General features: G+C 44.5%; 72 protein-coding genes, 3 rRNA genes and 1 riboswitch (2 of these 76 running past the window's edge). Of the genes, 49 read left to right on the plus strand and 26 right to left on the minus strand.

Going from position 1 to position 115,343, the window contains the following annotated elements; translation table 11 throughout:
* On the plus strand, window positions 1–195 hold the 3' portion of the coding sequence (locus tag ACT89M_RS04335; RefSeq protein WP_308723283.1) for an iron chaperone. It extends 180 nt beyond the left edge of the window; only the last 195 of its 375 coding nucleotides appear in the window; the start codon falls outside the window, past its left edge; it ends in the stop codon at window positions 193–195.
* Here the strand turns inward: ACT89M_RS04335 and ACT89M_RS04340 are convergent.
* The 3 genes from ACT89M_RS04340 to ACT89M_RS04350 all read right to left on the minus strand — a co-directional run bounded on the left by ACT89M_RS04340 (window position 183) and on the right by ACT89M_RS04350 (window position 4,952).
* Window positions 183–1,634 carry a CAP domain-containing protein gene (locus tag ACT89M_RS04340; RefSeq protein WP_308723282.1) on the minus strand — a complete coding sequence of 484 codons (1,452 nt, stop codon included), beginning with the start codon at window positions 1,632–1,634 and terminating at the stop codon, window positions 183–185. The two genes, ACT89M_RS04335 and ACT89M_RS04340, sit on opposite strands and share 13 nt — an antisense overlap.
* A 280-nt stretch (window positions 1,635–1,914) precedes the next feature.
* Window positions 1,915–4,152: an S-layer homology domain-containing protein gene (locus ACT89M_RS04345; protein ID WP_308723281.1), complete on the minus strand. Its 2,238-nt coding sequence runs from the start codon at window positions 4,150–4,152 to the stop codon at window positions 1,915–1,917.
* Between the two features lie 197 nt (window positions 4,153–4,349).
* Entirely contained in the window at window positions 4,350–4,952 is a 603-nt protein-coding gene (locus ACT89M_RS04350; RefSeq protein ID WP_154891685.1) for a hypothetical protein, read from the minus strand.
* Window positions 4,953–5,161: 209 nt separating this feature from the next.
* Here ACT89M_RS04350 and ACT89M_RS04355 point away from each other — a divergent pair, with 209 nt between their 5' ends.
* Window positions 5,162–5,611: a hypothetical protein gene (locus ACT89M_RS04355; RefSeq protein WP_253497173.1), complete on the plus strand. Its 450-nt coding sequence runs from the start codon at window positions 5,162–5,164 to the stop codon at window positions 5,609–5,611.
* Window positions 5,612–5,687: 76 nt separating this feature from the next.
* On the opposite strand, the gene ACT89M_RS04360 is transcribed toward ACT89M_RS04355, so the two are convergent.
* The 5 genes from ACT89M_RS04360 to ACT89M_RS04380 form a co-directional block, all read right to left on the minus strand.
* The gene (locus ACT89M_RS04360) at window positions 5,688–6,926 is read right to left on the minus strand and encodes an alginate O-acetyltransferase AlgX-related protein (RefSeq protein ID WP_154985233.1); all 1,239 of its coding nucleotides are present in this window, start codon (window positions 6,924–6,926) and stop codon (window positions 5,688–5,690) included.
* A gap of 14 nt (window positions 6,927–6,940) precedes the next feature.
* Window positions 6,941–8,362: an MBOAT family O-acyltransferase gene (locus tag ACT89M_RS04365; RefSeq protein WP_154891688.1), complete on the minus strand. Its 1,422-nt coding sequence runs from the start codon at window positions 8,360–8,362 to the stop codon at window positions 6,941–6,943.
* A gap of 41 nt (window positions 8,363–8,403) precedes the next feature.
* Entirely contained in the window at window positions 8,404–9,591 is a 1,188-nt protein-coding gene (locus ACT89M_RS04370) for a carbohydrate binding domain-containing protein (protein WP_308723280.1), read from the minus strand.
* Between the two features lie 18 nt (window positions 9,592–9,609).
* On the minus strand, window positions 9,610–11,904 hold the full coding sequence (locus ACT89M_RS04375; RefSeq protein WP_308723279.1) for a glycosyltransferase: 2,295 nt from the start codon (window positions 11,902–11,904) through the stop codon (window positions 9,610–9,612).
* Between the two features lie 384 nt (window positions 11,905–12,288).
* Window positions 12,289–12,693, minus strand: coding sequence for a CBS domain-containing protein (locus ACT89M_RS04380; protein ID WP_090923108.1), 405 nt, complete (start codon window positions 12,691–12,693; stop codon window positions 12,289–12,291).
* A gap of 175 nt (window positions 12,694–12,868) precedes the next feature.
* On the opposite strand from ACT89M_RS04380, the gene ACT89M_RS04385 reads away from it, so the two are divergent.
* On the plus strand, window positions 12,869–15,034 hold the full coding sequence (locus ACT89M_RS04385; RefSeq protein ID WP_308723278.1) for a penicillin-binding transpeptidase domain-containing protein: 2,166 nt from the start codon (window positions 12,869–12,871) through the stop codon (window positions 15,032–15,034).
* 122 nt (window positions 15,035–15,156) lie between these two features.
* Here the strand turns inward: ACT89M_RS04385 and ACT89M_RS04390 are convergent, their stop codons facing one another.
* Window positions 15,157–15,912, minus strand: coding sequence for a class I SAM-dependent methyltransferase (locus tag ACT89M_RS04390; protein WP_154891692.1), 756 nt, complete (start codon window positions 15,910–15,912; stop codon window positions 15,157–15,159).
* A gap of 275 nt (window positions 15,913–16,187) precedes the next feature.
* Here ACT89M_RS04390 and ACT89M_RS04395 point away from each other — a divergent pair, with 275 nt between their 5' ends.
* The 12 genes from ACT89M_RS04395 to ACT89M_RS04450 all read left to right on the plus strand — a co-directional run bounded on the left by ACT89M_RS04395 (window position 16,188) and on the right by ACT89M_RS04450 (window position 29,659).
* Window positions 16,188–16,613: a VOC family protein gene (locus ACT89M_RS04395; protein WP_145414606.1), complete on the plus strand. Its 426-nt coding sequence runs from the start codon at window positions 16,188–16,190 to the stop codon at window positions 16,611–16,613.
* A gap of 347 nt (window positions 16,614–16,960) precedes the next feature.
* On the plus strand, window positions 16,961–18,169 hold the full coding sequence (locus tag ACT89M_RS04400) for a hypothetical protein (protein ID WP_154891693.1): 1,209 nt from the start codon (window positions 16,961–16,963) through the stop codon (window positions 18,167–18,169).
* Between the two features lie 12 nt (window positions 18,170–18,181).
* Entirely contained in the window at window positions 18,182–19,333 is a 1,152-nt protein-coding gene (locus ACT89M_RS04405) for a S1C family serine protease (protein ID WP_154891694.1), read from the plus strand.
* Between the two features lie 128 nt (window positions 19,334–19,461).
* Complete coding sequence (locus ACT89M_RS04410) at window positions 19,462–20,067, plus strand: TetR/AcrR family transcriptional regulator (protein ID WP_154985244.1); 606 nt, start codon at window positions 19,462–19,464, stop codon at window positions 20,065–20,067.
* A gap of 21 nt (window positions 20,068–20,088) precedes the next feature.
* Window positions 20,089–21,309: an MFS transporter gene (locus ACT89M_RS04415; protein WP_090923097.1), complete on the plus strand. Its 1,221-nt coding sequence runs from the start codon at window positions 20,089–20,091 to the stop codon at window positions 21,307–21,309.
* A gap of 140 nt (window positions 21,310–21,449) precedes the next feature.
* The gene (locus ACT89M_RS04420; RefSeq protein ID WP_154891696.1) at window positions 21,450–21,617 is read left to right on the plus strand and encodes a DUF3934 family protein; all 168 of its coding nucleotides are present in this window, start codon (window positions 21,450–21,452) and stop codon (window positions 21,615–21,617) included.
* A gap of 696 nt (window positions 21,618–22,313) precedes the next feature.
* Window positions 22,314–23,869, plus strand: a 16S ribosomal RNA gene (locus ACT89M_RS04425).
* A gap of 341 nt (window positions 23,870–24,210) precedes the next feature.
* Window positions 24,211–27,139: ribosomal RNA gene (locus ACT89M_RS04430) — 23S ribosomal RNA — on the plus strand.
* 138 nt (window positions 27,140–27,277) lie between these two features.
* Window positions 27,278–27,394: ribosomal RNA gene (gene rrf, locus ACT89M_RS04435) — 5S ribosomal RNA — on the plus strand.
* Together the 16S, 23S and 5S rRNA genes form the textbook arrangement of a ribosomal RNA operon.
* A 235-nt stretch (window positions 27,395–27,629) precedes the next feature.
* A complete protein-coding gene (locus ACT89M_RS04440; RefSeq protein ID WP_090917349.1) occupies window positions 27,630–28,253 on the plus strand; it encodes a deoxynucleoside kinase in 624 nt (207 codons plus the stop codon).
* Window positions 28,250–28,906 carry a deoxynucleoside kinase gene (locus tag ACT89M_RS04445; protein ID WP_090917351.1) on the plus strand — a complete coding sequence of 219 codons (657 nt, stop codon included), beginning with the start codon at window positions 28,250–28,252 and terminating at the stop codon, window positions 28,904–28,906. Before ACT89M_RS04440 ends, ACT89M_RS04445 begins: the two co-directional genes overlap by 4 nt.
* A gap of 270 nt (window positions 28,907–29,176) precedes the next feature.
* Complete coding sequence (locus tag ACT89M_RS04450) at window positions 29,177–29,659, plus strand: hypothetical protein (protein WP_154891117.1); 483 nt, start codon at window positions 29,177–29,179, stop codon at window positions 29,657–29,659.
* 130 nt (window positions 29,660–29,789) lie between these two features.
* Here the strand turns inward: ACT89M_RS04450 and ACT89M_RS04455 are convergent, their stop codons facing one another.
* On the minus strand, window positions 29,790–30,533 hold the full coding sequence (locus ACT89M_RS04455; protein ID WP_090917357.1) for a MerR family transcriptional regulator: 744 nt from the start codon (window positions 30,531–30,533) through the stop codon (window positions 29,790–29,792).
* Between the two features lie 263 nt (window positions 30,534–30,796).
* Here ACT89M_RS04455 and ACT89M_RS04460 point away from each other — a divergent pair, with 263 nt between their 5' ends.
* Window positions 30,797–31,984, plus strand: a complete 1,188-nt coding sequence (locus ACT89M_RS04460; RefSeq protein ID WP_154891244.1) for an MFS transporter — start codon at window positions 30,797–30,799, stop codon at window positions 31,982–31,984.
* Window positions 31,985–32,017: 33 nt separating this feature from the next.
* On the opposite strand, the gene ACT89M_RS04465 is transcribed toward ACT89M_RS04460, so the two are convergent.
* From ACT89M_RS04465 to thiM, 4 genes are all read right to left on the minus strand, one after another.
* Window positions 32,018–32,473 carry an Lrp/AsnC family transcriptional regulator gene (locus tag ACT89M_RS04465; RefSeq protein WP_487345002.1) on the minus strand — a complete coding sequence of 152 codons (456 nt, stop codon included), beginning with the start codon at window positions 32,471–32,473 and terminating at the stop codon, window positions 32,018–32,020.
* Window positions 32,474–32,844: 371 nt separating this feature from the next.
* Window positions 32,845–33,510 (minus strand): thiamine phosphate synthase, encoded by a 666-nt coding sequence (gene thiE, locus ACT89M_RS04470; protein ID WP_253497143.1) that lies wholly within the window; start codon window positions 33,508–33,510, stop codon window positions 32,845–32,847.
* Window positions 33,510–34,322, minus strand: coding sequence for a bifunctional hydroxymethylpyrimidine kinase/phosphomethylpyrimidine kinase (gene thiD, locus ACT89M_RS04475; protein WP_253497140.1), 813 nt, complete (start codon window positions 34,320–34,322; stop codon window positions 33,510–33,512). Before thiD ends, thiE begins: the two co-directional genes overlap by 1 nt.
* Window positions 34,322–35,131: a hydroxyethylthiazole kinase gene (gene thiM, locus ACT89M_RS04480; protein WP_253497137.1), complete on the minus strand. Its 810-nt coding sequence runs from the start codon at window positions 35,129–35,131 to the stop codon at window positions 34,322–34,324. Before thiM ends, thiD begins: the two co-directional genes overlap by 1 nt.
* A 156-nt stretch (window positions 35,132–35,287) precedes the next feature.
* A riboswitch (TPP riboswitch) is annotated at window positions 35,288–35,390 on the minus strand.
* A gap of 229 nt (window positions 35,391–35,619) precedes the next feature.
* Here thiM and ACT89M_RS04485 point away from each other — a divergent pair.
* The 7 genes from ACT89M_RS04485 (at window position 35,620) to ACT89M_RS04515 (ending at window position 45,419) form a co-directional block, all read left to right on the plus strand.
* Window positions 35,620–36,501 carry a radical SAM/SPASM domain-containing protein gene (locus tag ACT89M_RS04485; RefSeq protein ID WP_090917367.1) on the plus strand — a complete coding sequence of 294 codons (882 nt, stop codon included), beginning with the start codon at window positions 35,620–35,622 and terminating at the stop codon, window positions 36,499–36,501.
* Window positions 36,502–36,750: 249 nt separating this feature from the next.
* Window positions 36,751–39,588 carry an S-layer homology domain-containing protein gene (locus tag ACT89M_RS04490; protein WP_308722273.1) on the plus strand — a complete coding sequence of 946 codons (2,838 nt, stop codon included), beginning with the start codon at window positions 36,751–36,753 and terminating at the stop codon, window positions 39,586–39,588.
* Between the two features lie 333 nt (window positions 39,589–39,921).
* On the plus strand, window positions 39,922–40,590 hold the full coding sequence (locus ACT89M_RS04495; RefSeq protein WP_154960199.1) for a pectate lyase: 669 nt from the start codon (window positions 39,922–39,924) through the stop codon (window positions 40,588–40,590).
* A 319-nt stretch (window positions 40,591–40,909) separates the two neighbouring features.
* A complete protein-coding gene (locus ACT89M_RS04500) occupies window positions 40,910–42,391 on the plus strand; it encodes a sensor histidine kinase (protein ID WP_308722274.1) in 1,482 nt (493 codons plus the stop codon).
* Window positions 42,384–43,076: a response regulator transcription factor gene (locus ACT89M_RS04505; protein ID WP_090917376.1), complete on the plus strand. Its 693-nt coding sequence runs from the start codon at window positions 42,384–42,386 to the stop codon at window positions 43,074–43,076. Before ACT89M_RS04500 ends, ACT89M_RS04505 begins: the two co-directional genes overlap by 8 nt.
* A 120-nt stretch (window positions 43,077–43,196) precedes the next feature.
* Window positions 43,197–44,708 carry an S-layer homology domain-containing protein gene (locus ACT89M_RS04510; protein ID WP_308722275.1) on the plus strand — a complete coding sequence of 504 codons (1,512 nt, stop codon included), beginning with the start codon at window positions 43,197–43,199 and terminating at the stop codon, window positions 44,706–44,708.
* A gap of 9 nt (window positions 44,709–44,717) precedes the next feature.
* A complete protein-coding gene (locus tag ACT89M_RS04515; protein ID WP_308722276.1) occupies window positions 44,718–45,419 on the plus strand; it encodes an ankyrin repeat domain-containing protein in 702 nt (233 codons plus the stop codon).
* Between the two features lie 169 nt (window positions 45,420–45,588).
* Here the strand turns inward: ACT89M_RS04515 and ACT89M_RS04520 are convergent, their stop codons facing one another.
* Window positions 45,589–46,551, minus strand: a complete 963-nt coding sequence (locus ACT89M_RS04520) for a copper amine oxidase N-terminal domain-containing protein (RefSeq protein ID WP_253497122.1) — start codon at window positions 46,549–46,551, stop codon at window positions 45,589–45,591.
* A 241-nt stretch (window positions 46,552–46,792) separates the two neighbouring features.
* On the opposite strand from ACT89M_RS04520, the gene ACT89M_RS04525 reads away from it, so the two are divergent.
* From ACT89M_RS04525 to ACT89M_RS04550, 6 genes are all read left to right on the plus strand, one after another.
* Window positions 46,793–49,216, plus strand: a complete 2,424-nt coding sequence (locus ACT89M_RS04525) for an outer membrane protein assembly factor BamB family protein (RefSeq protein WP_308722277.1) — start codon at window positions 46,793–46,795, stop codon at window positions 49,214–49,216.
* Between the two features lie 154 nt (window positions 49,217–49,370).
* Window positions 49,371–50,198 (plus strand): methionine ABC transporter ATP-binding protein, encoded by an 828-nt coding sequence (locus ACT89M_RS04530; RefSeq protein WP_308722278.1) that lies wholly within the window; start codon window positions 49,371–49,373, stop codon window positions 50,196–50,198.
* Complete coding sequence (locus ACT89M_RS04535) at window positions 50,195–50,866, plus strand: methionine ABC transporter permease (protein ID WP_308722279.1); 672 nt, start codon at window positions 50,195–50,197, stop codon at window positions 50,864–50,866. The genes ACT89M_RS04530 and ACT89M_RS04535 overlap by 4 nt, the downstream gene beginning before the upstream one ends.
* A 51-nt stretch (window positions 50,867–50,917) precedes the next feature.
* Window positions 50,918–51,754, plus strand: a complete 837-nt coding sequence (locus ACT89M_RS04540) for a MetQ/NlpA family ABC transporter substrate-binding protein (protein ID WP_090917389.1) — start codon at window positions 50,918–50,920, stop codon at window positions 51,752–51,754.
* Between the two features lie 199 nt (window positions 51,755–51,953).
* Window positions 51,954–53,942: a methyl-accepting chemotaxis protein gene (locus tag ACT89M_RS04545; protein WP_308722280.1), complete on the plus strand. Its 1,989-nt coding sequence runs from the start codon at window positions 51,954–51,956 to the stop codon at window positions 53,940–53,942.
* 242 nt (window positions 53,943–54,184) lie between these two features.
* On the plus strand, window positions 54,185–57,403 hold the full coding sequence (locus ACT89M_RS04550) for a response regulator (protein ID WP_276539748.1): 3,219 nt from the start codon (window positions 54,185–54,187) through the stop codon (window positions 57,401–57,403).
* A 21-nt stretch (window positions 57,404–57,424) separates the two neighbouring features.
* Here ACT89M_RS04550 and ACT89M_RS04555 read toward each other — a convergent pair whose 3' ends face one another.
* Both ACT89M_RS04555 and ACT89M_RS04560 read right to left on the minus strand, forming a co-directional pair.
* Window positions 57,425–58,099, minus strand: a complete 675-nt coding sequence (locus ACT89M_RS04555; protein WP_090917395.1) for a response regulator transcription factor — start codon at window positions 58,097–58,099, stop codon at window positions 57,425–57,427.
* A 74-nt stretch (window positions 58,100–58,173) separates the two neighbouring features.
* The gene (locus tag ACT89M_RS04560) at window positions 58,174–59,022 is read right to left on the minus strand and encodes a helix-turn-helix transcriptional regulator (RefSeq protein WP_145332942.1); all 849 of its coding nucleotides are present in this window, start codon (window positions 59,020–59,022) and stop codon (window positions 58,174–58,176) included.
* A gap of 148 nt (window positions 59,023–59,170) precedes the next feature.
* Between ACT89M_RS04560 and fabF the strand changes: the two genes are divergently transcribed.
* Window positions 59,171–60,409, plus strand: coding sequence for a beta-ketoacyl-ACP synthase II (gene fabF, locus ACT89M_RS04565; protein ID WP_154891246.1), 1,239 nt, complete (start codon window positions 59,171–59,173; stop codon window positions 60,407–60,409).
* 83 nt (window positions 60,410–60,492) lie between these two features.
* Here the strand turns inward: fabF and ACT89M_RS04570 are convergent, their stop codons facing one another.
* Window positions 60,493–61,725 carry a nitrate/nitrite transporter gene (locus tag ACT89M_RS04570; protein WP_154891132.1) on the minus strand — a complete coding sequence of 411 codons (1,233 nt, stop codon included), beginning with the start codon at window positions 61,723–61,725 and terminating at the stop codon, window positions 60,493–60,495.
* Between the two features lie 505 nt (window positions 61,726–62,230).
* Between ACT89M_RS04570 and ACT89M_RS04575 the strand changes: the two genes are divergently transcribed.
* The 5 genes from ACT89M_RS04575 (at window position 62,231) to ACT89M_RS04595 (ending at window position 73,269) form a co-directional block, all read left to right on the plus strand.
* On the plus strand, window positions 62,231–64,537 hold the full coding sequence (locus tag ACT89M_RS04575; protein ID WP_154891134.1) for an FAD-dependent oxidoreductase: 2,307 nt from the start codon (window positions 62,231–62,233) through the stop codon (window positions 64,535–64,537).
* A gap of 35 nt (window positions 64,538–64,572) precedes the next feature.
* The gene (nasC, locus tag ACT89M_RS04580) at window positions 64,573–66,705 is read left to right on the plus strand and encodes an assimilatory nitrate reductase catalytic subunit NasC (RefSeq protein WP_487345300.1); all 2,133 of its coding nucleotides are present in this window, start codon (window positions 64,573–64,575) and stop codon (window positions 66,703–66,705) included.
* A 414-nt stretch (window positions 66,706–67,119) separates the two neighbouring features.
* Window positions 67,120–67,539: a hypothetical protein gene (locus tag ACT89M_RS04585; RefSeq protein ID WP_154891135.1), complete on the plus strand. Its 420-nt coding sequence runs from the start codon at window positions 67,120–67,122 to the stop codon at window positions 67,537–67,539.
* 36 nt (window positions 67,540–67,575) lie between these two features.
* The gene (locus tag ACT89M_RS04590; protein ID WP_308722281.1) at window positions 67,576–72,549 is read left to right on the plus strand and encodes a DUF5724 domain-containing protein; all 4,974 of its coding nucleotides are present in this window, start codon (window positions 67,576–67,578) and stop codon (window positions 72,547–72,549) included.
* A gap of 267 nt (window positions 72,550–72,816) precedes the next feature.
* Complete coding sequence (locus tag ACT89M_RS04595) at window positions 72,817–73,269, plus strand: GNAT family N-acetyltransferase (protein ID WP_154891137.1); 453 nt, start codon at window positions 72,817–72,819, stop codon at window positions 73,267–73,269.
* Between the two features lie 174 nt (window positions 73,270–73,443).
* Here the strand turns inward: ACT89M_RS04595 and ACT89M_RS04600 are convergent, their stop codons facing one another.
* From ACT89M_RS04600 to ACT89M_RS04625, 6 genes are all read right to left on the minus strand, one after another.
* The gene (locus tag ACT89M_RS04600) at window positions 73,444–74,235 is read right to left on the minus strand and encodes a formate/nitrite transporter family protein (RefSeq protein WP_090917411.1); all 792 of its coding nucleotides are present in this window, start codon (window positions 74,233–74,235) and stop codon (window positions 73,444–73,446) included.
* Between the two features lie 322 nt (window positions 74,236–74,557).
* On the minus strand, window positions 74,558–74,971 hold the full coding sequence (locus ACT89M_RS04605) for a hypothetical protein (RefSeq protein WP_308722282.1): 414 nt from the start codon (window positions 74,969–74,971) through the stop codon (window positions 74,558–74,560).
* The gene (locus tag ACT89M_RS04610) at window positions 74,971–75,492 is read right to left on the minus strand and encodes a hypothetical protein (protein WP_308722283.1); all 522 of its coding nucleotides are present in this window, start codon (window positions 75,490–75,492) and stop codon (window positions 74,971–74,973) included. The genes ACT89M_RS04605 and ACT89M_RS04610 overlap by 1 nt, the downstream gene beginning before the upstream one ends.
* Window positions 75,493–75,518: 26 nt before the next feature.
* A complete protein-coding gene (locus tag ACT89M_RS04615; protein ID WP_308722284.1) occupies window positions 75,519–75,737 on the minus strand; it encodes a bacteriocin immunity protein in 219 nt (72 codons plus the stop codon).
* Window positions 75,738–75,797: 60 nt separating this feature from the next.
* Window positions 75,798–76,100, minus strand: a complete 303-nt coding sequence (locus tag ACT89M_RS04620; RefSeq protein ID WP_090917420.1) for a hypothetical protein — start codon at window positions 76,098–76,100, stop codon at window positions 75,798–75,800.
* A gap of 84 nt (window positions 76,101–76,184) precedes the next feature.
* On the minus strand, window positions 76,185–77,177 hold the full coding sequence (locus ACT89M_RS04625) for a quinone oxidoreductase family protein (RefSeq protein ID WP_308722421.1): 993 nt from the start codon (window positions 77,175–77,177) through the stop codon (window positions 76,185–76,187).
* Between the two features lie 268 nt (window positions 77,178–77,445).
* Here ACT89M_RS04625 and ACT89M_RS04630 point away from each other — a divergent pair, with 268 nt between their 5' ends.
* Genes ACT89M_RS04630 through ACT89M_RS04645 form a run of 4 tightly spaced genes read left to right on the plus strand, consistent with a single transcriptional unit; the run spans window position 77,446 to window position 80,789 of the window.
* Entirely contained in the window at window positions 77,446–78,306 is an 861-nt protein-coding gene (locus ACT89M_RS04630; protein ID WP_308722285.1) for a LysR family transcriptional regulator, read from the plus strand.
* Between the two features lie 14 nt (window positions 78,307–78,320).
* The gene (locus ACT89M_RS04635) at window positions 78,321–79,415 is read left to right on the plus strand and encodes a threonine aldolase family protein (protein WP_308722286.1); all 1,095 of its coding nucleotides are present in this window, start codon (window positions 78,321–78,323) and stop codon (window positions 79,413–79,415) included.
* Entirely contained in the window at window positions 79,412–79,885 is a 474-nt protein-coding gene (locus ACT89M_RS04640) for an SMI1/KNR4 family protein (RefSeq protein ID WP_308722287.1), read from the plus strand. Before ACT89M_RS04635 ends, ACT89M_RS04640 begins: the two co-directional genes overlap by 4 nt.
* Window positions 79,886–79,913: 28 nt before the next feature.
* Entirely contained in the window at window positions 79,914–80,789 is an 876-nt protein-coding gene (locus tag ACT89M_RS04645) for a LysR family transcriptional regulator (RefSeq protein WP_154891144.1), read from the plus strand.
* Between the two features lie 6 nt (window positions 80,790–80,795).
* Here ACT89M_RS04645 and ACT89M_RS04650 read toward each other — a convergent pair whose 3' ends face one another.
* Complete coding sequence (locus ACT89M_RS04650; protein ID WP_308722288.1) at window positions 80,796–81,785, minus strand: aldo/keto reductase family protein; 990 nt, start codon at window positions 81,783–81,785, stop codon at window positions 80,796–80,798.
* Between the two features lie 106 nt (window positions 81,786–81,891).
* Window positions 81,892–82,923, minus strand: coding sequence for a PocR ligand-binding domain-containing protein (locus ACT89M_RS04655; RefSeq protein ID WP_308722289.1), 1,032 nt, complete (start codon window positions 82,921–82,923; stop codon window positions 81,892–81,894).
* A gap of 367 nt (window positions 82,924–83,290) precedes the next feature.
* On the opposite strand from ACT89M_RS04655, the gene ACT89M_RS04660 reads away from it, so the two are divergent.
* The 10 genes from ACT89M_RS04660 to gntC form a co-directional block, all read left to right on the plus strand.
* Complete coding sequence (locus tag ACT89M_RS04660) at window positions 83,291–84,430, plus strand: glycerol dehydrogenase (RefSeq protein WP_090917434.1); 1,140 nt, start codon at window positions 83,291–83,293, stop codon at window positions 84,428–84,430.
* Window positions 84,431–86,200, plus strand: coding sequence for a dihydroxyacetone kinase subunit DhaK (gene dhaK, locus ACT89M_RS04665; RefSeq protein ID WP_154891147.1), 1,770 nt, complete (start codon window positions 84,431–84,433; stop codon window positions 86,198–86,200).
* Window positions 86,201–86,692: 492 nt separating this feature from the next.
* Window positions 86,693–88,840 carry an alpha/beta hydrolase family protein gene (locus tag ACT89M_RS04670; RefSeq protein ID WP_154891148.1) on the plus strand — a complete coding sequence of 716 codons (2,148 nt, stop codon included), beginning with the start codon at window positions 86,693–86,695 and terminating at the stop codon, window positions 88,838–88,840.
* Between the two features lie 525 nt (window positions 88,841–89,365).
* The gene (locus ACT89M_RS04675; protein ID WP_154891149.1) at window positions 89,366–93,814 is read left to right on the plus strand and encodes a non-ribosomal peptide synthetase; all 4,449 of its coding nucleotides are present in this window, start codon (window positions 89,366–89,368) and stop codon (window positions 93,812–93,814) included.
* A 44-nt stretch (window positions 93,815–93,858) separates the two neighbouring features.
* On the plus strand, window positions 93,859–94,878 hold the full coding sequence (locus ACT89M_RS04680; protein WP_154891150.1) for a fatty acid desaturase family protein: 1,020 nt from the start codon (window positions 93,859–93,861) through the stop codon (window positions 94,876–94,878).
* Window positions 94,879–94,907: 29 nt separating this feature from the next.
* Window positions 94,908–96,452, plus strand: a complete 1,545-nt coding sequence (locus ACT89M_RS04685; RefSeq protein WP_154891151.1) for a serine hydrolase domain-containing protein — start codon at window positions 94,908–94,910, stop codon at window positions 96,450–96,452.
* Window positions 96,440–97,732 (plus strand): MFS transporter, encoded by a 1,293-nt coding sequence (locus ACT89M_RS04690; RefSeq protein WP_154891152.1) that lies wholly within the window; start codon window positions 96,440–96,442, stop codon window positions 97,730–97,732. The genes ACT89M_RS04685 and ACT89M_RS04690 overlap by 13 nt, the downstream gene beginning before the upstream one ends.
* A 17-nt stretch (window positions 97,733–97,749) precedes the next feature.
* The gene (locus ACT89M_RS04695; RefSeq protein ID WP_308722290.1) at window positions 97,750–111,639 is read left to right on the plus strand and encodes a non-ribosomal peptide synthetase; all 13,890 of its coding nucleotides are present in this window, start codon (window positions 97,750–97,752) and stop codon (window positions 111,637–111,639) included.
* A 26-nt stretch (window positions 111,640–111,665) separates the two neighbouring features.
* Window positions 111,666–114,287, plus strand: a complete 2,622-nt coding sequence (locus ACT89M_RS04700) for an amino acid adenylation domain-containing protein (RefSeq protein ID WP_308722291.1) — start codon at window positions 111,666–111,668, stop codon at window positions 114,285–114,287.
* Window positions 114,288–114,307: 20 nt separating this feature from the next.
* Window positions 114,308–115,343 carry the 5' portion of a guanitoxin biosynthesis PLP-dependent (S)-gamma-hydroxy-L-arginine cyclodehydratase GntC gene (gene gntC / locus ACT89M_RS04705; protein WP_308722292.1) on the plus strand. Its footprint extends 86 nt past the window's final position, so 1,036 of the gene's 1,122 nt are visible here — the first part of the coding sequence; it begins with the start codon at window positions 114,308–114,310; its stop codon lies beyond the right edge, outside the window.

The raw sequence follows: 115,343 nt of genomic DNA on the forward strand, positions 1-115,343 counted from the left end.
GCCGCATACACAAAACATATCGGGTTCTATCCTGCACCCAGTGGTATTCTGGCCTTCAAGGAACAACTCTCCAGGTTTAAGGGCGCGAAGGGTTCCGTTCAGTTCCCACTTGATGAGCCATTGCCGGAGGAACTAATTCGCCAGATTGTTGAATTCAGAGTGAAGGAGAATGTGGACGTTTTCTACTCAAAATAATAGGTAACATCAGAGTTGCCGGCCGCAGGGATCAGATACATAAAGTAGGGACTCACCTGTAGGTAGATGTTCAGATCAGACACACCGAGACTGCGAACCGTTAGATTGAAACGGCCATCTGCACCCACTGTGACGGTTTCCGTACGGATATGTTTTTCTTCTGGTGACGGTCCATGAATCTGAAAGGAGAACGTTTGACCCGCATATGCTGTAAGTGTTCCTCGTACGTTCAAGGTGCGCTCCGCTGTATATTCGAATTGTACATGACGATCATCAAGAATTACCTCATTACCGGTATCCGGTTCTTCAGGCTGTGTTCCGGGATCTTGGGGCTGCGTTCCAGGATTCTCTGGATCGGTCACAGGTTCCTCTGCGGAGGGACTAACCGTGAAAAATTGAGTTTGATAAACGATGTCTGCGTTGGAACCATCTTTTTTCTTCAATCCGGTAATTCGAACGGTAAACGTATCTCCATCCTTCAATGCGTTTAAGTTATCCGGACGGAAGATGATAGCATAGCTATATCCATATCCATCGGTATTGACGTTGAAAAACGCTTTGGCAGGATCACTGCTGGCAGGAGTTTTCCCACCGAAATTCCAGGTTTTCTGATCCGACGTTCGTGTAAGTTCTACCTGAACCTCCGAATCTGAAGGTTTTGCAAACACATCCGGGTTCAACTGTGCAGACCAGGCCTGCGACACATTGAAAGCTTCAATCGGAAACGCACCTTTGTTTGGATACAGGTTGTAATTGTAGCGCAGCTTTCCTGCCCGACTGGTATCCATCACCTGCATGGTGCTAAAATGACTTGCATAATTTTTGTTGTCCCGGGATGCAATTCCGAAGCCGACTTTTTTCAACTGCGGACTCAGAATCCAGCGACGGTGACCTAGTGCGCCAATGTTACTTGCGTCGGAGTCGTCCATATACGCTTCCACACTTTTAACAGCCAGATTGCCGGCAGCGCCATAGGAAGCATATAAATTGGAACTGGAGGCTGATTTGGCACCCAAGTCAAAAAAATCTTTTGGCATATCGGCAGGTCGAGCCGGAAAATGGCTTAGAGGACCGGTAGAGACAAGAACTGCACCGTGTTGAGCCTGAACGTTAAGCGTAGCATCCAGCACAAGATCGCCTTCCAGTCCCGAAAGGAAACGATAGAAGTTGGCCGCATTTAGTGCCTGTTGCAGAGACGATTCACTTAATACGCCAGCAACATAAGGTGCTGTGGTGGAAGGGGTTTGGATATATGTAGCGGGTTGATCCTTGTTCGACATCCATTGCGTCCATTTTTGATTAATTTCTTGCTGACTTCGCTCAGGCAACAAGCTGTCGACGGGGGCAGCTAAGGTCTGCTGTGCACCGAGTAGTACGAACATTAGACCAGCTAGAGGAAGCGTAAGCAGTGTGCGAATAACCTTTTTCCGAATAAACATCTTCTAATCTCCTTCTACTTCTAAAATGTAAATAATATACTTTCATTGTGTTTTATCGACAGTAGAGGATGTATTAGTTAGTTGATTCTAATAAAATGAACCTTTTGTACCATTAGATGAAGTTATGCGTAAATGAACAGTTGATTCCATGAAAAAAGCACCTCTCGAAACGTACAAGCCGGATAACGATCTCCCATGCTTGCTTGTTCGTAAGGTGCTGTTTCAGTTTAACCGGAACCCGAAGTCTAATGCTGGTTTAACGATGCTGTTCTTAACGTTCTTAATTCTCAGTGTATTCGTTAATGGCCATTTTTCCTTCTTCTACACGAATAAAGTAGGAGTAATCTTCTTTTACATTCAAGTACAGGTTAAGATGTTTGGTGTTTTGTTCATTTACCTTGACCGTTAGTTTGAAGCTTCCGTCTGCATCCAGCGTTACGTTTTCGGTCTGAATAGGCAGTACCTCTGGTGCTGGTCCGTTGATATCAATCGGAATGGTGTGACCGGCATAGGCTTTAAACGTACCTCGCAAAGTCAAGGTGTGATCAACCGTATATTCGGCCTGAACTGTACCATCCGGGAGGTTCCCTTGTTTCTCATTGTCGCCTGTTGCTGTGACTTGTTCAGGTCTACCCCAAGGCTGAAATCCTTTTCCCTTCAAGTTCCTCAGAAATACAACAGCTTCTGCGCGTGTAAATAATTCCTTGCCAGCATAACCTTCGACTGTAGCTGATGTTTTGCCAGAGGAGTATCCCATGTTCAGCAAATACTGAATATTGTCCTCATCTTTAACATAGTTTCTACCGCCAAGACTGGCTACAATAATAGCAACCTCTGTTCTATTCAGCGCATGATTGCGTAGCTTGGGGTTTCGAATGCTGGCCTCTAGAGGAAGATTGAGTCTGGATGCATAGGTATAGTAACGATCACTCCAGTTCGCACCCGGAGCATCGGTCTTATCCATATACCGCAGGTATTTGGAGTTGGCATACATATTAAACAGCATGGAAAGAAACTCGGCTTCGCTCACCTGAGCATTGGGCCTGAAGGTGTCGTTTTCATACCCGGTAACCATATTTTGCTGAATAGCCCACAGTATATCATCTTTAGCCCAGTGAGCCTGAATATCTGTATAATGGAGCATTTTTTTGACTATGACCGTGACAACCGTTTCTTTCCCGGCAAAACGGATTCGTAAATCGGTTTTACCGACCTTTGTTCCGACAATTTTGCCATTCTGGATCGCGATCTTATCCGAAGATGTTGTGTAGGTCAGGTTGGAAAATGGAGAGTATAACGTTCCATCCCCAAGAATCGCTGTTACGGAGGGGGGGTCTACAGTGTCTCCTACTCGCAAAGTTAGATTTGATTTTGCAGGTGTAATCTTGGTTAAAGTCGGATCCTGCCCGCCGTCTACATGGAAGAAACGTGTCGTATAGGAGATTTCAGCGGGAGAGCCGTCTTTCTTTTGCAGACCTGTAATATGTACTTGGAAGGTATCACCGTTTTTCAACAACTGCACATCGTCAGGACGAAAAATAATAGCGCTGTTATCGCCGAAATTGGATGTCTCGACATTAAAATAGGCCTGCTCAAACCAGCGTTTGTTTGAGGGGTCTACATTGTAGTATTCGAAAGGGAAAGGGAATTCCGTGTTCTCTTGCTGGTTAAACGTCCATTTCCGCTGATCAGAGGTTCGGATCATTTCGACGTGAACCTTTTCCAATTCAGGTTTTGCGAACACGTCATTATTTAATTGAACGGACCAGGCTTGAAGTGCGCCGAAGGCTTCAATGGGAAAGTCGCCTTGGTTGGGAAACAGGCTGTAGTTATACGGTGTCACCTGAGTTCTGCTTTTGTCAAAAACCTGCATGGCACTATAATAACGAGTTTGTTCTTCCTCTTGATGGGCAGCCAGTCCAAATCCGATTCGTTGTAACTTCGGGCTTAAAATCCAGCGGCGATGACCTACCCGATCAATATTGGATGCATGCGAGTCATTCATGTAGCCCTTGATGCTTCCAGCCAGTACATTGAATTTGTCATTGCTGGTGACATGCAGGTTAGATGAGGAAGCTGAGGTATAGCCTTTATCAAAAAAATCCTTCGGCATATCTGCCGGTTGTTCAGGGGAATGGCTAAGCTGCCCTCCGGTGGAGACAACAACAGCTCCGTGCTGGGCTTGCATATTCAAAGCCGGATCGAGTAACAGGTCTCCAGACATGCCTGCGATAAAGCGATAGAAGTTGGCAGCATTCAGACCTTGCTCCAGATATCTCTCATTGAGCAGTCCGGCAGAATAAGGGAAAACGGTGGAAGGTGTTTCGGTAAACATAGGGAGTGTTTGATCAACCCTCATCCACTCATTCCACTTTTGGTCGATTTCTTGCTGACTACGCTCGGGAAGCAAGCTATCGATCTGTTCTGCATGAGCGGTCTGCGTTCCGCCCAGAAGCAATAACAGGCCAGCGAGTGAAAGTGTAAGCAGGGAACTGATTTTCATTTTTGTACCCATCATAATTATGTGAAACTCCTCTCATCTTCAGTACACACCCAAAGGGATACGCAAATGTAACTTTATATATATGTTATCGTCTGTTTCGTTGATTTTGCTTAGGGTGAATCCAGAATGAAAGGATTAAAAAAAGAACACAGGCTATCCTTAGATGCAGGATAACGTATGCTCCTCTTTCATATCGCTCATATCCAACTCGTTCATTCCAGATTTAAGTCGAAATCCGGCTGACACATATAATCAATGGGATATAGGTCATCTCGTGCTGATATCAATGCGCGGAAGTGAAGATACAGATTATTCGGTTGCTCCACAACGCCACCTGCTCGAAAAGGGACAAGCTCAGCCACAACGAAGACATCTTCTGCATTCGTACAGCGGAAAATAACATTGTTCGGATTAATAACCTCTTCCATATAACTGTAGGTCATCACATGAAAGGACTGGCCGCGCCATTTCGTCTGAATGACCCGGTACGACTGGGTTCGAATCAGATCGATGTAACGTTCCAATGGGAAGGTATGCTCAAACTGTGTAATATAACCTTTTTGATCCACATCGATCGTAAATTCAACATCATAGCTTTCGTGGAACTTTTCCTGATATGTACCTTTCATAATCTTCATCATATCAAAGTGTGATCCAAATTCCGGATCGGTCACATAGGGAATAGAAATCAGTCCAGAATCAACATACTGTGAAATTTGACTTGTCGTGGATGGGGGCTGGTTATGCTTGGTTGGTCTCAGATCAATGGAACCGATCATACTTCCGGGAAAACCGGGGCTGCAGCTTATTCGCATAGTCATCTCCTTCGAGTTATATTCTTGTATTTAAGACGTAGATGCAGGAGGAAAGTTTCACCAATATGTTTCAGGGTCTAAAGCTTTATCCTTAATTCCAACTCTCCCATTTGTGCAGTCCTCTACAATCGTGCTACTCTCTAAATAGAAAAACGTTGGGGTCAGAATGTAATATTAAACGACGTATAACATGGATTAGGGGGCTTTTGATGTTATCCACTAAAGTCATTGAACATTGCCGCGTAAAAGGCTGGTGGCATGAAGATGTGCCAGCTGAATATGAGGAAGCATTGCGTAAGCTGGACATGGATCTGAACTCGGATTTTGCACAATTCTACCTTCATGCAGAGGATGGACCGACATTCTATAGTCGGCATCAGGAGCTCTACCAGATCTGCTGGGTGATCGAGAATACCGTATATCTGCAGGATATGCATATATCGCAACTTACACTGGGGTTACCAGAGGCATATATTCCGCTGGACAGCTTTGAAGGGGAAGGTGGATTTTTCTATAATCGCCAGACCGGCGAGGTTGTGCTGGTTGAACTGGGGGAGTCCATCGAACGTTTCCTGAATGGAGAGAGCAAGCCGCAATGGGCGGATTTCAATGCCTTTCTGGAGTGGTATTTCGGTTTGGCGGAAGTGACCACACTGTAACAGTAAAAGGGTACTCCCGTGGCTATGAAGGCCAAGGCAGTACCCTTTTGCATGTTCCAATTTGATGAACGATATTTTACTTAGAGCTGGTGAATGGACCTTCTACGTTGTTCTTCGCGTAAGGGAAAAACTCATCGACGAGATCTTGAGGTGAGATCGACACGAAGACATGATCCAGATCGGTCTTTTTCGCAAAATCTATAATGTCACCCGGATAATACCTTGGATCAATCAGATACACATCCGAGACAACCGTCGAGAGAAAAGAAATCATAGGTACGGCGAGGGAGTCCTTTATAAACATGACCTTGAGTCCGTTTGGATTGTCTTTATTCGTCACATGTACGATTCCCTGATTGCCATACAGATACGTAAAGTATTTGTCCGCTGTCAGGTCGTAGGGAGCACCCTTCACATTCAGGGGATATGTCGTAAGCAACGCATCCTCAAATCGACCATTTAAGGTAGCTTCCGTCTCACCTGTTTTAAAATAAAAAGAATAGTTGGTTTTGAATTTAGGATAAATCAGGTCAAAATCATCATCACCGGCGTACAATTTCCCGGTTTTGCGGCCTTGTGAGCCGATAAAGAAATCCTTATAAGGGATTACATTGTAGTTATTCATGTCTGTAAAATAATGCTCGGGATCGAGCGGCTTATGGTACAGCCCGTCCAGATGTTGAACCAGCTGGCCGAAGGCCCAGAAGGACGTTTTGATTTTCCAGTGATGATCGGTTGTGAAAAACAAATCCTTCGCCGGTATGCCACTCTCCAATAATCCTTCGCGCAGATCCAGCGTGTCGATTCCGCTCTGCTTCAGATGATCCAGAAAACCATCGGCCGTTTCGTTATTGTAGTTATAAGGGATGCCTTCCGGAAATGTTGTATAGCCACGTACATATTTATCAGGTGTCATGACATACGTAAGCTTGGTTTTTGACCCCAATTGTGCCCCTAGCTCGGCAACCCGATCAGAAAGTTCTTTCGTATCCGTTGGTCCCGTGGCGAAATACGTATAGTGAAGCTTACCCTCCGTATCTTTGACGACCTCGAAATTGTTCTCTTCGTTCTTCCACATGAGTGACTGCAAGTATCCGTAGGCTTCCACGAATCCAAACTTTTCAAAAACGTGCTCATTAATATCTGCATCCAGTTCGTTGATGATACCTTTGGCATTGGAGAAGCGGTAGTCCGCTGACGCCAGTGTTTTTTTCAAAGGCTCGAAAGAATGAATCATATTCAAGATCGAGAACGTGGCGAGCGCAAGAATGAAGAGGAAGGCGGTCATTCTCTTTTTGGCAAAAAAGTTATGCATATGAAATCCTTCTCTCAGAAATTAAAATATATGAACGGGTTGTATGTTCCTTTGACCAAGTAGGATACACACACAAGGAACAGAGCAATAATGGTCACCGGGTAAAGCAGTTCAAGCGGTTTACCGAAGCGTACACCATCCACCATCCATTTGTTCATCCGTAAGGCAAGTGGAGTGGAGAACAGAATGCCTAGAATGAAGAAAAGGGCATATTCCTTCATGAACATCCAGGTCGTATCACTCCAGAACCCGTTACCATACAGTCCGAACATATTGCCAAGGTAGTTGCCAGCCTGTAACAAGTCCGGTGAACGGAAAATCACCCATCCAATAACTACGATAAACATGGCATAGAAATGTCGGAACGGAGCATACCGTGTGCTCTTATCCAGGTTGAATATTTTCTCGAGTGCAATGAACGCGAAGTTGATTAGACCCCAGATGACAAATGTCCATTCTGCCCCGTGCCAGATGCCCGTCAGTCCCCAGACAATCAGCAGATTGCGGATCATTTTATCCTTGTTGCTAACGCGTGATCCTCCCAGCGGGAAGTAGACATATTCCTTGAACCAGGTGCCGAGCGAGATGTGCCAGCGGCGCCAAAATTCGGTGATGGAGCGTGAGATATACGGGTACCGGAAGTTTTCTTCAAACTTGAAACCAAACATAAGCGCGAGTCCAATCGCCATATCCGAATAACCCGAGAAGTCGAAATAAATCTGCAATGTATAGGCAATCGCTCCCAGCCAAGCCAGACTTGAAGCGATATCGCCTGTTCCGCCCATGCTGAATGCATGATCGGCCACAATGGCCATGCTGTTAGATAACAGCACTTTTTTACTCAAACCCACAATAAACCGGCAACAGCCGACCGCGAACTTGTCCCAGCTTTCCTTCCGATGCATCATCTGATCCGCAATCATGTTGTAACGCAGAATGGGCCCAGCTACAAGCTGAGGGAAGAAGGAAATATAGAGGGCGACATAAAACGGATTTTTCTGCACATTTCCATGTCCGCGGTACACGTCAATGACGTAGGAGATCGCATGGAAGGTGAAAAAGGAAATGCCGAGCGGCAACGCAATATGCGGAATGCTGAAGCCAAAGCCTGTACTTTCATTGACAATGCGCAGGGCAAACGCCAGGTATTTATAAACAAACAGCATACCCAGATTGGCAACTAGCATCACGGTGATAACGGTATAAGCGGCAGTGCGCCGATCCCGGTACTTGTCCACGAGCAGTGCGAAAACGTAATTCAGTGCGATGGAGACCAGCATAACCAGCACAAAGCGTGGTTCACCCCATGCGTAGAAGAACAGACTTGCCACAAGCAACAACATATTTTTCAGCGTCACAGAAAACCGCAATATATAATACAGCCCCAGCACAAGCGGCAAGAAATAAAATAAGAAGACTACACTGGAAAAGAGCACTGCCTTTCCTCCTTGATGATGTTAATGATGAAATAAAAAAGCTACATTTTAAATATCCGTTTGGACCTGCGATGATTCATCGAACGTTGCTTCCCCGCTTGTGAGCCGTGCTGAAGTTTGCGCCACAGCCAATATGGAATAACCACCGCGAGTCCAATCAGAAGAAGGCCGATTCGGATCATCCATTCCATCCATGGTTGTAACCATACGGTAGAAGGTTCAAGTATTTTGGAAACCTGGCCTGGCGAGGGGATGAAACGAGGTGTTCCATCCGCTTCCTTCATCTGCATCGCCGTGGAACGATCAAGTTTAACGGTATAATCGAGATTCCACTTTTGATCCACCAGCGCACGAATAGTCACCACCTCGGCTTTTGCGGCGTCCGTTCCAATGGTTAGTAGGCCACCCGTTGTGATTGTTACGCCCTGTACAGGATGAGCAAGCTGGAAATTCACTTCTACTTCTGGCGTTTCCAAAGCTTTCGATGCTGTCGCCTGCAGGCCACTAACGGTATACGTTGCAACCGATTCACCGGCCACCGGTTTCACGACTCGTTCATCACCTTTGATCATTACAGAAGATAATTGGTTTTCTGCAACAGCTTCTTTCCTAGGTACCAGTTTGATATTTCCAACGCGGTAATTCAGCTGTGCGTTCTCAGTCGTGGTCATTGTGATGCCCCAGCTCAGTATTTTCTCTGGTGTGACACGGCCAACCGTAGCTGCATGATTTCGAACCATGAGGCTGGAAAAGGGAACACGAACCTCCCCCTCGTACCCGGGCTCCAGTCTTATCAACCCATCTACGGGATGAACCAGCTTCGGTTCTTTGGTTGCTTTGGGAATGAGGATGACATTGCGTTGATCCGCTACTGTTAGTGCCGATTGATCCGTTCGTGTGATGACAACGTTTAGCGGCAGCGTCTGATCGGAATCACTGCGAATCGAGAACCTTAACTCGCTATAGCCCGACCAATCTCTGTTTTGCAGCTCATATACATAGGCGGAGTAATAGCCTTTTTGTAGCCCCTGTGTCGAGGTGTTAATCTGTAAACTGCCGTTACGATTCAGCTTGGACTGCACTTTGGCTCCATTATTCCATACCTTTATAGAACTCTCGCTCCACTGCATCTGATCCGGCTGAGCCGAAGCAGTAGCAGTGATGAGGGATAAACCTGATAAACTTGCGAGGATTGCGACAAGCAGCCATTGCTGCCATTTCGTGCTCATGCTTTCTATGCCTCCATGTTATAAATAGGCCATCTCGTCGAGTTCATCACTCGAGATGAAGCTTTTATTCTGTTCTGGGCGTTTTGGTTTGTCTGCCTCGGTATACGCCACATTCCATTGTTTCAGAAGAGCTTCCAGTTCAGGCATTTGTCCATTTCGGGCAATGTCTTGAATATTTCTGATCTGGTACAGAATGCCATGTTTGCTTCGCATCGACTTCACCCACATACAGTCAAGAACGAGTCCCTCGGCAAGCGGCAAACGAAGCTCATAGACCATTTCCTGCCGTGATATGTTCAAAAGCAAAAATTCATAGTTAAAGTCCATCAGCATAACGGTTCCATATTCGGGTGTGTCCAGTTCATGGTTCAGCGGAATGCGTGCCAGCTTGCGGTTGGACATGAGGCCCACTTGTCCGCGTTTTACAAAATTCAGACGGATGTCCTCAAACGTACTGATATCTTTATCCAGCTTCTGCGGAAGCGTAGGCTCGCGGTCATACACAATATGTAACAACTGACGCTGATCCTGTTCTGTAATCTCGTGCACTTTGAATGCATACTTCCACTTATTACCGAATGAAGTTACGTGAGTTACCTTGGCTGTAAACTCGCTTGAATAATGATCTGTTACCAGACGTACAGCAAATTGGGCTTCGCTCGGGATGTATCTCGGCGTATCCAGTACGATAGCGATCCCGCCTTCCGAAATATCATGCGTAACCGTGGACAGCGTTTCACCTTCGGTTGTTAGTGTACAGTCCACAGCAGCCAGAATACGCTCATAGTTGCGGAACACTTTACGTCCGCTGAGGAAAAAGATCGACATCATAATGTTGTAGAAATTAATCAACAGCCAGTATAGAACAACGAGAAAACCAATGGTGCCCTGACTAAATGTCCAGTGAATGCAGTTGACGATACCGATTATAGAGAGCACAGCCAAGATCAGATGCGGAATGATCTGTTTGAGCTGGTAGCTACGATCGTTATGAGCACCGTCTTTACGAGTCACTGCAAATTTATTCATGGTGATGCCCAGTGTTTCCAGAATGACCGCAGGTAGCAGTGATGGAAAAAGAATAGTTTCGTATACATTCGTCCATTTCGTAGTTCGAATATTACCTGACAACATACGCAGACACATATTCGTTAATAGATACATCGGTAGCCAGAACACGAGAATTTCCAAAATGGTACACTTCACCACGAGCACACCGAACACAGCAAACAGAATGGGTGACATGATATACAGCACTCGTTTAAGACCGGAATACCAATAGGTTATAGAAGAGATATAATTCAGTCTTTGGGCAAACGTAAGTCCACGCTTGAACAAGATATTCATTTTTCTGCCCGTTTGAATACATCCGCGTGCCCAGCGTTGGCGCTGTTTGATCAGGCTTTTCAGATCACCGGGAGCAAGTCCCGAAGCAAGTACTTTATTGGTGGCAAAACAGCGATACCCTTTGCTCTGCATTTCAATGCCAGTGGCAAAATCCTCTGTAATGGAACCAGTATAGAAACCGCCCACATCTTCGAGTGCCTGCCTCGAAAGTACCGTGTTGGTTCCGCCGTAGATAACGGAGTTGGACTTGTTCCGTCCGACCTGCACATCGCGATAGAAGTAGTCCTGTTCATTCGGAATTCGAGCTTCGGAATACAGATTGTATTGAAACTGATCGGGATTATAGAAGCTTTGCGGAGTTTGCACGAAGCCGATCTTTTCTCCTGTCAGAAAATAAGGCACGCAGGACGTCAGAAAATCATGCTTCGGAATCATATCGGCATCAAACGTGGCGATTAGAGGGGAGGAAGTATGTTTCATGGCGTTGTTCAAGTTTCCAGCTTTGGCGTGGATGTGCTCTGTCCGGGTCAGATAGTTAATCCCCATATGATCGGCCAGTTTTCGCATCTCGGGACGATTGGAGTCGTCACACAGGTAGATATGTACTTTGGAGCGGTCCGGATAATCCATATTGAGACAGCCGTTAATCGTTTTGAAAAGCAAGGATGCAGGTTCGTTAAAGGATGCAGGTTCGTTATATGTAGCTATAAAAACATCAACGTCAGGATACAATGACTCATCAACGACAGGAAGTTCAGGATATTCAAGCCGGGTCATGTTATAAAAATGCACAGCGAGTTCAAACATACCAATGAGTTCGACAATCAGGAGGGCAAGACCGGCGGTCACGGCAAGCGGGCCATGGCCGAAAGGAATGGTGAAGAAGGTACGCCATATGACGTAAATACAAGACATGATCACCGTTGCGGTAACCAGCATTTTTTTGCGTGTGCTTAAACGATTCAAGGTGCATACCTCTCTCTATAATTGGTGAAAGTAATTAACGTTCATCAAGTCTAACCATATGTCTATCGTACAATAGCGTTCTGAACGAATTCTGAACAAAAGAAATGAATGAAATTGTGTATTAATCCATTATATGTGATGGGAACGACATGTTTTGGTGTTTAAATACAGTCTAGTAATGACGAAATATGTCGAATCATGAAGATTATTGTATTTATTTCATGCGAAATTAGCAACATTTTTATTTTAAGTCCATAATGTGGAAATTGTTACGTTAGTGGAATGATTACATAAAAAAGACGAGCCTATGGGCTCGCCTTTTTTGATTGATCTTTTGCAGATACCGTAATCTCACTGTAGCACTTCCATGCTACCCGAGATTTATTAATCGGATATGTTGCGGGTGTAATATTCAATGATATCCTTACGACGAATGATTCCAAGAAAGACCCGATCTATATCCACCACGGGCACAAAGTTTTGGTCTGCCGCAAGAGTCAGCATATCCTCCATCTCTGCTTCGATGTACACGCACTCATTATAGACACGATGGCTAATCTCATCGACCTGCACTTGGTCCATATTATCAAATGTTAATCCAGGCGTATTACGCATTTTCCATAACAGATCACCTTCGGACAGAGTAGCAACATATTTTCCATCCGGATCAATTACGGGAATGGCGGTGTAGTGGTGCGATTCCAACTGCTCAATAGCATCTTTCATGGAAGCGGTAGACTCGATATAGGCCACTTCGGCTTTTGGGAGTAAAAAATAGCTGATTTCCATCATCGGGCTCCTTTTCAGCCTTTTGCATCGCAAAAAAGCTTTAGTATGTAATTCACTATTCTTATTTAAACATATTATGTGAGCTTAAGGCTATTTTTAATGACAAATTCATCAGATTTGTCACATTGTTTAATCGGCGCAGGAAATTTATAGTATAGAGTAGAGGTGATGTGACATGAAATCGAAACGTAAATTATTATATGGACTCTTGCCGATTCTATTTGCAGGCGGTATTGGAATGTATCTTTATATGCAGAATAGCAAACCGGAGGAACCGAAACCGCAGACAACTGTGAATCAGTACATAGAGCATTTACAAAAGAAAGAGTTCGGCCAGCTGTATTCGTTGATGTCACCTGCTTCGTTGACAGAGGCAGGCATGTCTAAGGAACAGTTTATTGAGAAATACAATGCAATCTACTCGGGTATGCAGGTCTCTGCTGTTAAAGCTGAGCTGACAGCAGCGAATACGACAGGAACGGAAGCTGACTCTGGCGCTCAAACAACAGGGACTGAAAGTGGAACCGAGACTAAGGTTGAATCACAAGCAACAACGGACAGAGAGGGGACGAATCAGGCAGAACAAGGGGCTAGTAACCCTGATCTCTACCAGACCGATTATGATCTACACCTGACCACGTTTTTAGGGGAAGTCAACGAGACACATACGCTTAATTTAGTTCGACAGGAGTTGGAGGACGGGAGCAAAGTCTGGCAGATTAACTGGAATCCGTCCCTGATCCTCAGTGACATGGTGAAAGGTAGCAAAGTTCGGGTGAAGACGTTATTCCCGAATCGAGGAGATATTGTAGATCGTGACGGGTTGCCGCTTGCAACCCAGGGCACAATGAATGAGTGGGGCATCGTACCCGAGAAGCTCGGAGAGAACCCGGATCAGATGATTGCACGCATCGCGGATCATTACAAGGTGTCCGTAGAAGCCATTCAGAAGACACTTGGTCAGACATGGGTGAAACCGGAATTTTTTGTGCCAATGGGCTCGACAGAGGAATTTGATGTACCTTCTTCTCTTAGCGGAGTTGCTCTGCAAAGTAAGGAAATTCGGTATTACCCGCTTGGTGAAGCAGCGGCACATCTGATCGGATATGTGCGTAAGGCCACGAAGGAAGACTTGGACAAAGATACCGAAGGGTATTACCGTGCGGAAGATTGGATCGGCAAAGCCGGACTGGAACAGTCTATGGAGAAGCAGCTACGCGGAGAGCGTGGCGGTTTAATTGAAATTACGGATGAAGCGGGCAACACGCGTTCCGAATTGATCCGCAAAGATGCAGTCGACGGTAAGGATGTGCAACTATCCATCAGCTCCGCACAGCAACAAAGATTGTATCAGACGCTGGCGGGTGGCGGCGATGCCGGAGCGATGGTGATGATGAATCCGAAGGACGGAAATATGCTTGCTATGGTGAGTGCGCCTTCCTACAATCCGAATAAAATGGTTACCGGTCTGACGCAGGCCGAGTGGGATGCCTATTCGGCGAACGAGAAGCTTCCTTTTATCAACCGAGTAACGACACGATATGCTCCCGGCTCAACCTTCAAGGCGATTACTGCGGCTGCGGGGTTGATGGAGAAGGTGACCACACCGGACAAAACCCATGAAATTTCTGGTTTGCAATGGCGGAAGAATGATAGCTGGGGCGGATATTACGTGAAGCGGGTGAAAAGCCTGAGTCCCGTAAATATGGTGGATGCCCTCGTATACTCCGACAATATTTATTTTGCAATGGAAGCGACTGAGATGGGGAGCGCCAAGTTTATCGAGGGCATTCAAAAGTTCGGGTTTGGTGACAATTTCGGGCTGGATGAACTCTATTTGAAACCTAGTCAGTATGCAAATGAGGCGCACAGGGATCTTTCTTCCGAGGTGCTGCTAGCCGACACTTCGTATGGTCAAGGTGAGATGTTAATGTCGCCGATTCATCTGGCTACTGCGTTTACGCCGTTTGTGAATGAAGGCAAGCTGGTGAAACCTGTATTGATTGTTGGAAAAGAGACCCCTGATCCTGAGGTGATTATCACACCGGATGTAGCCAATACCGTTACTGACGCACTGAAACAGGTGGTGTCTCGTCAAGGCGGAACGGCACATGCCCTTAGCTCGATTGCTGGCGGTCTTGCAGGCAAGACAGGAACGGCCGAACTGAAAGCGAAGAAGGGTGAGAAAGGTCAGGAGAATGGATTTTTCGTTACCTTTGATACCGAATCACCGTCGTTCCTGTTGGCAGCCGTAATCGAAGAGGTGAACGGGCGCGGTGGCAGCCATTATGTGGTGGATCGCTTGAAACCATTCCTGGAGAAACTTCAGCTTGAGCCGTGACTATGAAATCTGGCAACGATAAGAAATAACCAAAAAACGCGTTCTTGGCTTGAACCATACAGGTCGCCAAGACGCGTTTTTCATTTTACTTTATATACTAAAATTTCATAATAGATTTAAGATCATTTTCTGGCTGTAATCATGAAGCGCGCCGAGTTGGTGCGAATCCCTTTCTCATCGCGGTGATCTAGAACAAACTGTTCAAAGATATCCAGGTCGGACTCGAGTTCTCCAAATTGAGGAACGATAGGTGTGTGTGTCAGCAGGAACAAGAGATCCTCAGGTGTAGCGTAATACTCGGTTACGTTATATTCACGGACCTCAATGTGCTGGAAACCTGCATGTTGCAGCTCTTGTTTGTATTTTTCCAAGAGTGTTCCGGGCTCTATGCCGAGATGTTGTCCACGTCCAAATGCTTGCTTTACATTCAATTTATCGTGCTCGCTGACCTGCTGGGTCAGGAATACGCCATCCTCTGCGAGAACGTTGTACACTTCTGACGCGGAGAATGCGGAATGTCTGCAAGAAACGATATTGAAGAATGACTTTGGAAACTGTAAGTTGTCCGCATCCATCTGAGTGAATCGCACATTGGAGCATTTTTTAGTTCGCTTTAAATTTCGCTGAGCTGTCTCGATCATTCCATGAGCCAAATCGATGCCGACAAGCAGATGAGCATGTTCAGCAATGGCGAGCACGGCTTCGCCTCCACCTGTGCCGATGTCCAGCAGCAGATCGGATGTTTGTGTGCAACGAGTCACCTCATCATAGAAGTCCCAGTCGGTGGGTTCAGAGATCACCTTCATCGTGCTGAAATCCCATCCATTTTGTTGACCGACACGTTCATAAAATGTGTTGTAATCCCACTGTATTGTCATATTAATTCTTCCTCCAGTATGTGATGTGTTATTTAGGATTTGTTGTTTTCAATCATCGTTCATCTACACATCGAACAGGCTCAAAAGGACAGACCTACCCCTTGGTAGCTGGTACGCGTTTTGATCCAGCCCGACATTTAATTACTTCGAACGATTGGAAACAACATCCCTTTCACCTCACATGTTGGAATAGCCCCATTATACATAATTGACAGCGCATACGCGAGGTGATATTTTGGGGTGGAATCTATTCTAGGAATCCGAGGTGATCAATGGTGGCTGTTCGTGCTAATCAGATTTTTGTCAACTTGCCAGTCCAGGATTTGAAGAGATCGGTTGATTTCTTTACGAAAGTAGGGTTTGAATTCAATGCCCAGTTTACGGACGATAAGGCTACCTGTATGATTGTCGGAGAAAATATCTTTGCCATGCTTCTGGTGGAGGAACGTTTCCAATCCTTTATCACGAAAAAAATCGCGAACGCGGCTGAGACAACAGAAGTGATCGTCGCTTTATCTGTTGCTTCCCGTGAAGAAGTGGATGCGATTGTACAAGCTGCCCTTGATGCTGGAGCGAAGCAATATAACGAACCTCAAGATCATGGATTCATGTATGGACGGAGTTTTCAAGACCTGGACAACCATCTATGGGAAGTCTCTTATATCAATTTGAGCGCGTTCCCTTCGAACCAGCCCGAATAGATCAGCATGAATTGTGCCCTCTAACTATCGCTGAATGGATAAATAAATGAAACTAAATAGATCCGCATCAGATGGACTTGCGGAATATACATGAAGGCCTTCCTTGAAAACAGGAAGGTCTTTTTTTAGGCTACAAAATAAATGATCAGTATAAATCCTTACTACATATCTTATTTTTCCTTCAGAATATATGGTGCATTTTACCTTTTTGCTATATGATAAATGTCGATTCACCCCGAGATTAGGCAACACATATTCTGGAGTGATATCAAGTAACAGAACGACAACAGAAAAACAAAAGATATAATATGTATAAATTTACATATGTTTAGGCTGGAGGGATCAGGATGTATTGTCACATATGCGGCACGAAAAATAGCTCTGGGGAAGACCACTGTCAGAAGTGTGGAACCCGATTGAAACAAGATAGCTCCACAGAGGAGCAAATCTGGTCGGAGCCATCAGGACTGGAGCCACGTAATGCATCTGCAACCGGAACGGTGAGCAAGCGCAAGAGCAGTCCATTTGTATGGATTATCCCACTGCTACTTGCAGCAATTATGGGGGCGCTGTTAGCGTATTATTATAATCAAGAGAATCTGATTAACGCTCATGTGAAGACACTGCATCTTGAGGCAGAGAAGGCTGCACTGGACGGGAAATATTCAGAAGCTCTGGAGTTGCTGGACAAAGCCCTCGCTCAAAGACCGAATGTAGGAGCACTCGTTCAGGATCGTAAAATTACAGAGCAAGCGAACAACTTACTAAAACAAATGGACGAAGCCGCGAATCTGCTCAAAACAGGTAAGCTGTCGGAAGCGGACAAAATGATTCAAACCGCGGCTAAAACATTAAACGAACGCCAAGAGCCGGTGTTTGATAAGGTAAGGTCAGCGTTGAACAATCGAAAGGTGACCCTGGCTGTTTTGAAAGTGAAAAAGGAAATTGATCAGTTAACAACCGTCGAGGCACTCGCTGAAAAACTCAAAACGATCTCCAATCTGAACGGTAAGGAAGCCGAAGTTGTGAAAAAGCAGATTACCGATAAGCTGGCAGGTATCAGTTATAAGCAGGCGGAGCAGCAAGTGAAGAAGCGTGATTTTACAGCAGCACTGCAAACCGTGGACAACGGATTATCTTATGCGCCTGAGGATCAGAAGCTGACTAAATACCGGGATGAAGTGTTGCGTGAGAAGAAAGCTTTTGAGCAGGCAGAGGAAGAACGGATTCGACTTGCAGAACAGCAAGCAGCTGAAGAAGAACTTCGCAATCGTACAGGGGCTGTATACGTAACGGATCTGTCTGCTAAGCTGGATGAGTATGGAGACTTGTATATCAGCGGGTCGGTGTTTAATCAGGGAACACGCCCTATATCATCCGTGGCGCTTATCGTTAGCATCAATGCCTCCAATGGCGATTACATCGGTGAGACAGATGTTTATGTATACCCAGCTATATTGGATGTAGGCGAAGAAGGATATTTTGAAACCTACTATTATGGGGTATATGAAGCCGCGAATGTGACAGTTACGAATGCATCATGGTATGTGGAGTAGGAGGACGACAAAATGAGCAAACGTGTATGGGGAACGATCATTTCCAGTGCAATAATTATTGTTGCTGGTGCTGGAGGCGTATTTTGGATTCACCAGCATACAGCAGATGAGATGGCGCTAGCTCCCAAACTGGCTGTGGCTTCCTCGAAACAGGCGGATCAACCCAAAGTAAAAACAACATCTAAAACCACAGAAAAGAAAACGCGTAAACAGATTATTGAAGATAGTCAGCGAAAAGTAGTTACGATTGAAAGTAGCGATGGTCTGGGCTCAGGCTTCTTATATAATAACAAGGGCGATGTCATCACTAATGCGCATGTCGTCGAGGGTTCCAAAGAAGTGACGATTCGCACCTTGGATCATCAGGAATATCGGGGTACAGTGATTGGTTTTGGCGAAGAGACGGATGTTGCTGTTGTCAGAGTCCCTGATCTTGTGAAAATGGAACCTCTGCCTATTGCTTCAGCCAAAGCGGAGGTTGGTGATGAAATTCTGGCACTGGGCAGTCCGCTGGGTTTTGAAAATACGGTAACTACCGGCATTATTAGCGGGCTTGATCGCAGTTTTGAAATCCCGCCTTATATTTATACCAACTTGTATCAGATATCTGCTCCGATTACTAACGGTAACAGCGGCGGTCCGCTGATCAACGCGGAAACGGGAGAAGTGCTGGGGATTAATTCGACGGTGGTTAAACAGGAAGGTGGACTGGGGTTCAGCATTCCTATCACCAGTGTATTGAAGCAGGTGCAACAATGGTCAGAGCGCTCACCTGATACCAAAGGGGCACAAACGGTAAGGGACTCATCTTCGCAGACGTCGTCCGCTGCTTTATCTGAAGCGGAAGCACTGGTTGCTGATTTTTACAACTACCTGAACATGAGTGATTATGTATCGGCCTATGCGTTGCTCGGAAGTGATTGGCAGAAGGGCACAAGTTACGCTAAATTTCGTGAAGGTTATACGTATACGAGCTATGTTAGTGTGGAGAAAATTTCGTCTGCGAGTACGAGTAAGGAAGAGATGGAAGTGAGCGGTGTGATCGCTGCCGAGGAGCGCAAGGATGGGGAATACGTAACGACTCAATATAACGTGACATATCAGGTCGGATACGAGAATGGCCAATTAAAGATATTACATGGACAGGGTAAAAAGAAGAAATAAATGGATTCGTGAATAAAAGGAGGGCTTGCCACATGGCGGGTTCTCCTTTTATATTGCGGATTAGACATATATTTGCTAGAATACAGAACGAATGTTCAGTATATAAGAATGGAGTGAAGTGAGTGAGTTTGAATAAAAAGCAGCTCCAGTCCGAGCAGACCAAGAAAAAACTTGCGGATGCATCCAAAGCCCTTTTTGTACAAAAAGGATATAAAGCAACGTCTATTGAGGACATCGTCGCGGCGACTGGAAGTAGCAAGGGAAATATATATTATCATTTCAAAAGCAAAGAAGGGCTCTTCCTCTATCTCATTGATGAATGGGATCGGGAGTGGGAAGCAAGCTGGAAATCAAAAGTTCATCTGTATCACACTTCCACCGAGAAAATCTATGGACTGGCGGAACAGCTCATTATGGATGATATCAACCATCCTTTAACAAAAGCGGCTGATGAGTTCTTCACTGGAGAGAAAAAAGAGAATGATATTGAAGAACGAATCGCAGTATTGTTTGAGCGGCATATCCAATTCAATAAGCAGCTGATTCAAGAAGGAATAGACAGCGGGGAGTTCAATGATCAGAATGTAGAGCATCTTGCGTTGATTTTGGAAAGTACCATTATAGGGCTTAGTCAAATGTCGCGTAAGCTGGAACCGGGCGAGGCTCTTGCGTTGTATCGTCAGGCCGCCAGTGTATTTCTGCACGGGATTGCCAAGGATAAACAGCATAATTAGACAACGATGGAGGATGGAATCATGGCTTTACTGACACGTAACAGGGGCGCGTTGCTGCTGTTGATGTTGAATATTTTTCTCGTATTTATGGGTATTGGTCTGGTTGTGCCGATCATGCCTGCTTACATGAACTTGCTTCATATTACGGGCTTTACGATGGGACTTCTGTTCGCGGCGTTCTCTTTCACACAGTTTTTGTTCTCTCCAGCAGCAGGTCGTTGGTCAGACCAGTGGGGACGCAAAAAGATTATCGTATTCGGGATGCTGATCTTTGCGGTATCAGAATTTATGTTCGGTGCGGTGAACGCGCCTTATCTGCTCTTCGCAGCCCGAATGCTGGGCGGTATTGGCGCGGCGTTGATCTTTCCTGCGGTTATGGCCTATACGGCTGATATCACAACGGAAGAAGAACGCGGTAAAGGCATGGGGCTTATTAATGCGGCCATTACAACAGGTTTTATCATCGGGCCAGGAATTGGCGGTTATATTGCCGAGTTCGGCATACGGGTTCCTTTTTATGCGGCAGGGGTTGCGGGTTTGCTCGCTGCAATCATTACACTGATTATCTTGCCTGAATCCGAGCGGAGCGCGAGTGAGCAGACTACACCTGAAACTAGCGGGGCAAAAGTAAAAGCACCAGGTATGGTATCTCAGCTTATCAATTCTTACCGGGAACCTTACTTTTTCAGTCTAATCATCGTATTTGTCATGGCTTTTGGTTTGGCTAACTACGAGACGGTATTCTCCCTGTTTGTGGATCACAAGTTTGGTTTCACGACCAAAGATATTGCGTTTATCATTACATTTGGTTCCATTGCTGGAGCAGTTGTGCAAGTATCCCTGATTGGCTGGTTGCTGAACACATTTGGGGAAAAGAAGGTTATTACGGTATGTTTGCTGTTTGTCTCCGTATTTGTATTACTAACCTTGTTCGTTCACACGTACTGGTTAATCGTTGTTGTAACGTTTATCGTCTTCTTGGGAATGGATATTTTACGCCCTGCAATCAGTACGCAGATGTCCAAGCTCGCTGAAGAACAACAGGGATTTGTGGCTGGGCTGAATTCCGCGTATACAAGTCTGGGCAACATCGCTGGACCCATCGTAGCTGGAGCGTTGTTTGATGTGAATATTAACTATCCGTATGTATCGGCTGCGGCGGTGCTTGGCATCTGTTTCTTATTATCCTTACGTGTGCTAAGAAGTGTTAAATCGGTACAAGAGCCAAAGGTTCAAGTGTAATTCTCCTAAATATAAAACGTGAACACTTCAAGTTTGGTATAATAAGAAATGCTGGAAGTGAATCACATGGGCTGAGTTACATTGGAACATTACCGAGGAAGATCATTTTTAGACATAGACAGGATTAATGGAGTGATAACATGAGCAAAGCAAAAGGTAAGGGCGGCACAGGCCGCGGAACGGGCAAAAAAGGTTGGAATCGCTGGCAAGCCAGTGCCAACCGAGCGAAAAGTGCTCCTAAGCCTTATAAAAGCAAGGGAACCAAGAATAAGGAAAACGCTGAGTCTGCTACGGATAAGTCCAACTAAATGGACAGGGGAAGAGGCGGAGTGGAATCAAGTGTGTAGTTTTTCAGAGAAACAGCAGTTTTTGGATGTGGTATTCATATCTGAAGAACTGTTGTTTTTTTTATGAAGGCATAGGGGAAATAGATTTTTAAGAAGGCTTTTTATTATAGAGAGAGATATAAATATTAGTTTCTCTTCGTTTAGTTCTTAAGGTAAACGGCTGGTATCATAAGACAATGTGACTTTAAAAACAAAGTGTTTATATATTGAGTAAACAACATCTCAAAATTTAATCCTAAATATGGAAAATTAAATTTAATAAATAATGCTTTACATGTGGTGTCGATACGTGGTATATTCTTATTCCGGCCAAGAAAACACAGCTTACACGGTGCGGCAAGCCATTGAAAACAAGCTTCGAAAGAAAATTGAAAAAAAAGAGCTTGCAAAGTTGGTTCGGACATGATATTATATAAGAGTTGCTGAAACGAAATGGTTTCGGTGGCGCAAACAAGTTTGATCTTTGAAAACTGAACAACGAGTGAGTAAACATTCTGCTTGCAGAATGACGTGAAGGTTTTTGGTACATGCCATCTGGCTGTATGGAAACTGGAACACAAATGAGATTTTAATCTCGTCAGATTCAAAATGAGCTTATCGCTCTTTTCAATACCCCGATGAGTTACACCGCGTTTAACGACGCTGCGAAATTCATATTTATTGGAGAGTTTGATCCTGGCTCAGGACGAACGCTGGCGGCATGCCTAATACATGCAAGTCGAGCGGACTTGAAGAGAAGCTTGCTTCTCTAATGGTTAGCGGCGGACGGGTGAGTAACACGTAGGCAACCTGCCCTCAAGCTTGGGACAACTACCGGAAACGGTAGCTAATACCGAATACTTGTTTTCTTCGCCTGAAGAGAACTGGAAAGACGGAGCAATCTGTCACTTGGGGATGGGCCTGCGGCGCATTAGCTAGTTGGTGAGGTAACGGCTCACCAAGGCGACGATGCGTAGCCGACCTGAGAGGGTGATCGGCCACACTGGGACTGAGACACGGCCCAGACTCCTACGGGAGGCAGCAGTAGGGAATCTTCCGCAATGGGCGAAAGCCTGACGGAGCAATGCCGCGTGAGTGATGAAGGTTTTCGGATCGTAAAGCTCTGTTGCCAGGGAAGAACGCTTGGGAGAGTAACTGCTCTCAAGGTGACGGTACCTGAGAAGAAAGCCCCGGCTAACTACGTGCCAGCAGCCGCGGTAATACGTAGGGGGCAAGCGTTGTCCGGAATTATTGGGCGTAAAGCGCGCGCAGGCGGTCATGTAAGTCTGGTGTTTAATCCCGGGGCTCAACCCCGGATCGCACTGGAAACTGTGTGACTTGAGTGCAGAAGAGGAGAGTGGAATTCCACGTGTAGCGGTGAAATGCGTAGAGATGTGGAGGAACACCAGTGGCGAAGGCGACTCTCTGGGCTGTAACTGACGCTGAGGCGCGAAAGCGTGGGGAGCAAACAGGATTAGATACCCTGGTAGTCCACGCCGTAAACGATGAGTGCTAGGTGTTAGGGGTTTCGATACCCTTGGTGCCGAAGTTAACACATTAAGCACTCCGCCTGGGGAGTACGGTCGCAAGACTGAAACTCAAAGGAATTGACGGGGACCCGCACAAGCAGTGGAGTATGTGGTTTAATTCGAAGCAACGCGAAGAACCTTACCAGGTCTTGACATCCAACTAACGAGGCAGAGATGCGTTAGGTGCCCTTCGGGGAAAGTTGAGACAGGTGGTGCATGGTTGTCGTCAGCTCGTGTCGTGAGATGTTGGGTTAAGTCCCGCAACGAGCGCAACCCTTATATTTAGTTGCCAGCACTTCGGGTGGGCACTCTAGATAGACTGCCGGTGACAAACCGGAGGAAGGTGGGGATGACGTCAAATCATCATGCCCCTTATGACCTGGGCTACACACGTACTACAATGGCCGGTACAACGGGCTGCGAAATCGCGAGATGGAGCCAATCCCAACAAAGCCGGTCTCAGTTCGGATTGCAGGCTGCAACTCGCCTGCATGAAGTCGGAATTGCTAGTAATCGCGGATCAGCATGCCGCGGTGAATACGTTCCCGGGTCTTGTACACACCGCCCGTCACACCACGAGAGTTTATAACACCCGAAGTCGGTGGGGTAACCGCAAGGAGCCAGCCGCCGAAGGTGGGATAGATGATTGGGGTGAAGTCGTAACAAGGTAGCCGTATCGGAAGGTGCGGCTGGATCACCTCCTTTCTATGGAGAATCGTTTCCCGCGTGGAAACATTCAAATTATGCAGCTCAGCTGCAAACCACTCACTCGTTGCTCAGTTTTGAGAGCTCAAACTCTCAAAACTTCTCGTTTGTTCGACCGACACATCCGTGAACGGCCCGAACCAAACGATTTGTTCTTTGAAAACTAGATATCGAAACGAAACAAACGCGAATTAGAACATTCCTTTTTAGCTGAACTTGTGTATAACAAGTTTCAATAAAAACGGTAGATAATGCAGTTGCGATGGTATCGGGTGGGAGCGACTTTTGGCTTTGGACGTAGTCCAAAACAAGGGAAGCGAGCAGACGAAACCGGAGCATATGGTTAAGCTACTAAGAGCACACGGAGGATGCCTAGGCGCTAGGAGCCGATGAAGGACGTGGCGAACAACGAAACTGCCTCGGGGAGCTGTAAGCAAGCTTTGATCCGGGGATGTCCGAATGGGGAAACCCAGCTGGGGTAATATCCAGTTACTCTTGTCTGAATACATAGGGCAAGTAGAGGCATACCAGGGGAACTGAAACATCTAAGTACCCTGAGGAAGAGAAAACAATAGTGATTCCGTCAGTAGCGGCGAGCGAACGCGGAGAAGCCCAAACCAAAGAGCTTGCTCTTTGGGGTTGTGGGACGTCTCACATGGAGTTACAAAGGAACCGGTTAAGCGAAGAGGTCTGGAAAGGCCCGCCAAAGAAGGTAAAAGCCCTGTAATTGAAAGTCTGTTCCCTCCGAGACGGATCCCGAGTAGTGCGGGGCACGTGAAACCCCGTATGAATCCGGCAGGACCATCTGCCAAGGCTAAATACTTCCTAGCGACCGATAGTGAAGCAGTACCGTGAGGGAAAGGTGAAAAGCACCCCGGAAGGGGAGTGAAATAGAACCTGAAACCGTGTGCTTACAAAAAGTCAGAGCCCGTTTTAGGGGTGATGGCGTGCCTTTTGTAGAATGAACCGGCGAGTTACGTTCCCGTGCAAGGTTAAGGTGAAGAGCCGGAGCCGCAGCGAAAGCGAGTCTGAATAGGGCGACTATAGTACGTGGACGTAGACCCGAAACCGGGTGATCTACCCCTGTCCAGGGTGAAGGTGCGGTAACACGCACTGGAGGCCCGAACCCACGCATGTTGAAAAATGCGGGGATGAGGTGGGGGTAGCGGAGAAATTCCAATCGAACTCGGAGATAGCTGGTTCTCCCCGAAATAGCTTTAGGGCTAGCCTCGGAAAACAGAGTCGTGGAGGTAGAGCACTGATTGGGTGCGGGGCCCGCAAGGGTTACCAAGCTCAGTCAAACTCCGAATGCCATAGACTTACTTCCGGGAGTCAGACAGTGAGTGCTAAGATCCATTGTCAAAAGGGAAACAGCCCAGACCATCAGCTAAGGTCCCCAAGTGTGTGTTAAGTGGGAAAGGATGTGGAGTTGCACAGACAACCAGGATGTTGGCTTAGAAGCAGCCACCATTGAAAGAGTGCGTAATAGCTCACTGGTCGAGTGACTCTGCGCCGAAAATGTAACGGGGCTAAACACACCACCGAAGCTATGGCTTGATGCTTTGCATCAGGGGTAGGGGAGCGTTGTATAAGGGTTGAAGGTGTACCGTAAGGAGCGCTGGACATTATACAAGTGAGAATGCCGGTATGAGTAACGAAAAGATCAGTGAGAATCTGATCCGCCGAAAGCCTAAGGGTTCCTGAGGAAGGCTCGTCCGCTCAGGGTAAGTCGGGACCTAAGGCGAGGCCGAAAGGCGTAGTCGAAGGACAACAGGTCGAAATTCCTGTACCACCGTAAATCGTTACGAGCGATGGGGGGACGCAGTAGGGTAGTGACGCAGACTGATGGATGTCTGTCCAAGCAGTAAGGCTGGTTAGTAGGCAAATCCGCTAACCGTAAGGCTGAGCTGTGATGGGGAGTGAAAATTACAGTAGCGAAGGTCATGATCTCACACTGCCAAGAAAAGCCTCTAGCCAGATGAAGGTGCCCGTACCGCAAACCGACACAGGTAGGCGAGAAGAGAATTCTAAGGCGCGCGGAAGAACTCTCGTTAAGGAACTCGGCAAAATGACCCCGTAACTTCGGGAGAAGGGGTGCCCCGGTAGTGTGAATAGCACGAGGGGGCCGCAGTGAAAAGGCCCAAGCGACTGTTTAGCAAAAACACAGGTCTGTGCGAAGCCGTAAGGCGAAGTATACGGGCTGACGCCTGCCCGGTGCTGGAAGGTTAAGGGGAGTGGTTAGGGAGTAATCCCGAAGCTGTGAACCGAAGCCCCAGTAAACGGCGGCCGTAACTATAACGGTCCTAAGGTAGCGAAATTCCTTGTCAGGTAAATTCTGACCCGCACGAATGGCGTAACGACTTGGGCGCTGTCTCAACGAGAGATCCGGTGAAATTTTAATACCTGTGAAGATGCAGGTTACCCGCGACAAGACGGAAAGACCCCATGGAGCTTTACTGCAGCTTGATATTGAATTTGGGTACGATCTGTACAGGATAGGTGGGAGCCTTTGAAGCGTGAGCGCCAGCTTGCGTGGAGGCACCGTTGGGATACCACCCTGATCGTATCTAGGTTCTAACCTGGTACCGTAAACCGGTGCGGGGACAGTGTCAGGTGGGCAGTTTGACTGGGGCGGTCGCCTCCTAAAGAGTAACGGAGGCGCCCAAAGGTTCCCTCAGAATGGTTGGAAATCATTCGAAGAGTGCAAAGGCATAAGGGAGCTTGACTGCGAGACCTACAAGTCGAGCAGGGACGAAAGTCGGGCTTAGTGATCCGGTGGTACCGCATGGAAGGGCCATCGCTCAACGGATAAAAGCTACCCTGGGGATAACAGGCTTATCTCCCCCAAGAGTCCACATCGACGGGGAGGTTTGGCACCTCGATGTCGGCTCATCGCATCCTGGGGCTGAAGTAGGTCCCAAGGGTTGGGCTGTTCGCCCATTAAAGCGGTACGCGAGCTGGGTTCAGAACGTCGTGAGACAGTTCGGTCCCTATCTGTCGTGGGCGTAGGAAATTTGAGAGGAGCTGTCCTTAGTACGAGAGGACCGGGATGGACGTACCGCTGGTGTACCAGTTGTTCCGCCAGGAGCACCGCTGGGTAGCTATGTACGGACGGGATAAGCGCTGAAAGCATCTAAGCGTGAAGCCCCCCTCAAGATGAGATTTCCCAGTATGTAAGACCCCTTGAAGACGACGAGGTAGATAGGCTGGGGGTGGAAGTGCAGCAATGCATGGAGCTGACCAGTACTAATCGGTCGAGGGCTTATCCAATAGCAAGTTTTGATCGCGTGCGTTTCGTTTCGAATCTGGTTTTCAGAGAACAACACTCTGAATATGCGCTGAACCATTCATCCACACTGCTGTGATGGACCGAATGGAACGCGAATGCATTTGTTTCACAAATGCTCGTTTGGTGGCGATGGCGGAGGGGTTCCACACGTACCCATCCCGAACACGACCGTTAAGCCCTCTAGCGCCGATGGTACTTGGACCGCAGGGTCCTGGGAGAGTAGGACGCCGCCAAGCAAAGCGAAGACACACTTGATGAAAATCAGGTGTGTTTTTTTGTGTGAACGATTAAACCTAAGCTAAGTGAAAAAACAGTTTCAGTTATGATACGATATAAGTTTGATGAAACACCCTTATTTTGACTTGTTTTATACATAAAATACTGTCTTTCCATTGTGCCAAGCTGTGATACAATAGGTGAGGTCTATATAGAAACGGAACACGCATAATTACGAGGAGGAACCGTAACACCATGAAATCAGCCCCGTTTATAGCTGTTGAAGGTCCGATTGGAGCGGGGAAAACAACGTTAGCTACGATGCTTTCCCAAGAATTGAATCTCCCATTGGTTAAAGAAATTGTCGAGGAGAATCCATTTTTGGCCTCCTTTTATCAAGATATCGACGAGTGGAGCTTCCAACTCGAAATGTTTTTTCTGTGTAACCGATTTAAGCAACTAGAAGATACCGGAGCACAATTTATTAAACAGAACAGCCCAGTCGTTTCGGATTATCATATTTATAAAAATTTGATATTCGCTGAACGTACCTTAAAAGGAACGAAGCGGGATAAATACCGCCAAATCTATCATCTGTTAACGGATGACCTGCCCAAACCCAATCTGGTGCTCTACATTGAAGCTGAGCTGGATACATTGATGTACCGGATTAATAAGCGCGGGCGTTCCTTTGAGCAGGATATGGACCCTGCGTATATGGAGCAGTTAATTGCCGACTACAAAACAGGGATGGAGTATTTGGCCAATGGAACGAATCCGCCAGTCATTCTCAAGATTGATGCAGAGCAACTTGACTTTGTGGAACATCCTGAGGACTTCAGACAGATTGTTAATCAAGTAAAGGAGCTTATCATATGAATAACTATGGCATTCCAGCGAATGCATTAATTACAGTAGCAGGAACGGTAGGGGTGGGGAAGTCCACACTGACGGCGGCACTTGCAGATCGATTGAATTTCAAAACATCGCTTGAGCAGGTTGATCATAATCCGTATTTGGAAAAGTTTTACCATGACTTTGAACGCTGGAGTTTTCATCTGCAGATTTATTTCCTCGCTGAACGTTTTAAAGAACAGAAAAAGATTTTTGAATTGGGCGGTGGTTTTGTACAGGATCGCTCCATCTATGAGGATACGGGCATCTTTGCACAGATGCATGCCGATCAGGGCACGATGTCTGCTACCGACTTTGAGACGTATAGTAGCTTGTTTGAAGCGATGGTCATGACGCCTTATTTTCCACACCCGGATGTTCTGATCTATCTGGAAGGCAGTTTACCATCGATTCTGAACCGGATTAACGAACGTGGTCGTGAAATGGAGATTCAGACAGACCGCTCGTATTGGGAGCACATGCATGAGCGCTATTCCGTATGGATTAACCGGTTTACAGCTTGCCCAGTACTGCGCTTGAACATTGATGAATATGATGTGCATGATTCGGCTTCAGTCGATGCTATTCTGGAGCAGATTGCAGCTGTTATTAAGCCTTCCAAAGAAGCGCAGGTATAATTTAAATATATTTACCCTATATAGGACAAGGATTAGGGGAAAATAGACATCCTCTTTTACAGTGATACAGGCTGTGGAAGGGGTGTCTTTTTTTGTTTTTTTATAAGTTAATCTAAAAAAGGGATTTAGTTGATCAAGCTTTATTGGAATATGTATGTATATAGCTATTAAAATACAGAAAAATGTTGAAATTTGAAGCTTTTTGTGGTTTTATAGGGAAGGTGAATTCTGGAAATATAGTATAAGCATGACTCAGGAGGGAAAGACATCGTGGAAGAAAAGCAAGGAGTAAAGATTGGAATGCCGATTATCGGTGGTTTGATTGCTGCCATACTGGGAGGTGTGGTGTGGGCTGCGATTGCAGCTATGACGGAGTATGAGGTTGGACTTATTGCGATACTGGTTGGCGTGCTTTGCGGGTACGCTGTCGTGTTGTTCTCAAACAAAAAAATCTCAACGGTGCACAAGATTATTGCTGTTGTTTTCGCGATGGTGGGTATCTTGCTTGGTAAATACTTGACAGTGGTTTATTTTACATCTGAATTATTTACCGATGTGAGCATGTTGACTCTGGTATTTGACGGAGAAATGATTAGTGCGTTTGCAGAAACGATCCAAGAATATTTTAGCGAGCCTACAGACTGGTTGTTCATCGTTTTGGCAATTGTATCTGCTTGGCAAATTCCAGGCCGGATGGCGAAAACAAGCATGGCATCAGAAGCATCGACCTCGGATCAAGCACCAAGAGCGTAAGCAAAACATAAAGTTCTCGGAGTGGACATCAACATCAGGATGATTCACATTGCGGCCGGGATTTCGATCGAGGGATCGGTGGAGATTATCAAAAGGACGTAACGCCTCAGGGGTTACGTCCTTTTTGATGTTATTGATTCTGATCGGCAAATACAGCCATGGCATGACACATGAATTGTGCCAGTCCCTCACCAAATTGATCGATATTCTTGGTGAAGCGTTCATCGTCTACGTACATCTGACCAAGTCCTTTGAAGGCTTCTGGGGAATAGTTCCCGATCTCATTCAGGTAAATGTACCATTGTTTAATCTCGCCCTGTACTTCGGCAGATTCGGGTGCTGTGTGGCGAATGGCTGCTAATCGTCTGAAGATATCATTCATCTGATTAGAAAGTTCTTTTTGTTTGTCAGCCGGCTGGTCATTTAATTTCTGGTTTGCCTCATTGACGGCGTTGTCACCCCAGCGCTCGCGTGCTTCCTGTTCGTACGGATTTTGACTAAAATCAAAACCCTGAAATTGTTCTTTAGGGGTCATTTCAATCTCTCCTCTTAGATGTAGTACGGTTTTATCGATGGTGGTAATCATTTGATCCAAACGCTGGCGTTTTTCCAGCAAAATGAGTTTGTGCATATGCAATGCTTCCTCCGCATCAAAGGCGGGGTCATCTAAAATGTTTTTGATTTCTTTCAGCGAGAAGCCGAGTTCTTTGAAAAATAAAATCTGCTGAAGTCGTTCCAGATTGGCATCCGAATACATTCGATATCCGGCATCAGTGACCTGATCTGGAACAAGCAGCCCGATCTCGTCATAATGATGCAGTGTGCGCACACTGATCGAAGCAAGTTCGGAGACTTCTTTTACTTTCATGGCCATGGGTGAAACCTCCTTACACCATGAATTGTACAATGTCACGTTACGTGAGAGTCAATACGTTAATTTTGTGAAAAAGGAGCATCATAGGAATTCAAAGCAAAGCTTGTGAAAAAGAAGGTTTTTCTTCGTTAACAAGCTTAAGTACCTTTAATGCTGTATGCAAAACCCCTGCTTATTTCTGTAAGCTTAATAAAGATAGCAAGTGAGTATTGGAGCTATCCAAAATACAGAATAAAGGGGCTTTCATTGTGATTTCAAACGAGATGTATTCTATTAAAGATGATACATATGTCCAAAAACAAAGTCTTCCATGGGCGGCTCTACTGGCGTTAGCTATGGCAGGATTTATCTGCATACTTACTGAAAGCCTGCCTGCTGGGCTACTCCCTCAGATTGCCATGGGTCTTGACATAACGCAGGCAAAAGCCGGACAACTTGTTACGTTGTATGCTGCAGGCTCTCTGGCAGCGGCAATTCCACTGACTGTGGCAACTCGCGGGTGGAGACGTAGACCTCTTTTGCTGCTATGTATTATAGGCTTTCTCTTATTTAACACGGTGACTGCCTTATCTTCGGTATATGTTATAACGTTGATTGCACGTTTTTGTGCAGGAGTAGCAGCGGGGGTGCTATGGGGAATGACCGCTGGATATGCACGTCGGATGGTGCCAGAGTCATTAAAAGGAAAAGCTATAGCCGTTGCTATGGCAGGTACACCTTTGGCATTAGCGCTTGGTGTTCCGATCGGTACTTTTTTTGGAACGTATGTAAGCTGGCGTTTAATCTTTGGAACGATATCTATATTGACGCTCGCGCTTATTGTATGGGTGTTCTGGAAAGTTCCAGATTATGAAGGCGAGGTCAAGCAGAATCAACTCTCACTGCATAAAATCCTGTTTCTTCCTGGAATAAGGCCTATTTTATTTGTGGTGCTTGCCTGGGTGTTAGCCCATAATATTTTGTATACTTACATTTCTCCTTTTCTGGAAAATACAGCACTGGCCCATAGAGTTGATCTGATTTTACTCCTATTTGGCGTAACTTCAGTGGTGGGTATTTGGATTATTGGACTGCTGATTGATCGCTACTTAAGGATACTGGTGCTATTAAGTGTTGCGATATTTGCTTTTGCCTCAGCGGCGATGGCAATCTGGAGCAATCAGCCGGCTGTTATCATTATAGGGGTGATTGCATGGGGATTGACCTTTGGCGGAGCGGCAACGTTACTCCAAACAGCTATTGCACATGCAGGAGGCCGCAGTGCCGATATCGCCCAATCGATGTTGGTAACGGCATGGAATCTAGGGATCGGTGCGGGAGGTATGGTTGGTGCTATCCTGCTTCATTGGAGCGGAGCTAGATTCCTGCCGGGTTCCTTGGTGATATTGTTGTTTATCGCTCTTCTCATCACGTTGTGCTCTAAAAAACACGGATTTCCTAGTTCACCTTGAAATGGTGATATCTAAAATAGAAAAGATGAATGGTTAGGATTCCTTTGAGATCAGGAACTGGGGTTCATCAATTAGGTTTTTGGATGCAATAGGCGAGGACATTGCGATAAGTGTAGTATAGATTCCGTATTTGTCACATTGATTTCCGAATGCCTCTAAGTCTGCAATAGAATCTGTCATGACTTTCAATAAATAATTGTGTTCTCCACTGACGCGATAACATTCTACAACTTCGGGCGACATACGGCAGAAATCAAGGAAAGCAGTGCATTCTCTAGTCTGAAATAGTAGATAGGATGTACTTTGTTTTCCTAATTTTTGCGGATTAATGATGGTGCGGTACCCTTCAATAACACCACTTTCCTCCAGTCGTTTTACACGTTCCGTGACGGCTGGCTGTGAAAGTCCCACCAATTTTCCTAATTCGGTCATGGACAATCTGGCTTGGTTTTCCATATGAAACAGGATGTTTCTATCGATCTGATCCATAAACTCACTTCCTTTTATTCTATAGGTGATTTTTCGGAGATGTTTTTATATTCATAGTAATTAAAAGATAATGGTTTGTAAATGTGAAGCTTTATAGTAGAAATGATTTATATATTAAATATGTTTGGATGGAAGGGAGGGGATAAGATCGATATGCGTGATGCAAGGTGGGAAGAAGGTGAGAAAGGCGAAAGGATTTAAAGGATGCAGAAGGAGGTATGGGGCGCTACAGGATGACCAGTTTGCGGAAGGATAAGGATAAAAGATGTATAGGTTGCAGAACGAGGCAAAGGAGGCGAAGAATAAAACAAGAATGCAGAGGCTGAAGACCGAGTGGCTGCAACCTTTGCATAATGGGGCAGGGAGCATGGCTATGCCTGCTCCCTGCGGGTGATCGCAGCGAGCTGTGCAGTCGCTGCGTGCACATCGGCCGCGCCCGCGATGGCGGAGATGACGGCTACGCCGTCGGCTCCAGCCGCCATCACGGCGGCCGCGGTATCGGGCGTAATGCCGCCGATACCGACCACCGGAACTGCGATGCCTGCGGCGCGCAGTTCCGCAACCCCGGCGGGGCCCAGCACAGCGTGGGCATCCGCTTTGGAGCGCGTCGGGTACATCGGCCCGACGCCAAGATAGTCTGCGCCCGCCTGCACGGCACGGCGGGCTTCAAGGGCGGAGTGGGCGGATACGCCAAGCATCCGCCCTTCTCCGATGCGGGCGCGTGCCAGCACCGCGTCCGCATCGTCCTGGCCGACGTGCACACCGTCGGCCTCCACCGCCACAGCCAGCTCCACATCATCGTTCACGATGAACGGTATCCCGTGCTGGCTGCACACCTCACGAAGCCGCAGCGCAAGTGTTATGCGGGCTTCGCCTGCCAGTGCACCAGTTCCCTTCTCGCGGAACTGGAACAGCGTGATGCCGCCAGTGATCGCCTGGCGGAGCACCTCCACCGGGTCTCGCGTCGTATTGACGCTACCCATCACCAAATACAACTGCAGCGCGCGGCGCACCGCTTCCGCATCCCATCTACGCATCAGCGTTCACCCCGCTGTCTGCGCTGGTACGCAAAGTGATTCGTTGGCCCGTGCCCGGTCCCGAATCCCAGCTCATCTTCAATGGCTGCCTGAATGAATGCTCGCGCGGTCGTAACGGCAGCCAGAATAGGGGCACCCTTCGCCAGTTCCGCCGTAATGGCAGCAGAGAACGTGCAGCCGGTTCCATGGGTATGGCGTGTCATAACACGAAGGTTCTCCAAATAATGAAAGGAATGCCCGTCATACAGGACATCGATAACCGTACCGCTTCCCGTATCATGTCCTCCTTTAATCAAGGCATATGTTGAACCCATCTGCACCAATTGCTTTGCGGCTTCCTCGCGCTCACTCAGGTTCCGAATCGAACTCCCGATAAGTAGTTCGGCTTCGGGAATGTTAGGTGTGATAACCAAAGCAAGAGGCAGCAGATCTTCCACAAGTGCTTGCACAGCCTCCTGCTGGAGCAGAGGTGCACCTCCTTTGGCAACCATCACGGGATCAATAACCAGATTTGACCAGTCGTATTGCTGACATTTTGCCGCAACAAGACGAATAATCTCGGCACTATACAGCATACCTGTCTTGATGGCACGCGGCTGAAAGTCGACTCCCGTTGAATCAAGTTGCTGGGCAATGCCGTCGTAATCAATCGGAAACACGCCTTGAACCCCTGTAGTGTTCTGAGCGGCGATTGCAGTAATGACCGTCATGCCGTATACACCAAGTTCTTGAAAGGTTTTGAGATCTGCCTGAATTCCTGCACCGCCGCCGTTATCAGACCCGGCAATCGTTAACGCTTGAGCAATATTCATCACACACCTCCACGAATCTGACGGATTTGTGCATGCTCGGAGAACAGCGAAGGTGTAATCTGCGCCAGTTGATTTAACAATTCAATCTGGAAGCTGCCTGGCCCCTGATGAGCCGTTCGTGCTGCAGCCTGTTCAGCGGCTACACCGTAGGTTGAGACAGCTTCCACCACACTGTTCAGCATGTCGCGCCCCGGCTCGGCAATCGCTGCAAAAGCACCAATGACTGAGCTTAGCAGACAGCCTGCCCCGGTAACTTGGGTGAGCAATGCATGTCCGTTGCTTGTGAGGAAAGTATGATATCCGTCTGTAATAATGTCGTACTGGCCCGTAATAACGACAATACAGTCAAGTTGTTGCGCGGCCTTCTCCGCAATGCTAATCCGATCACCCTCGCCAACCCCAGCGTCCACACCTTTGATATTCCATGGCACACCAATGACATGGGCCACTTCGGCGACATTGCCTCTTAATACGGTAAGACGAAGCTCACGAACCAGCATTTGTACCGTATCGGTGCGATATGTCGTGGCTCCTGCACCAACAGGATCAAGGACAACAGGCACATGATGTGCATTGGCTGATTGTCCGGCTAGACGTATCGCTTGAACGACCTTTTCATCCAATGTGCCGATGTTCAGAACCACCGCGCCAGCCATTCGAGCGACGTCAGCGACTTCTTCATGAGCATAGGCCATAAACGGAGAGGCTCCGAGGGCAAGCAGACCATTTGCGGTAAAAGGGGCAACCACAAGGTTGGTAATATTATGAACCAAAGGATTGAGTGAACGTACACGTTCAAGATAAGACATCCAAATGACCTCCTTATTTTCAAATGATGGATATGGTTATGAGCGAGACGACTTGCTGAAATACAAAAAAGCCCCGTCCATTTCCGGAGAAATGAACGGAGCTATACGTTTGAACTGAAGTTGATCCCCATCTAGGATAGAGATCCCCTACTGCCAATAAAAGCCGCTCCACTTCCCTCCGCTGGTATAATCCAGATCAGGTTCAAAGGGTCCGAATCGTCGTATTCGTCTCAGCCGCAAGGCTCCCCCAGTGCAAATGTACAAGATATGCAGTTATGTACTCAGCATATATCCATCTTGACTTAATGTAAATAGGGCGAGGATTTAAGCCTTGAAATGGGGATGAAAAATACACTGGACTTTGTTACTGATCCGCTATTCTGATTTACCTTAGCTCGTGAACCCGATATAATGGGGATTGGCTCATATGGCCGTACTACGAATGAGGGCAGGACCGTTGTTCCTCCCGGCAGAATGGGGACCCTGAGTTGAAAACGTTCAAGAAAGTATATATTGAAATTACGAGCATCTGTAATCTGGCATGCAGCTTTTGTCCACAAACGAAGCGAGCCAAAGGATTCATCGACCCTGAAGTCTTTAATAATATATTGGATCAGATCAAACCACACACAAAACATATTTACCTGCACGTCAAAGGGGAACCGCTGCTTCATCCCAAAATTGACCTGTTGCTGGATATGGCTCATGCCAAGGGATTTAAAGTGAACATTACGACCAACGGTACGCTACTGCCAAAGACACAGCATAAATTATTGGGCAAACCTGCACTGAGACAGATGAATTTCTCGCTGCACAGCTTTGACGGTCATGAAGGTTCTACGGATCGTGACGGATACTTGCATAACATCTTGTCTTTTGTTCGTGAAGCGGTGAAACATAACGTCATTGTCTCGTTCCGACTATGGAATCTGACTCAGGATAACTTCACCAATGCTCAGATGAATCGCAATCGGGAGACGCTTGAGGTGCTGGAAAAGGAATTCAATCTGGACTTCCGTATTGAAGAAAAGGTGGTTGCGGGTAGTGGCGTGAAAATTGCACCCAACGTATACCTGAATCAGGACCATGAATTCCAATGGCCAAGCCTCGATGCACCTGAAGATGACGGCAAAGGTTTTTGTCATGCATTACGCAGTCAGGCAGCTGTGCTGGTTGATGGAACCGTGGTTCCATGCTGTTTGGACGGAGAAGGTGTCATCAACCTTGGAAACATCCATGAAAAGTCTTTTTCCGATATTGTGGACGGAGAGCGTGCGAACAATCTGGTATACGGTTTTTCCAAAAGGGAAGCTGTAGAAGAACTTTGCCGCAAGTGCGGATACCGGCAGCGCTTTGGAGCAGGAGCCTAAAATCATACGACAGATAACTCAAGTGTGTTATTCGGTAATATTCCGAGTAGCACATTTTTTTATTTATTATTAGGAAAGAATAGGCACCATTTGATTCATGATTTCAACTATTATGTAAAATGATAGTCTATTAATCTTGTTTTTATAAATATACATGGTATTATTATCCTACTGATTATAAAAGGGGGAGTAGTTCAAAAGTTACATTTTTGTGTTAATAACGGACGTTTAAGAGGAGTGTGTCGAGTTTTGAATTTAAAATGGAAAAAGTTTAATCGAAAGTTGTCAGCAGTACTCTCTACATCATTGATTGCCTCTATGTTTTCTATGCAATTGCTAGCCTCGGCGGAAGTGACCTCATCATCTGTAACGTCGTTTAAGGATGTTGAACAATCGTATGCCAAAACAGAAATTACGAAGTTAATTGAAAAAGGCATTTTATCTGGATTTGCGGATGGAACATTTAAACCCTCAGATTCAGTAACACGTGCTCAATTGGCAAAGATTATGGTGGGTGCGCTTCAATTAAAGCCTGACTCTACTGTAGCTAGTTCCTTTAAAGATGTGGAGCAATCCAAATGGTATGCTGGCTATGTATCTGCACTCGTTCAATCTGGTATTGCCCAAGGAACCTCTAAGGATACGTTTTCTCCAGATAAAAAAGTTACGAGAGAGGAACTGGCTGTATTCTTCGTAAGAGCATTCGGCTGGGAAACAAAGAACGCACCAGCTCAAACAACGAAGCCACAGCTCGCTGATTTGGATAAAGTATCAGACTGGGCGAAGGATTCTGTGTCACTCGCATATCAATCCGGATTTATTAAAGGTATTGTTCAGAAAGACGGAACAACAACGTTTAATCCAACGGGTGTAGCGGATCGACAAGCATTGGCAAGACTTGCTTATGAGTTTGTGATGAATAAGTCTACATATGATAATACTATGATTCCTGCGAAGACAGACGAAGATACAAACAACTCTAACCCCACAAAACCAGAAACAACGAAGCCTTCTGAAAACAGCAATAAAGGTAACAGTAGCAACAATAGCTCTACCGGGGATAATGGAAACAATAACAACACTGGTGGAAATAATGGAGGAGGTCAACAAACTTCCAGCAAAAACCTTACTTCGCCAGGCACATACACTTTGGGTAACGTAACCGGTAATGTCACGATTGGTTCTCAAGGTGTAATTCTGAAAGACACTAAGATCAATGGTAACCTTCAAGTTCTTGAATCTGTAGCTAATGGTGATGTTACACTTGATCATGTTACTGTTACAGGAACAACTAGCATTAAAGGTGGAGGACCCAACAGTATCCATGCACTGAACTCTGTTCTTGCAACTGTAATTGTGGATAAAGCAGATGGAAGTGTTCGTTTGGTTCTGGAAGGTGCGAGTGATGTACAACAGATTGAGATCAAGTCTGGAGCCATCGTAAAGAATGATTCCACAGGTGATGTTGGTCCGATTGAATTGACAGACTCTATTCCACATAATGCTGCGGTAGTGTTGAACGGAACGTTTGACTCTATTATGGTTCATGCAGAGCAGATTTCAGTAGAGTTTGGAGACAACTCCAGCATCGGAAATCTCGAGGTGTTCCAACAAGCGCTGAATACGGTTTTCAAAATCAATCAAGGTGCAACCGTAAATCGTGCGATACTGGATGCTATTGTGCAATTCTCTGGAGCGGGTGCGTTAACTTCTGCACAAGTCAATGTAGAGGGAAGTGACTTTAGCGGGTTGCAACAGCATCCAAGAATTGAAGCAGATCCTACAGTGACTAGTTTGGTATACTTACCTGAAATTGGTGATCTTTCAGCTGTAAATGCAACGAAACAAATTGTACTTACAGGTGTAGCTGGCTCAGCGAACAAAGATGTTACCTCTCTTGCAAACTGGGAAGTGGAAGATAACAGCATTGTCACTGTAAACTCTGGTAAAATTCAAGCTGTAGCTAACGGTACAACCGTTGTGAAGGCTAAATACGGAGAATATCACATTCAAGTTCCAGTGACTGTTGCAGTATATAATGAATTGACACACCCAAGACTTGAAGGGATTCAGGTTACAAATGGAAGTGCTAAACTGACATTTACCAATGGACTGGATGCATCTGGACTGACTGCTGAAGACTTTGTGGTACATGCATACTATAACGGTCAAGAGCGGGAATTGAATAATTTACAGTATCACAATGGGGAATTTACATTTAGCCCTATCGATAGTTACGGTTCCACATTATACATTACAGTTGATTCCAATACGGAAAAGACTCATTTTGCAGGAAGCCAAAGTGCTTCTGTAAAACTTACAGGATTCGGTGGACATATTAAAGATGTCGCTGGAGCACCAGTAGCCAATTTGCAGATTTCTTTTAGAAAAGGTCTTGATAACAAAACGGGTGATATTGTTGGTACAGTAACGACAGACACTTATGGTGATTATTACATTAATCTGCAACCAGGCATCTATACAGGTGAGCTTGGAGGCGGAGATACAAAGTACATTAGAACATATCTTATTGGTGTATCGGCTGTTAATGTAAAAAACCAAAATGAAAATCAAACAGCGATTGAAATTCCGGCAGCTAATGAAACACGTTTTGTATTAACCTGGGGTAAAGATCCAGCAGATCTGGATTCACATCTTATCGGCCCAGCAGGTGATGGAGGAGTGTTCCATACCTACTACGTGGATAAACGTTATTATTATGATGACGAACTGATGGTAGATCTGGATCTGGATGATACTACATCTTATGGACCAGAGACGACGACGATTCGCCAATTGCTTCCGGGAACATATACCTTCTACGTACATCATTATTCAGGCACAAGTACAATCAAGATGTCTGGTGCTAAAATTGATGTATTCCACGGAGCTGTCCCAACGCCAAGTGCAACCTACACGGTTGAAGAAGGAAGCGGAAATGAATTGTACTGGATCGTTCTGAAAATGATTGTTGCTGAAAACGGTACAGTGACTTATGAAACTGTGAATCAATTTACTAATGTTAACCCGCTTTATACGTTAACACCAGATTCTTCTTCTCAAGGAACAGATGGAGCAGAGGAATAGGATAATCTTTGGTTAGACGTAGTATATTTAGAGAACTCCCTGTTATTTTAAAAACAGGGGGTTCTTTTTAGGTTAACGATGATATCCAGACAATAAAGACGGCATATTTGAAGTTGATATCGGTACATATCAATGTAAAAACAGAATGTATATATGCGAACAATGCAGAAGGAATGCTAAAAAATGTAAATGTGATCTTAAGATTATTCCTGTAATCTCCCTTTTTTTGTAGGATTAGGACAGGTTCCGAGCAGTGATCTACTTCTGCGGTTCTGTCAGACAAGCTAGCGTGCTTGGAGACAAATTCACTTATATTAAGGGAGGATGTTCTTGATGAAAAAAATGTTAACGCTGTTGTTGTCCGCCGGTCTGGTCGCTTCCATATTTGGTGTTATGCCCGCAGCGGCTGCGCCAACGGTTGTAAACTCAACGATTGTTGTACCTAAAGGCACGACGTATGATGGACAGGGGAAAACCTTTGTGGCTAATCCATCCACCTTGGGTGACGGTTCTCAAGCAGAGAATCAGAAGCCGGTCTTCCGGCTGGAAGCAGGCGCTACACTGAAAAATGTCATCATCGGTGCGCCAGCGGCAGACGGTGTACATTGTTATGGTAACTGTAATATTTCGAATGTAGTATGGCAGGATGTGGGCGAGGACGCGTTGACATTGAAATCGTCAGGAACGGTGAACATTACAGGCGGTGCGGCATACAAGGCTTATGATAAAGTGTTCCAGATCAATGCGGCAGGCACAATTAACATTAAAAACTTCCGTGCCGATGATATCGGCAAGCTGGTGCGGCAAAATGGAGGCACAACATTCACTGTCAACATGACTCTTGATAATTCCAACATCTCGAATGTAAAAGATGCCATTATGCGTACAGATAGTAGTAGCTCCCAAGGCAAAATTACCAATACACGTTATTCCAAAGTGCCAACGCTTTTCAAAGGCTTCGCTTCAGGTAAAACGAGCCAGTCCGGTAATACGCAGTATTAAACTGTGCGGAGCTTAGTTATCCAAACTAGGTAGACTGGATCAGTGTACCAAATTTATCTGTCGAACAGTGCGGTAGGAATCACTAGTCTAACCATTGAATAATCTATCCATTAATCGTTTGAATAAGCATGTTGCTTATATAACTAAGCCATATGCACCATACAGGGTGGAGCAGAGCAAATGCTGCTTCACCCTGTTTTTTATGCTCATAGCCATACGACAACATTTAGCCAACTTGATTTGCATATGGGCAATATGAAGCTTCTTGTGATAACATGTGCACTAACTGTACCAATCGCATGGTTAAGAGGGGATATTTATGTCAATTCGCATCAAAATGTTGCTTTCGTTTACAGGCATGCTTGTTATCAGTCTCCTTTTTATATTGCTTACAGCAAGTCTCTATACGATTGCGGCAACAGGGGATTTGCAAAGTTTCCGAGATATATACAAAGTCCATTATCAGATCAATCCACTGACGGAACAGGGAGAGACGATCTTTCAAGAGATGAAGTTTACAGCGAAAAGTGATCCGGACGAGCTGCAGGACAAGGTATTGCTTCGGGAATACGATATGAAACTTCGAGCCGAGAAATCCGGGCTCTACGTGAGGCGTGAGGACAGTCCGATCTTTGAATCGCGGACATTCCACCAACCCGGATTGGGACAGGCACTGCCCGCCTATGATCTGAACAACAACCAGATTCGAAGTACGTTTAACATCGGTGAGCGCTTCTACGCGTATGCCAAGTTTGATTTTCAGTATTCAGATGGAGAACGAGGCAGTATCTTTGTTATTCGGGAGAGAAGTCCGTTTGCAGAACTGACACGCAAGCTGTTGCCTGTGATGTCTCTCCTGTTGATTGGTGTCCTGATCATCGCTAACCTGCTTCTGTTCCGCTGGATTACACGTAGTTTCATTCAACCGTTGCATCAGTTACGAAGTTCGGCCGAACAGATCAAAAACGGTAATTTGTCTTTCAAGCTTGAACCTTCCTCCAATGACGAAGTGGGACAGCTTAGTGAGGCATTTGAAAGTATGCGGAATCAGTTGCAACGATCCAATGAGTTGCGACAGCAAGATGAGATGAACCGCAGAGAGTTGGTCTCCAACATTTCGCATGATCTTCGCACGCCGATTACTAATATTAAAGGGTATATCGAGGGCATTCGGGATGGGGTAGCGAACACACCGGAGAAGATGGACACTTACGTCAACATTATTCATTCCAAAGCGGTTAGCATGGATAAACTGGTGGATGAATTGTTCTTGTACTCCAAACTAGACTTGAATCAGGAACCGTTTGTGTTCAGCCCAGTGGATCTGGTTGATTTTATGGAGGATAGCATTGAAGAACTGCGATATGATCTGGAGGACAAAGGAGTAGGACTCGAGTGGCATAACCGAACTTCGGGCTCCGTTCTGTCTGCTGTGGATCTGGATAAACTGAAACGCACGGTTGTCAACATTGTTGATAATGCACTGAAATATATGAATGATGATGATAAACGACTCCGTATTACTCTTGAAACGAATCAAGAGTGGAATACCATTACATTCCAGGATAATGGGAAAGGCATATCCGAGGAAGATCTGCCGCATATATTTGAGCGTTTCTACCGAGCCGAGCATTCACGCAACTCGTCTACGGGCGGAAGCGGTCTTGGACTGGCCATTGCCCACCAGATTGTAGCTGGACATGGTGGTTTAATCTGGGCAGAAAGCAAGCTGGGTGAAGGCACGAGCATCCATATCCAATTGAAAAGGCTCATAGATGAAAGGGGGAAAAAGCATGACTGATATTCTGATCATTGAGGATGAAACGACCATTGCCGAACTGGAACGGGACTATTTCGAACTCCATGGATTTACGGTAGAGCTGTGTCATAACGGGGATGAAGGATTGCGCCGTGCTCTGGACGAGAATTACCGACTTGTCATCGTAGATTTGATGCTTCCCGGGATGGATGGTTTCGAATTATGCAGGCTCATTCGTGAGGAGAAGGAAGTGCCCATCCTTGTCGTTTCCGCGAAAAAAGAGGAGATCGATAAAATCCGCACGTTTAATCTCGGTGTCGACGATTTTATTACGAAGCCGTTCAGCCCAAGCGAATTGGTCGCAAGAGCCAAGGCTCACCTGACCCGGTACGAGAGATTGCTCGGCAAGAGCAAACCTGCTGAACAGGATGAGATCCACATTCGCGGACTTCACATCGACAAGGGATCACGCCGTGTATTTTTGAACGGAGAAGAGGTGGGCATCACCACCAAAGAATTTGATCTGCTTGTATTTTTGGCGAGTCATCCGAACCGCGTATTCAGCAAATCCGATCTGTTCGAACGGATCTGGGGCATGGAATCGAATGGCGATATTGCAACGGTAACAGTGCATGTTCGCAAGCTGCGCGGGAAACTGGAGAGTGATCCGAAACATCCCGAATACATCGAAACGGTCTGGGGTGCGGGGTATCGTTTCACCATATAAGTTTAGAGAAAGATTCGTTGCAGTTTATATTTTGTTAATATATTTGTCCGTTGGAGTTTCTTTTTATCCCCTACGCTATAGATAGATGCAACAACTACCTACAGAGGGGAAGAACATTTCATGAATCTTACAGCTCGTAAACTAGTAGCACTATTAACGATAACCGTATTGGGAACAGCGACACTTCCATTCACAACACCTCAAGCTCAGGCAGCTGGATTCACAACTTCTATGTCCGCTACAGCGACACAGCTTACGAATCAACAGGTGCAGGCGTCCATCAAGGAACTGAACCGTCTGGGTATCATGAACGGATATAGCGATCAAACGATGGGTGAACTTCGGGCGATCACACGCGCAGAGTTAGCTTCATTGATATATAGAACATTTGATTTGCAGAGCAAGACAGGAGACAGTGCAGTAACGTTAACGGATATTCAGGCGAATGCTTGGTATGCACCGTATGCTTTGAAGGCAGTGGAGATGGGCATCATGCAGTCCGTGGATGGCGAGTTCCATCCTCAAAGTCTGGTAACGGATGAGGAGCTGGAAGAGGTTGTATCTAAAGCATTAAAACGGGATGTGAAGTCCGTACACCATTGGATGAGTGCTTTCTATGAAGAAACGGGCTCTGTAACACGGGGCGAAACGGCAGTGTTGCTGCAAAAGGCTTATCAAGCTATCCCATCGGATCAAGCTCGCATTGAGAGTATTAAACCGTTGAATAACATGACTCTTGTGATCACCTTCGACAAACCGCTTACGGCAGAAGATGAAGTGTTTGCCAAATCCCGGACAGACTTTGCATTCAGCGGGGGGCTAACCTTAACCAATATGCCACGTTTGAAAACAGGCTCTGTTGCTACATACATCGTGCCGACATCCGTTCAACAAGCTGGAGAAGCATACAGCCTTACATATAAGGGACAAGATGCTGGTTCATTCAAAGGCAGTGACGTTAAAGTAAATATGACTCAAGTGCGTCAGGTCACGAATGATACGTTTGAGATTGAAGCTTTGAAGGAAAAAGGTGTGGTGGATTACGGTTATATTATTTCGGCATACAGCGCTGGTCGCGGGGCTAATGCTTTCATTCTTAACGATCAGGAGCAGGCAGACGGCAAAACATATCAAATTATTTCGTCCATGCAGGCAAGACAAGTTACCATTACGCCAGAAAATGGCGAACCGATCATTGCCAAATATGTTCCGTTTACTCAATCGACAGATGGCAGACAAGAACCCAAATTCCGATTGCCAGAAGGCCAGATTCTGAAACCAGGGGTACCTTACACTGTAACTTCGGAATGGGCCAGTATCGAACATGCTTCCTTTACTGCGAAATCATTTGATTCATTAGTCGTTGAGAGCGCTAAAGTCGCGAGTGATAGTGCCATTGAAGTGACACTTGCCCAAGATCCGGGAGATGAACTATTCTCTGGACGGAGTGTTAGCCTTACAGCAACAGATGGGCATGTCCTGACAGCGACGTATAAATATTCAAGCCGGAAAGGTGCAACAGGTGTATTTGAACTTGCGAATGGAGAAAAGCTGATCTCCGGCACAATCTATACGCTGAACCCGGTTGACGATTGGAGTGTTGCATCATCGGTAACGTTGGTACAGCAGTAAGGAGGACCTATGAACAAATCCCTGATGCTGATTATTCTGATCAGCAGTGTGCTGTTCGTTCAAGGCTGTATGCTTAACGAAAAAAGTAACCTAAAGGAGGGAAGTCACGTGGCTTCACTAAATCAGCAGTTATTCAGTGCAGTTGAAGCAAAAGATACCAAGAGTATCGAAAAGCTCCTTCAGCAGGGGGCAGAAGTTCAGGCTCAAGATCAGAGCGGGAGAACGGCCCTGATGATTGCGACATATAATCAGGATATAACATCTGTGCAAAAGCTGATTGAAGCAGGTGCGGATGTTAACCAGCAGGATGACATGTTGAATAGTCCGTTTTTATATGCGGGCGCTGAAGGGTATTTGGATATTTTGAAGCTTACTATTCAGGCAGGGGCAGACCCTGCTATCACAAACCGGTACGGAGGAACGGCGCTCATCCCCGCTTCGGAGCATGGATACGTTGACGTGGTGCGAGAGCTACTGACCAATACCACGGTAGATGTGAACCATGTGAATAAATTGGGATGGACAGCACTGCTGGAGGCGATCATTCTAAACGATGGCAATGAACGGCAACAGGAGACCATTGAATTGCTTATCCAACATGGGGCTGATGTTAATCTGGCTGATGGCGATGGTGTGTCTCCCCTTCGTCATGCTAGAGCAAAAGGCTTTAAGGAAATTGAAGCTATTTTGTTGCAAACAGGTGCAAAGTAGTGAACACGCTAGTGCTATGGGGCAAGCTGGCATCTGCCAGGGAGTAACTGAAGAAACAGGAAAAAACGGGATGGAGTAGCATTGGCTGCCTCATCCCGTTTTTCTTGTAGTGAATTATATTTTTTAGTGGGAATAGAACATCCCTTTATTAGCCTTCTTTATATGCAAACTATTTTTCCTCAGGCACTTCAACCATAATCTTGCCTTTGGCTGGAGCAGCAGAGCCGCTTGCTATAGAGCCTGCCTTGTTTGATATCTCGTAGGTAGTTTCCTCCAGCATGAGGGAGTACTTGAAGGATACGAGTGTTTTACCAGCGACAGAAGGGCGGGTTCCTGCTTCGGAAACGGACTTGGCTTTAATAAAGAACAAATCGCCCAGAGTTCCCGCTTGTTTACCCAGATTAGCCTGCCATTTCAGCATGGCATTTCCGTTCGTGATTGTGTAATAACTGACCAGATCGTTATCCTCAATCAAGAAGAAGCGGTCTTTTTGGCCTTGTTCAAAAATGTAAACTGTTGATGAATCCACTGGCCCGAGCGGATTTTTCACCTGTAGGCGCGGTTGGCCGAAACTTGAAAGCCGCGGCAGCCGCAACGCTGCTTCGCGAGCTGCCGTCAAATCAGAACCGTTGTAATCCTTCACTACGGAAGCATTGGTGGTGTAAATATAAGCTTCCTTGGCAGCCTGATTCCAGCGCACTTGTGCGCCAAACGTTTCACCAATGGCACGAAGTGGCAGCATCGCTTTTCCTTTTACCAGAATTGGAGCCGAGGACAGGGTGGCATTCTGTCCATTCTTTTTCATCGTTTTACTATTGGGTGTCAGCACGTATTGGTCACTGCCTGTTTTGATACTGATTTGTTTGCTCTTATTATCGTAACCGAAGGTATAATCTCCGAGAAATTGCAGTTCAGTCAGGGCAATGTACGTGACGCCTTGGCGGATGACCACATCGTATTCTGCAGGCATATTGTTAATGTAAGCCGTAGGTTTTATTATAGTGGCTGCCTCAGCCACCGTAGGCGTGAACAGTGCAGGAGCTGTTCCTGCGGTCAGAATGGAGGCGGCCAGCAGCATCTTCCATTTTTTCTGCTTCCATCGTGCGTTGTGTGATTGTGTTTTGTTTGTCATGATCATTCTCCTTTCAAGTCACTAGACGGAACAGTTATCCCAAAAGTTGCATATTAATGGAACATCCATAAGATATTAACCTAATTCCTGTATATTAAACTGTGAATTGAGGGCATAAAATAAAGCTGTGTTCGAGGGAAGAAAGGATATGATTTTTCCAAGATTCATTCGGAAAACAGGTAACTTTTTGATATGGGGAGCGTCTTATATGGAAATAACTTCTATTGGGAGATGAATGTGTGTGAAAAAGGAGCCTAATCAGAACATATGGGGTTATACTCGCTGCTTTACCTTAACGGGAATAACTGTGCTACTGCTAACAGGATGTATGATGCCAGATCCCCAAACGGATGTGTCGGGCAGACAGGCTCAGGTTTCAGCAACACAGACAACTGACACGAAAGCTCCAATTCAAGTCTACGATACAATTTTTAACGATTTACAGTTGCCTGGTTCATCAACCTTGCTTTCAGCGCAGCAAATTTCCGCCAAGATCCCCTACAAAAAGGGTGAACGAGTAACGCTCAGAGAGGGCTTGCCTCTTTTCAGTGGGCGGAAGGATAACCGTGTTGCAGTAGATCAGATGAAGATTACATATCTCACTATACCGAAGGAAAAGTATATTTTGACTGGGGTTCAGGGGGAGTGGATGCAAGTCAAGAACCAGCAGCAAGATAACTACTGGCTTCCTGCCTGGTATGCGCTTAAGCAGAGTGACAGCATAACGCAAACTGATCCTCATACATTCACTGTTCAAACGGATAGCAAATTGTACCTCACTCCTGACAGTACGATAACTTGGCCTTCCGATCAGGCGCTATTGAAGAAGGCGCTCATCGTGGCTGAGTGGAAGGAGTGGGTCGGCGTGTCCATTGCTCCCCGTATTTGGAGCAAGGAATGGACAGGTTATCACCATGTAATGCTCTGGATCAAGAAAAAGGATATCACAGGTCAAACTCCTGTCTCCGATGGATGGTTTGTAAGTGAGCCATCGTTATCTATCTCTATGCTCCGCCATCTGGTAGATACCAAGCTGGATCAAACGACGACCACCAAGCAGGTTGCCAAGTGGTTAGGGGAGCCGGATTGGAAGGAGCAGTCCAGAAATCTGAATGAACCAGGTGATCCGATGCGAGTTAGACAGACCTGGAGATATGAGCGGCAGGATGCACATTTATTGTTAACCTTTAATAACAACGGCAAGCTGACCGAGATTCATTGGAGTATGCTAGCGAGTCAGGATAATGAGGCAGATCTCCGAAGTGATGAGCGTATGGGCAGGTTTACTTATTTCACTCAAGTTGCTATGGGGAAGTCGCTCCCGCAAACGCTACCGTGGAAACCGGAATGGGTGAATCAGGGAGATCTGAACTATACCTTTTTACAAGCGGGTACAGATGATGTGCTCCTCATGAAGGGAGATGATGGCGGATTTAGCGGCATGCATTATGATGATTCCTTCTACGCGCTGGATCGACATACAGGGAAATTGCTCTGGAGAGTGCATAACGGATATGGTCCTGCTCAAGCGGTTTTAAATACCAAGCGGGATGCCGTTACACTATATACAAGTTATGACACCGATCGCAAGCAATATCTGGATCGTTTGCGCCATATCAACCTGAAAGACGGAAAGGTTCTATGGGAATATAAACCTGAGGTACAAGATAAGCGGAATACCAGTATAAACAATAAGAATACACCTGACGATATGGTATGGTTGAACGGCATCAAAGCTGCCCGAAACGTAGTTATTGTAGATATCCCTGCGGCTGAAGGCTCCAGTAATGGATGGATTCATGTGCTTAATAGTTCAACCGGTAAACGGTTATGGACTAAGAAATTAACGACAGGATATCAATTGCTTAATCGGAATGCCGACGAACCTTATGTTCTATATCAGGAGAAAAATCAGCTTGTTGCCGCAGATCCTCTAACGGGACGAACGGTTTGGCAGGTGGAGGCGGGACCATCCGCGATAGATCATATCGAGAATGATTCCTATTTTGACGGCATCCATCGTTATGATCCGTTTGGCTCAGCACCCCTTGGGCGTTGGATGTTGCTGGATGATCAGTGGGTGCTGCTTGATTTGAATTCTGGTAAGAAACAATCTCTAATTCCCACACGTATAGGTCAGCAGATAGAAGTACTGAATGATGATATGGTGCTGATTCGTCAGAATAAAAAAGGAAATATGTACGGTGATTACGGAGATTATACAACCTCCTTATTTGACCCAGATACAGGCAAGATTCGCTGGACGGTTGATGCGAAAATTGAACGTGGACTTCTAGAGGCGGATCAACTGTATGTCATTAGAAATGGATATCCTGCCGCCGTGGATTACCATACCGGGGAGACACGGTGGGATGCACAAGAATCTGTTGGAACAAACCAATATTCGACCAATCAGGGCAGTTACCTCATCATTGGAGATCGTTTGTTGCTTCCGCGAAATGAAAACTTGCTTGTGATGGATAAAAAGGATGGAACTCTGCTAGGGCGCGTGCATGATGTAGTCATGGGGACTCCGGAGCATCGGGATCGGGATGCAAAGAATGGCATGATCAACCGAATCGACGATAAAGTGTATGTCGGATCAGCTAACGGACGTTTCCGTGTCTTTCCAGTTGATCAGCTGGAAGGAGATATCTCTTTTTAAAAGCTTGTCTGGGTCGCCATGTTGTTTTATTATAAATGAACAGGATTGCTCGCGCTCCGGTTATCGGCTGTGCGGGCTTTCTTCATGTGTTCTTGAAAGATTCTTGAGAGATACTTGAGGGAACCATACATGATCATTCACGGGAGGAATCTCCATGATTTCATTATATGGTGTGAGCAAACGGTTCAACGAGCGCGGTTCCCGTGCGGATCAGGGATTTGAGGCCTTGCGATCCGTCTCGCTTGAAATAGGTAAAGGTGAGATTCATGGCATTATTGGTTCCAGCGGGGCAGGAAAGTCGACCTTGCTACGGATGCTCAACGGTTTGGAACAGCCTGATGCTGGAGAGGTTACCGTCAATGGTCAGCAACTAACCGGAATGAACGAGCGAGACTTGCGTCAGGCACGTCGGTCCATCGGTATGATCTTCCAGCATTTCAATCTGGTCAGCAATCGCACGGTGCTGAGCAATGTGAGCATGCCCTTGGAACTGGCCGGCAAATCACGTTCACAGCGGCGAGAGCGAGGGTTGGAAGTACTTCGATTCGTAGGACTGGAGGACAAAGCGAACCAGTATCCGGCTCAGCTGAGCGGCGGACAGAAGCAGCGCGTTGCTATTGCCAGAGCGCTTGCCAGCCATCCAGCTGTATTGCTCTGCGATGAACCAACGTCTTCACTTGATCCGCAGACAACAGGGGGAATATTGGATGTGCTTCGTCATGTGAACGAAACGATGGGGGTGACGATTGTCGTTGTTACCCATGAGATGGAGGTAGCTCGTCGATTATGTCACCGTATTACGGTGATGAAAGAGGGTCAGATTGTGCGTACCTTATCGGAATCAGAAGTTCGCAGTATCCCGGTTCCACAGCCGGATATCCTTACTTCACTGCTTGCAGACGACACTTTGGGTGGAACAGGAACGGAAAAGGTAACGGGTACCACTCTCCAGCGTCTGGCGGAACAGGAGGACGGGCAATGATGTTACCTGAGTCAGTGCTTAAATATCAGCATGAAATCTGGCAGGCCATTGGAGAAACATTTGTGATGGTGGGGATATCCATCGCGGCAGCAGTGCTGGTCGGTTTGCCTCTCGGTACGCTATTGTACCTGTTTCGTAAAGGGCAACGATACCAGAATCGAGCCTTGTTCACGGTTCTGGGCAGTCTTGTGAATATCATTCGTTCCTTTCCATTCCTGCTGCTGGTCGTCTTCATGATCCCGTTCACTCGGTTGGTTGTAGGCACATCCATCGGTACGTTAGCTGCAACGGTGCCTTTATCGGTCATTGCTATTGCTTATTATGCCCGCCTTGTCGAACAGGCGCTACTCGATGTGCCTAAAGGTGTCATCGAAGCGGCTTCTTCTATGGGAGCCTCAACCGTGCAGCTTATCCTTAAATTCCTGTACGTGGAGGCAAGGTCTGGTCTTGTGCTGGGACTTACAACAGCAACGATCAGTTTTGTTTCCTATTCTACGGTAATGGGGATTGTGGGCGGTGGCGGTGTTGGTGATTTTGCCATTCGTTACGGTTATCAACGCTTCGAAACGGAAATTATGATATTTACGATTATTATCATGATTGTGCTTGTACAGATCATTCAATTCACAGGTAGCCGATTATCACGCTGGTTGGATCGCAGATCCTGAGGAACCCGTTAAAAACGACTACACATTACACAGAGAAGGGGTAAATATTTAATGAAAGTAAAATTGATGCTCATGCTACTCGCGGTTATGCTGGTTGTATCCGCCTGCGGTAAAAAAGAAGAAACGCCTGCTACTGAGGGGGCGAAGCCAGAATCACAAGCCGGACAGGAAGTTACACTAAAAGTAGCGACATTGATTCCGCCAATGACGGATGTACTGGATATCGTTAAACCGCTTCTTAAAGAAGATGGCGTAAACTTGGAGGTTGTGGTGCTGTCAGATAACGTACAGCCGAATACGGCTCTAGCAAACAAGGAAGTGGATGCGAACTTCTTCCAACACGTGCCGTACATGAAACAGTACAATGAGGCGAATAGTGCAACTCTGGTTCCTGTTCAGCCCATCTACAACGCGATCTATGGTGGATACTCCAAAACCTACAAATCCATCGATGAACTGCCAGAAGGAGCAACGATTGCGATTGCCAATGATCCTTCAAACATCGGGCGCTCCCTCGTCATGCTGGAACAAAACGGCCTGATTAAACTCAAAGAGGGTGTAGGTTTTAATGCGACACAAGCGGACATCACAGAGAATAAAAAGAACTTCAAGTTCAAAGAAGTAGATTTGCTGATGCTTGCCCGTATGATGGATGATGCAGATCTGGTAGCTATGACTCCTGCCTATGCGAGCCCGCTCGGTCTGACGCCCAAAAAGGATGCTTTGCTGACCGAGAAGGACGATTCCCATTTTGCGATCACGTTGGTAGCCCGTGAGGATAACAAAGACTCCGAAGCCATCCAGAAGCTGGCTAAACGTATGGCTGGCCCTGAAGTGAAAGCCTTTTTCGAAAAAAATTACGCAGATATTGCCATTCCAGCATTCTAAGGTATAGGTGAGTATAGAGATTCGAACATTGAGATCCGAGCAAATATGCTTGGGTCTTTTTGTTTGTGATATTACTTCTGTTAACAACTATTTAGAAACTTAATAGAACCGGAGTTAAATTCGTTTAATTTAGTTAATAACTTTTTTGTATGTTAGTGAAAATATCAATTTAATATGGAAGAGGTAGAGTGAATTGTCGTTGGAAAACAAAAAAACAGGTTGGTTAGGAAAGATTGTAACCGATTTTAAGATCAAACTGATCATGTCCTTCATTATCTTTTTGGCGGCCCCTTCCATCACTATAGGTGTATTGTCTTATAACAATGCCAAAGAAGAAGTAACGAAACAAATTCTACATAGTGCAGAGGAAAACGTGAATTTAGCTAATAGTACGATTGATTTAATAGTCAATGTGAAACGCAAGCAGGTTGAATATTATGCGAAAGTTTTTACTGCAGACACCATGAAAAATTCAGAAGCAAACATGCTGGAGGAAATAAAGGGATTCATCGGGCAGAACCCGGATGTGGTTTTGGTCAGTATAGGAAATGAAAATGGAAAATATTTAAGTTCTTCGGATACAGCTACCCCGCAAGATTATGATCCGCGAACCAGACCTTGGTATACAGAAGCGATGAGTCAACCTGGTCAGGTTATCGTCACAGACCCGTACACCTCCACATCTACGAATTCAGTTACGGTTTCAATTGCAAAGGCATTGGACGATCGCTCTGGTGTAGTCAGTCTTGATCTGGATCTGAACGACATTAGCAATAGTATAAGCAAGATCAAGGTAGGGGAGCAGGGATATATGGTCTTGCTGGATCGTAGCAAAAAGTATATCTATCACCCGAACAGCCCAGCTGGATCAGACGCGAAAGAGTCATTTTGGGCAGAGGTATTTGATAACGAATCAGGCACATTTGATTATGTCTATAATGATGAGCCCAAGGTTATGTATTATTTAACGAATGGTTCAACCAATTGGAAAATCGCAGGTACGATGTTTACCTCCGAGGTGCATGAGGCGACAGCTCCGATTCTGCATCGTATGATCATTGTGTTGTTATCTTGCCTTGGCGTTGGGGCTGTAATTATCTGGCTTGTCATGCGATCTATTATTAAACCGATCAGAGAATTGAAAAATCAAGCGATACAAGTGAGTGAAGGAGATCTGACACAGACTATTGTAAGTAAAAGTTCGGATGAGCTTGGTGAACTTAGCGACGCTTTTGGCAAAATGCAGACGAATCTGCGCTTGCTGATCCAGAATGTAGAGCATAGCGCAAGTCAGGTAGTTACCTCATCAGAAGAGATGACGCAGAGCGCAGAAGCGACCAGTGCTGCGAGTGAACAGGTGGCCAGAGCTATTCAGGAAATTACGCTGGGAGCCGAGAAACAAATGCATGGTATTGAGCATAATCACGAGGCTATGCGCGAAATTACGTCTGGTGTAACCAATATTGCGGAGAGATCGGTTCATGTGTCCGAATTAGCCAAACAGACCACATTACAAGCAGAAGAAGGTGGCAACACGGTTAAGCAGACGGTAGATCAGATGAGATCAATTCAAGAGACCGTCTTACAGATGAGTCGTATCATTCAGACATTGGATCAACGTTCTGAGCAAATCTCGGCCATCACAGAGCTGATGGGAAATATGGCAAAACAAACGAATCTACTAGCTCTGAATGCGTCGATTGAGGCTGCACGTGCAGGTGCACACGGGAATGGGTTCGCCGTAGTAGCTGGAGAAGTTCGCAAGCTCGCAGAACAATCCCAGCAGTCTGCTCAAGATATTACTACACTGACATCTGCGGTCCAGAAGGATACATTGGAATCCGTTGATATGATGAAGAAAGTGGCATTAGAGGTCGAGCAGGGCATGGAGGTTTCCACTGAAGCTATTCAGAAGTTCGAACGTATTCTGGAGAGTATGCGCGAGACTACACCTCAGATTGAAGAGATCGCAGCCACTTCACAGCAGATTACGGCTGGAGTACAGGAGGTTGGGGCTGTGTCTAGCGAACTGGCAGGCATTGCTTCAGCGAATGCCTCAACTTCGGAAGAGGTCACAGCCTCATCGGAAGAACAGCTGGCTTCGATGGAGGAGATATCAGCTTCTGCAAGAAGTTTGTCAAGTATGGCAGAACATCTGCAACGTCTGATCCAACAGTTCAAGTATTAGGGAGCCGTGAGGCTCCTTTTTTACATTTAGTCTGGTAATTTCGTGGGAGTTTCTGGAATGCGTATCGAAGGGTAAATGTTAGAAGAAAGGAGGAGGGATTAGGGAGAAATAAGGAAATATCCGCAATTGAATAAGGGGGAGACGCGTAATATGATTTGATTAATGCGGAGATACAATCGGCCAATCTGGCCTGTTTTTTCGTATGTTAAACAACGCTAAAGTCGTAACTTGGATGGTGAACTTTGCTACGCGATCTCGTTTTAAATTTTACATTAATTTTAATTTTCGTCTTCCTTATTCATCACTATCTGAATCAATCGAGTAATCGGAATAAGCCATCATTTACCTCTCGCTTGATCATTGGGATAGCGATGAGCATGTTAGGTACTGCGTTATACTACTTCTCCATTATATTGGATGACGGCTCGATGTTAAACTTTAGATCCATCGTATATCTTCTTGCTGCCTATTATGGGGGAGGCGGAACAGCGTTTATTACCTTTGCGGGATTGTGGATGTTTAGAATTAATGCTGGTTTTTGGCCGTCCATTGAAAATTTTGATTATGCATTGTACGAACTTTTGTTTGTTCTATTCGCATCCCTGAATTTTAAGTATATACACAAATTTAATCTCCGGTGGTTCTCCGGATCGCTCCTGTTCATTTCGGTTTACCAGTTCACGATGGTTTTGACATATCCGGCGACACCCTATAGTCACGGGATTACTTTACTGTCTCAAATTGTATGTATGCTGCTGGTTGTATTGTTCATCTATTTCCTGAATCAGAATCATCAATATAGACAGTTGGTGGTACAAAAAGAGCAGGAAATGCTGGAGATGCTACGCAGACAGCCAGGGTTTACATTTAAACTGCGAAAGCTGAACGGGAAGTTTGAATTTCTTTTGCTCGAAGGGGAAATGTTGTCTCATCTAGGTATGGACATGCGAAGTCTGGAGCAAAGCTTCCAGCTCGGGACTATTAATGCACTACCTCAGGAGAAAATTCAATTTTTGAAAACACAATTCAACCGCGCCTGGAGAGGCGAACACTTTTTTTTCGAGATTGAGCATAAAGGATACTATGCTCTGGTTAAGCTCGGGCCTTTTCTGGAAGGCAAGGTAGTGAAGTATGTTATCGGGTATGGACTTGATATTACAGAACATCGTGCTGTCAGGCGAAGGATTCAGGAAAGTGAGGAGCGCTATCGTTTGCTGGAGCGAGTGTCCTCTAATTGGGTTGCAGGATTGGACAATAGAGGCAACATCGTTTCCGTTAACCATAAATTTCTGGATGTCCTTCAGGCGGATCGGCAACAGGTCATTGGTCGTGCGCTTGCAGACTTGCTTGTGATGGAGAAATCAGATTGCTGGGCTACCGTTTTACGAGAAGTTATCTCGTCTAAAACCAATCATGAGGCGGAGTTGACCTTCCGGATCGGTGAAAGTGATGAATTGCATGTTCGCGTTCATCTTTATCCGATCAAGTCATCCGGTTCAAGTGAACAAATTAAGGCTGTCTTTCAAGATATGACCGACAAGTATCGACGGGTGAAAGCGGATAAAGCCAGTCAGGCAAAGAGTGAGTTTTTGGCCTTGATGAGCCATGAGTTGCGGACGCCGCTGAACAGTATTACCAGCTTCAGTTCCTTGTTGCAACGAACACCTCTTACGCCTCAGCAACAGGACTATCTAGGCAAGATCACCGTATCCTCACAATCGTTACTTGCGTTGGTCAATGATATTCTAGATTTTTCGAGAATTGAAGCAGGAATGTTTAATGTGGAGAATGTTCCCTTTTCTCTGGAGGATGTATTTAAACGAGTGGCGGATCAGATCAGTACAGCTATCGGTAACAAGGATATTGAGATCATTTTTCATACCGATCCCGAGCTGCCTTTAACGGTCATTGGTGATCCGTTCCGTTTGGAACAGGTTCTTATTAATCTGCTTAATAACGCCATTAAATTTACGGACGAAGGGTATGTCATATTTCACGCAGAAGTGCTCACACTTGAGGATCAACATGTTGAAGTTCGATTCGAGGTAGAGGATACCGGGATTGGTATCTCCCCTGAACAGATGGAACGTTTATTTGTACCTTTCAGTCAGGCCGAACCATCGACCTATCGAAAGTATGGAGGCTCTGGCTTGGGCTTGGTCATTTGTTATCTCCTGATCACTTCATTAGGCGGCAGTCTGCAAGTGGAAAGTGTACTTGGTGAATATAGCATGTTTACATTTGAGCTAGTGTATGAACTGACAGAAGTAGAGGATCGTTCTTTCCTGCCAACCTATCCATTGTTATATGCAGTGAATGATGTGATGATTGTGGAAAGTGACAGAAGAGTTGCAGAAAATCTGGAACAGATGTTGCGCTCATTTGGTCTTAGACCTAAAATCTATTCTTCTTTTCATGAAGTGCTTGTCAATGATAACTATGATTACGAGAAGGATGAATCGTTTTCACTCCTGATCATGCTCGATATGGATATGAAACATGTACATGATGAACCGGACTGGGAGTATTTAATGAATAGGCTCCGGGGTACACGGATTCAGGTGTTTGGGTATACGCGCGGTATTAGTGAGGATGCTCTTGTAGCTAAGCAGAATTTTATTAATCCGAAGGCAGTCTTGTTTAAGCCGATTACCCGTGTCGGGCTGTTTGAGACTTTGTTGACATTGCAGGATGGAGAAGTGCAGGATTTGAACCAAATTACAAATCAGGATGAGTCCTCAGAACGAATAAATCAAGGAGCCATTTTAGTGGCAGAGGATCATGAGATTAATCAGATCGCCATTCGGGCGCTGCTTCAGCAGTTGGGCTTTGAAGTGAAAGTGGTGAAGGATGGAGAAGAGGTACTGAGCGAGCTGCATGTTCAGCCGTGGAAGCTGATTTTGATGGATTTGTTCATGCCGCGAATGGATGGATTAGAAGCTGTTAAACACATTCGTCAGATGAGGCAGTACGATCAATTACCCGTTATTGCACTTACGGCAAATAGCATGAAGAAAGATCATAAGGAATATATAGAGGCGGGTATGAATGCCGTTCTGACGAAACCGATTGGTGAACAACAGCTCCAAGATGTATTGACGGCCTGGATTGATCTGAAGGGTTTGCATGACATCAGGGGGATTGATACGGATAAAGCCCTGAAACAGATGGATAACAAACCGCACATTTTGCAGTACGCGTTGAATAAGTTTGCTCTAGAATATAGCGGATTTGAGCAAAAAATTCAGAATTATCTTGAGCAAAAGCAAATGAATGAAGTTGTACGGAGTACACATTCTCTCAAAGGTGTTGCAGCCCACCTGCATGCTGCGAAACTGCTGCAGGCCGTTCTGCATCTGGAATCCCTTCTGTCGGTTCCATCCTTCGAAGGGGAATGGACCTCCATCCTGGAACAAGTGCAGCAAGAAATTGATCATATTTCAGAGTCACTACCATGGTAAATATGACTAGCAGAGGTCATGCTAAGGTGTGAATTTATACCCGACCCCCCATATGGTTTGAATATATTGGGGGTTTTTCGGGTTATCTTCAATTTTTTTGCGAAGTTTCGTAATATGTACATCAATGGTCCGATCATTAATATACGCATCTATTCCGCGAATGGCCTCGATTAAAGCGTACCGACTGAACACTTTGCCAGGATTAAGCACAAACAGCTTCATGATCTCAAATTCGGAAAATGTGGTTTCGACTCTGCGATTGTTTAGCAAAATGGTTCTGCGTGCGACATCGAGGCTTAACCCATTTTCGGTTTCGGTCACTACAGAGTTTTCCAATAAAGCATAGCGGCGTAAAACGGCCTCGATGCGAGCCTTCAGTTCCTGCATGCTGAACGGTTTACAGACAAAATCATCTGCGCCGTCGGTTAAGGAGCGAATACGTTCAGACACCTCGGTTAACGAAGAAATGACAATCATCGGAAGGGAGGTATGTTCACGCATGATTGCGCATGGATTTTTCCCACCTGAATCAGGTAACATCAGGTCTATTAAAATGATATCTGGTCTGGTTTCAAGCTGCAAAAGTGCACACCCGATGGTGTCCACACGATCTACTTCGTAGCCTTCACCTTGTAAATACAGGGATAAAGTGTCGCCCAGCATGTTGTCGTCCTCTATAATAAGCACTTTAGTCATGGTGTTCCTTTCTAAATCCACGTTATATAGGTATGTTAGGTAATGGATGTCGCTATCCCTGGCAAGTAAGCAATTCAGGATTCATTACTTCGATCAAGCAGTTGCATGAGTTTACGCTCTGTTGCCGTTTCTGGTGCGGGTGTATAAATGCTGCATCGCAAATCAGAATTACCTTGAATTTGTAGTGAGGTCAGATCAAACAACATTTTTCCTGCTCTCGAATGTCTGAATTCAATCCATACGTCAGGAGCACTGCTTACGCTGCTTTGTTTCCACAATGCTTGAAAATCAGGGTGGCGATTCATCATATCATTCAAAAATAAATTATACCATTCATCGTCGACATAACGACCATAATAGCCACGAAAAATAGATAAAAATCCGCTGACGAAGTCCTCCCAGTTCACTGCAAGCCTGCGCAACTCTTTTCGATCAAATACCAGACTAATCATATTCCGCTGCTCTAAGGGGATCTGTTCAAAGTTCATAAAAACTTGTGCTGCAGCTTCATTCCAGCCGACGATGAAACAGCGCCGATCAGAGATAATGGTAGGACAATAGCGCAATTCCTGCAAGATTTTCTGCAATGACGGGTGAAGCTGAAGCGTGTCTGGTTCCGGCACGGGCAGATCCGAATAATGCTCCGTAGCTAGAGAAAACAAGTATTTTCGTTCATCTGCAGTGAGTCTGAGAGCAGAAGAAATGCTGTCCAGTACAGCATGTGAAACCTGAATGCTTCGTCCTTGTTCCAGCCAGGTATACCAGGTCGTGCTGACGTTAGCCAATTGGGCGACTTCTTCCCTTCTTAAACCAGGTGTTCTTCGCCGGCCTCCGGCAGGCAAGCCAACGGATTCTGGAGAGAGTTTCGAACGCTGTGTTTTCAGAAAAGTGGATAACGCCTGTAGTCGAATAACATCACTCAATGGATCACCTTCAATCTGTTTATCATGGTAGTCATTATACTATGATAAATGACAACTTGTAATAGGATATACAGAAATGGCACTATGAATGCATAAGCATCAGGAAACTGAATGAAGAACGTTACAAGGAGGACAAACCGGGATGAGTATGGAACGTGTTGTGATTACAGGAATGGGTGTGATCTCTCCACTCGGCAATGATGTAGATACATTCTGGGGCGCTTTGAAGGAAGGCAGATCGGGAATTTCTCCGATTGAACATCTGGACAGCGGATTGTATAAAACAAGAATGGGCGGATTGATTCATGATTTTGATGGTGAAGCCAGATTTGGACGCAAAGAAGCCAGACGCATGGATCGGTTTGTACAATTTGCTGTTGCAGCAGCAGACCAGGCGTTATCGGATTCAGGTCTAGTGCTGGAATCGCTGGACCGGGAGCGGACAGGTGTATATATTGGTTCAGGTATAGGTGGGATTCAGACCTTGATGGATCAGGGCAGTGTCTTGTCAGGACGAGGAGCATCGCGGGTCAGTCCAACGCTTGTCCCGATGATGATATCCAATATGGCGGCAGCCACAGTCAGTATGAGGTTTGGCTGCTGGGGGCCAACGCTCTCCCCGGTAACGGCCTGTTCGATTGGAAACACAGCCATTGGTGAAGCCTACCGGCTGATTCGCCACGGAGGAGCAGATGTTATTTTTGCAGGAGGTACAGAAGCGGCAGTCACAGAAATATCGCTTGCTAGTTTCGGCAATGCGACAGCGTTATCTACCAGAAATGAAGCTTATACAGCGGCAAGCCGACCATTTGATGCAGGCAGAGATGGGTTTGTTATGGCCGAGGGGGCAGGGATTCTGGTCGTGGAAGCTCTGTCTCATGCACTGGCAAGGGGAGCAAATATTCTCGCTGAAGTTATCGGATATGGGGCTACTTCCGACGCGTACCACATGGTAGCCACTCATCCTGAAGGTAGAGGAGCTTATCTTGCCATGCGGGCAGCGTTGCGGGATGCAAAGCTGGAGCCTCGAGATATCGATGTGATCAATGCTCATGCGACCAGCACAGAGGCGGGTGATCTGTCTGAAACGAGAGCGATTAAACAGCTTTTTGGTGAATTGGCCTATCATATCCCCGTAACAGCGAACAAGTCCATGACGGGGCATATGCTTGGTGCTGCAGGGGGAGCAGAAGCGATATCTCTCGTTCAAACGCTGCGCCAAGGCATCCTACCGCCAACCATTAATCAGGAGCAGAAAGATGCCGAATGTGATCTGGATTATGTCCCAAATGTCGCGAGAGAAGCGGTCTTGCAGACGGGCATGTCCAATTCTTTCGGCTTCGGCGGACATAATGCCGTTATTATTCTTCAGAAGTATTCAGCATGAGCAAAATGGATTGAATAATTGATAGGAATAAAACAAACAGCGCCGCCGATATGGCTACGCTGTTTTCATGTGTAGGCAAGGGATCAAGACGTCAGAGAAGTTGAATCCGCAATGCCTTTGCCACTTCTGCTCAGCCAGCTTACCCGCCAGCGGGATTGCATGAAGAGAACAAGGCACATGGAAGCGGCAGCGATGAGACTGAGAATAACAAATCCTGGCGTGTAAGATTGATAAGAGCTGTACAGTTGACCCAGAATGAGTGGCAACGCGTAACCTCCCAAACCTCCGGCAGCCCCTACGATGCCTGTCATCAGACCAATCTCGTTGCCAAAACGTTGTGGAACCAGCTGGAATACAGAACCATTCCCGGCCCCAAGGCACATCATGCCGAGGAACAACATGACGATGACTACCGGAAGCGGCGGTAGGAAGGATACACCCAGAAGCATGATGCAGGCGCCGGAGTACAAGAAGGTAAGCATCCGGGTTCCGCCAATTTTATCCGCCAGAAAACCACCAACAGGCCGGAAGAAGCTGCCTGCAATGACACAGAACGTCGTAATGTCAGCGGCATGAACGGCAGAAAGTCCATATTGGGTATTAAAGAAAATAGTCAGATAATTACACAGTCCAACGAAACCGCCAAAGGTGACACAATAGAAGGCACAGAAGACCCAGGCATCTTTTTGTTTAAGCAAAGTTCCGTACTGGGATAACTTCTTAGGCTCTGGACGATTCGGACTGTTTTTGGCGAAGATGGAAAAGAGGATAAAGACGATAACAATCGGGATGATCGCGAGTCCGAAAACAACTTCCCAGCTACCAAAATGAGTGGCCAGACGATTGGCAAACAAGGTAGCAAGAACCGTTCCGCTATTACCTGCTCCGGCGATCCCCATGGCAAGACCTTGATGTTCTTTAGGATACCACTGTCCTGCAAGCGGCAGCGCGGCTGCAAATGAGGCGCCCGCTACGCCGAGTAAAAGAGCTACGACATAGAGTTGGCTGAGCGAATCCACCCATAACCAGCCCAGTAACAATGGAACGAGGGTGAATAACATACCGATCTGAGCGGTTACTTTGGGACCAATATAGTCGGACATGAAGCCAAGCACCAGCCGCAGGATGGAACCCCCGAGAATGGGCAGGGCAACCAGATTTGCTTTTTCCAACGGGGTCATCGGATAATCCATGGCAATAATAACAGCGAGCGGACCGAGCATACCCCAGATCATAAAACTGATGTCAAAATACATAAATGCTCCGAACAGTGTGGGCTTATGCCCGCTTTTCCAAAAACTTTTGCTCTCTACCATTCCTCATCGCTCCTCATCCAAGTAGGTTCTTTGTTATGTCTCTATGTTTTTGTTCGGGCAGAAAAAGGCCGCAAGCCGTCCTGAATTAGAACGATTTGCGGCCCCGTTGCCGACAGGCGGTACACTTCTTTGTGCTCCCGCTTCTGAGATGATCACATCGCTGTGATTTTGATTCAAATTATAAAAAGGGAAAAAGGTAATGTCAACAAAAATAACATTAAATTTTAAAATATTTATTTCATGACCCAATTTTCATTATTTCATGTCAATTTAGTTGACATATATTTTAAATTCAATTAATCTGAATTTAATAAGAATCTGCACAATGGCGTGTAGAACTCGGAGGCAATGGTGCCCCTTTTCCCCATAAGGAGAAGGGGTTATTGTGTTTTAAATCAGAAAAGGGGTTGTTCTGTTTTAAATCGAAAAAGGGGTCTTTGCGTTTTAAATCAGAGAGAGGCAATTCGGTTTAGTTTGCAGATGTGAAAGGGATAGGGGGCGGCCCATGAGTAGAAAGAAACTGGTAGTTATCGGCAATGGCATGGCTGGAGTGAAATGTGTAGAAGAGATTATTAACCTGGAGCCGGATCGGTATGAGATTGTCATCTACGGGACGGAACCTCGCCCTAATTACAATCGAATTATGTTATCCAAAGTACTTCAAGGTGAGCATTCCATACAGGACATTATCATCAATGACTGGACCTGGTATGCGGAGCGTAATATCCGGCTGTGCACAGGTGAGACTGTTCATCGGATTGACACCCGTACGAAGTTCATTGAGACGGAAGCTGGCAAAAAGGAAACCTACGACATATTGATCCTCGCGACAGGGTCCTCTCCGTTTATTCCGCCAATTCCGGGCATTGATAAGGAGCGTGTAATGTCTTTTCGGTCCATTGATGACTGTACTCGCATGTCAGATTACTCCAAAGAATACCGCAAAGCGGCTGTCATCGGTGGTGGATTGCTTGGGCTGGAGGCTGCAAGGGGACTGTTGCATCTAGGGATGGAAGCGGTGGTAGTCCATAATGCACCGTATATTATGAATCGACAACTGGATTACGAAGCTGCAGCGATGCTTCAACGTGAGCTTGAAGATCAGGGCATGTCCTTTCTTTTGAATAAAAATACGCAAAAAGTTACCGGACGTTCACAAGCGCAGGGTCTGCTTTTCACAGATGGATCCAAACTGGAGGCACAACTGGTCATTGTTGCTGTCGGGATTCGCCCGAATGTGGATCTGGCCAGGAGAAGCGGCATTGCTACACATCGTGCTGTTGTGGTTGACGATCATATGCGTACCAGCGTACCAGATATATATGCCGTGGGAGAATGTGCAGAGCATCGGGGGATCAGTTATGGTCTGGTAGCACCGCTGTATGAGCAGGGAAAGGTGCTGGCGCGCACATTGTGCGGACAGGAGGTGCCGGGCTATGCAGGTTCTGTTCCGTATTCACAGCTGAAAGTCTCGGGGGTAGATGTTTTCTCGGCAGGAGACATCAGTGACGAAGGGTTGCAGACGGCCATTCAGCATTTGGATGGTGTTCAGGGCACGTACAAAAAAGTGCTGATGCAAGCTGGCAAGGTTAGAGGTGCTATTTTGTTTGGCAACACGGTTGAGGGCACGGCCCTCCTTGGTCTGGTACAACGTGGAGCCGATGTGGCTGAGCTTGCCCCCAAGGAAGATACGCCAGATCCTGCAGTAACAGCAGCAGCTGCGCTTCCAAGCCAGGAAACGGTCTGCGCTTGCAACAATGTAACCAAAGCGGCGATCTTAAAAGCCATTCAGGAGCAAGGGCTGGAAACGGAAGAACAAGTGAAGCAACAAACCAAAGCTTCAGGTTCATGCGGTGGTTGTAAACCTATGGTAGGCGCTCTGTTGAAACACGCTAAACGTGTGGAACTTGATGGAGGTGTTAGCACAAGTGCTGAATCAGGCGGTACGAAGGAGAAACCTGCCGTGCTCCCTGTATGTCACTGTACGGAGATGAGCCACGCAGAGCTGAAGCATCGGGTGAGCGTTATCTTTGAGTCATATGCAAAAGAAGCTGACATTTCGAACGTTGGATCTGGAGTCCTCCCATTGGAAGACAAACAGTTCAATTCACTGTTGAGGGGGCTGAACTGGCATTCGGAACACGGGTGCCCGGTATGCCTTCCTGCAATTCGCTATTATGTTTGTGTTTCAGGATTAATGCAGTCCTCCGCAGAAAATGATGCGAAAACAGTGCTGAAGACAGACCTTTACGGACTGGAAGCGGAAGATTTACAAGGGGAACTTGTGCAGGGACATGATCAGATGGTTCACATCTATTCGGAGCGACATGTACCATCATTGGCTTCTAGTATTACTGCAAGCGATCTGGAGACGAGACTTCGTACCGATTGGAAAACAGCAGTGATGCCTTCCGAAGTGAACATCGCTATTGCTTGGGGTTCTCGATCCCCGGTGAATGTACTGGTTTCCGATGTAGGCCTGCAGGCTTCTCCGGCTGGATGGGAAATTTACGTCGGAGGTCATGCCGGGCATCCGGTAAAGGAGGGCTCCTTGCTCGGGACAACGGAATCAGAGCAGCAAGCGTTCATTCTCGCATCGGCCTGTCTGCAATGGTATCGACAAACGGCTTGGTTTGATGAACCTTTATGGATGTGGACTGAACGTCTGGGAGTGATGTCGATTCGGGAAACGCTTTTGAATACACAATTCCAGCGAGAACTTACGTTTAATCGCGCACAGGAGCGCGAGAAGGATGTTGAGCGTGGAACGGAGACCCTTTTTGAAAACCTCATTGCTCAGGTGAAAGCTTGAAAGCTTACATGAATAACCCGGAAAGGCAGGAGAGCATGATGATGGACGCGGTAAATACAGACCAAGCGAAGTCGAGGTTATATGTAAAAGAGACCCAATGTCCTTATTGCAGTGTGCAATGCAAAATGTCCGTAGAAGAGCTTGCCGCTCCCGTTGCAGGTCAGAAAGTAGCGGAGTATATGGTTCAAGGCATGCCCAATAAGGCTTCGCAGGGCCGCCTGTGCGTGAAAGGGATGAATGCTCATCAGCAAGTGTTCAGTTCCGAGCGTTTGATGTATCCGCTCATTCGCCGTCAGGGAGAATTGGAGCCGTGCTCATGGGATGAAGCAATGCAGACGATTGCTGATCGGTTGCAACAGCTACAAACGACGTATGGTTCTGATACCGTAGGCGTATACGGCGGAGGATCGTTGACCAATGAAACCGCATATCTGCTTGGAAAATTTACCCGCGTAGCACTCGGCAGCAAGTACATCGACTATAACGGCCGCTTCTGCATGTCAGCAGCAGCTTCTGCCGGTAGCAAAGTTTTCGGAATGGATCGTGGATTAACGTTTCCGCTTTCGGACATCCCTAAAGCAGCATGTATCATACTGGCAGGAACGAATGTAGCTGAGTGTCAGCCAACGCTCTTACCGTATTTTAATGAAGCGAAGGAAAATGGAACGTTTATTATTGTGATTGATCCTCGTAAGACAGCAACGGCAGCCATTGCTGATCTTCACCTCCAAGTGAAGCCGGGTAAGGATGCACTGCTGGCCGATGCGATGCTGAAGGTAATTATGGATGCGGGCTTGGCTGATTCCAGCTTTGTTCAGAAACGTACGACCGGATATGAACAGCTTGTGCAGGAGATGGAAAGTCTCAATCTTGAGCAGGCCGCAAAAGCATGTGGGGTCGAACTGGACTTGATCCGTCAGGCGGCAATGGCTTATGGCGAAGCACATACTGGCATGATTATGACGGCACGCGGGGTGGAACAACAGACGGATGGACACATGGCTGTCCGGCATTTTCTGAATATGGTGCTGGCAACCGGAAAGATCGGCAGAACAGGTTGCGGATATGGCGCAATTACCGGACAAGGAAATGGACAGGGGGGACGGGAGCACGGACAGAAGGCAGATCAGCTACCAGGATACCGTTCTATTGAAAGTGAGGAAGACCGTGCATATATAGCATCTGTCTGGGGAGTAGACCCTACTCTTTTGCCAGGCAAAGGTGTATCAGCTTATGAGATGATGGAACGTATCTATGAGCAGGACATTCGCGCATTGCTTGTGATGGGTTCTAATCCGATCGTTTCAAATCCGAATGTAAGCTTGGTAGAGGAAGGTTTACGAAAGCTTGATTTTCTCGTCGTAGCCGATATGTTTCTGTCTGAAACGGCCAGATTGGCCGATCTTGTACTGCCCGTAACCGCTTATATGGAAAATGAAGGCACACTCACCAATCTCGAAGGGCGTGTTCTCCTGCGGGAACAAGGAAGGTCTGCACCTGGAGAAACGTTAGACGATTGGGACATTTTGTGCCGCATTGCCGAGAAGCTGGGCAAAGGTTCGTTGTTCCAATATGCGAAGGCTGAGGATATCTTCAATGAATTGCGAATTGCGAGTCGTGGCGGAGTAGCGGATTACTATGGAATCACCTATGAACGACTGAGAAATGAACAAGGAGTGCACTGGCCTTGTCCTTCTTTAGATGAGCAGGGCGAGGGAATGTTGTTTCATGAACGATTTGCTCATGTCGACGGAAAAGCTACGTTTACTCCGGGAGCCAGTCTAGGGTGGGATGATGTTTCGGAAGCTTTTCCCTTGATTCTAACGAATGGGCGTATTCTCGCTCATTATCTAACAGGTGTGCAAACACGCAGAAGCCCAGCACTTGCTGCTCGTGAGTTAGAGAACTTTGTGGAACTGCACCCGTCAACGGCAGCTCGCCATCGCATCCGTGACGGAGAGTGGGTAGAGGTCCAGTCGGCCTACGGAAGCTTCACTGTCCGTTCGCGAATCAAGGCATCCATCCGCGAGGATACGCTGTTTGTGCCCATGCACTGGGGCGGAATCCAAAATGTGAACCGGGCAACGAGGCCTGATCTGGATCCCTTCTGCCGAATGCCTGGATTCAAGACAGCGGCCGTGAAAATTCAGCCTTTGCGACTGGTCTGATACATTATATTTACTTACTATTTAAATATGGAATAGCTGCACATCTCATGATGTTTCGTGGGGTGTAGCAGCTTTTTGCGTTATATGTGCAACGGCGTGCCGGGGCACGTCAAGGGGAAGTGACGTAACAGGGAGCGAAAAGGGGGTAAAACGTGCACTTCAGTGGGTTTCAAGACACGCCCTAGTTCGCTGGTTCGATGGAAACATGAATATTGGCCCATGAAAGAGGTGAGCAATTTCGTTATGATGTTTATTAGGGGTACATATGTACGTATTTGTTCTGTTTTGAAATCTATTGCTTTCGGGTATTAACTCTTGATTGAATGGGATTTAGCTATTTGTAATAAATTGGTTTTTTGTGGGTGGAGTTATGAATGAAGCTATGCATGAAGTTATGAAAGGAGACACGATGCATTGAAATTATGGATTACAGTGAAAAGTTTGGGCAAACGCAAACCGGCTCTTGCGAAACAAGCCGCTGAACTTCCGGAAACAACAAGTACACTTCGACTGCTTATCGAGAACATGGTTGAACAACAGGTGCAAGCTTTTCGAGAGAGGAAGGACGCAGCGGGGATGCTTGCTTATCTGATGCCTCAAGACATCGACGCGCAGGGTGCTACGGGAAAAGTGGGTTTTGGCACAATACATGGCGAGGGCGTTCCTGATCTTGGAGAGGCGAAGGAAGCCGCGATACTTGCTTATGAAGACGGAATGTACAAAGTATTTCTGAATGATGAAGAATTGGAAGATTTGGATCAACCACTGAACATAGAGGATGGAGCTCATGTGACCTTTATCCGCTTCACGATGCTGGCCGGACGTCTGTGGTAAGGGGAGCAGAAGTAGTATGACAAGGAGGAGAACAGGATGAATCAGGAAGATCAGGTACAGGCGTATATTGAGGGATTACAGGAGAAAGCAGCTACGCTTACAGGGGCAAAGCTGGACGTAGCGAAATATGTGATAACGTTGGCAGAATCAACTTACTTGCGTGGGGATGAAGAAGACTATTTTAATATAGAAAAACAACTTATCAACCTTGCGATCGAGAAGCAACAGCCATTATTCCAGCCGATCCTTGAGGTGCTTGAGCACTTGGCCTCTGACGGGTTTGTTGCCAGATTCCGCTATATTGCTGAAGGTGCGACGCTGTATCCATATAGTACAAGCTATGAGCGCAGACCTTTCCGGACCGCCGATCCAAGACAACATGTTGTTCATGTGATGCGCAAGTTGCTTGGTTTATTCCGGATGGAGGCAAGAGGGTTTAGTTTGAACGAGTATTTAACCATTCGTGAGCCAAACATGCTTCATCAGCATGAGTTCCGTGCGGTATTGCCGGACTGTATTGCCTATGAACTGGATCATTCGAACCTTGAAGTCAAGCAGGCACTGCACGATATTATCTATGGGGATAATCAGGCTGCGTTACTGACAAACGAGATGATTAAAGGCATTTTTATGAGTGAACAGGCCGAAGCCTATCACATGGTGGGTGAACTCTTGATTGCAGCCAGACTGCAGGAAGGACTTCGCCAGAGCATTGTGGAACGAATGGACGAAGGCACGTTAGAAGCGTATATTTACATATTAAAAATCATTCTGGACAACAATCTGATACGGTTCAGCTCTGTCGTCAGAGCATTGGGCGTATGGACAGGGATCGGGATTGAAGCGGCCAACCAGCGTGTGGCAACACAATTACTTGAACAGGTCTACGAAGCGCTAGTACATGAGGATATTCGTGAGGCGTGGAGACAGGAGAAAAATGCTAATAAACTATACATCAGTCTGTGGGCCACGGCGGTCATTGAAGAGAATGACCTGCAACCTAAGATTACAGAGATCATGGAACAGGGTGAGATGTACCAGAAGATCGTAGCTCAGTACGTTCTGGCTAACAGCCAGTACCTGGGGCTTCGTCTTGCTATGGCGCGTAATCATCTGGGTGTTCAGCATCCGGAACTGATCCACTGGGTTGTGAAAAATTATACGGCGGCGTATTCGCACAATTGGAGCTTTGAAGAGGGGGAGCACCAACGCAGTGTCTATGTGCCTCGCTGGGATGTGCTTGAAGATAAACAGGCACGCCGCCATGATTTTGATCAATTCAAACAGATGCTGGATTTCATTCCTAAGGGCGGTGCAGGCGGGCCTTCAGGTGTGCTGGATTTTGTGCACTATCAGATCGATAGTGATGACGTCATCAAAAAAATGTTGTATTTGGCTGCTTATGATATGGATGCGGACTGGATTGCTGAGATTATTGCTCTCAAGGATCGATTAAGCCCCGAAATGCGCGGAGAGCTACTGTCGCATTTTGTGCAAGAGCCTGATAACGAGGTGCAGCGCCAGTTTGTGTTTGAAAGTTTGTCTGACAAAAGCATGAGTAACCGTGAGAGTGCATTGCAAAAAGTGAAAAAGTTGGTACTAACCGAAGATGAGCTACAGCAGATGGAAGTACTGTTAAAACTCAAAACGGGATCACTCCGGCAAAAGGTGATTCAAGCCCTGTTGTTGCAACCTGTTGAGAAGTTGAAAGATTCAGTTCAACGATTACTAAAAACGAAGAATGAGCTGCAACGTCTGGGTGCACTTGAACTGTTAACGGAGATTAAAACGGATACGGCACGTGCAGAGCAACTGGAACAGCTCAAGCCATTCGCAGAGGAACTAGAGAAGCCTACAGCCAAGGAACAGAAGCTGCTCGACAAACTGTTTAATGAAGGAAGTCGTTATACGGCCTCCAATGGCTATGGTCTATTTGACCCGAATCAACGGCAAACGCTGCTCGATGAAGAACGTGACCTTTCTGGCAACAAACCGAAGGATATATTTAATATATCACTGGATAAGATCAGTGCCTTCATGAAAGGATTAAATGAACTGGTTCATGAGCACAGGGATCATGAATATGTGGTGGAGTACTATGCAGGTTACAAAGATACCCTGTTAGTCGGAACCAGCCTTCGTTCCAAGGTTCCTTATGGCGATCGGTCGAAAATGAAACAACTGGATCAGTTTCCGCTGGATGAAGTGTGGAAGCAATATTTCGAGCAAAACGGTCTGAGCAGTATTGAACTGTTACAGCTATATGTCGAACTGCAGTTAGGCAAGCTGAACGGCACATTGGATGAACATTACTCTTTTTATCGCGAGCAGTATGATTACGACAAATTAAGAAAGATGCCATTACTAGAGGGTTGGCGCAAAACATTTGCTGAACAGACCTATCCATTGAATGAGATGGTGAAGCTGCACGAGATGATGGGCACACTGCCATATAAAGATCAGGTTCATGCATTGATCTCGGCTGCATTTCTGGATCGTGATTCAGCTGAAATCTTCGAGATTGCAGAGAAGGCATGGGGTTCGATCATTTTAAGTATGCCTGCAGAGCATATGGAGAAGGAAATGGGAATGCTTCAGATTCTGACAGAACCGTGGAAATATATTGTCCGGAATGCCGTGTATGACGACGCGAGCTTTAAGCGATATTTCCAGACAGCCTATCAATTCTCTCATCTGGTAGAGCCTTACCATCCGTTGTCTCTCCTGTCACTTGACGATTTCCTGCGAGCCTACCAATTAGAGCTGATTGATGATCAGGAGATTTACCGTCAACTGATGGTTGGACCGTTCCGTTATCTGTTCATCCGTGACATGACCTCGGCTCGCACAGAGCGGATCAAAGATGATCCAAAGCTGATTCAACTGCGCGATACGGTGGTCAATCGCATTCTGGAGATTGAACTGACCCGGGGGGAACTATCTACTGAAGTGAGTAATCTGGCTATGAAACTGGAACGCATTGAAGGCATGGAACATTGGGTGCATCTGGTTGCTGCCATGGATCAGGATACGTTTGTTCGTGGGTATATTTATAGTTATGGTGAAGGGAATACAACGCGTAAAGAAATGTTCAGTTATCTGATTAAGCACTGTCATCCACGGGCTGGGGAAGATGAACAGTTGCTGGCGGAATTGCTGCAGAAGTATCCGGTTAAGGAGAAAAAGCTGCTGGAAGCCGCCATGTATGCACCGCAATGGATGGAACTTGTGGCGAAACATCTAGGCTGGAAGGGGCTTCGTAGTGCGGCTTGGTACTTCCATGCTCACATTAATGAACAATTCAGTGCGGAGAAGGAAACAATTGTTGCGCATTACTCCCCAATTACGCCGCAGGACTTTAATGATGGGGCCTTTGATATCGCCTGGTTTGAAGAGGCTTACGCTGAGGTTGGAGAAGAGCGATTCAACCTGTTGTACGATTGTGCGAAGTACATCTCGGGCGGAGCCAACCATCGCAGATCACAATTGTTCGCAGATGCAGCCCTTGGCAAACTCAGTCTGAAGGACATGTATGATTCGGTAGCAGACAAGCGGAATAAGGATCACTTACTGACCTATAGTCTGATTCCGCTGGCAGAGGAACGGGATCGGGATGTAAGAGAGCGTTACGACTTTATCCAGAAGTTTCAGTTGCAGAGCAAGCAGTTCGGGGCGCAGCGGCGCGCGAGTGAAGGATTAGCTTCACAGATTGCGCTTGGTAACCTTGCGCGGAACGCGGGTTATGCTGATGTAACACGTCTCATGTGGGATATGGAAGCGCGTAAGCTGGATGAGGTGAAATCGTATTTCGAACCGCATGCACTGGATGACGATACGACGGCTCAACTCGTCATTGATGAGGAGGGGCAGGCTGATCTCGTCATTGTTAGTAAAGGCAAAGTGCTGAAGTCCGTTCCTGCTCGTCTCAAAAAGGACGGATATATTGCAGAGTTGAAGGAGCTAAAATCCGATCTGGTCGATCAGTATCGACGGGCTAGACAGGAACTGGAGCGCTCCATGGTCGCAGGCACAGCCTTCACACGTCAGGAGATTGCAAGTCTGATGCTTAATCCGGTCATTCATCCGCTACTCAGGACGTTGATCTTCAAGTCAGGTGAGCAGCTTGGAAGATTTGATGTTGCATCCGGTGGTATGCTAGCCCCGGTCGCAGAGGGAGTTGCCTATACATTGAAGGAAGAAGATCAGTTGCTGATTGCACATCCGCTACATTTGTATGAGAGCGGCAAGTGGAGTGAATTCCAGCGCGATCTCTTTACTCGTCAGGAGCGTCAGCCGTTTAAACAGGTTTTCCGCGAACTTTACCTGCCGAATGAAGATGAACTTGCTCAAGGTACGGTCTCTCGTCGCTACGCAGGATATCAGATTCAGCCGAATAAAACGGTAAGTTTGTTGAAAAGCCGTCAATGGACGGTAAGTTATGAAGAGGGATTGCAAAAGGTGAGTTATGAGCATAACTTGATCGCTAATCTCTATGCGATGGCGGACTGGTTCTCTCCAGCAGATACAGAGGCACCTACGCTGGAGACCGTTCAATTCTATGATCGTCGCACGTATAAACCTGTAGAATTGAAGGATGTACCACAGGTGTTCTTCTCAGAGGTCATGCGTGATATTGATCTGGTAGTTAGCATTGCCCACGTTGGCGGTGTGGACCCAGAGGCAAGTCTTACAACCATAGAGATGCGACATGTTATTGTGAATGAGTCTTTGCGTTTGCTCAAGCTGGATAATGTGCGTTTGGACGGCAATTATGCACGAATCGAAGGTGAACTGGGTGAATATGCCGTTCATTTGGGAAGCGGTAATGTCTTCAAGCGGGCCACTGGTGCAATGTATATCGTGCCTGTGCATAGCCAGCACCGGGGAAGAATCTTCCTGCCATTCCTGGATGAAGATCCAAGAACCGCCGAGATTTTGTCCAAAATCGTACTGCTGGCTGAGGACAAGAAAATCAAAGATCCGCAGATTCTCGCACAGCTTCAGCAATAAAAATATATGTGTAGCATTAATATACCGAATGACAATAGACCGCCTCACTTGGGGCGGTCTATTGGTCATACCACTTTCTAATGAGAGAAGCAGTGGTGTAATCTATGGATTGGATTGGCTATATAATGCTGTTGTTTGCAGATGTTGAGGATGACAGAATATGTTAAGATATACGCAGGAATCAAGGTACATACGAATGGTACATGAGTAAGTACGGATGGGATTCTGCGCTACATTATGTTTTCAGCAGAGGAGAGTGCATAAGACATGTTAATGGTACCTTATCGGGAGCAGGACCACGCCAAGTTAGTAGCCATCTGGGAGCGTGCTGTTCGAGCGACACATACATTTCTGGAGGAGCATCACATTCTGTTTTATAAAAAGATGGTCGGTGAAGCTTTGGAATTCAAACAAGTCGAGGTCTGGGAAGTGCTGGATACCGAGCAAGAGCCGATTGGCTTCATCGGTCTGGACAATAGCTTTATTGAGATGTTGTTTGTAGACGAGTATTTTCAGGGACAAGGCGTTGGGAGATTTCTGGTTCATCAAACGATGAAAATGAAGGGCACTGAGCTTAGAGTAGATGTGAATGAGCAGAATGAGGATGCGGCCCGATTTTATGAGAAGCTGGGATTTGTACAGACAGGACGATCCGAACTGGACAGTTCAGGCAATCCTTTTCCGTTGCTTCATCTGGAGATGAAACGAACAGGAGCTTGATTAGGAGAAATCATCTGTCAGGCTTAAGTGAGAACGGTTTAAGATGCTTCTCTAGGTAAAGATAAAACCCCGGCGGTGACTCCTGTATGGGAGACGCTACCGGGGTTCTATGTTTTCCTTACTGGTAAACCGTGGTCATTGAACCGGGAAGGAAGGGGGCTATTTTCAAAAAAATTAATGTGCCTCTTCATCGTCCAGGAAAGGTTTGTTCACCGCATAATACATGAAGCCCATCAGCAACACGCCTCCTACCAGATTACCGAGCGTCACAGGCACCAGGTTGTGAATCACACCACCGAATGAGATCGTGCCCGGGTGGTTTAACACAAGCGCAATTGCAAACGTACACATATTCGCAATGCTGTGCTCATATCCCGAGATGAAGAAACAAAATACAAAAAGCATCATGGCAAACATCTTGGCGCCATTCTCTTTCATGAACATCGGCACAAAGAACGCCAGACACACGAGCCAGTTACAGAGGATTCCGCGGAAAAAGAGCTGCATCGCTGGAGCTTCCATTTTGTGCTCGACTACACTGAGTAGGAAACCGTTCACCTGTGCCGAATCGAACAGTCCCGTAAGATAAATCAACAGGGCAAATACCGCCGCGCCCATCAAGTTTCCACTGTAGCTCGCAATCCACAGCTTAACCACTTCAAACCAGCGCAGTTTTTTGCGTAATGCCGCATAGGTGTAATAGAACGTATTGCCTGTAAACAAGTCACCGCCGCCATAGGCAATCAGAATAATTGCCGCACCGAACGTAATGGCTGCCATAGGGTATGTGAATGGGGAATTCTCCATATAGAAGAAATTGCCCGTCTTAAAAGCTACGATGACCCCGAATCCGATGAACATGCTGGCTAGCATAGAGCGTGACAGATATCGCAACAAACTTTGCTTGTAAATTTTGTGTTTCTTCAGAGCAAGCTGCTCGACGCCCCGTAAACCTTCCGTTTCCATAATTCCCCTCCTGTATGTAATGGATCAACTGGGGCGTGTCTTGAAATCCGCTGAAGTGCATCTTTTACCGCCTTTTTGCCCCCTGCTGCGTCACTTTCCCTTGACGTGCCCCGGCACGCCTACGATAAACTTCCTGGCTTGGAACAAAAAATTAGCAAAATCTGCTTCCTTCAGCGTTTTCAGACACGCCCTAACTTTTCTACATTATACCTGTAATTTGCTTCAATAGTGGACCGAAATGAAAGAATTTAAACTATACATCAATAGATCGCCCGAGAATGCCGTGGGCTGGTGTGCCCTTCCGCAGGGGAAGAACTTTAAATTATTTAGGATCAGAATCTTGTTTGTAGGAGGTTCCAGGAAAGGGGAACATGCAACTCTGCCAGATGTCATTCAGCTGTGCTTCTGTCCGTTCATGTGGAACATGCTCTTCGCTATAAGAGCGTTCCAGCTTATCGCGCATAAACGCTTCTGCATGGGGACTAGGGCGAGAGTGAAACTGTTTGGAAAAATCGCCGTGAATGTCTGCCTCTCTCAGTTTGCTAAGAGCACTATTGATTAAGGGACTGCCTGAATACAACAAAGAGGAGGTCTCTTCACATTCGAACTTGAGAAAAAGAAGTGCCTTCTGAATGGCATGAATCTCGCCTTGAGTAAGATGTACCGCCTGAGTCGTTTCTTCTGTTAAATGTTCACCGGCTTGTTCTGGTGACTGCTGTTTATCGTTCGAATTCATTAATGATCACGTCCCGAGATAGATTGAAGTTCCCGTACTGCCGCAGTACCGAACTCAGGATGCGTTTGCAGTGATTCCAGCGCCAGCACAGCATGCGGCCGGTGTTTGTTTGCTTTTACAATATCGAAAGCGGCACTCTGCACCAATATATAGGAATCTGACTGAATGACATCCAGAGCCAGCCCAATTTCAGCCTCGGTAACGGGGAGCAGGGCTAACGCCATTAAAGCATAAATCTGAACATCTTCGTCTTCTTCCGGATTACGTACCAGTTTTCCCGCTGCTTCAAGAATTTCAGTAAGAAGTGGAGAAGTTCCCGCCATACCGAGGGCTCGCCAAGCTTCAATACGCACCAGATCTTCTTCCTGTGTATTCATACCAAGAGCAAGGACTTGCCGAGTTATTTCTGCATCATGTAATTCGATGAGCTGACGAAGCGCTTCCTGTTTTTCCTCTGAAGTCGCTGAATCGAAATGATGAGCTCCAATTGCATAATGTATTTCTTTATCTTCATTAGACATGTATATCATTCACCTCCTGAATAAGTTCAAGATTGGGGCGGGAGCTGTATTGGGCGAACTTGAAGTGCTTCTTCTACAATCTGCTCCGCAGTTAACTCACGTTCATCCCAGAAAATCAGATTACTGACCTCCGCATAAGGAAGAGCCTTTTGCACTTCTGTCAGCATATCATCCAATTCTTGCTCCGTTCCTTCCGCGTTCATAATTTTGCGAACTAATACGACAAGATGTTCATGATTGGACATTGCTAGTACCTCCTCCTGAATAATGAAATGGATTGAATGAATAAGGTGGTGCAGGCCCGTTTAGTCTAAAATAGGCTCACTCCAAGGATCATATTTTACGAAAATGGGTAGCATTTTTGGTGCTAATGTGAGATGTAGCGCATCTGACTTTTGAGTCTTATAGGAAATGATATAGTCCCCAAAGTGCGGCTCATATTCAAAGTGTTCAAATGTGATCGTTTGATCTGGATACTTGACAGCTGCGTATAATGTTGTAGCTCCTCTAGCCAGCAATTCCTTCATCACAGGGATCTGAGCAGCAAGCATGATTACAATCAGCACAAGGATAGCGCGTTTCATATGACGTTTTAGAAAACGAGTCAAAGACAAATCCCCCTATCTGATGACCATGTCTAAGCATTAGTCTATCATTGATAAGGGGAAAGTTCATGGTAAAAAGGTCGTTGTTTAGCGCATCGTAATCGCGATATTGCCGAACTGCTCACCTTTTTCCAATCGTTCAAATGCCTGTGCCGTATTTTGCAGTGGATAGATGCTGTCTATTACAGGGTGGATCTTATGTTTATCTACCCAATCCAGCATCTGCACAAACTCTTCACGGCTGCCCATAGAAGTACCGATCAAGCTGATCTGCGGAAAAAAGATCGAACGAATCGGCAGATGTAAGTCATCGCCTGAACTTGCGCCAAACATGACGATTCGTCCGCCAGGTCGGATGACACTTTCGTATTTGGGGAACATCACTTGTCCAATACTGTCCAGAATGATATCAACAGGCTCTTGAATATTCATCGTACTCTTCCAATCGGCATGACTGTCCAAAGCTTGATGAGCCCCGAGACGTAATGCCTCAGCTCGTTTAACCTCACTTCTAGATGTTACGGTGACCTTTGCTCCCGCAGCTAAAGCCATAAGAAAAGCATACGTTGCGACACCACCTCCGATTCCGGGAATCAGAAGATGTTCGCCTGCTTTCAGCCCCCCGCGAGTGAACAGCGCACGATACGCCGTCAGTGCAGAAAGAGACAATACACCAGCTTCAAGCCAGGAGAGATGTTCAGGTTTGGGCAACACATTGCTGGCAGGCAGTGTAATATATTGCGCTAGTGTTCCATCCGAAGGGCCTCCGACTATACCTGGAACCACAGGTACGTCTGCGGTATGTTCCCAGCCGAGCGTCGGGTGAATGATGACTTCTTGGCCTATGGAGATATGTTGCACGTCTTCGCCAACTTCTACCACAATGCCTGCCCCGTCCGATCCGGGAATAAGCGGAGTGTCTTGAGGCGTACGATCTGACATAATGAAGAGATCCCGGTGATTCAGTCCAGCAGCGCTCAGCTCTACAACGACTTGTCCGGGGCCTGCTTCAGGTGTTGGACAGGTTGAATATTGAAGACCTTCAAGGCCGCGATGACCTGAATGGATGATTGCATTCATCGTTTTGGATACGTTCATGGATGTTACCTCCCTGTATAATATAGTTACTCTGTCATCGTGCTTAGTGCTCTTATAGAGTAGATGGACGACTCATTACGGAGTCATTGTACAGGCGAGATGGAAACACGTAAAATAAACAGAAATGAAGGTCAGTATCAGGAATAATGATAGATAAGAATACGTGAAGAAATGAAGAGTGTTTAGCCTGATGTACGACATCTCAATAGGGCGGAATGCTCTGATATAAAGACAAGCAGGTGAGAAGAAAATGGATGCAGGGGATTTGAAAATATTCCAGGCGGTTGCCCGCGAAGGCAGTATCACTAAAGCCGCCACCGCACTTAATTATGTTCAGTCCAACGTGACCACACGAATCAAACAATTGGAAGATCAGCTTCAAGTGCCGTTGTTTCATCGCTCCAATCGGGGGATGCTGCTCACTCCGGCAGGGGAGAACCTGCTGGGCTACGCAGATCGAATATTGGAATTATTAGATGAAGCAGAGCAGGCCGCACAGGAAGGAAGTCCACCGACAGGAAATCTTCGTTTGGGTTCGATTGAGACTGCGGCTTCTCGTTTTCTGACACCGCTTCTGGCCGAGTACTGCGCATGTTATCCGAAGGTACGTTATTCCCTTGTCACTGGTGGTACACACGAGCTGAATCAGAAGGTTATAGCCCATGAATTACATGGTGCTCTGGTATATGGTCCGGTCAAACATGAGAAGCTGAATTATATGAAAATGTACGACGATGAGCTGGTGCTGATCGTTAAACCGGGTGAACTTGATATGCCCGTGCTACTCAGCAGGCCGATGTTATTTTTTGAGGTTGGATGCAGCCACCGAACTCAGGCGGAGGATTTTTTGAAAACCCAAGGGGTTCATTCACTAAATGTCATGGAATATGGGACACTCGATACCATTATTAATGGTGTTACTGTCGGTTTAGGCGTGTCCTTGCTGCCTCGTTCTTCGGTGGCTCAAGCAGCAGCCAGAGGTGAGGTAGACATTGTATCACTTCCTGACCCATATTCTCGTCTGGAAGTAGGATTTGTTTATGCTCATGGTGAACATCGTTCTAACGCGCTCCAGGCTCTAGTGGAGATTATGACGATACAGGAACAGTAAAGGAGAGGTTGATTTTGGCAAATAACAAATTAACACTTGCCGACGCATTCGGTCAGGCGGCGTACATTGTAGGCGGGCACGGTAGCCGCAAAGTGAAAGTGTTGAAAAAGGCTCTGGAACAGGTGGATGGAGAAACGTTCAGTGACCACTACGGGAATGGCTCAATCATTGATGAGTTTCAACAGGAGATGGCAGATGTGCTAGGGAAGGAATCGGCGGTGTTTTTCCCAAGCGGCACGATGGCGCAGCAGATTGCACTTCGCATCTGGTGTGACCGGGCAGGCATCAAGCGAGTTGCGTATCATCCGCTGTCTCACCTGGAGATTCATGAAGAAGATGGACTAAAGGAGCTGCATCAGATCGAAAGCATTTTGCTGGGAGAAGCGGATCGTATGATTACACTTGATGATGTGAAAGGAATTAAGGGGAAATACGCCTGTTTGTTACTTGAGTTACCACAGCGAGAGATAGGTGGGCAATTGCCGGCTTATGAGGAACTGGAGGCGATCTCGGCATACTGCCGTGAGCACGGGATCAAGTTACATCTGGACGGAGCGCGCCTGTTTGAGATCACGCCTTATTACGAGAAAACACCAGCGGAGATCTGCGGTTTGTTTGATAGTGTATACATCTCTTTTTACAAAGGTATTGGCGGCATTGCAGGAGCTATTCTTGCTGGGGATACGGACATCATGCAGGAATCCAAGGTGTGGAAACGGCGGCATGGCGGCGATCTGATCGGACTGTATCCGTATATTCTCAGCTCCAAGTATTATTACAATGAACGTGTCGGCAAAATGGGACATTATTACGAGCAGGCCAAGGAACTTGCCTCGCTGTTCAATGCATGCCACGGGATTCACACGATCCCTGAAACTCCTGTATCCAATATGTTTCACGTTCACTTTACACTCGCAGCTTCCGAGGTTGAACCCTTGCTCGTGCAGATGGTGCAGAAGTTTGATATCGGCATTACATCGTATCTGAACAAAACCGGAGGCAACAGCTGCTCATACGAAATGTCGACAGGAGATCGTTATGACCTGATACCACAGGACAAGCTACGAGATGCACTGACTTGGCTGGACGGAGAGTTGCAAAACAGATGAAATTCGTAGAGCTAGACCCGATTCGGGATTTGTTGGTGCAGGCATATGGAACATCGATGGGGAGTGGCAGTAAACCTGAAACCGAGCAGGACATCAACAATTTTGAGCAAAAGTACCAAGTGAAGCTGCCTGCGGCGTACCGTGCGCTGCTACTAGAATTCGGGGCGTGCAACTTTGGTGACCCCGCTTTGTATTCAGTCAAAGAGCTAGACTGGGCGTATCCCGAGTTTCAGGATGCATATCGAGAGTACGAGAAGGAATACGACCTGCCTGGCGGGCTGAAGCTTTTTCCAATCGGCGGATTTGGTGAGGGTAGCATAGCCGTTCTGGATGAGACCTCTGGCAAAGTGATGATGCTCATTCATGACAGCGGGGAGGATGTTCCGTTAGTAGAGATCGAGTCTGATTTTTGTGCACTCATGACGATGCATGCAGAGACTGCAATCTGGGTGGAGGAGCAGATGAAGTAACGGGGAGAGGGGAGGTGTATCAGGTGTAATGGATATTCGAAAGTTACGCTACTTTATCGCCGTGGCGGAGGAACTTCATTTCCATCGTGCGGCCGAAAGATTAAATATGACTCAGCCGCCGCTGAGTCAACAGATCCAAAATCTAGAAGAAGAACTAGGTGTTAAGCTGTTGGAACGTACGAAAAAGATGGTTAGGCTAACACCTGCGGGAGCCGTATTTCTAGATCAGGCAAGACTAATTTTGGCTCAGCTTGAACGATCTATCCATCTCACACAGAAGGTTGACCAAGGCATCGTTGGTCATATAACGATAGCTTTTGTGGATTCGGCTTCAGGCAGTATGATGGTCGATATGCTAAGGCGATTTCGAGTAGCGTACCCACAGATCGAAATTACACTGCGTGAGATGACATCTTCTGAACAGCTGCAGGCACTGCAAGATGGACAGATCCATATTGGATTTTTACGATATCAGGAGCATAAGCCAAATGTGTCTTTCCGGATCTTCCAGGAAGAAACGTTAATGGTGGTGGTTCCAGACGATCACCCTTTGGCAGAGCAGATTCAAGTGTCGATTACTGACTTGGCGGAAGAGGATTTTATTTTGTTCCCTAGCCATTTGGGCTCACCATTTCATCGTCTCGTTCGGGAGTTTTGCAGGGAGCATGGGGTAGAACCGCGAATTACGCAGGAAGCAATCCAGATGTATACGATTGTGAACCTCGTTGCTGCAGGCATGGGAGTTTCCATTGTTCCTTCTTCGGTGGAGGTGTTTCAGCGCAGAGGTGTGGTATTTTTACCTTTAATAGAAAAACCGCCCTCCGTGCCCTTATACATGGCATGGCGGACGGACATGAATCAGGGTGTGGTCACCCGTTTTATACACATGGACAAGAGCGACTAAACTATATTAACCCGTCAGGACAGGATTTCTCTCAATCCATTTTCCTAATATTTCATCAATTCGAGTGAGGATATCCTGATCCAGTTTCACACCGGAAGCTTTCACATTTTCCAGTACTTGTTCTGGCCCGGATGCCCCAATAATCACTGAGCTGACGTAGGGATGATGAAGAACCCAGGCAACAGCGAGTTGAGGAAGAGTCAAACCTAGTTCCTTCGCTAGAGGAAGAAGCTGTTGTACAGCAGTCAGCACATCATCGTGTAACCAACGACCGGCGAGCTTGTTGAAGAAGGGTTTCCCTGCTTGGGCTGCTGCTCGTGATCCGGGTGGCACTGCTTCATACGGAAGGTATTTACCCGATAGTATGCCTTGAGCGAGTGGAGACCATGTAATCTGTCCCAGACCTGCCTGTACACTTGCGGGCACAACTTCTTGCTCAATTACACGCCATAACATCGAATACTGCGGCTGACTTGCGATGAAAGGTACACGCAACTCTTTAGCTAGTGCGGAGCCTTGCTCAATCTGAGCAGCTGTCCATTCACTAACCCCAATATAATGAACCTTGCCTTGACGAACAAGATCAGCAAACGCAAGGAATGTCTCTTCCAGTGGAGTGTGTGTATCATAGCGGTGAGCGTAATAGACATCGATATAATCTGTTTGCAATCGTTGTAATGAAGCACTGCAGGCTTCCATAATATGTTTGCGGGAAAGTCCTCTGTTATTGTGACCTGGGCCGGTTGGATGACAGACTTTGGTGCATAGTTCAATACTCTCTCTTGGGACTCCCTTGATAGCCTGTCCCAACACAGTTTCCGCCTTGGTATCCGAATATACGTCTGCCGTATCAAATGTCGTAATACCTGCCTCCAATGCAGCTTGGACACAAGCTTGTGCTGTTGGATCATCAACTTGTGATCCATGTGTAATCCAGTTGCCCAGCGAAATCTCACTGACGGTTAAACCGCTGTTTCCCAATTTGCGATATTCCATTTGTCATGCCTCCTTACTCATCTGGACTCCATTGTAGCAAGTGCAGATAATTAGGTGAAATATCTATTAAGCGCATGATTGATATGAAAAACATATCACAGGTTAATCAGCTCTCCTGAATATATTTACGATAGAGGGCAGGTGTGATTTCCTCGAACTTTTTAAATATTTTAATAAAATACCCCGATTCATTAAATCCCAGCTCATCGCTGATCTGTGAAACGGGCATGTCTGTGACCTCCAGCAGTTGCTTGGCCCACTTGATTTTGAGCTTGGCGAGATAGGTGGTGAAGTTTTCACCCGTCTCCTTGGCAAACAGTCTACTGAAATAACTTGGACTCAGGTGGCACAGATCGGCTGCTTGTTTAAGAGACACTTGTTCGCTCTTATGGTTATGGATATATTCAAAAGCAGGCTGGAGTACCGGATTGAGACTCTCCGTATCACTTGGACTATTTTTGAGATAAGCGTCCGCAATGGCATTGGTCATTTCCTTTTTGATCGACTCGATGTTACGGATCGAGTAACCCGGCAGGATAGTGGACAAGTTGACGGACTCCTGATTGCCTGAAGCTTTCTCAAACATCTCCACCAGCAAGTTTTTGTTCAGCGCTTCCTCGACAATATAGTTGCAGAGCAGGGATAACATATTGGAAATCTTCACGATCTCTTCATACGTCATGACGGGTAATTGGTCGTAATCTGCCTGCAACTCCTTCATTTTCGCATCATGCATCGGTACGTTTTTGGACGTCACGATCTGTTCCAGATCGGTACCTTTCTCGGGATCAGCCAGTTTGACTTGTCCGGCCATGACCGCGCCAATATATTTTCCATCTATCGTAATCGGAATCGCAATATCAATGATATTGAAATGACAGAGATAAACGTAAGGTTCGTTAAGGCGAACAGCCTCCAAACCGCCGCGAGAATCACATTTTTGACAGTAGGGAAGAAGCTCAGGATCTTTGCGAACGTTCTGGCAGAAAGCCTGACAGCTACTGTGGCTGGTCACGGGTATACCTTTATAATCAACGGTAAGAATAGCAAGTTTGGTGACGGTGGCGAGGGAATCCTGAAGGCGCTTCCACTTGTCCAGATCCAGTATTTTATTGATGTGCAGATATTCTTTAATCATGTGAAAAACCTCCGTGGCAGACCGAATTCATCGATCGGAGAGTCGTTAAAAAGTTGAAAGTTGTACATATTAAGACGTGAACAGGACGGGTAATGGAACATGGGAGGTCAAAATTCAACCATCTCATGACAATAACATACCACGATTATGCGAAAAAGCAAAAAATTACGATTGCAAATTATAATAATTTGTTATCAAAGTCCACTGTAAACCTCTTGTTTCTGCGTTATATTTAGGTCAATTGCAACAATTAAAATTTGATGTAACACGGAGCGAGGCACCTTAACCTCTGAATTCAAGTCAAGAAGGACAAGCGTTGCTGCGCAAAACATTCTATCGAATCTACTTTTAGGAGGCATATCATATTATGAGAAAAGCATTTATCAGCCCAACCAAGTACGTGCAAGGCGAAGACGAATTGTTGAACCTGGGTTATTTCGTAAAATCCTTCGGAGATTCTGCGTTGTTGATTGCACACCCGGACGATGTACAGCGTGTTAAAGCCAAGCTGGATGCAACAGCAGAAAAATTCAATATCACGTTTGTTGAAAGCGGTTTTAGAGGCGAATGTTCACGTGAGGAAGTTGCTCGTTTGCAAGAAATTGCGAAAGAAAAAGGCTGTACATGCACGATCGGTCTCGGTGGCGGTAAAGCCATTGATGCTGCAAAATGTGTTGCTGAAGGTGATGCATTAATCATCTGCCCAACGATTGCAGCAACAGACGCACCGACAAGCCACTCGGCAGTATTGTACACACCAGAAGGTTCTTTTGACGATTATGCATACTTCAAACAAAGCCCAAGCGTGGTGCTCGTAGATACAACGGTTATTGCAAATGCACCAACACGTTTCCTCGTATCCGGTATGGGAGATGCGTTGTCAACTTACTTCGAGGCAAGAGCAACAGCAAAATCTTACTCCCGTGTGAATGCAAGTCTGCCAATGGGTTCCCGTGAAGGGTACACACCTTCTGCTGTAGGAACGAATGCAGCACTGGCACTTGCTAAATTGTGTTACGAAATGTTGCTTACGGACGGCGCCAAAGCAAAAGTAGCGAGTGACAGCAACGTGGTAACTCAAGCCCTGGAAAACATCGTAGAAACGAACATCCTGTTGTCTGGTCTTGGATTCGAAAGCGGCGGTTTGGCTGCAGCTCACGCGATCCACAATGGTCTGACGGTTCTGGAAGGCACACACCACTATTTCCACGGTGAAAAAGTGTCCTTCGGTACGATTGCGCAGCTCGTTCTTGAAAATGCACCAACCGAAGAGTTGCACCAAGTGATGGATTTCTGTCTTTCCGTAGGATTGCCTGTAAGTCTGGCAGATATCGGCGTAGAAACCATTACACAAGAAGAATTGTTGAAAGTAGCGGAGATTGCGTGCATTCCAGAGGAATCTATCCACGCGATGCCATTCCCGATTACTGTTCCTGAAGTAGCCGCAGCGATTGCAGCAGCTGACCGAATCGGACGGGAGTACAAAGCACGCCAGGAGGCAAAATAAATGAAAAAAATCATCAACCAAGCTGAACATGTTGTCATGGAAATGTGCAACGGGATTGCGCTTGCGCACCCGGAGCTGGAATTTCTGAAAAAATATAAAGTGATTAAACGCAGAGAGATTCAGGCGGATAAAGTCAGCCTGATTAGCGGCGGCGGTAGCGGTCACGAGCCAGCACATGCTGGTTATGTCGGTAAAGGTATGCTGGATGCAGCGGTATGCGGAGATGTATTTGCATCCCCTTCCCAAATCCAGGTATATCAAGCGATCAAAGCAACGGCAAGCAACAAAGGTACACTGCTTATCATCAAAAACTACAGCGGCGACATGATGAACTTCAAAAACGCAGCACATCTGGCTGAAGAAGATGGCATCAACGTGCAATATGTACGTGTGGAAGATGACATTGCTGTGCAAGACAGCTTGTATACGGTAGGACGCCGCGGCGTGGCTGGAACGGTTCTGGTTCATAAAATTGCCGGCGCAGCAGCGGAAGAAGGACGTAGCCTGGAAGAAGTGAAGGCTGTTGCCGAGAAAGCGGCGCAGAACGTGCGCAGTATCGGTTTTGGATTCACGTCTTGTACGGTTCCTGCCAAGGGAACACCAACTTTCGAAATCGCGGAAGACGAGATGGAGTTCGGGGTAGGGATCCATGGTGAGCCAGGTATTCGACGTGAGAAAATCGTATCTGCAGACGAACTTGCAGGACGTATGGTGTCCGCATTGCTCAAAGATATGAAGCTGGATCAGGATGCGTCTGCCGAGATCGCTGTGCTTGTGAACGGTTTTGGTGCAACACCTCTGCAAGAGCTGTACCTGCTCAACAACTCGGTGCAACGTGAGCTTGCAGGACATACAGGTCTTAACGTAGCGACGACTTTCGTGGGCAACTACATGACCAGTATCGACATGGCGGGAGCATCGGTTACCATTCTGAAGCTGGATGATGAATTGAAAACCTTGTTGTTTAAGGAAAGCGACACACCTGCATTCAAGGTGTCTGGCCCTCCAGTGGCACAAGTTGCTTACTCCGAAGCGCTGGAAGCAGTTGTGACGGAGGATGCTCCAGTATCCTATGAGGTGCAGACGGATGCGTCAGCAGCTGTTGTTGAAAATAATCAGTTCTCACTGGATAACATGGTTTACCTGATCGATAAAATGGGCGAAATCATCATCAAGAACGAAGTGCCGTTCTGTGAACTGGATTCCCATGCCGGTGACGGCGACTTCGGGATGAGTGTAGCCAAAGGCTTCCGTCAATTGAAGCGTGAGTGGAACCACATCGTTAACGAAGAGAAAAAAGATATCGGCTCATTCCTCGATGCGTGCTCCCTCGTCATCATGGAGTATTGCGGCGGAGCATCCGGCCCAATCTGGGGTTCGGCATTCCGTGCAGCGGGCAAAGCGGTAGGTGAGAAGCAACATTTGAATGTCGCTGAGTTTGCTGAAATGATGCAGGCAGCGGTACAAGGCATTCAATCAACAGGTGAGCGTTCCTTCGGACGCGGTGCGGTTGTAGGGGATAAAACACTGATCGACGCACTCGTCCCATGTGCAGATGCCTGGACGCAAAGTGCAGAGTCTGGAGATGACTTCAAAGCTGTGTTTGCCAAAGGTGCAGCCGCAGCGGTAGAAGGTGCGAAGAAAACGGAAGATATCGTAGCACGTATGGGACGCGCAGGTACGGTCGGTGACCGCAGTTTGGGATATCCGGATGCTGGCGCGTATGCGCTGGGTGTTATTTTCACCGAACTGTCCGAGTCTTTGAAGTAAGATAGAATTCATTAAAATAGCTTGAATGACGATATAGATTATACAGAACTATACAGAACCGAATTGACACAGGTGACGGCGCCGGAGTCCGGCGTCGTTATGTGTGCCTTTTTTAGGCCATAGTGAGTCAATATTTACATGTACTCATTTACATCGAATTTGAATTATTAAATTTGGGTTTATTGTTGGCTTGTATTGTTAACTGCATTATGACATGCTGTTTCGTTTATTTCCTTGAGGGAAGCGTATGCATAGTGATATCTATTTATCTATATAATTTGAACTAAAGATTTTACACAGTCCACTCCGATGACAGAAGAACCTTCCAATCGCTGTTATCCCCAGATTTTTTGGATTCCCTTTTCGAAAGGGAAAAATCCGGTGATAAAGGCGAGCGCTTCGCTTTTCAAGGTTTTTTCTGTCCTCTCCGTTATTGTGTAAAAGAATAGTTCAACTTATATCGCATTTTATATTACTTAAAGGAGCCAACCAATGAGAACAGTCACATCATTCTTGAAAAAACCGCAGGGGTTGCTGGTTTTATCACTCGTTCTGGTTATTTTCGGCAGCTTGTTTGCCGGCATGTTCAACACATCCTTCTATTCCGTCAAGGTTAAAGAGATCAAATTCCAGGCCGATCACGGAACGTTATCGGGTCTGCTGTACATGCCAAAAGGCGCGGGTGCTGATGACAAAAGACCGGTCATCATTACAACGCATGGTTATTTGAACACGAAAGAAATGCAGGATGCACCTGCCATTGAGATGTCCAGACGTGGTTACATCGTGCTCGCACTCGATATGTATGATCACGGGGATTCCCGCTGGAGTGCTCCTATTCCGGTGAAAGATATGTTCGGCACGTTCTGGATTTATTCTCAATTCGATGCAGCTAAATATATCTATAATCAGGATTTCACCAAAAAAGATGATAAAGGTAACGCATATGTTGCTGTGAGCGGTCACTCCATGGGCGGATTCTCGACACTGCTCTCCATGTACATGGATGAGATGACTGCATTGCAAACTGGTCACCGCATGATCTATACAGGAATCTCTGTAGGCGCGGATTATTCGTATGCGGCAGCCGTGGCTCCGCAAGATCAGCTACAATCAGCTTTTGGAAGCCGTACAGTAGGGATGATTGCTGGTAAATATGACGAGTTTTTCTTCAATAAATCCGACGAAGAGAAGACAGCCGCTGAAAAAGAAATCAAAGGTACCGTGATGCGCAAAGATCTTGCCGCAACGATCTCGGGTAAAGCATTCCTCGGACTGGCTGCAGATGCGCCAAGAGCGGAAACAGACAAGTTTACTGAAGTTCAGTCTGGTGACCTGATGGTTGATGGCAAAGTGGTACGTCCTTCGCAAACAGGTGAGCACATCATGTTCACACCGAATCAGACTCACCCGTGGAACCATTTCTCGCCAACAACGACGGGACATCTGATCGACTTTTACGCGCATGCTTTCAATGGGGTAACGTCACCGAACCAGACGAATGTGAATCTGGGATCGGGAAATCAGATCTGGTGGGCGAAGGAAGCTTTTAACTTTGTAGCATTGATCGGTTTCTTCCTGATGATCGTGCCTTTGATTACGTTGCTGCTCAGACTGCCATTGCTGCGTAAAGCGGTTAGCAACGAGATCGCAACAGTTTCCGCTGCCGTAAGTGGCAAGCAAAAAACGATCTACTGGCTCGCGATTGCGTTCAGCACGCTGATCCCCGCCATTCTTTTCCCAACGCTAATGGATAAATCGGCAGACGGATTGAATGTATTGCGTGTCATTGCTCTGATCGTGTTGATCGTAAGTGTGCTTGGTGCAGTCATTGGATTTATCTTGGCTGGAAGCAAAAAGAATGATTATGCGGCAAGCCGCCGGATGAAAAATATCGGCGTAGGCAGCGTGCTGCTGGCCATTGTGTCTCTGGTCATGTGGGTTGTGTTTAACTATGCGAGCAAAATTGTCGTTACAGGCACATACTTCAATGAACCAACGACGAACCAGATCGTATACTGGGCGTTGGTATCGGCGTTGATTATGATTCTGGTGACCTTTGCATTCCACTATTTCTCCAAAAAGGATGCAGGCACTCGTTTCAGTGATTACGGCATTAGCTTGAATATCGGAACCATCATTGCCAGCCTTGTAACAGCTGTACTGGCTATTGTAATCGGCTATGCACTACTGTTCGCGGTACAGGCGATCTTCGGAACGGACTTCCGGATCTGGACATTTGCGGTACGTACGTTCGAACAGGCACATTTCGTTACTGCACTGCGTTATGCACCACTGTTCCTGATCTATTACTTTGTGAGTGCCGTTGCACTGAACGCCAATACGCGCGGCAAACGCGGTGGTATGTTCCTTGCGATTGTACTGAATGTTGGCGGATTGGTATTGTGGATGCTGGCACAGTATGGCAAAGACTTTATGACAGGTGTGGCCCTGTATCCAACTCAAGCACTGAACGGCATTCTGTTGTTCGCGCTGGTGCCATGTCTGATCATCGCTGCCGTATACGCACGCAAATTGTTTGAAAAAACGAACAATGTATGGCTCGCGGCATTTGTGAATACGTTGCTGTTTACGATGGTGACGGTGGCGAATACCGTTCTCTTCTGGAACTTGGTTTAATTAAAGAAGATATGGTGTGGCTTGTAGATTACACTGACCACTCCGATGTGTGACTAACAAATGATACTTAAATAACAATCTGCAAATTATAAAGAGCGCTCTATAAGATAGAAACTTTGAAAAAAGTCCATCTTATAGAGTGCTTTTTTTATAAGAAAATCATTTACAAAAAATTACCGAATTAAGTTTCTTAAATTGATAAGAGATCATTTGAATTTTGTTTGAGCTAAATACGACATTTTCACTTAATATTTTTATAAAATGTAAAATTTTGTTGACTTTATTTATGTAAAACAATATCATTTAAAGTAATAATATTCCTTTTAATGAATCAATAAACAGTAAAGGTTTAGGATAGATATTCTCATGCTTTAATTCGAAAATAGCAAAGTAGAAAATAATATCTTCATATGTTTTTTTGGGGAAAATCAAGTCTAAATACGAATAATAATTATTGCACTGCAATAATTGACCAATGGGTAATTCGTGATTCAATATAAAAGGGAAGTTAAGGGGAGTAGAAGTATGAAGATGAATTTGACACATCCGCAGAAACGTATATGGTACACTGAAAAAATACATACAAACTCTTCACTCCATAATATTGGAGGATGCTTACATATAGATGGCCGTCTTAATCCAGACCTTTTTATTAGGGCAATACAAAATGTCATACAAAGTCATGAAGGATTGCACTTGCGTTTTGGTGAGGAGAATGGAAAACCTTATCAGTATATCAAAGTGGATAATCAGTATAATATTGACTTCGTGGATTTTAGTAGTTACGAAGAGCCTAAGAAGGTTATGCAGAATTGGGCTCAAAAACAGTTCGATAAACCATTTGAATTGGAAAATCAAGTGTTGTATTACCTCGCGATTTATAAAATAAGTGAGTCAGAATATGGTTTTTTGTTAAAATTGCATCACCTAATATCTGATGGTTGGTCAACTTCAATTATTCAACAAGAAATCTGTGATCAGTATACCAATTTATTGGAGGGAAAAGAGGAAATACCTGCAGTTTCATACTCATATGTAGATTACATTGGGAAAGAAAAAAAGTATCTTAATTCAGAACGATTCCTGAAGAATAAAGCATATTGGCATGAGAAATTCATTGATGTGCCGGAGTTATTTTTATATAAAGGTATCACAAGTCTGGAAGCTAAACGTCAGTCATATCGTATCAGTCAAAAGATGTCTGCAAAAATCAATAAATTCATTATAGATCAGGGTACTTCACTAAACACTTTATTTATAACAGTGATGTTTATTTATTTACATAAAATAATGAATCTAGAAGATATGGTCCTAGGTACTCCTGTAATGAATCGGACTGATAAAGAAGATAAGCAAACAATTGGTATGTATACGAGCACGGTCCCAGTAAGAATGAATATAAATCCAGATTGGACGGTAAGTGAACTCTTCAAATCGGTAATTCTGGAGTTAAAAAGATGTTATATACATCAAAAATATCCCTATGATCTGTTAATTGCTGATCTGGGATTGAATAAAAAAGGTTACGACAGTCTTTTCAAAATTTGCGTAAATTATTATAACACCCAATACTTTAAGCATGTTGCTGGATTGCCGGCTGAAGTAAGGGAATATCATGGTCAAAATCAGAGTTATTCTATGCAATTAATCGTAAATGAATGGACAAACAATGAAATAACTCTCAATTTCGACTACAAAATTAGCGAATATACAGAAGAAGAAATTCAAATTATGTATGAGAGTATGAATCATATTTTAAATCAAATGTTGATAGATCCAGTAATGCAGATTAAGGATATTCATCTTTGTAGTGAGGATGAGTTTCATGAGCGAATCTATGCCTTGAATGCGACAGAGGCAAGTTATCCACGTGACAAAACAGTCCATGAGATTTTCGAGGCACAAGTTGAGAAAACACCAGACCACGTGGCTCTGCATTTTGAGGGTCAAACACTTTCATACAGAGAGCTAAACTGCAGAGCTAACCGACTGGGGTCATTTCTTGAGAAGCAAGGAGTGAAGAAAGAGAAAATTGTAGCAATCCGTGCATCTCATTCCTTCGAGCTTATCATTGCTATGTTAGGCGTGCTGAAAGCCGGTGGAGCTTATTTGCCAATTGAACCGTCTTATCCGGTAGAGAGAATGAATTTTATGTTGAAGGATTCAGAAGCTATCATCTTGTTAACAAATGATGAATTACCATCAGGCTTAGAATTTCGAGGTCAAACATTTGATCTCCGACATGAAGGGGTTTACACGGAGGAAAGCCAAAATGTAGATCGAGGCTGCTCTTCCAATGATCTCGTTTATATGATTTATACTTCAGGGTCAACTGGCAATCCCAAGGGGGTTATGATTGAACACCAAAATCTAATCAACTACATTTGGTGGGCTAACAAAACGTATGCGGGAGAGAATGAAATATTTGCACTATATTCTTCAATTTCTTTTGACTTAACAGTAACTTCAATTTTTACTCCTTTGATTGCTGGTAATCAAATTTCTATTCATGCTGATGATGGCGGAGAGTTTATTCTACACAAAATTATGAAGGAAAATCTGGCGACGCTTATTAAGCTTACACCAGCGCATCTTATATTGATTAAGGATATGGATAATCGGAGCTCCTCCGTAAAGAAAATGATCGTGGGAGGGGATAACCTCAAGGTTACAGTCGCTAAAGAAGTGGTGGACAGCTTTGGTGGTGATATCGAAATTTACAATGAATACGGGCCAACAGAAGCTACTGTGGGTTGTATGATCTATAAGTACGATGTAGAGAAAGATACTCGTGCTTCAGTTCCAATTGGTGTAGCAATCGACAATGCACAAATTTATTTATTGAATAAGTATTTGGGTCCGATACCTACGGGATTACTGGGTGAAATCTATATCTCGGGTGATGGTGTGGCCAGAGGTTATCTGAATAGGCAAGAATTAACTGAAAGAGTCTTTATAGATAATCCTTTCAGACCAGGAGAGAAAATGTACAAAACAGGGGATATTGCTAGATATCTTTCTGATGGGAATATTGAGTATATCGGAAGGGAAGATAATCAGGTAAAGCTGAGAGGATATCGTATTGAGCTTGGAGAGATAGAAAAGTCTCTTTTGGATTACAAGCTCATAAAAGATGTCGTTGTAACCGTCAAGGGGAAACTGCTCTACGCTTACTATGTCAGTGAGGAAGCGTTAGATGTTGGAGACTTGAAGACTTGGCTGTTAAAACAACTCCCAACGTATATGATTCCAAATAAATTTGTTTTTCTAAAACAGCTACCATTAACGGTGAATGGGAAAGTTGATTTTAATTCATTGCCTATAGAAGATACAGATGTTAAAGATATTATCAGTTACCGTAGTTACGAGGAAAAACAGCTAATCCATGCTATGGAAGAGATTCTTGGAGTTCAAGATATTAGTATGGATGATGATTTTTACGAAATTGGCGGGGATTCTATAAAAGCTATTCAAATTGCTTCCAAGTTAAAAAACTTCAATATTTATATCGCTGTTAAAGACATTCTTAGCAAAGGCCACATTGAAGAAATTGCAGCGGCAATGACTGTAAGAGAGGATGTTAGTCCAGTAGATCAAGATCGATGTACTGGAGTTGTAGAAATGACACCGATTATGCAATGGTTCTTTTCACAAGATTTTAAAGAGGTCAACCATTATAATCAGTCTGTTTTGTTATCATGCAAGAAAGCTGTGAAATTCGATCATGTTCGGAAATGCATGGATTATCTTATCGAACATCATGATATGTTACGGCTTAACTATGATGAGAGCAAAAATGAGTGGTTTTATCGAAATGATTTTAGGAACGATATTAGTCATTTGGAATATTTTGATCTTTCAAATGAAACGGATTTGAATAGGGAAAAGAAAATAAAAGAGCTTGGTTTTCATGTTAAGTCAAGTTTTGATTTGAAATATGGTCCATTACTCAAAGGAAGTATGTTCAAATTAGGCGAAGATGAGCAGTTGATTTTGCTTACTGCACATCACCTTGCTGTTGATGGTATTTCTTGGAGAATATTGATCGAGGATTTTATAACCCTAATGGAACAATTCGAACAAGGGGAAACGATTTCTTTACCACTAAAAACAAATTCATTTAAGGATTGGTCCAGCCAGTTAAAAGCTTATAGTCGAGGGATTTCTGAAAATGTAATGGGATACTGGAGAGAGGTTCAATTAAAAGAAAGTTATTTTCCTGTTGAATTTGAACAAGGACCAGATGATATAAGTTCTTCAGTGATGGTGAAAAGGCAGTTGAATAAACAAACTCTTGATGATTTTTCCCGAAAAATTCAAGAGATTTACGGACTTACTCTCCATGAAGGTTTGATTATCGCCCTATTATTAACGCTAAAGCCAATTACTCAACAAGAGTTGATTGTAATTGATTTAGAAGGACATGGGAGAGAAACGATTAATGAACAAATGGATGTGTCTAGAACTGTCGGATGGTTTACCACTATATATCCTGCATATTTTATCGTAGAAGATCAGGGATTGGATTTTCAATTGAAGAGTTTAAAAGAACAATTGAAAAACATACCTAACAAGGGCTTTGATTTTGGAATATTACAATTCATAAACCAAACCATTCCAAATAGTTCCTCTAAAAGAGTTCGATTTAATTACCTAGGGGATTTTGATAATACGTTTAACAACCATTTTCAACAACTCACTAATATAGATTGCGGATTGAACATTGGGAGTAGCAATCATCTTACTGCAATCATAGACATAGTAGCTATGGTAGTGAACCAAAAATTTCATATCGAGATTACCTTTAGCAAAAACAGGTTTTACACTGAAACTATGCAAGATTTATTAAATAATTTTATAGAAAAAATACAGGAAATTGTCCATTTTTGCGAAGAGAAAAGCAATAAAGAGTTCACTCCTTCCGATTTTAAGTTAGATATCTCACAAGATGAATTGGATGATTTATTTCGATAGGTAAGACAGGATATTAATAAAAAAATGGATTAGGAGCCTGACATATGAGTGAATCGGCTGTCCAACAAATAACTTATGAAAGTGAAAGAGATATTCATGATGTCCAATACTACAAGGGTATTCCTTTCAATAAAGAAATACTTCAGGAAATACGAATTCTTCAGGAAAAAAATAACTGGTATAACTTCTTTTCGATCGCCTTGGACTGGCTACTGATTGCTGCCGCCATTACTGTATCACAGATATATCCTAATCTTCTCGTTTATATTCTTTCAATTATATTGATTGGAGGAAGAATGAGGGGGTTGGATAATCTCATGCATGAAGCAAGTCATGGAATGTTATTCAAAAATCGCAAATTGAATAAATGGGTAGCTTCCATTTTTGTGGCATTCCCTACATTTACAAACTACACTGCGTATTGTAATTCGCATTATAAACACCATAAATACTTATGGACTGAGAAGGACCCAGATACTGCGGAACTGAAATCTCTTGGTCTTAGCCAGTCAACAATATCCAAGAAAGATTTCGTGTTCAAATACATTCTCGGTTCTTTTATTATCAAGCATATCTTCAAAAACATTCGAGGCTGCATTGCTAGATTATTTTCTAAAGAAGAACAAAGCTTGGTGGAGTATGTAATTAAGTTGGGATTTTGGTTCACTGTAATTACACTATCCATTGTATTCGGATTCTGGTTGCAGCTTATATTGTATTGGTTTGTGACACTGGTTACTGTTTTCCCCATTATACGGTTTTGGTCTGATCTTTCAGACCACTCGGGTTTGGAAGGGGCAGACCCCCTATATTCAAGTAGAAACAATTATGGAAATTGGCTAGAAAGACTCATCTTATCTCCTCATCATGACAGTTATCATATTGTACATCACCTTTTTGCATATATTCCTCATTATAATCTAAGAAAAGCACATATTGTTTTGATGAAAAATCCAGAATACGCAAAGGCACATCATTGTACGGGCTTCTTTAAAACATTTCTGCCAGGATTCAGTTCAGTGATCGATGATGTTGTAAAAAAATTAAATTTTAAACAACAATAGCATCGATATAGAAAAAGGAGAGCCGTGAAATGAAGAAGCTCAACAAGCTATTATGTATAGTCATTTTTTTTACTTTGTACATGTCAATGAATAGCGCTAACGTGAATGCACAACCTTTTCAAATAGAACAGCAACAGATCGAACGGGTTGTTAGCTATTTTGAAGATCAGATGAAAAGGGCAGATATACCAGGCGCGGCAATTGTTATTGTTCAGGGAGATAAATTGCTCTATAAAGGTGGCTTTGGATTCAAAGATCTGAAAGCTGAACAATTGGTAGACGCTGGTACCTACTTTGAACTTGGTTCTACAACTAAAGCATTTACTGCTCTTGCAATTTTAAAATTAGAACAAGAAGGAAAGGTTCGGTCTGAAGACCCAGTAACAATGTATATTCCTGAATTCAATATGTATTTTAACGGGGCAAAGGCTGATATTACGATCAGACAGTTGCTGAACCATACAAGCGGGATTGCTTTCGAAACCATAGATGAGATTCCAAAGAGTACAGAAAATGATGCATTAGAGAAAACCGTACAGTTATTAGTGGGGCAAGAGCTACAAAGCGCCCCCGGTAAGGAGTTCTCCTATGCAACAATTAATTACGATATTTTAGGTTTAATTATTCAGCGTGTGACAGGTCAATCATATGAGGCATATATGACAGATCATGTTCTAAAACCACTTGGAATGAATCATACCTATTTATTTAAATCGGATGTTCCACAACATGAAGTCTCTAAGGGATACAAAATGTTTTTTTTGAAACCTCGCTTGTACGATGCACCGACCTATAGAGGCAACACGCCAGCTGGTTATATTCTAAGTAACGCGGAAGAAATGGAAAAATGGTTAAAATTCCAGTTAGGCTTTCTCGGAGAAGGGCAAATTGACAGCTCTCTAGTATTAAAGTCGCATCAATATGATCCGGCGTATGTAGCTACCGGAGAAGATTGGATGTATAGGGACGGATGGTATATCGATGACCAGGGCAGACGTATCTACCATGGTGGAAATAATCCAAACTTCTCATCAGCTATCTTTCTACAGCCGAATGAAGGTTTGGGCGTGGCCTTGCTTGCTAACATGAACTCGGATTATACGTATTCTACGGCCAAGGACATTATAAAAATGCTGATGGGACAAAATGTGAATACAGTGATCTCTGATGTATATTCAGTTACCGACAAGGTTTCCGTTGTAGTGTGTGTGATCATGTCTCTGGTTATTATTACCTTGTTGATTGCAATGTGGAAGTTAATATTACAGATAATTAATAAACAAAGAAGATTTGTAGCACCTAAGTTCGGTACAAACTTTATGATTTTATTTTTTCTTCTCTTATTAATCGTTTTTGAATGGATAATCTACTATATTCCTCAATTTGCATTTAATGGTGTAGGGTGGGGGTTTGTATCGGTATGGGCTCCGTTAACTATACTGATAGCAGTTGCTGAGTTAGGAGCAGGTGTTGGAATGTATTTTCTATATAGAATTGCAGTTCTTCTTTTTAGAAAAGAAGATGGTGCTCCTAACCAAAATATAAGAGCAGGGGGCGGAACATGGGAAATGTAGAGTTGCAGATGAAGACTAAGCCTCAACAAGCTATTAAATATAACCAGAATTTTTTGTGGTTTTTATTTGGAAGAAGTTTGTCGGTAGTTGGCACGAGTGTGTTTGATTTTGTTCTGAGTTTATATGTATTGGACTTGACAGGCTCGGTAACGGCTTTCTCTACAATATTAGCCTTGGCAATCCTTCCGCAGGCTGCTGTAAATATGTTCGGTGGTGTATTTGTAGATAAGTACAACAAAAAAAAGATTATGATTTTTGCTGAAGTGTCTAGTGCACTTATCTCCATTCTATTCTTATTTTTATTTTTACAGAATCTCCAAAGTATCTTTATAATTTCGGTGCTTGTTATCTTGTTGAATGCATTTCAAAGTCTGTTCTGGCTAGCGGGTAATTCTTCAATTCCTAACATTGTAGGTGAAGAAAGAGTTGCAAAGGCTAATGCTAGTCTGGAAGGAATTTGGGCGGTCATGAATATCCTGGGGCCAGTCATAGGTGCAATTATCTATAATAAACTAGGGATGGTAATGATTTTTTCTCTAAGCTCCATAACTTTTTTAATTGGAGCTTTGTCAGTAATTTTTATCATTTTCGATAGTAAATCCCACGGTGAGAGGCAAGCTGAAGAGAGCTACTGGTCTGATTTGAAAGCGGTATTCATTTTTATTAATGATCAAAAGATTTTAAAGCTTTTGTTGTTCGTAGCTGTATTAATAAACTTTATTTACAATCCCTTATTGTATTTGGGGATACCTTATATCGCTTACGATGTTATGAATGTATCGGCAATTCAACTTTCTTTAATAAGAGGGGCCGCAGCTGTCGGGACGATCCTTGGTGCACTTTATGTATTTAGATTAAAGTCAGGCCACGTAATGTTCAAAAAGTTTTTTATTTTATTGCAAATCCAAGCTTTCATCATAATATGTTGGTCATTTCCATCTTTTCCGATGTTCAAGGAATCCTCCACGTTTCTTATTACTGGTGTATTTATTGTACTGCTGGGCTTAATCAGTATGCTAAACACAGTACAGAATATTCCTATTTTGGGTTACTTTCAAATCGAGATTCCAGAGGATCTACGTGCGCGGGTGTTTGGTATGTTGAAGACGGCATTGTTAATATCTACACCGATTGGTATTTGGTTCTATGGTTTGATTTTCAAATATATCCCATGGACGTATGTCGTTATCGTTTCTGGAGCAGTTATCGTAATATTGTGCTTAATATTAAGTCGAAATCCTGTTTTTACAAGTTTTATAAGGAATATTGACAAAAAATAAAGTTGGGGGATTTTCCTATGATAGAAATGAAAAAGCTCCAAAAAGAAAGTGTAGAAGATATGTATCCCCTCAGCCCTGTGCAGGAAGGGATGTTATTTCATTACCTGAATCACCCAGGCAGTAAATTATATTTTGAACAGCTTGTTCTAGATTTAGATGGTCACGTAGACAGTGCTTTATTCCGAAAAGCATGGCAGCTCGTCGCAGAATCAAATGAGATGCTGAGAACTGTGTTTCGATGGGATAAGTTATCGGCGCCAATACAAATTGTATTGAAAGAATGCTTCCTATCTATAAAAGAGCATGACCTCTCTAGTGAGCGGGAGGACGAACGAGAACGACTTTTGCAATCTATTTTAGAAGAGGATCGTGCTAATCCGATAGATATAAGTAGTGAACCATTCCGGATTATACTTTGTAAGTTGGAGGTTGGTCATTATCAAATGATAATAACCAATCATCATATTATACTGGATGGTTGGAGTAACGGGATTTTGCTGAAAGAATTTTTCCGGTTTTATGGTCAGCTTCGAACTGGACAAGAATTTAGAATTATTACAAAAAATAAGTATAAACAGTTTATAGAGTGGCATCGCCAGCAGGACAGTATGGAACAAAAAAAATTTTGGGATTCGTACTTGAAAGGGTTTGACACCAAAAATCTTTTGCCGAAGCGTAGCAGATTTTCAAAAAAAGTCACTGATCCACATAGTTACCCTTTGACGTTACCAAATGAATTCAAAGAGCGGATGGCACAAACGGTAAGGGAGTTAAAGACAACCTCAGCAACGTTATTATATACTGCATGGGGAATTTTACTACAGCGATATAGTAACACATGGGATGCTGTTCTCGGAACGACAGTATCTGGGAGAAGTGCCTCTGTTGAAGGTGTTGATAATATGGTTGGACTTTTCATTAACACCCCTCCGCTACGGGTGAAAACAGAGCTAAACGATAGTGTCCAGGATCTTTTGAAACGAGTGGAGGCAGGTATTTATGAGAGGGAGCAATACGAAAGTACTTCTATTGTAGATATTAAGGCTTGCAGTGAAGTTGGGATTCAAGAGTCTTTGTTTGATTCAATACTAGTCATTGAAAATTACCCCCTTGAAAAGACTATGATGAAATCGGAAGATGGACTAAGGGTAACTGACTACTCCATATTTGAACAAACCAATTTTGACCTTACAGTCGAAATTGAACTTTTTGATGAAATAAGATTAACATTCTCATATATGAGTGATTTGTTTGACGAAGCAATGATTCAGAGGATGTCTATGCACTATGTGAATATATTAGAACAGATGATTTGGAACTATAATTTGCCGATCACTCAGATTGATCTGTTGACTAAAGAGGAAGAGAAGCAATTAAGTATAGAGTTTAACTCAACTACAGCTGATTATCCTAATTTTGCGATGATTCATGAACTGTTTGAAAATCAAGTAAAGAAGACCCCAGATCATGTAGCAGCTGTCTATGGTAATTCTAGGGTGACTTATAGGCAACTTAACGAACGCTCCAATCAGCTTGCTCGGAAACTGAGAAGCATGGGGGTTGGAAGAGATTCGATCGTGGCGTTGATGGCTGAACGATCACTGACGATGATTACAGCTATTATGGCTATTGTCAAGGCAGGCGGTGCTTATTTGCCGATTGATCCAGAATATCCGCAGGATCGTATCCAGTTTATTCTTGAGGACAGCGGAGCAAAGATGCTATTAACACAAAAGCATTTGGTAGAGCGTCACACTCTCAATATTCAGATGATAAATGCTGATGATCCCAAGTGGTATGAGGGTGAATACTCCAATCTGGAACGTATGGGCTCCTCAGAGGATTTGGCTTATGTTATTTACACTTCGGGTTCTACTGGAAAGCCTAAGGGAGCGATGATTGCTCATTATTCTCTTGTTAATCGGATAAACTGGATGCAGAAACAATATCCGATTAATGAGTCTGACGTAATTATGCAGAAAACCCCATTTACTTTTGATGTATCTGTGTGGGAAATGTTTTGGTGGACGGTGAATGGTGCGAGTGTATGTTTCTTGGAGCCAAGCGGTGAAAAAGATCCACACGCGATTATAAAATGCATTCATCAACACAATGTAAGTACGATGCACTTCGTACCGTCGATGTTAAACAGTTTTCTAGATTATGTTCAAGTGATGGATGAAGTAGAGATGATTTCCAGTCTGAAACGAGTATTCTGCAGTGGGGAAGCACTTGGAGTGAGTCAGGCGAAGAAATTTAATGATTATTTACATGAAACAATGCAGGTAGAATTAATAAATTTATATGGACCGACAGAGGCTACTATTGATGTATCTTATTATAATTGTTCTGCAGATAATCGTATGGAACTCATTCCAATTGGAAAGCCAATAGATAATATTCAGTTATATATTTTGGATCAGGTTGGAAAACTGCAGCCTGTAGGTATAACGGGAGAACTTTGTATTGCTGGAGATGGCCTTGCGAGAGGATATTTGAACCGAACTGAATTGACATCCGAAAAATTTGTAGATAACCCGTTCGTATCGGGTAAGAAAATGTACAAAACAGGGGATCTCGCACGTTGGTTGCCAGATGGTAATATTGAGTACCTTGGCAGAATGGATCATCAGGTAAAGATTCGTGGAGTCAGAATTGAGCTAGGAGAGATCGAAAAGCAACTTACAGTTTATCCGGCTATAAAGGAAGCAGTGGTTGTTCCAAAAACAGATGAGAGCGGCAGTACTTACTTGTGTGCATATTTTACAGCTGACAACGATGTATTGATTACGGATATTAAGAAACATTTAGCTGCAAATTTGCCTAGCTACAGTATTCCTAGTTTTATCGTTCGATTAAAGCATCTTCCTTTATCATCTAATGGGAAACTAGACCGTAAGGTATTACCGGACCCCGATACAACTTCGACAATAGCGACTGAATACACACCACCGTCTACCATGCTAGAAGAAAAGTTGGTAGCAATATGGCAGCAGGTACTTAATATTCAACAAGTAGGAATTGACTACAATTTCTTTGAAATGGGTGGACATTCATTACGAGCGACGTCAGTTGTATCTAGAATTCATAAAGAAACGGATGTAAAGATCCCGTTAAGTTACATTTTTGAGTATCCAACGATTCGGGAATTGGCAAGTATGATTGAACAATTAGATACAAGTCGTTATATCGAACTACAACCTGTAGGAATAAGGGATCATTATTCAGTTTCCTCGGCTCAAAAAAGACTTTATATTCTGAACCAGTTGGAAAATGGCTCTATGAACTATAACATGTCAGGCACAGTAGTCATACAAGGCAGGCTGGATCGTGAGCATCTGCAGACTGCACTACAACGTTTGATACAAAGGCATGAAGCCCTTCGTACTTCATTTTTGGTGAAGAATGGCGAGATTGTACAAGAAGTCCATCCCGATGCTGAATTTCAACTGGAGCATGTAAAAATGCATGATTTTGAAATTCCGAAAGTTATGCAACAATTTGTAAAACCATTTGATCTGAGTCAAGCTCCGTTGATTAGATGCCGACTGATTGAATCTGAATCGGAGAAGTATGTATTGCTGCTTGATATGCATCATATCATCTCAGATGGTGTTTCAATGAATATTCTCATACAGGATTTTATTGATATTTATAAGGGGAACGAACTCCCTGAACTTGCAATACAATACAAAGATTATTCTGTATGGCAAAATACCATGATAGAATCAAAAGCATTCCTAAATCAGGAAAAATATTGGTTGGATACATTCAAAGGGGGCGTACCGACTCTAGAATTGCCTTTGGATAGGGTTCGACCAACTTCACAAAGTTTTGAGGGAGATAGCTTCACTTTTGAGTTAAAAGCAAGAGATGCTGAAGCGATACTCTCTCTGGCGAATAAAACTGGCACGACGCTCTACATGGTGTTGTTAGCCGCATATCATCTTTTACTCTCCAAATATTCAGGACAAGATGATATTATAATCGGATCGCCTGTGGCAGGACGGCATCATGCGGGGACTGATCGTATTTTGGGCATGTTCGTTAACACGCTTCCGATGCGTAATCACGCTCGGGCTGAATTAACATTTGGGCAGTTCCTTCAACAGGTAAAACAACAGTCTCTGCTAGCATTCGAGAATCAGGATTATCCTTTTGAGCTTCTCGTTGAAAAAACAGTACAAACTAGGGAAATCAGTAGAAATCCGTTGTTTGATACCATGTTTGTGCTTCAAAATACAGAGAACATCACTATTGATTTAGATGGGCTTTCATTTCAATTATATGATTACGAATCTAATATCTCCAAATTTGATCTAACGTTGAGTGCCCAAGAAGAAAAAGGTAGCATATTATTCCGATTCGAGTATGGTATTAATCTCTTTAATAGACCTACGGTTGAAAGGATGGCACAGCACTTCCTGAATTTATTACAAAATATCCCTACATCTTTGAACCAGCGTCTAGCTGAGATGAAAATTATGTCATTTTCTGAGGAAAAGCAAGTTTTATTTGATTTTAATAATACGCGTAGTGTGTATCCTAAAGACAAGACTTTAGGTCAGTTATTCGAAGAACAGGTCGAACGAACACCGGATCAATGCGCGATTATACATGAAAATTATCAGCTAACATATAGAGAGTTGAATGATAAGGTTAACATTCTTTCTTGTGAACTCAGATCGAGAGGTGTAGGTCGGGAGGACATTGTCGCTGTGTTGGCGGAACGCACTCCGGAAATGATTATAGGTATCCTTGCCATTGTGAAGTCGGGTGGGGCTTACATGCCAATAGACTCGCAATATCCTGAACATCGTATACAATACATGATTGAAGACAGTAGAAGTGTACTGCTCTTAACAACTAACAAACAACCTTTAGATATTGGTTATTCAGGAGAATGGCTGGATATAAGTCGGGAAAATGAGCGTCTTTGGAATTCGGAAGCAGACCCTGTTGTGGGAACCAATATGTCATCGGATCTAGCTTATATAATCTATACTTCGGGTTCCACAGGGAGACCGAAGGGGACAATGATTGAGCATAGAAGCGTTATTAGACTTGTGAAAAACACGAATTATATTACCTTTGAAGCGGGAGATAAAATTCTTCAGACGGGATCGCTTGTATTCGATGCTTCTACTTTCGAAGTATGGGGAGCTCTTTTAAACGGATTACAATTATGTCTTGTTGATGAGGACGTAATTTTGTCTTCTCGTAAATTGCATGAAGCGATAGTTGCGTTGGAGATAAATATGATGTGGTTAACAGCCCCTTTATTTAATCAACTTTCTTCAGCAAAACCGGAGATGTTTGAGACGCTTAAATATTTGTTGATTGGTGGTGACGTGTTATCACCTGCACATATTCAAGCCGTAAAAAATCAATGTAAAAATGTCACGATTATTAATGGATATGGCCCGACGGAAAATACAACATTTACTACATGTTTCTCCATCGAAAGCTACGTTAAAGGACCAATTCCGATTGGAAGGCCTATAAGTAATACTAGCGTGTACATTGTAGATAAGAATCAAATGCCTTGTCCTATCGGTGTCCCTGGTGAGCTTTATATTGGTGGAGATGGTTTAGCTAGGGGATATTTAAATAATCCAGAGTTAAATGAAGAGAAGTTCATATCTATTCCTTTGGAACAGTCTGGAGAGTTGACAGATATCAAGGTGTACCGCTCAGGGGATCGTGGGCGTTGGCTGGTTGATGGAAACATAGAGTTCATGGGCAGAATGGACACTCAAGTGAAAATACGTGGATATCTTGTTGAGATTCCTGAAATTGAGAAACGGATTCTCAACTATGAGGGTGTCAAAGCGGTTGTTGTAGTTCCTAAAGGCAGCGAAACCAATAAACAGCTTTGCGCATATCTAACAGCGGATACTACAGTAAAGACGACTGTGATTCGAGAGTTTCTATCATTAGAATTGCCAAGTTACATGATTCCTGCTTATTTTGTCGTTATGGACACCTTGCCTCTAAAAGTCAGCGGTAAGATTGATATCGATGCATTACCGGAGATTGAGGAAAATCTAATAATGCAAGGAAGATATAAGGCTCCTTCCAATGATGTGGAAGAGAAACTAATCAGTATATGGCAAGAACTCTTAGGATTTGAGGAGATTGGAGTAACTCATAATTTCTTTGAATGTGGAGGACATTCCCTGAACGCAACGTTATTAATGGCTCAAATTCATAAGGAATTTGAAGTTGAGATGCCGCTGCGAGAGTTGTTCAAGTGCCCCACTATTGAGCAGCTTGCAGAGTATATTGCTGCGTCTACGAAGTTGAATCAATATGTTCCTATCGAACCCTTGGAAAAAGCCGCTTACTATGCAGCTTCCGCAGGACAAACTAGGTTGTATGTTCTTAGTCAATTAGATGGAGTTGGCGTAAGCTATAACGTCCCAGCAGCCTTTATAGTGAAAGGGAATCTGGATCATACTAGAGTTGAACGGGTTATCCAGCAATTGGTTCAAAGACATGAACTGTTGCGGACATCTTTTGAAATGGTTTATGGGAAGGTCGTACAGATTGTACACGAGAAAGTTGATTTTAGAGTAGAACGACTAGAGACGAAGGAAGAATATATTGAAGAGACTCTTAGAAGGTTTATTCGTCCTTTCAATGTTCATAGTGCTCCCTTAATAAAGGCAGGGATAGCTAACATTCGAGAGGATAGACACCTTTTGCTGTTTGATATGCATCATATGATAACAGACGGAACCTCCATGGGCATTTTAATAGAGGAATTTATCCAATTGTATGAGGGAATTGAGCTATCACCTTGTCGTATTCAGTACAAAGATTTTGCATATTGGCAGAACATGTTACTTGAGAGTGATAGAATTCAACAACAAGAGCAATATTGGCTTGATACATATGCCGGGGAAATTCCAGTTCTGAATTTGCCAACGGACTATGTTCGCCCAGCTATGCAAAGTTTCCAGGGAAAGCGGTTTTCGTTTGAACTAGATAGAATGCTATCAGACCGATTGAACATTTTCGTTAGACAGACGGGTGCAACGCTCTACATGGTCTTGCTAGCAAGTTTTAATGTGCTACTCCATAAATATACTAGTCAAGAGGACATTATTGTCGGCTCTCCGATTGCTGGCAGATCACATGCGAATGTGAAATCTATGCTGGGGATGTTTGTGAATACACTTGCTATGCGTAGTAAGCCTTGCGGTGAAAAGACGTTTTTGAATTTTCTTCGTGAAGTCGAAGAGACGACATTAACAGCTCTGGAGAACGCTGACTATCCATTTGAACAGTTAGTGGAGAAACTGAACATACCAAGAGATAAGGGAAGGAACCCCTTATTCGATGTCTTGTTCGTACTCCAAAATATGAATATGAAAAAGCTTGAAGTTAAAGGACTCCAGTTCGAGCCCCTTCGTGTGGATCACCAAGCAGTGAAGTTTGATCTTGCACTTAACGTTGAGGAGAACGAGGGTGTTGTTCAATTTCTTTTGGAATACAGTACGAAGTTATTCAGGGATGAGACAATGGAACGTTTTAGTAAGCATTTTATATGCATTCTTGAACAAATTGTTGATCATTCTGAATTAAAAATTGCAGAGATCGAACTGTTATCATCTGATGAGAGAGAGCAACTGTTATTTGGTTTCAATAACACAGAAGCTGAATTTCCGAAGGATATCATGATTCATGAATTGTTCAAAGAGCAGGCAGAAAGAATACCTGAGCGGATTGCTGTCGTGTTTGGTGATGAAAGTCTAACATATCAAGAACTTCACGAACGATCCAACCAATTGGCCAGATTGCTTAGGGATAATGGGATAGGAAGAGATGATGTCGTAGCATTAATCGCTGAACGCTCAATTGAGATGATTGTAGCTATTATGGCTATTGTTAAAGCGGGAGGGGCTTATCTTCCAATTGATCCTCATTATCCGCTGGAACGTATTCAATTCATGCTAGAAGATAGTAATTCTAAGATTTTATTGACGCAAGAAATATGGATGGCTCAGTTTAGTGCGTGCCATTTAAAAGTGATGAGTTTAAATGATTCAACTTTATATCAAGGTGACAGCTCAAATCTGGTTCGTGTGGGAACTTCCCAAGATCCGGCTTATATCATCTACACTTCTGGGTCTACAGGTCAACCCAAGGGAGTTATTATTGAACACCAAGCTTTGGTGAACCGAATTCTATGGCAGCAAAAGAAATATCCTATCGGTGAACAGGATATTATTATGCAAAAAACTCCATTTACTTTTGACGTGTCAGTATGGGAGATGTTCTGGTGGGCGATTACAGGCGCTCAAGTATGTTTCCTACAACCCGGAGGTGAAAAGGATCCTGCTGCAATCATTGAGTGTATTGATCATCATCAGATTACCACAATGCATTTCGTACCATCAATGTTAGGAATCTTCCTTGAAGAAATTGAAAGGCCAGAGACGGTTAACAAATTAACAAGTCTTCGTCAAGTTTTTACTAGCGGAGAGGCACTGAGCGGAAAACAAGCAATTAAATTCAATGAACTTCTTTGCGATAGTATAGGGGTCAAACTGATTAATCTCTATGGACCGACGGAAGCGGCGATTGATGTAACCTATTTTGATTGTTCAATGAGAGATGATCTGGAGAATGTCCCCATTGGCAAACCGATTGATAATATTCAAATCTATATTGTTGATGCAGAGGATAAGTTAAAACCAATTGGGGTTCCAGGAGAACTATGCATTGGCGGCACTGGCCTTGCAAGAGGTTATCTGAATCGCACTGAACTTACGGCAGAGAAATTTGTACTCAATCCCTATGTGCCAGGTAGCAGAATGTATAAGACCGGGGATATGGCTAAATGGTTACCTGATGGGGAGATCGCATATTTAGGAAGACTTGATGACCAAGTCAAAATTCGTGGGATTCGGATTGAGTTAGAGGAAATTGAAAGGAAATTGGTTCAACATCCTCAAATCAAAGAAGCAGTAGTGGTGGCAAGAAGTCGTGCAGGAAATCCATATCTATGTGCTTACTTTACTGTTTCTTCTGAGGTAACAATTAGCGAACTACGGACATATCTCTTAAAGAAGCTTCCGGATTATATGGTGCCGAGTTTTATGCTGCAACTTGAAAACATTCCATTGAGTCTGAATGGGAAAGTAGATCGCAAGGCACTTCCGGTGTTAGACAAAGAAGTCGTTACACAAACGCCATATATTGCCCCATCAACTCTTCTTGAAATAAAAATTGCGGAAATATGGAATCAAATTATGGGACCGGGGCATGCCATCGGTGCGTGTGACAACTTTTTTGAAATCGGAGGTAACTCTTTAAGCGCTGCAGCTGTGGTATCCAAAGTACGCAAACAGCTGAGGGTTGAAATTCCATTGAGTGAAATGTTCAATAGCCCCACTGTTAAACAGCTAGCTGAATATATTGAGAGCCAGAAGCGTGTTTCCTATAATCCCATTCAGTCTGCAGAGTTCAGGGATTATTATCCCGTATCTTCCGCGCAAAAAAGATTATACATGATGTGCCAATTTAATGGAGTAGATACCAGTTACAATATGCCTGTCGCATTGTCTCTAAAGGGTATCCTTAATATGACCAGTTTGAAGGAAGCAGTTCAGAAGCTCATAGATCGACATGAAGGATTGCGTACAACTTTTGATATAGTAGACGATCAGATTGTTCAGAGAATCCATACAGATGTAGTTAGTTCCATTGACATTCTGACAGATTCGGGACGACATATTCATGAAATTCAGAGAGCATTTGTCCGGCCATTTGATCTGTCTGAGGCCCCATTATTAAGAGTCGGGTTGGTAAAAATTGCAGACAATGAGCATATGTTACTGATGGATATGCACCATATCATCTCGGATGGTTTGTCTATGAATATTCTAATTCAAGAGTTTTGTAGCTTGTATCAAGGGCTGTTGTTACCCGAAATTGGTATTCAATATAAGGATTATGCTGTATGGCAAAACAGTAGTGAATATAAGGAAGCTATAGCTGAGCAAAGGGAGTATTGGCTTGAGCTTTTTTCGAGAGATATCCCTGTATTGGATATGCAAACGGAAGGAGTACGTCCTGCAATCCAGAGCTATAATGGGGCTAGCATAGACCTCCAGCTTGACCAACAGCTAAGTTTATCTTTGAAGAGGTTTGCAACTGACAATGGAGCGACGCTTCATATGCTTATGATGTCAGCATTTTATGTCTTGTTGTATAAATATACCGGTCAGGAAGAGTTCGTTATTGGGACGCCTATCGCGGGAAGAGATCAGGAAGAATTAAAAAATACTGTTGGAATGTTTGTTAATATGCTACCACTACGAAATAAAGTATCTGGTGGGCAAACGTTTAACCAGTTGCTCCAAGAATGTAAACTGACTGCACTTGCAGCTTATGACAATCAAAATTATTCGTTTGATGATCTGGTTGAACAACTTCATTTGCAAAGAGATTTGAGTAGAAATCCATTATTTGATGTGGTTTTTGCTTTACAAAGTATCACTCAAGATGTTTTTTCAATGGGTGAAGACTTGAAACTTAATTTTCACAATTTTGAGAGTCGTACAGCGAAATACGATTTATCTATGGATATTTTAGAACAGCCAGATGTAGTGTCAATTAGCATAGAATACTGTACTGACTTGTTTTCCAAGACAATGATAGGAAACCTTGCGAAACATTATGTAAATATCCTTAAGGAAATAGTTGAACGTTCTGAAATTAAGATTCAAGAACTTAACATGCTAACAATAGAGGAAACAAGCCGAATATTGCATGAGTTTAACAGAACTGAGAGAAGTTACGATCGCGAACAGACATTGCATGCACTGTTCGAAAAGCGCTCATTGCTGAATCCTCTTGAAATTTCATTAGTTTATGGTGATGTCAAAATTTCTTACGACCAGTTAAACAAGAGAGCAAATCAGGTTGCGCATATTCTCAAAGATAAAGGAATAGCAAGAAATGATATCGTTGGAATTCTGGCGGGGCGTTCTATAGACATCATTGTAGCCATACTTGCTGTGCTAAAAGCGGGGGCAGCTTATATGCCTATTGATCCTGATTATCCAGAGGAACGTAAGAATTATATGTTGAAGGACAGTAGAGCCAAGCTCTTGATGACGACGGGAATTACGATGGCACCAGATGATTATAATGGAGCAGTAATAAATCTTGATGACGAATCGTTGTACAAGGGAGTCTCTCATAACCTTGAGAACGTAAATGAGGCACAAGATTTAGCGTATATCATGTATACATCAGGATCTACTGGAAATCCGAAAGGTGTTATGATCACACATCAGAGCGTTCATAATTTGTCCATGTACTATCATGAAATGTTCGACTTGTCACTTCATCGGAATATTGTTCATATGGCTAATGTATCGTTCGATGCTTCGATCGTCGAAATTTTTCCACCACTTATATATGGGGCTACGATATTTATTCTTGAGAAGGATCAGGCACTTGATCGGAGGGCATTCCTTCATTTCGTGAAGGAAAATAGTATTCAGATCGCTCAGTTTGTACCGGTTACGTTGAAAGAGCTCTTGAGCTATGATGAGAAGCCTGAAAGTCTAGATATTGTTATTGTTGCGGGTGATAAGCTGGACGATACTCTTAAACTAGATATTCTTTCCAAAGGTTATCAATTAACTAATCATTATGGTCCTACCGAAGCGACAGTAGATTCGATCGTAGCAATATGTAATCCGTGGTCTACGACGATCGGCAAGCCTATCGCAAACACAAGAGTTTACATTTTGGATAAGGATAACAATATTTCCCCCATCGGGGTTCCAGGAGAATTATGTATTGCAGGAGATGGGCTTGCCCGCGGATATCTGAACAATCAGGAACTTACAGCCAAAAAGTTTTCAGATAATCCTATATCTCCTGGTGAGGTCATTTATAGAACGGGTGACTTAGGAACCTGGACAAGTGACGGAGACATCATATTTTTAGGGCGTCAAGATAATCAAATCAAGCTTAGGGGATATCGAGTTGAACCAGGGGAGATTGAAGAGAAATTGCTGAAATATGTTGGGATTAATGAAGTAGTAGTCATTGATCGCATAGATAAGACCGGAAGCAAGTATCTTTGTGCTTACGTGATTTCAGATGGGGAACTCGACCTTAAAGCGATAAAGAGATATCTTTCGAAGGAGCTTCCCGAGTATATGATCCCTACGCGTTTCATGCGAATCGAGGAGTTTCCATTAACTTCTAACGGAAAAGTAAATAGTAAAGTTTTACCGGAACCAGAGAACTTACAGAGCCTGAGTATCGAGTACACTGCACCAGTTAACGAGACTCAAAAAATTTTAGTACAGATGTGGGAACAGGTTCTTGATGTAACAGGTATCGGCATCCATCATAACTTCTTCGAATTAGGTGGACATTCGTTGAAAGCAACTATCCTTATATCAAAAATACACAAGGAATTAAATACAGTTGTTCCTTTGGCTAAACTATTCAGGCATCCTACAATTCAAGAATTAACAACATTCATTCAGGCAGCTGAATACAATCCGCATATTTCAATCCAGTCTGCGGAGATCATGCCATATTATCCAGTATCCTCATCTCAGAAACGAATTTATATCATGTGGAAGATGAATGAACATTCCACAGCATACAATATGCCATCAGGAATGATTCTTGAAGGGGAAATGGATATATTGAAGTTTGAGAATGCAGTGAAGAAACTGGTCGAACGGCATGAGATATTAAGAACTTCGTTTGATCTAAATGATGGTGAACCTGTGCAGATTGTTCAATCTCATGTTGACACGGATATCCAATTCTTAAAAGGGACAGAAGAAGAACTTAGAGAACGTGCGTTACATTTCATTAAACCTTTTGATTTAACCGCTGCACCTTTGTTTAGAGCAGCTTTGATTACTTTTGAAGAAAATAGGCATTTGATGTTGTTCGATGTGCACCATATTGTATCGGATGGAATATCATTATCAATTATGTTACAGGAATTTGCTAGTTTGTACGGAGGAATCGAACTGGATGACCCAAAACTTCATTATAAGGATTATGCTGTCTGGCATAACCTTTTAATGCAATCGGAAGAGATTAAGGCATCCAGAAAGTACTGGATCGATAGTCTTAGAGATTTTGTTTATACTGAGTTACCTGCTGCCAGGGCATCTGTCGGACAACGACCAAAGGGCATAGTAAAACAAATGGTGATTGATTCTGAATGGATAGGACATGTAAATAAATTTTGTCATAAACATGAGATAACTCGTTCCGTTTTTATATTGGGTGTTTTCCAGATGGCATTACTACGAGTTATGGATCGAAGTGAACTTACATTAGGCGTAACGGTAGCAGGTAGAAGACGAGAAGAGACAGAGTATATGCCGGGAGTATTCCTTAATCTGATGTTGATCAGTTCTAGCCTTCATCATGCGGAGACATTCATTGATTATTTACACCAACTACAGAATAAATTGATGGAAGGTCAGGAACATCAAGATTATCCGTATGAGTCGCTATATGCTGATGCCAAGGAACTATTAAACTTTCGTTACGAATCTTTATTTTCAATCTTGTTTAATTATTTACCGCTAAAAGATGCCGAGGTATGGTCTTTTGAAGGGTTTAACGTTCAGCCATTCACATTTGACGAGTTAGAGCCAAAATATGGATTAACACTCTATGCGGCCGAGACAGAGGACAGTATTACATTGGACTACTTGTTCAATAATAGCATCGATGAGTCAATGATGCTGAACTTGACTGAAGGATTCAAAACAGTACTTGAAGTTGTAGTTGAACAAAACGAAATTCCGATTAGTAGGGTCTTCCTATCGCCAAAAGAGAGCCCGAATGTATTTCTGGAGGAATTCGACGACGCATTTGATAATGATGATTTCTTCTGACTATTTGAAGCGGGGGGCTACAATCTATGACATCAATAGCAACCGTAAAATTGAAAAACGTTCATGAGACAGTAAGTTATGTAGCAAGTAATACACCTGATCACATTGCAATCGAGTGGGGTACCAGGAAGGTCACTTATGCTGAATTAGAGCACCAGTCGAATTTGATCTCAAATTTTTTGCGAGAGAAGGTAGGAAAGCAAAAAAATATCGGAGTAATGCTGGATAACAGCATTACTCTCGTTTCATCCATTCTTGGAATATTCAAAGCCGGTTTAATATATGCACCAATGGATCCCTCCTTCCCTGAAAAGCGACTCCAATACATGATAAATAAAGTGGAGTGTGAGTGGCTGATTACTGATACTGAATGGTTAGATAAGATCGAATTGATTATGAAGGATGCAAACAGGAAAATTAACGTTCTCCTCCTAGATAATAAAGGGATGGTTAGAAAAGGCTATGATCATATCAACGTAGTTATCATGAATTCGAATGCTGAACATGATCAAGAGATGACTGTAGTTGAGGAAAACAAAAATGGCTATATTATTTTCACTTCTGGATCTACGGGCAATCCGAAAGCGATCCTAGGAAGACACCGAAGTCTGAAACATTTTATTGATTGGGAGATCAAGGAATTTGGTGTGGATCAGAGTTTTAGAATTAGTCTACTGACCTCACCTTCGTTTGATCCATTTTTAAGAGATGTATTTGTCCCTTTGTGTTCCGGTGCAACACTCTGTATCCCTGATAGTAGAGAGATGATTGCTGACTCGTCATATCTCTTACAATGGCTGGAGCAGAATAAGGTTCATTTGATGCATCTCGTTCCCACACTATTTCGGTCTTTAACTACAGAGATTAAAGACTCAAATAGGTTAAAGGATCTGCGTTATATCCTTCTAGCTGGTGAAATGCTGAGAGGAAGCGATGTAAAACCGTTTATAGAATTATTTGGAAGTAGAATACAACTGGTGAATATGTATGGTCCAACTGAAACAACGCTAGCAAAATTTTTCTACAGAGTACAGGAAGAGGATGCCAATCGCATCACGATTCCTGTGGGACGACCTATTTCAGATACAAATGTGATGATTCTAACCAGTGACATGCAGATTTGTCCTGAGGGAAACATAGGAAATATCTACATTCGGACACCCTACATATCTTCAGGTTATTACAAAGACCGTGATTTGACTGCATCCGTCTTCATGAAAAATCCGTTTACGGATAATCCTCAGGATATCATTTACAAAACGGGAGACGTGGGCAAGATGATGCATGGAGGCAACTTGGATTTAATAGGCAGGGCTGACCATCAGGTCAAGATTCGTGGATTTCGAATCGAACCTGAAGAAATTGAGAATGTGCTATTAAAACACGACGATATTCGTGAGGCTATTGTAACAGCCCAAGAAGAAAAAGGCGGGGACGCCTTATTGTGTGCTTATATTGTTGCCAACAGAGAACTTACTGTTCCTGAATTAAGAGAACATCTGTCCGCTAATCTGCCTGAGTATATGGTTCCATCTTACTTTGTTCAATTAGAACATATACCACTTACACCAACAGGGAAAGTTGATCGCAAATCGCTTCCTAGGCCTCAAGCAGTTCAGAACCTTGGTGTTGAATATCAGGCACCCAATACCGAAGTTGAGCAGAAGCTGGTGCATATCTGGGAACGTGTCCTGAACATTAAAGAAATTGGTACTAACTATAATTTCTTCGAGATTGGTGGTAATTCCATCAATTCTCTCAAGATTGTGAGTGAAATTAAAAAAGAATTCCAGGTGAATATCTCACTGGGCGAGTTGTTTTCCAATCCGACGATATCTGCTTTAGCGAGTAGTATTGAGATGGAAGGCATGTTCTCGCATATGGAATGTGTAGTTAGAATGAATCGGGTTTCAAGTGAGAAAAAAAATATTTTTATTCTTCACAGCCTTGATGGCACAGTATTCGGATATAAAGAATTAGCTAAGCGCCTTGAACAGGATTGCAATTTTTATGCTGTGCAGGGCAAAGGATTAATTGAAGGGTCTTCATTGCCTCAGAACCTGGATGAATTAGTGTCATTCTATATGCATGAGATTAAACAGGTGCAGCCTAAGGGGCCTTATATTATTGGGGGACATTGCTTCGGAATTATGTTTGCGTATAGCCTTGTGCAAATGTTAGAGAATATGGGGGAAACTGTTGAAAAGCTGATTGTTATCGATGAGCAGCCATGGTTAAATGATAACCAGCTTAAATATGTGTGGCTCCGTTCTGTTTTGTCGAGACCATATAAAGTGGTAAAACGATCCATGCTTCGAAGATTTCAGAAATCACCGAATAGTTGGACTCACGACTATTATCTAAAACATTCTAAAAAAAATATAAGTAACTTCCCACAAATGACTGTTCAAGAAAACTTCAGATATATTGAAAAAAAGTATAAAATCAGGTCCAAAATTGAAAGTGATATTTTAGCAATCAAAGCAAATGATTCGGTATGGGTAAGATTCACTCAATCGTACTGGGAAAAGATGACCCGAGGAAAAGTAACTATTATAGATACTCCAGGAGATCATTGGAATCTGTTTTCTGATCCCTATTTACTAGGTTTAGTTGAAATCTTCCAGAAAGAATTGAAAAATAAATGATATAAAAGGAGAGTTCAATTATGCAAATGGCACTGCACTTGATGGAACCTTGGTTGATCGAAAATCAATATACGAAATTTAATCTAGGAGAAAGTGGGATAGAAGATCGCACACTTGGTGAAGTCCTTGAGCTTACTGAAACGAAGATAGAAGAGTTGCTTCAATGCAGTTTTAAAAACAATGATACGTACGGTTCCCTCCAATTGAGAACAAGTATTGCTTCATTTTATGACAATGTAAGCCCTGAAGAGATTATTGTAACAACAGGTGTAAGTGAAGCTGTCTTTATTTATTATCATCTTCGTTATGAGCCGGGTGCAAATGTTATTGTTCCATTCCCTGCATTCCAGACCTTATATGAAGTTCCTAAGTATTTAGGTTATGAAGTCAGATTATTAGATCTCAAGACCGAGGAAGGATTTAAAATCAATATAGAAAGTTTGAAATCCATGATTGATAACAACACCAAGATCATCGTGCTGAACAATCCTCATAATCCTACTGGGGCACTTCTTACAGATAGTGAAGTTGCGGAAATTATTCAGATTGCTGAACAGTATGGAATTGAAATCTTGGCTGATGAACATTACAGGTTTATTCCTTATGGAGATGAAGATTTAATTCCATCTCTATATGGAAAGTCGGAGTGTGTTGTCGCTGTGGGGTCGATGATAAAATGTCTCGCCTGTGTTGGACTTCGGGTAGGTTGGGTGGTTGCAGATAGAACGCTGGTTGATCAAATTCGTGATTTTAAAGATTATACGACACATACGATTTGTTCAATTAATGACTTCCTGGCCTATCGTCTTCTGCTTCACTGGGAAAAAATTGGTATGGAGCACAAGTCATGGGTATTGGAAAATATAATTGAATTTAGAAAACTTGTTGCCAGGCACAACTCCGTCATAGACTGGATTGAACCAAAAGGAGGTATTGTGGCATTTCCTTTTTTGAAAGATAAGTCGATCAGTAGTCAGCATTTTGCAGAGAGGTTAATTGAGAATACTGAGGTGTCAGTTCTGCCTGGTGAAGTCTTCGAGCGACCAGGTCATTTCC

This window comes from Paenibacillus sp. NN59 (assembly GCF_057597225.1).

Bases quoted from the DNA above. Each gene is read 5' to 3' on its own strand.
- ACT89M_RS04340 (WP_308723282.1), bottom strand. From the start codon at position 1,634: ATGTTTATTCGGAAAAAGGTTATTCGCACACTGCTTACGCTTCCTCTA.
- ACT89M_RS04345 (WP_308723281.1), bottom strand. From the start codon at position 4,152: ATGATGGGTACAAAAATGAAAATCAGTTCCCTGCTTACACTTTCACTC.
- ACT89M_RS04350 (WP_154891685.1), bottom strand. From the start codon at position 4,952: ATGCGAATAAGCTGCAGCCCCGGTTTTCCCGGAAGTATGATCGGTTCC.
- ACT89M_RS04355 (WP_253497173.1), top strand. From the start codon at position 5,162: ATGTTATCCACTAAAGTCATTGAACATTGCCGCGTAAAAGGCTGGTGG.
- ACT89M_RS04360 (WP_154985233.1), bottom strand. From the start codon at position 6,926: ATGCATAACTTTTTTGCCAAAAAGAGAATGACCGCCTTCCTCTTCATT.
- ACT89M_RS04370 (WP_308723280.1), bottom strand. From the start codon at position 9,591: ATGAGCACGAAATGGCAGCAATGGCTGCTTGTCGCAATCCTCGCAAGT.
- ACT89M_RS04380 (WP_090923108.1), bottom strand. From the start codon at position 12,693: ATGGAAATCAGCTATTTTTTACTCCCAAAAGCCGAAGTGGCCTATATC.
- ACT89M_RS04385 (WP_308723278.1), top strand. From the start codon at position 12,869: ATGAAATCGAAACGTAAATTATTATATGGACTCTTGCCGATTCTATTT.
- ACT89M_RS04390 (WP_154891692.1), bottom strand. From the start codon at position 15,912: ATGACAATACAGTGGGATTACAACACATTTTATGAACGTGTCGGTCAA.
- ACT89M_RS04400 (WP_154891693.1), top strand. From the start codon at position 16,961: ATGTATTGTCACATATGCGGCACGAAAAATAGCTCTGGGGAAGACCAC.
- ACT89M_RS04405 (WP_154891694.1), top strand. From the start codon at position 18,182: ATGAGCAAACGTGTATGGGGAACGATCATTTCCAGTGCAATAATTATT.
- ACT89M_RS04415 (WP_090923097.1), top strand. From the start codon at position 20,089: ATGGCTTTACTGACACGTAACAGGGGCGCGTTGCTGCTGTTGATGTTG.
- ACT89M_RS04420 (WP_154891696.1), top strand. From the start codon at position 21,450: ATGAGCAAAGCAAAAGGTAAGGGCGGCACAGGCCGCGGAACGGGCAAA.
- ACT89M_RS04440 (WP_090917349.1), top strand. From the start codon at position 27,630: ATGAAATCAGCCCCGTTTATAGCTGTTGAAGGTCCGATTGGAGCGGGG.
- ACT89M_RS04445 (WP_090917351.1), top strand. From the start codon at position 28,250: ATGAATAACTATGGCATTCCAGCGAATGCATTAATTACAGTAGCAGGA.
- ACT89M_RS04455 (WP_090917357.1), bottom strand. From the start codon at position 30,533: ATGGCCATGAAAGTAAAAGAAGTCTCCGAACTTGCTTCGATCAGTGTG.
- ACT89M_RS04460 (WP_154891244.1), top strand. From the start codon at position 30,797: ATGTATTCTATTAAAGATGATACATATGTCCAAAAACAAAGTCTTCCA.
- ACT89M_RS04465 (WP_487345002.1), bottom strand. From the start codon at position 32,473: ATGGATCAGATCGATAGAAACATCCTGTTTCATATGGAAAACCAAGCC.
- thiE (WP_253497143.1), bottom strand. From the start codon at position 33,510: ATGCGTAGATGGGATGCGGAAGCGGTGCGCCGCGCGCTGCAGTTGTAT.
- thiD (WP_253497140.1), bottom strand. From the start codon at position 34,322: ATGAATATTGCTCAAGCGTTAACGATTGCCGGGTCTGATAACGGCGGC.
- thiM (WP_253497137.1), bottom strand. From the start codon at position 35,131: ATGTCTTATCTTGAACGTGTACGTTCACTCAATCCTTTGGTTCATAAT.
- ACT89M_RS04495 (WP_154960199.1), top strand. From the start codon at position 39,922: ATGAAAAAAATGTTAACGCTGTTGTTGTCCGCCGGTCTGGTCGCTTCC.
- ACT89M_RS04500 (WP_308722274.1), top strand. From the start codon at position 40,910: ATGTCAATTCGCATCAAAATGTTGCTTTCGTTTACAGGCATGCTTGTT.
- ACT89M_RS04505 (WP_090917376.1), top strand. From the start codon at position 42,384: ATGACTGATATTCTGATCATTGAGGATGAAACGACCATTGCCGAACTG.
- ACT89M_RS04510 (WP_308722275.1), top strand. From the start codon at position 43,197: ATGAATCTTACAGCTCGTAAACTAGTAGCACTATTAACGATAACCGTA.
- ACT89M_RS04515 (WP_308722276.1), top strand. From the start codon at position 44,718: ATGAACAAATCCCTGATGCTGATTATTCTGATCAGCAGTGTGCTGTTC.
- ACT89M_RS04520 (WP_253497122.1), bottom strand. From the start codon at position 46,551: ATGACAAACAAAACACAATCACACAACGCACGATGGAAGCAGAAAAAA.
- ACT89M_RS04530 (WP_308722278.1), top strand. From the start codon at position 49,371: ATGATTTCATTATATGGTGTGAGCAAACGGTTCAACGAGCGCGGTTCC.
- ACT89M_RS04535 (WP_308722279.1), top strand. From the start codon at position 50,195: ATGATGTTACCTGAGTCAGTGCTTAAATATCAGCATGAAATCTGGCAG.
- ACT89M_RS04540 (WP_090917389.1), top strand. From the start codon at position 50,918: ATGAAAGTAAAATTGATGCTCATGCTACTCGCGGTTATGCTGGTTGTA.
- ACT89M_RS04555 (WP_090917395.1), bottom strand. From the start codon at position 58,099: ATGACTAAAGTGCTTATTATAGAGGACGACAACATGCTGGGCGACACT.
- fabF (WP_154891246.1), top strand. From the start codon at position 59,171: ATGGAACGTGTTGTGATTACAGGAATGGGTGTGATCTCTCCACTCGGC.
- ACT89M_RS04570 (WP_154891132.1), bottom strand. From the start codon at position 61,725: ATGGTAGAGAGCAAAAGTTTTTGGAAAAGCGGGCATAAGCCCACACTG.
- ACT89M_RS04575 (WP_154891134.1), top strand. From the start codon at position 62,231: ATGAGTAGAAAGAAACTGGTAGTTATCGGCAATGGCATGGCTGGAGTG.
- nasC (WP_487345300.1), top strand. From the start codon at position 64,573: ATGATGATGGACGCGGTAAATACAGACCAAGCGAAGTCGAGGTTATAT.
- ACT89M_RS04590 (WP_308722281.1), top strand. From the start codon at position 67,576: ATGAATCAGGAAGATCAGGTACAGGCGTATATTGAGGGATTACAGGAG.
- ACT89M_RS04595 (WP_154891137.1), top strand. From the start codon at position 72,817: ATGTTAATGGTACCTTATCGGGAGCAGGACCACGCCAAGTTAGTAGCC.
- ACT89M_RS04600 (WP_090917411.1), bottom strand. From the start codon at position 74,235: ATGGAAACGGAAGGTTTACGGGGCGTCGAGCAGCTTGCTCTGAAGAAA.
- ACT89M_RS04605 (WP_308722282.1), bottom strand. From the start codon at position 74,971: ATGAATTCGAACGATAAACAGCAGTCACCAGAACAAGCCGGTGAACAT.
- ACT89M_RS04610 (WP_308722283.1), bottom strand. From the start codon at position 75,492: ATGTCTAATGAAGATAAAGAAATACATTATGCAATTGGAGCTCATCAT.
- ACT89M_RS04615 (WP_308722284.1), bottom strand. From the start codon at position 75,737: ATGTCCAATCATGAACATCTTGTCGTATTAGTTCGCAAAATTATGAAC.
- ACT89M_RS04625 (WP_308722421.1), bottom strand. From the start codon at position 77,177: ATGAATGCAATCATCCATTCAGGTCATCGCGGCCTTGAAGGTCTTCAA.
- ACT89M_RS04630 (WP_308722285.1), top strand. From the start codon at position 77,446: ATGGATGCAGGGGATTTGAAAATATTCCAGGCGGTTGCCCGCGAAGGC.
- ACT89M_RS04640 (WP_308722287.1), top strand. From the start codon at position 79,412: ATGAAATTCGTAGAGCTAGACCCGATTCGGGATTTGTTGGTGCAGGCA.
- ACT89M_RS04645 (WP_154891144.1), top strand. From the start codon at position 79,914: ATGGATATTCGAAAGTTACGCTACTTTATCGCCGTGGCGGAGGAACTT.
- ACT89M_RS04650 (WP_308722288.1), bottom strand. From the start codon at position 81,785: ATGGAATATCGCAAATTGGGAAACAGCGGTTTAACCGTCAGTGAGATT.
- ACT89M_RS04655 (WP_308722289.1), bottom strand. From the start codon at position 82,923: ATGATTAAAGAATATCTGCACATCAATAAAATACTGGATCTGGACAAG.
- ACT89M_RS04660 (WP_090917434.1), top strand. From the start codon at position 83,291: ATGAGAAAAGCATTTATCAGCCCAACCAAGTACGTGCAAGGCGAAGAC.
- dhaK (WP_154891147.1), top strand. From the start codon at position 84,431: ATGAAAAAAATCATCAACCAAGCTGAACATGTTGTCATGGAAATGTGC.
- ACT89M_RS04670 (WP_154891148.1), top strand. From the start codon at position 86,693: ATGAGAACAGTCACATCATTCTTGAAAAAACCGCAGGGGTTGCTGGTT.
- ACT89M_RS04675 (WP_154891149.1), top strand. From the start codon at position 89,366: ATGAAGATGAATTTGACACATCCGCAGAAACGTATATGGTACACTGAA.
- ACT89M_RS04680 (WP_154891150.1), top strand. From the start codon at position 93,859: ATGAGTGAATCGGCTGTCCAACAAATAACTTATGAAAGTGAAAGAGAT.
- ACT89M_RS04685 (WP_154891151.1), top strand. From the start codon at position 94,908: ATGAAGAAGCTCAACAAGCTATTATGTATAGTCATTTTTTTTACTTTG.
- ACT89M_RS04690 (WP_154891152.1), top strand. From the start codon at position 96,440: ATGGGAAATGTAGAGTTGCAGATGAAGACTAAGCCTCAACAAGCTATT.
- ACT89M_RS04695 (WP_308722290.1), top strand. From the start codon at position 97,750: ATGATAGAAATGAAAAAGCTCCAAAAAGAAAGTGTAGAAGATATGTAT.
- ACT89M_RS04700 (WP_308722291.1), top strand. From the start codon at position 111,666: ATGACATCAATAGCAACCGTAAAATTGAAAAACGTTCATGAGACAGTA.